The 115,343-nt window shown below is 44.1% G+C and carries 119 protein-coding genes, 1 tRNA gene, 1 pseudogene and 1 riboswitch (2 of these 122 only partly in view); of the genes and pseudogenes, 44 read left to right on the top strand and 77 right to left on the bottom strand.

Annotated features, from left to right (window positions below; all coding sequences use genetic code 11):
* From RB160_RS02745 to RB160_RS02710, 8 genes are all read right to left on the bottom strand, one after another.
* Positions 1–1,556 carry the 5' portion of an AAA family ATPase gene (locus RB160_RS02745; RefSeq protein ID WP_316568665.1) on the bottom strand. Its footprint begins 1,582 nt before the window's first position, so the window shows 1,556 of its 3,138 coding nt (coding positions 1–1,556); its start codon is at positions 1,554–1,556; its stop codon lies off the left edge, out of view.
* Positions 1,553–2,701 (bottom strand): exonuclease SbcCD subunit D, encoded by a 1,149-nt coding sequence (locus RB160_RS02740; RefSeq protein WP_316568664.1) that lies wholly within the window; start codon positions 2,699–2,701, stop codon positions 1,553–1,555. The genes RB160_RS02745 and RB160_RS02740 overlap by 4 nt, the downstream gene beginning before the upstream one ends.
* A 294-nt stretch (positions 2,702–2,995) precedes the next feature.
* Positions 2,996–3,196, bottom strand: coding sequence for a cold-shock protein (locus RB160_RS02735; protein WP_053366356.1), 201 nt, complete (start codon positions 3,194–3,196; stop codon positions 2,996–2,998).
* A 173-nt stretch (positions 3,197–3,369) separates the two neighbouring features.
* Positions 3,370–3,513, bottom strand: a complete 144-nt coding sequence (locus RB160_RS02730; RefSeq protein ID WP_053366355.1) for a YvrJ family protein — start codon at positions 3,511–3,513, stop codon at positions 3,370–3,372.
* 163 nt (positions 3,514–3,676) lie between these two features.
* Positions 3,677–3,895, bottom strand: coding sequence for a DUF2922 domain-containing protein (locus tag RB160_RS02725; protein WP_316568663.1), 219 nt, complete (start codon positions 3,893–3,895; stop codon positions 3,677–3,679).
* A gap of 37 nt (positions 3,896–3,932) precedes the next feature.
* Positions 3,933–4,151, bottom strand: a complete 219-nt coding sequence (locus RB160_RS02720; protein WP_316568662.1) for a DUF1659 domain-containing protein — start codon at positions 4,149–4,151, stop codon at positions 3,933–3,935.
* Positions 4,152–4,362: 211 nt separating this feature from the next.
* Positions 4,363–4,695, bottom strand: coding sequence for a hypothetical protein (locus RB160_RS02715; RefSeq protein WP_316568661.1), 333 nt, complete (start codon positions 4,693–4,695; stop codon positions 4,363–4,365).
* Between the two features lie 59 nt (positions 4,696–4,754).
* Complete coding sequence (locus RB160_RS02710) at positions 4,755–5,894, bottom strand: acyltransferase family protein (protein WP_316568660.1); 1,140 nt, start codon at positions 5,892–5,894, stop codon at positions 4,755–4,757.
* A gap of 148 nt (positions 5,895–6,042) precedes the next feature.
* Between RB160_RS02710 and RB160_RS02705 the strand changes: the two genes are divergently transcribed.
* Together RB160_RS02705 and RB160_RS02700 are read left to right on the top strand one after the other, a co-directional pair.
* On the top strand, positions 6,043–6,318 hold the full coding sequence (locus RB160_RS02705; protein WP_316568659.1) for a phage holin family protein: 276 nt from the start codon (positions 6,043–6,045) through the stop codon (positions 6,316–6,318).
* A 98-nt stretch (positions 6,319–6,416) separates the two neighbouring features.
* Entirely contained in the window at positions 6,417–6,680 is a 264-nt protein-coding gene (locus RB160_RS02700) for a phage holin family protein (RefSeq protein WP_316568658.1), read from the top strand.
* A 38-nt stretch (positions 6,681–6,718) separates the two neighbouring features.
* Here the strand turns inward: RB160_RS02700 and RB160_RS02695 are convergent, their stop codons facing one another.
* The 4 genes from RB160_RS02695 to RB160_RS02680 form a co-directional block, all read right to left on the bottom strand.
* Positions 6,719–6,883 carry a hypothetical protein gene (locus RB160_RS02695; protein WP_316568657.1) on the bottom strand — a complete coding sequence of 55 codons (165 nt, stop codon included), beginning with the start codon at positions 6,881–6,883 and terminating at the stop codon, positions 6,719–6,721.
* 71 nt (positions 6,884–6,954) lie between these two features.
* A complete protein-coding gene (locus RB160_RS02690; RefSeq protein WP_316568656.1) occupies positions 6,955–7,188 on the bottom strand; it encodes a chaperone NapD in 234 nt (77 codons plus the stop codon).
* A gap of 196 nt (positions 7,189–7,384) precedes the next feature.
* Positions 7,385–8,224, bottom strand: a complete 840-nt coding sequence (locus RB160_RS02685) for an EamA family transporter (RefSeq protein WP_316568655.1) — start codon at positions 8,222–8,224, stop codon at positions 7,385–7,387.
* A gap of 207 nt (positions 8,225–8,431) precedes the next feature.
* On the bottom strand, positions 8,432–9,283 hold the full coding sequence (locus RB160_RS02680; RefSeq protein ID WP_316568654.1) for an STAS domain-containing protein: 852 nt from the start codon (positions 9,281–9,283) through the stop codon (positions 8,432–8,434).
* A 371-nt stretch (positions 9,284–9,654) separates the two neighbouring features.
* Here RB160_RS02680 and qoxA point away from each other — a divergent pair, with 371 nt between their 5' ends.
* The 4 genes from qoxA to qoxD are packed head-to-tail and all read left to right on the top strand — an operon-like array spanning position 9,655 to position 13,529.
* The gene (gene qoxA / locus RB160_RS02675; RefSeq protein WP_316568653.1) at positions 9,655–10,665 is read left to right on the top strand and encodes a cytochrome aa3 quinol oxidase subunit II; all 1,011 of its coding nucleotides are present in this window, start codon (positions 9,655–9,657) and stop codon (positions 10,663–10,665) included.
* Positions 10,655–12,631, top strand: a complete 1,977-nt coding sequence (gene qoxB / locus RB160_RS02670; protein WP_316568652.1) for a cytochrome aa3 quinol oxidase subunit I — start codon at positions 10,655–10,657, stop codon at positions 12,629–12,631. Before qoxA ends, qoxB begins: the two co-directional genes overlap by 11 nt.
* Entirely contained in the window at positions 12,621–13,229 is a 609-nt protein-coding gene (gene qoxC, locus RB160_RS02665) for a cytochrome aa3 quinol oxidase subunit III (RefSeq protein WP_316568651.1), read from the top strand. The genes qoxB and qoxC overlap by 11 nt, the downstream gene beginning before the upstream one ends.
* A complete protein-coding gene (qoxD, locus tag RB160_RS02660) occupies positions 13,230–13,529 on the top strand; it encodes a cytochrome aa3 quinol oxidase subunit IV (RefSeq protein WP_316568650.1) in 300 nt (99 codons plus the stop codon).
* A 158-nt stretch (positions 13,530–13,687) separates the two neighbouring features.
* Here qoxD and RB160_RS02655 read toward each other — a convergent pair whose 3' ends face one another.
* The gene (locus RB160_RS02655; protein WP_316568649.1) at positions 13,688–13,879 is read right to left on the bottom strand and encodes a hypothetical protein; all 192 of its coding nucleotides are present in this window, start codon (positions 13,877–13,879) and stop codon (positions 13,688–13,690) included.
* A 6-nt stretch (positions 13,880–13,885) separates the two neighbouring features.
* On the opposite strand from RB160_RS02655, the gene RB160_RS02650 reads away from it, so the two are divergent.
* Positions 13,886–14,161: a hypothetical protein gene (locus RB160_RS02650; RefSeq protein WP_316568648.1), complete on the top strand. Its 276-nt coding sequence runs from the start codon at positions 13,886–13,888 to the stop codon at positions 14,159–14,161.
* Positions 14,162–14,395: 234 nt separating this feature from the next.
* On the opposite strand, the gene RB160_RS02645 is transcribed toward RB160_RS02650, so the two are convergent.
* From RB160_RS02645 to RB160_RS02630, 4 genes are all read right to left on the bottom strand, one after another.
* The gene (locus RB160_RS02645; protein WP_316568647.1) at positions 14,396–14,593 is read right to left on the bottom strand and encodes a hypothetical protein; all 198 of its coding nucleotides are present in this window, start codon (positions 14,591–14,593) and stop codon (positions 14,396–14,398) included.
* Positions 14,594–14,701: 108 nt separating this feature from the next.
* On the bottom strand, positions 14,702–14,848 hold the full coding sequence (locus RB160_RS02640; protein ID WP_316568646.1) for a hypothetical protein: 147 nt from the start codon (positions 14,846–14,848) through the stop codon (positions 14,702–14,704).
* A gap of 57 nt (positions 14,849–14,905) precedes the next feature.
* On the bottom strand, positions 14,906–15,052 hold the full coding sequence (locus tag RB160_RS02635) for a hypothetical protein (RefSeq protein ID WP_316568645.1): 147 nt from the start codon (positions 15,050–15,052) through the stop codon (positions 14,906–14,908).
* Positions 15,053–15,233: 181 nt separating this feature from the next.
* Positions 15,234–15,386, bottom strand: a complete 153-nt coding sequence (locus RB160_RS02630) for a hypothetical protein (protein ID WP_316568644.1) — start codon at positions 15,384–15,386, stop codon at positions 15,234–15,236.
* Positions 15,387–15,661: 275 nt separating this feature from the next.
* Here RB160_RS02630 and RB160_RS02625 point away from each other — a divergent pair, with 275 nt between their 5' ends.
* The 3 genes from RB160_RS02625 (at position 15,662) to RB160_RS02615 (ending at position 17,290) form a co-directional block, all read left to right on the top strand.
* Entirely contained in the window at positions 15,662–16,015 is a 354-nt protein-coding gene (locus RB160_RS02625; protein ID WP_316568643.1) for a hypothetical protein, read from the top strand.
* 308 nt (positions 16,016–16,323) lie between these two features.
* Positions 16,324–16,638, top strand: coding sequence for a hypothetical protein (locus RB160_RS02620; protein ID WP_316568642.1), 315 nt, complete (start codon positions 16,324–16,326; stop codon positions 16,636–16,638).
* A gap of 88 nt (positions 16,639–16,726) precedes the next feature.
* Positions 16,727–17,290 carry a site-specific integrase gene (locus RB160_RS02615; protein WP_316568641.1) on the top strand — a complete coding sequence of 188 codons (564 nt, stop codon included), beginning with the start codon at positions 16,727–16,729 and terminating at the stop codon, positions 17,288–17,290.
* 129 nt (positions 17,291–17,419) lie between these two features.
* Here the strand turns inward: RB160_RS02615 and RB160_RS02610 are convergent, their stop codons facing one another.
* Positions 17,420–18,109, bottom strand: coding sequence for a universal stress protein (locus tag RB160_RS02610; RefSeq protein WP_316568640.1), 690 nt, complete (start codon positions 18,107–18,109; stop codon positions 17,420–17,422).
* Between the two features lie 185 nt (positions 18,110–18,294).
* Between RB160_RS02610 and RB160_RS02605 the strand changes: the two genes are divergently transcribed.
* The 8 genes from RB160_RS02605 (at position 18,295) to RB160_RS02570 (ending at position 25,679) form a co-directional block, all read left to right on the top strand.
* A complete protein-coding gene (locus RB160_RS02605; RefSeq protein ID WP_396954662.1) occupies positions 18,295–20,703 on the top strand; it encodes a Na+/H+ antiporter subunit A in 2,409 nt (802 codons plus the stop codon).
* Entirely contained in the window at positions 20,687–21,112 is a 426-nt protein-coding gene (locus RB160_RS02600; RefSeq protein WP_316568638.1) for a Na(+)/H(+) antiporter subunit B, read from the top strand. The genes RB160_RS02605 and RB160_RS02600 overlap by 17 nt, the downstream gene beginning before the upstream one ends.
* A gap of 2 nt (positions 21,113–21,114) precedes the next feature.
* A complete protein-coding gene (locus tag RB160_RS02595) occupies positions 21,115–21,453 on the top strand; it encodes a Na(+)/H(+) antiporter subunit C (protein ID WP_316568637.1) in 339 nt (112 codons plus the stop codon).
* On the top strand, positions 21,446–22,930 hold the full coding sequence (locus RB160_RS02590; protein ID WP_316568636.1) for a Na+/H+ antiporter subunit D: 1,485 nt from the start codon (positions 21,446–21,448) through the stop codon (positions 22,928–22,930). Before RB160_RS02595 ends, RB160_RS02590 begins: the two co-directional genes overlap by 8 nt.
* A gap of 59 nt (positions 22,931–22,989) precedes the next feature.
* The gene (locus RB160_RS02585; RefSeq protein WP_316569049.1) at positions 22,990–23,472 is read left to right on the top strand and encodes a Na+/H+ antiporter subunit E; all 483 of its coding nucleotides are present in this window, start codon (positions 22,990–22,992) and stop codon (positions 23,470–23,472) included.
* Positions 23,460–23,744, top strand: coding sequence for a Na(+)/H(+) antiporter subunit F1 (locus RB160_RS02580; RefSeq protein WP_316568635.1), 285 nt, complete (start codon positions 23,460–23,462; stop codon positions 23,742–23,744). The genes RB160_RS02585 and RB160_RS02580 overlap by 13 nt, the downstream gene beginning before the upstream one ends.
* Positions 23,722–24,081 (top strand): monovalent cation/H(+) antiporter subunit G, encoded by a 360-nt coding sequence (gene mnhG, locus RB160_RS02575; RefSeq protein WP_316568634.1) that lies wholly within the window; start codon positions 23,722–23,724, stop codon positions 24,079–24,081. The genes RB160_RS02580 and mnhG overlap by 23 nt, the downstream gene beginning before the upstream one ends.
* A gap of 182 nt (positions 24,082–24,263) precedes the next feature.
* Positions 24,264–25,679: a LysM peptidoglycan-binding domain-containing protein gene (locus RB160_RS02570; RefSeq protein WP_316568633.1), complete on the top strand. Its 1,416-nt coding sequence runs from the start codon at positions 24,264–24,266 to the stop codon at positions 25,677–25,679.
* 330 nt (positions 25,680–26,009) lie between these two features.
* Here RB160_RS02570 and RB160_RS02565 read toward each other — a convergent pair whose 3' ends face one another.
* Entirely contained in the window at positions 26,010–26,645 is a 636-nt protein-coding gene (locus tag RB160_RS02565) for a hypothetical protein (RefSeq protein WP_316568632.1), read from the bottom strand.
* 811 nt (positions 26,646–27,456) lie between these two features.
* Here RB160_RS02565 and RB160_RS02560 point away from each other — a divergent pair.
* The gene (locus tag RB160_RS02560) at positions 27,457–28,161 is read left to right on the top strand and encodes a hypothetical protein (protein ID WP_316568631.1); all 705 of its coding nucleotides are present in this window, start codon (positions 27,457–27,459) and stop codon (positions 28,159–28,161) included.
* A 103-nt stretch (positions 28,162–28,264) separates the two neighbouring features.
* On the opposite strand, the gene RB160_RS02555 is transcribed toward RB160_RS02560, so the two are convergent.
* The 3 genes from RB160_RS02555 to RB160_RS02545 all read right to left on the bottom strand — a co-directional run bounded on the left by RB160_RS02555 (position 28,265) and on the right by RB160_RS02545 (position 30,244).
* Entirely contained in the window at positions 28,265–28,669 is a 405-nt protein-coding gene (locus tag RB160_RS02555) for a DoxX family protein (protein ID WP_316568630.1), read from the bottom strand.
* Positions 28,670–28,778: 109 nt separating this feature from the next.
* On the bottom strand, positions 28,779–29,561 hold the full coding sequence (locus RB160_RS02550) for a DODA-type extradiol aromatic ring-opening family dioxygenase (protein ID WP_316568629.1): 783 nt from the start codon (positions 29,559–29,561) through the stop codon (positions 28,779–28,781).
* A gap of 35 nt (positions 29,562–29,596) precedes the next feature.
* Positions 29,597–30,244, bottom strand: a complete 648-nt coding sequence (locus RB160_RS02545; RefSeq protein WP_316568628.1) for an alpha/beta hydrolase — start codon at positions 30,242–30,244, stop codon at positions 29,597–29,599.
* A 190-nt stretch (positions 30,245–30,434) separates the two neighbouring features.
* Between RB160_RS02545 and RB160_RS02540 the strand changes: the two genes are divergently transcribed.
* On the top strand, positions 30,435–30,968 hold the full coding sequence (locus tag RB160_RS02540) for a helix-turn-helix domain-containing protein (protein WP_316568627.1): 534 nt from the start codon (positions 30,435–30,437) through the stop codon (positions 30,966–30,968).
* A gap of 74 nt (positions 30,969–31,042) precedes the next feature.
* Here the strand turns inward: RB160_RS02540 and RB160_RS02535 are convergent, their stop codons facing one another.
* The 3 genes from RB160_RS02535 to RB160_RS02525 form a co-directional block, all read right to left on the bottom strand.
* The gene (locus RB160_RS02535; protein ID WP_316568626.1) at positions 31,043–31,984 is read right to left on the bottom strand and encodes a hypothetical protein; all 942 of its coding nucleotides are present in this window, start codon (positions 31,982–31,984) and stop codon (positions 31,043–31,045) included.
* 98 nt (positions 31,985–32,082) lie between these two features.
* Positions 32,083–33,000, bottom strand: a complete 918-nt coding sequence (locus RB160_RS02530) for a DUF3885 domain-containing protein (RefSeq protein ID WP_316568625.1) — start codon at positions 32,998–33,000, stop codon at positions 32,083–32,085.
* Positions 33,001–33,068: 68 nt separating this feature from the next.
* Complete coding sequence (locus RB160_RS02525; protein WP_316568624.1) at positions 33,069–33,536, bottom strand: hypothetical protein; 468 nt, start codon at positions 33,534–33,536, stop codon at positions 33,069–33,071.
* 623 nt (positions 33,537–34,159) lie between these two features.
* Between RB160_RS02525 and RB160_RS02520 the strand changes: the two genes are divergently transcribed.
* The 11 genes from RB160_RS02520 to RB160_RS02470 all read left to right on the top strand — a co-directional run bounded on the left by RB160_RS02520 (position 34,160) and on the right by RB160_RS02470 (position 45,721).
* A complete protein-coding gene (locus RB160_RS02520; RefSeq protein WP_316568623.1) occupies positions 34,160–35,293 on the top strand; it encodes a ThiF family adenylyltransferase in 1,134 nt (377 codons plus the stop codon).
* Entirely contained in the window at positions 35,290–36,486 is a 1,197-nt protein-coding gene (locus tag RB160_RS02515) for a PqqD family peptide modification chaperone (RefSeq protein ID WP_316568622.1), read from the top strand. Before RB160_RS02520 ends, RB160_RS02515 begins: the two co-directional genes overlap by 4 nt.
* Positions 36,487–36,749: 263 nt before the next feature.
* Positions 36,750–36,855: riboswitch (SAM riboswitch) on the top strand.
* A gap of 94 nt (positions 36,856–36,949) precedes the next feature.
* On the top strand, positions 36,950–37,960 hold the full coding sequence (locus RB160_RS02510; protein ID WP_316568621.1) for a methionine ABC transporter ATP-binding protein: 1,011 nt from the start codon (positions 36,950–36,952) through the stop codon (positions 37,958–37,960).
* A complete protein-coding gene (locus RB160_RS02505) occupies positions 37,953–38,615 on the top strand; it encodes a methionine ABC transporter permease (RefSeq protein WP_316568620.1) in 663 nt (220 codons plus the stop codon). Before RB160_RS02510 ends, RB160_RS02505 begins: the two co-directional genes overlap by 8 nt.
* A 61-nt stretch (positions 38,616–38,676) precedes the next feature.
* Positions 38,677–39,516, top strand: a complete 840-nt coding sequence (locus RB160_RS02500; protein ID WP_316568619.1) for a MetQ/NlpA family ABC transporter substrate-binding protein — start codon at positions 38,677–38,679, stop codon at positions 39,514–39,516.
* Positions 39,517–39,629: 113 nt separating this feature from the next.
* A complete protein-coding gene (locus tag RB160_RS02495; protein WP_316568618.1) occupies positions 39,630–40,703 on the top strand; it encodes an iron-containing alcohol dehydrogenase family protein in 1,074 nt (357 codons plus the stop codon).
* Between the two features lie 467 nt (positions 40,704–41,170).
* A complete protein-coding gene (gene pxpB / locus RB160_RS02490; protein WP_396954661.1) occupies positions 41,171–41,887 on the top strand; it encodes a 5-oxoprolinase subunit PxpB in 717 nt (238 codons plus the stop codon).
* Complete coding sequence (locus RB160_RS02485) at positions 41,884–42,885, top strand: 5-oxoprolinase subunit C family protein (RefSeq protein WP_316568616.1); 1,002 nt, start codon at positions 41,884–41,886, stop codon at positions 42,883–42,885. The genes pxpB and RB160_RS02485 overlap by 4 nt, the downstream gene beginning before the upstream one ends.
* 13 nt (positions 42,886–42,898) lie before the next feature.
* Entirely contained in the window at positions 42,899–43,669 is a 771-nt protein-coding gene (locus RB160_RS02480; protein WP_316568615.1) for a LamB/YcsF family protein, read from the top strand.
* Between the two features lie 46 nt (positions 43,670–43,715).
* Entirely contained in the window at positions 43,716–44,906 is a 1,191-nt protein-coding gene (locus RB160_RS02475; protein WP_316568614.1) for an NRAMP family divalent metal transporter, read from the top strand.
* Between the two features lie 38 nt (positions 44,907–44,944).
* On the top strand, positions 44,945–45,721 hold the full coding sequence (locus RB160_RS02470) for a putative hydro-lyase (protein WP_316569048.1): 777 nt from the start codon (positions 44,945–44,947) through the stop codon (positions 45,719–45,721).
* A gap of 131 nt (positions 45,722–45,852) precedes the next feature.
* Here RB160_RS02470 and RB160_RS02465 read toward each other — a convergent pair whose 3' ends face one another.
* Positions 45,853–47,106, bottom strand: coding sequence for a putative glycoside hydrolase (locus tag RB160_RS02465; RefSeq protein ID WP_316568613.1), 1,254 nt, complete (start codon positions 47,104–47,106; stop codon positions 45,853–45,855).
* 151 nt (positions 47,107–47,257) lie between these two features.
* Here RB160_RS02465 and RB160_RS02460 point away from each other — a divergent pair, with 151 nt between their 5' ends.
* The gene (locus RB160_RS02460; protein WP_316568612.1) at positions 47,258–48,094 is read left to right on the top strand and encodes a polysaccharide deacetylase family protein; all 837 of its coding nucleotides are present in this window, start codon (positions 47,258–47,260) and stop codon (positions 48,092–48,094) included.
* Positions 48,095–48,182: 88 nt separating this feature from the next.
* Here RB160_RS02460 and RB160_RS02455 read toward each other — a convergent pair whose 3' ends face one another.
* A complete protein-coding gene (locus RB160_RS02455; protein ID WP_316568611.1) occupies positions 48,183–49,331 on the bottom strand; it encodes a saccharopine dehydrogenase family protein in 1,149 nt (382 codons plus the stop codon).
* A gap of 603 nt (positions 49,332–49,934) precedes the next feature.
* On the opposite strand from RB160_RS02455, the gene RB160_RS02450 reads away from it, so the two are divergent.
* Complete coding sequence (locus tag RB160_RS02450) at positions 49,935–50,879, top strand: LCP family protein (protein WP_316568610.1); 945 nt, start codon at positions 49,935–49,937, stop codon at positions 50,877–50,879.
* 99 nt (positions 50,880–50,978) lie between these two features.
* Here the strand turns inward: RB160_RS02450 and RB160_RS02445 are convergent, their stop codons facing one another.
* Together RB160_RS02445 and ftsZ are read right to left on the bottom strand one after the other, a co-directional pair.
* Positions 50,979–53,027 carry a glycoside hydrolase family 3 protein gene (locus RB160_RS02445; RefSeq protein WP_316568609.1) on the bottom strand — a complete coding sequence of 683 codons (2,049 nt, stop codon included), beginning with the start codon at positions 53,025–53,027 and terminating at the stop codon, positions 50,979–50,981.
* A 275-nt stretch (positions 53,028–53,302) separates the two neighbouring features.
* A complete protein-coding gene (gene ftsZ, locus RB160_RS02440; protein WP_316568608.1) occupies positions 53,303–54,580 on the bottom strand; it encodes a cell division protein FtsZ in 1,278 nt (425 codons plus the stop codon).
* Between the two features lie 568 nt (positions 54,581–55,148).
* Between ftsZ and RB160_RS02435 the strand changes: the two genes are divergently transcribed.
* Positions 55,149–55,799 carry a GDSL-type esterase/lipase family protein gene (locus RB160_RS02435; protein WP_316568607.1) on the top strand — a complete coding sequence of 217 codons (651 nt, stop codon included), beginning with the start codon at positions 55,149–55,151 and terminating at the stop codon, positions 55,797–55,799.
* Positions 55,800–56,308: 509 nt separating this feature from the next.
* Here RB160_RS02435 and RB160_RS02430 read toward each other — a convergent pair.
* From RB160_RS02430 to RB160_RS02400, 7 genes and pseudogenes are all read right to left on the bottom strand, one after another.
* Positions 56,309–56,739, bottom strand: a pseudogene (locus tag RB160_RS02430) (electron transfer flavoprotein subunit alpha/FixB family protein); the annotation flags it as partial.
* A 351-nt stretch (positions 56,740–57,090) separates the two neighbouring features.
* The gene (locus RB160_RS02425; RefSeq protein ID WP_316568606.1) at positions 57,091–58,284 is read right to left on the bottom strand and encodes a M20 family metallopeptidase; all 1,194 of its coding nucleotides are present in this window, start codon (positions 58,282–58,284) and stop codon (positions 57,091–57,093) included.
* A gap of 21 nt (positions 58,285–58,305) precedes the next feature.
* Complete coding sequence (locus RB160_RS02420) at positions 58,306–59,292, bottom strand: ABC transporter ATP-binding protein (protein ID WP_316568605.1); 987 nt, start codon at positions 59,290–59,292, stop codon at positions 58,306–58,308.
* Positions 59,293–59,305: 13 nt separating this feature from the next.
* Entirely contained in the window at positions 59,306–60,277 is a 972-nt protein-coding gene (locus tag RB160_RS02415; protein ID WP_316568604.1) for an ABC transporter ATP-binding protein, read from the bottom strand.
* Positions 60,278–60,287: 10 nt separating this feature from the next.
* Positions 60,288–61,844 carry an ABC transporter permease subunit gene (locus RB160_RS02410; protein ID WP_316568603.1) on the bottom strand — a complete coding sequence of 519 codons (1,557 nt, stop codon included), beginning with the start codon at positions 61,842–61,844 and terminating at the stop codon, positions 60,288–60,290.
* A gap of 18 nt (positions 61,845–61,862) precedes the next feature.
* The gene (gene nikB, locus RB160_RS02405) at positions 61,863–62,786 is read right to left on the bottom strand and encodes a nickel ABC transporter permease (protein ID WP_316568602.1); all 924 of its coding nucleotides are present in this window, start codon (positions 62,784–62,786) and stop codon (positions 61,863–61,865) included.
* Between the two features lie 167 nt (positions 62,787–62,953).
* The gene (locus RB160_RS02400) at positions 62,954–64,567 is read right to left on the bottom strand and encodes a glutathione ABC transporter substrate-binding protein (protein ID WP_316568601.1); all 1,614 of its coding nucleotides are present in this window, start codon (positions 64,565–64,567) and stop codon (positions 62,954–62,956) included.
* 251 nt (positions 64,568–64,818) lie between these two features.
* On the opposite strand from RB160_RS02400, the gene RB160_RS02395 reads away from it, so the two are divergent.
* Complete coding sequence (locus tag RB160_RS02395; RefSeq protein ID WP_316568600.1) at positions 64,819–66,867, top strand: sigma 54-interacting transcriptional regulator; 2,049 nt, start codon at positions 64,819–64,821, stop codon at positions 66,865–66,867.
* 148 nt (positions 66,868–67,015) lie between these two features.
* On the opposite strand, the gene RB160_RS02390 is transcribed toward RB160_RS02395, so the two are convergent.
* From RB160_RS02390 to cuyB, 3 genes are all read right to left on the bottom strand, one after another.
* Positions 67,016–67,112: transfer RNA gene (locus RB160_RS02390), tRNA-Sec, on the bottom strand.
* Positions 67,113–67,314: 202 nt separating this feature from the next.
* Positions 67,315–68,211: a LysR family transcriptional regulator gene (locus RB160_RS02385; RefSeq protein WP_316568599.1), complete on the bottom strand. Its 897-nt coding sequence runs from the start codon at positions 68,209–68,211 to the stop codon at positions 67,315–67,317.
* A 115-nt stretch (positions 68,212–68,326) separates the two neighbouring features.
* On the bottom strand, positions 68,327–69,031 hold the full coding sequence (gene cuyB / locus RB160_RS02380) for a cysteate racemase (RefSeq protein ID WP_316568598.1): 705 nt from the start codon (positions 69,029–69,031) through the stop codon (positions 68,327–68,329).
* Between the two features lie 331 nt (positions 69,032–69,362).
* Between cuyB and RB160_RS02375 the strand changes: the two genes are divergently transcribed.
* A complete protein-coding gene (locus RB160_RS02375) occupies positions 69,363–69,788 on the top strand; it encodes a DUF2621 domain-containing protein (protein WP_316568597.1) in 426 nt (141 codons plus the stop codon).
* Between the two features lie 74 nt (positions 69,789–69,862).
* Here RB160_RS02375 and RB160_RS02370 read toward each other — a convergent pair whose 3' ends face one another.
* Together RB160_RS02370 and RB160_RS02365 are read right to left on the bottom strand one after the other, a co-directional pair.
* Positions 69,863–70,345, bottom strand: a complete 483-nt coding sequence (locus RB160_RS02370; RefSeq protein ID WP_316568596.1) for a CcdC family protein — start codon at positions 70,343–70,345, stop codon at positions 69,863–69,865.
* 124 nt (positions 70,346–70,469) lie between these two features.
* A complete protein-coding gene (locus RB160_RS02365; protein ID WP_316568595.1) occupies positions 70,470–71,180 on the bottom strand; it encodes a cytochrome c biogenesis CcdA family protein in 711 nt (236 codons plus the stop codon).
* 262 nt (positions 71,181–71,442) lie between these two features.
* Here RB160_RS02365 and RB160_RS02360 point away from each other — a divergent pair, with 262 nt between their 5' ends.
* Positions 71,443–71,616 (top strand): aspartyl-phosphate phosphatase Spo0E family protein, encoded by a 174-nt coding sequence (locus tag RB160_RS02360; protein ID WP_316568594.1) that lies wholly within the window; start codon positions 71,443–71,445, stop codon positions 71,614–71,616.
* Positions 71,617–71,673: 57 nt separating this feature from the next.
* Here RB160_RS02360 and RB160_RS02355 read toward each other — a convergent pair whose 3' ends face one another.
* The 3 genes from RB160_RS02355 to RB160_RS02345 all read right to left on the bottom strand — a co-directional run bounded on the left by RB160_RS02355 (position 71,674) and on the right by RB160_RS02345 (position 75,910).
* The gene (locus RB160_RS02355; RefSeq protein ID WP_316568593.1) at positions 71,674–73,485 is read right to left on the bottom strand and encodes an ABC transporter ATP-binding protein; all 1,812 of its coding nucleotides are present in this window, start codon (positions 73,483–73,485) and stop codon (positions 71,674–71,676) included.
* Positions 73,472–75,223, bottom strand: a complete 1,752-nt coding sequence (locus RB160_RS02350) for an ABC transporter ATP-binding protein (RefSeq protein WP_316568592.1) — start codon at positions 75,221–75,223, stop codon at positions 73,472–73,474. Before RB160_RS02350 ends, RB160_RS02355 begins: the two co-directional genes overlap by 14 nt.
* Before the next feature lie 288 nt (positions 75,224–75,511).
* Positions 75,512–75,910 carry a hypothetical protein gene (locus tag RB160_RS02345; RefSeq protein ID WP_316568591.1) on the bottom strand — a complete coding sequence of 133 codons (399 nt, stop codon included), beginning with the start codon at positions 75,908–75,910 and terminating at the stop codon, positions 75,512–75,514.
* A 379-nt stretch (positions 75,911–76,289) separates the two neighbouring features.
* Here RB160_RS02345 and RB160_RS02340 point away from each other — a divergent pair, with 379 nt between their 5' ends.
* Positions 76,290–76,571: a hypothetical protein gene (locus RB160_RS02340; protein WP_316568590.1), complete on the top strand. Its 282-nt coding sequence runs from the start codon at positions 76,290–76,292 to the stop codon at positions 76,569–76,571.
* Between the two features lie 104 nt (positions 76,572–76,675).
* Here the strand turns inward: RB160_RS02340 and RB160_RS02335 are convergent, their stop codons facing one another.
* The 6 genes from RB160_RS02335 to yneA form a co-directional block, all read right to left on the bottom strand.
* Positions 76,676–76,900, bottom strand: a complete 225-nt coding sequence (locus RB160_RS02335; protein ID WP_316568589.1) for a YneF family protein — start codon at positions 76,898–76,900, stop codon at positions 76,676–76,678.
* Positions 76,901–76,975: 75 nt separating this feature from the next.
* Positions 76,976–77,416, bottom strand: coding sequence for a sporulation inhibitor of replication protein SirA (gene sirA / locus RB160_RS02330; RefSeq protein WP_316568588.1), 441 nt, complete (start codon positions 77,414–77,416; stop codon positions 76,976–76,978).
* 302 nt (positions 77,417–77,718) lie between these two features.
* A complete protein-coding gene (tkt, locus tag RB160_RS02325; protein ID WP_316568587.1) occupies positions 77,719–79,725 on the bottom strand; it encodes a transketolase in 2,007 nt (668 codons plus the stop codon).
* A 181-nt stretch (positions 79,726–79,906) separates the two neighbouring features.
* Positions 79,907–80,140 (bottom strand): DUF896 domain-containing protein, encoded by a 234-nt coding sequence (locus tag RB160_RS02320; RefSeq protein WP_316568586.1) that lies wholly within the window; start codon positions 80,138–80,140, stop codon positions 79,907–79,909.
* Between the two features lie 54 nt (positions 80,141–80,194).
* A complete protein-coding gene (locus RB160_RS02315) occupies positions 80,195–80,866 on the bottom strand; it encodes a YneB family resolvase-like protein (protein ID WP_316568585.1) in 672 nt (223 codons plus the stop codon).
* Positions 80,867–80,868: 2 nt separating this feature from the next.
* Positions 80,869–81,198, bottom strand: a complete 330-nt coding sequence (gene yneA / locus RB160_RS02310; RefSeq protein ID WP_316568584.1) for a cell division suppressor protein YneA — start codon at positions 81,196–81,198, stop codon at positions 80,869–80,871.
* Between the two features lie 156 nt (positions 81,199–81,354).
* Here yneA and lexA point away from each other — a divergent pair, with 156 nt between their 5' ends.
* Positions 81,355–81,975 (top strand): transcriptional repressor LexA, encoded by a 621-nt coding sequence (lexA, locus tag RB160_RS02305; RefSeq protein ID WP_316568583.1) that lies wholly within the window; start codon positions 81,355–81,357, stop codon positions 81,973–81,975.
* 46 nt (positions 81,976–82,021) lie between these two features.
* On the opposite strand, the gene RB160_RS02300 is transcribed toward lexA, so the two are convergent.
* From RB160_RS02300 to hflX, 5 genes are all read right to left on the bottom strand, one after another.
* Positions 82,022–82,249 carry a hypothetical protein gene (locus RB160_RS02300; RefSeq protein ID WP_316568582.1) on the bottom strand — a complete coding sequence of 76 codons (228 nt, stop codon included), beginning with the start codon at positions 82,247–82,249 and terminating at the stop codon, positions 82,022–82,024.
* A 1,299-nt stretch (positions 82,250–83,548) separates the two neighbouring features.
* Positions 83,549–84,883, bottom strand: coding sequence for a type I glutamate--ammonia ligase (gene glnA, locus RB160_RS02295; protein ID WP_316568581.1), 1,335 nt, complete (start codon positions 84,881–84,883; stop codon positions 83,549–83,551).
* 29 nt (positions 84,884–84,912) lie between these two features.
* A complete protein-coding gene (locus tag RB160_RS02290) occupies positions 84,913–85,314 on the bottom strand; it encodes a MerR family transcriptional regulator (RefSeq protein ID WP_316568580.1) in 402 nt (133 codons plus the stop codon).
* 496 nt (positions 85,315–85,810) lie between these two features.
* Positions 85,811–87,073, bottom strand: a complete 1,263-nt coding sequence (locus RB160_RS02285; RefSeq protein WP_316568579.1) for a methionine gamma-lyase family protein — start codon at positions 87,071–87,073, stop codon at positions 85,811–85,813.
* Between the two features lie 73 nt (positions 87,074–87,146).
* Positions 87,147–88,406 carry a GTPase HflX gene (gene hflX, locus RB160_RS02280; protein WP_316568578.1) on the bottom strand — a complete coding sequence of 420 codons (1,260 nt, stop codon included), beginning with the start codon at positions 88,404–88,406 and terminating at the stop codon, positions 87,147–87,149.
* A gap of 96 nt (positions 88,407–88,502) precedes the next feature.
* On the opposite strand from hflX, the gene RB160_RS02275 reads away from it, so the two are divergent.
* Positions 88,503–88,721 (top strand): hypothetical protein, encoded by a 219-nt coding sequence (locus RB160_RS02275; protein ID WP_316568577.1) that lies wholly within the window; start codon positions 88,503–88,505, stop codon positions 88,719–88,721.
* A gap of 24 nt (positions 88,722–88,745) precedes the next feature.
* Here the strand turns inward: RB160_RS02275 and RB160_RS02270 are convergent, their stop codons facing one another.
* The 5 genes from RB160_RS02270 to miaA form a co-directional block, all read right to left on the bottom strand.
* Positions 88,746–89,045 (bottom strand): hypothetical protein, encoded by a 300-nt coding sequence (locus RB160_RS02270; RefSeq protein WP_316568576.1) that lies wholly within the window; start codon positions 89,043–89,045, stop codon positions 88,746–88,748.
* Positions 89,046–89,224: 179 nt separating this feature from the next.
* Positions 89,225–89,458 (bottom strand): glutaredoxin family protein, encoded by a 234-nt coding sequence (locus tag RB160_RS02265; RefSeq protein ID WP_316568575.1) that lies wholly within the window; start codon positions 89,456–89,458, stop codon positions 89,225–89,227.
* 227 nt (positions 89,459–89,685) lie between these two features.
* On the bottom strand, positions 89,686–90,633 hold the full coding sequence (gene spoVK / locus RB160_RS02260; protein ID WP_316569047.1) for a stage V sporulation protein K: 948 nt from the start codon (positions 90,631–90,633) through the stop codon (positions 89,686–89,688).
* A 216-nt stretch (positions 90,634–90,849) separates the two neighbouring features.
* Positions 90,850–91,086, bottom strand: coding sequence for an RNA chaperone Hfq (gene hfq, locus RB160_RS02255; RefSeq protein ID WP_053366255.1), 237 nt, complete (start codon positions 91,084–91,086; stop codon positions 90,850–90,852).
* A gap of 42 nt (positions 91,087–91,128) precedes the next feature.
* Positions 91,129–92,061 carry a tRNA (adenosine(37)-N6)-dimethylallyltransferase MiaA gene (gene miaA, locus RB160_RS02250; protein ID WP_396954660.1) on the bottom strand — a complete coding sequence of 311 codons (933 nt, stop codon included), beginning with the start codon at positions 92,059–92,061 and terminating at the stop codon, positions 91,129–91,131.
* A gap of 334 nt (positions 92,062–92,395) precedes the next feature.
* On the opposite strand from miaA, the gene mreBH reads away from it, so the two are divergent.
* Positions 92,396–93,403, top strand: coding sequence for a rod-share determining protein MreBH (gene mreBH / locus RB160_RS02245; RefSeq protein ID WP_316568573.1), 1,008 nt, complete (start codon positions 92,396–92,398; stop codon positions 93,401–93,403).
* Between the two features lie 101 nt (positions 93,404–93,504).
* Here the strand turns inward: mreBH and RB160_RS02240 are convergent, their stop codons facing one another.
* The 4 genes from RB160_RS02240 to RB160_RS02225 all read right to left on the bottom strand — a co-directional run bounded on the left by RB160_RS02240 (position 93,505) and on the right by RB160_RS02225 (position 95,664).
* A complete protein-coding gene (locus RB160_RS02240; protein ID WP_316568572.1) occupies positions 93,505–93,849 on the bottom strand; it encodes a DUF4181 domain-containing protein in 345 nt (114 codons plus the stop codon).
* 278 nt (positions 93,850–94,127) lie between these two features.
* A complete protein-coding gene (locus RB160_RS02235; protein WP_316568571.1) occupies positions 94,128–94,763 on the bottom strand; it encodes an NUDIX hydrolase in 636 nt (211 codons plus the stop codon).
* 19 nt (positions 94,764–94,782) lie between these two features.
* The gene (locus RB160_RS02230; RefSeq protein ID WP_316568570.1) at positions 94,783–95,094 is read right to left on the bottom strand and encodes an iron-sulfur cluster biosynthesis family protein; all 312 of its coding nucleotides are present in this window, start codon (positions 95,092–95,094) and stop codon (positions 94,783–94,785) included.
* A gap of 141 nt (positions 95,095–95,235) precedes the next feature.
* The gene (locus tag RB160_RS02225) at positions 95,236–95,664 is read right to left on the bottom strand and encodes an organic hydroperoxide resistance protein (RefSeq protein ID WP_316568569.1); all 429 of its coding nucleotides are present in this window, start codon (positions 95,662–95,664) and stop codon (positions 95,236–95,238) included.
* 233 nt (positions 95,665–95,897) lie between these two features.
* Between RB160_RS02225 and RB160_RS02220 the strand changes: the two genes are divergently transcribed.
* The gene (locus RB160_RS02220; protein ID WP_316568568.1) at positions 95,898–96,035 is read left to right on the top strand and encodes a hypothetical protein; all 138 of its coding nucleotides are present in this window, start codon (positions 95,898–95,900) and stop codon (positions 96,033–96,035) included.
* Between the two features lie 97 nt (positions 96,036–96,132).
* Here the strand turns inward: RB160_RS02220 and mutL are convergent, their stop codons facing one another.
* Together mutL and mutS are read right to left on the bottom strand one after the other, a co-directional pair.
* Entirely contained in the window at positions 96,133–98,127 is a 1,995-nt protein-coding gene (gene mutL, locus RB160_RS02215; protein ID WP_316568567.1) for a DNA mismatch repair endonuclease MutL, read from the bottom strand.
* Between the two features lie 85 nt (positions 98,128–98,212).
* Positions 98,213–100,840: a DNA mismatch repair protein MutS gene (gene mutS / locus RB160_RS02210; RefSeq protein WP_316568566.1), complete on the bottom strand. Its 2,628-nt coding sequence runs from the start codon at positions 100,838–100,840 to the stop codon at positions 98,213–98,215.
* 373 nt (positions 100,841–101,213) lie between these two features.
* Here mutS and RB160_RS02205 point away from each other — a divergent pair, with 373 nt between their 5' ends.
* Positions 101,214–101,654 (top strand): hypothetical protein, encoded by a 441-nt coding sequence (locus RB160_RS02205; RefSeq protein ID WP_316568565.1) that lies wholly within the window; start codon positions 101,214–101,216, stop codon positions 101,652–101,654.
* 56 nt (positions 101,655–101,710) lie between these two features.
* Here the strand turns inward: RB160_RS02205 and RB160_RS02200 are convergent, their stop codons facing one another.
* Entirely contained in the window at positions 101,711–101,914 is a 204-nt protein-coding gene (locus tag RB160_RS02200) for a hypothetical protein (protein ID WP_316568564.1), read from the bottom strand.
* Positions 101,915–102,066: 152 nt separating this feature from the next.
* Here RB160_RS02200 and RB160_RS02195 point away from each other — a divergent pair, with 152 nt between their 5' ends.
* Entirely contained in the window at positions 102,067–103,062 is a 996-nt protein-coding gene (locus tag RB160_RS02195) for a 4Fe-4S binding protein (protein ID WP_316568563.1), read from the top strand.
* A 150-nt stretch (positions 103,063–103,212) separates the two neighbouring features.
* Here the strand turns inward: RB160_RS02195 and RB160_RS02190 are convergent, their stop codons facing one another.
* From RB160_RS02190 to recA, 10 genes are all read right to left on the bottom strand, one after another.
* Positions 103,213–103,758, bottom strand: a complete 546-nt coding sequence (locus tag RB160_RS02190) for an outer spore coat protein CotE (RefSeq protein ID WP_316568562.1) — start codon at positions 103,756–103,758, stop codon at positions 103,213–103,215.
* 1,199 nt (positions 103,759–104,957) lie between these two features.
* Positions 104,958–105,392: a YlbF/YmcA family competence regulator gene (locus tag RB160_RS02185; RefSeq protein WP_316568561.1), complete on the bottom strand. Its 435-nt coding sequence runs from the start codon at positions 105,390–105,392 to the stop codon at positions 104,958–104,960.
* On the bottom strand, positions 105,393–106,952 hold the full coding sequence (gene miaB / locus RB160_RS02180; RefSeq protein WP_316568560.1) for a tRNA (N6-isopentenyl adenosine(37)-C2)-methylthiotransferase MiaB: 1,560 nt from the start codon (positions 106,950–106,952) through the stop codon (positions 105,393–105,395).
* A gap of 352 nt (positions 106,953–107,304) precedes the next feature.
* Positions 107,305–108,171 carry a 2-oxoacid:ferredoxin oxidoreductase subunit beta gene (locus RB160_RS02175; RefSeq protein ID WP_316568559.1) on the bottom strand — a complete coding sequence of 289 codons (867 nt, stop codon included), beginning with the start codon at positions 108,169–108,171 and terminating at the stop codon, positions 107,305–107,307.
* Positions 108,172–109,905: a 2-oxoacid:acceptor oxidoreductase subunit alpha gene (locus RB160_RS02170; protein WP_316568558.1), complete on the bottom strand. Its 1,734-nt coding sequence runs from the start codon at positions 109,903–109,905 to the stop codon at positions 108,172–108,174. It abuts the gene before it with no gap.
* A 295-nt stretch (positions 109,906–110,200) separates the two neighbouring features.
* Positions 110,201–111,124 (bottom strand): dipeptidase, encoded by a 924-nt coding sequence (locus RB160_RS02165; protein ID WP_316568557.1) that lies wholly within the window; start codon positions 111,122–111,124, stop codon positions 110,201–110,203.
* A gap of 155 nt (positions 111,125–111,279) precedes the next feature.
* A complete protein-coding gene (gene spoVS, locus RB160_RS02160; protein WP_010193268.1) occupies positions 111,280–111,540 on the bottom strand; it encodes a stage V sporulation protein SpoVS in 261 nt (86 codons plus the stop codon).
* 173 nt (positions 111,541–111,713) lie between these two features.
* Positions 111,714–112,511 (bottom strand): TIGR00282 family metallophosphoesterase, encoded by a 798-nt coding sequence (locus RB160_RS02155; protein WP_316568556.1) that lies wholly within the window; start codon positions 112,509–112,511, stop codon positions 111,714–111,716.
* 183 nt (positions 112,512–112,694) lie between these two features.
* Positions 112,695–114,257, bottom strand: a complete 1,563-nt coding sequence (gene rny, locus RB160_RS02150) for a ribonuclease Y (RefSeq protein WP_316568555.1) — start codon at positions 114,255–114,257, stop codon at positions 112,695–112,697.
* A 544-nt stretch (positions 114,258–114,801) separates the two neighbouring features.
* Positions 114,802–115,343: the 3' portion of a recombinase RecA gene (gene recA / locus RB160_RS02145; RefSeq protein ID WP_316568554.1), read on the bottom strand. The gene runs 502 nt beyond the window's last position; only the last 542 of its 1,044 coding nucleotides appear in the window; its start codon lies off the right edge, out of view — the gene reads right to left on this strand; the stop codon is at positions 114,802–114,804.

Here is a 115,343-nt window from a genome sequence, read left to right as displayed (position 1 = left end):
GTTGCGGCCAGAATTGACGCCTGCCCTTTCAACCATTGCTCTTCAAGCTGCTCCACATGCCGCCTTGCTTCAAGAAATCCATTCTCCGCTAATTCGAAGGCAGCCTTTTTCCTTTCAAGATCCGTTGATGCCTGCTGGTATCTGGCCTTAAGGCCTCCCAGTTTTTCAAGCAATCCAAAAGTGTTTTCAACTTTTTCGAGGCTTCGCTCATTTTCAATCTTCGCGATTTTCGTCTGGTCTATTTCGGCCTTTTTTAAAAGAAGCGCCCTTTCCTCGCCCTCGATCTCCGCAAGTTTCCCTTCAACGGCCGCAAATCGCGTTTTCTTCCGCTCAAGCAAACCTTCCATATTCGATAGGTTTCCCTGGACTTCCGCGAAGGAATGCACATCATCCTTCATGTTCAAAAGCCGGTTTGCCTGTTCCAAAAGGTCCTGGCGCTCCTGTTCGCGGCTTTTTTCGATTTCATATTCCTTTTCCCTGGCAGCCTTCATTTCAATAAGGCGTTTCAGGTTTTCCTCAAGCCCGGACACGGTAACCCTCGCGCCATCGACGTCTTTTTTCAAACGGTGGCAAAGCTCCTCCTGCGAAGCGAGCAATGCGGCCTTTCTTGCGAGGACAATCTGCTTTTCTTTTTCTAGGAAAAGATCCTTCCGGCTATCAAGCGATTGTTTCTTCGCTTCAAGCGCTTCCTTGTCACGGAATTGCTTTAAGATTGCTTCCGCCTCAAAGTATTGCTGCTTCAGCTTGTCCTGTTCAGCCCGTTTGGCGGATACCCTTTCGGTAAGCACATCGATTTCCGCACCCATCTCGTTGATTTCATCCGCAAGCAGCGGGAGAATGAGATTGTCGTTTACGCTGCCGGCTTCCATGAGCGCGATCAGTTCCTCGTTGAAGGACGCCTGGATCCGTTTCAGTTCATCGCTTCGTTTCGCAATCCTGTCTTCCACTTTCTTTTTCAAATCCTGGGCTTCGGTCCTCAGTTTTTCCTCGACAAGCTTGTAAATTTGCGTATGGAAAAGGCGCTGGAGAATCACTTCCTTGTCTTTGCTGTCGGACGTCAGCAATTTTCGGAATTCGCCCTGCGGAATCATCAGGATTTGGCGGAACTGGTTGCTGTCGATGAGCATAATTTCCTTAATCCGTTCTTCGACTTCGGTCACTTTGGATGCGAGCAATTGCTGGCGGCCGTGTTCATCGACCATGTAAAGGTTAGCGGTCGCGGGAAGCGTCCTTGTCCCTTCGCCTCTCTCCTTCCGCCTTTCCTGCTGGGGCGTGCGGACAATGATGTACCGTTTGTCACGCAGCGAAAATTCGAGCGAGACTTCCGTAATCACATCATCCTTCGCAAATTGGCTCCGTAAATCGGCGCCGGTCCGGTCCTCACCGCTTGCTTTCCCATAAATCGCATAGCTGATCGCATCGAAAATGGTTGTCTTCCCGGATCCTGTCTTTCCGGAAATGACAAACATCGTCCTATTGCCGAGTGTAGAGAATTGGATTGTTTCCCTGCCCGCGTAAGGACCGAAAGCCTGCATCGTCAATGTAATTGGCCTCATACCGGCAATTCCTCCTTGACTGCGGTTTCGATAACGCTAGCTACGACCGATTTTTTCTCATCGGTGAACTCCTGGGCGGTCATCTCCTTGTAAAATTGCTCGAATAAATCAAGTTCGGATTTCTTTTTCCTGCTATCGGCTATCGAAAATCCGTTGTTTCGTTTTTGGTCGGCGATATCGGACTTTCTTTCGAGGTGCATTACATTCGGGTAGACCTGGCGCAGCTTGCCCATTGGGTCGAGGATCGCTCCTTCATCAAGGAGTGTCACCTTTAAATAATCGTCACTCTTCTGCTTTTCATAAAATGCCGGGTCGAGCAGCTCGTCCAGATAGCCTTCGAGCTCGCGCATATCCTTTGTAGGCGCAAGCGACCTTTCACGGATGGAGAAGGTGCCGTTGCCCTCCATCTCAATGATTGATATCGACTTTTTATGTTTCGCCTCTGAAAAAGAATATTTTAATAGAGAGCCGGAATATTTAATCGTTTCATGGCGGATCGCATTCGGGCTGTGAAGATGGCCGAGCGCCGTATAGGAAAATGGCGCGAACAGTTCGGCTCCTACATTGCCGGAAGTCCCGACTGAAAGCAGCCGTTCGGATTCGCATGTTTCCCCGCCGGTCACAAATGCATGCCCGACAAGTACATTTGGCTCATTCGGATTCAGTTCATCCTCAATCCTTCCGATTAGTGCCTTCATTGCATCATGATGGGTATGTATCGAGTGGTCATCCAGCAATTCCTTGACTGCCCCGGGTTCAGCATAGGGCAGCAAATAAAAATTGACGCCGTTAATAATTACAGGTTTGAAGCTATCAGTCAATTTTCCGCTCAAATAAAAATGGCTGTGCCTGTACCATGAACTCCCGAACGAGAGGCGGTCTGCACTGTCATGGTTTCCGGCAATCGAGACAATCGGTGTTTTCAACTCAACATTCAATTTAAATAGAATTTCGTCCAGTAAATTGACAGCATCAATTGGCGGCACGGAGCGGTCATACAAATCTCCAGCGATGACAACGGCATCCGGCTTTTCCTCGTCCACCAGGTTGATGAATTGTTCGAGCACTTCTCGCTGATGGCCGGTCATGTAGACGCCGTGGACCAATTTGCCAAGATGCCAATCCGCTGTATGGATAAACTTCATGTTCCCCACCTCTTCCAATTTTCTTGTTTTCTATCATTATAAGACACTACTCTACTCTGTTGGCAAAACCAAAATAAGGTAAACCTTGGATACTATTAAATGGAGATTCTATTTCTTCGCCATATAGAGTCGCTTTCACCAATTTGGCGAACTCCGCCCAAATAGGAATGAAGATGCCATATGAGAATCACACCCAAATTATACCACAATTTCATTTTCGGGAATCTCGCCACTTTGCTACTATACAAAAACAGCCAGGCGCTAGGCCTGGCTGTTCTTTATCGGGTCTGGCTATTATAATTTCGTAACGTTGGCTGCTTGAGGGCCGCGTGCTCCTTCAACGATTTCGAAAGAAACTTCCTCGCCTTCCTCAAGAGATTTGAAGCCTTCGGATTGAATCGCAGAGAAGTGGACAAACACGTCGTTGCCTTCCTCTGTCTCAATGAAGCCAAAACCTTTTTCCGCGTTGAACCATTTAACTTTACCGTTTTTCATGTAACAAAATCCTCCTATTGCTATTGGCCAAGTGCGGCCAACATGTAAATTTCGCCATCAGACCTTTTAGCATGCTGCGAAAACCCCATTTCGAAGCGCCAATCCGCTTAACGGCTTTAACAACTATACCATATTTCATCAGTACTGTAAAGATTTAGGCGGTTTACTGACCTTTACATCCGGTCGCTCAACCTTCCCGGCAAGTCCTGGATCGACTGGACGACCAGGTCGAGGCGGGTTTCAATCCTGTACAGCAGGTATAGCGTCACCGCAATTGGAAAGCCGACTTCGCTAATAATCGGGATAATCTGATCCATTTGCTTACCTCCATTCCCTGTTTTTTGTTGGGTTAAACTTCCCTAGCCCTTTGTTCATTTTCAATTTCTTTGTTGGCTTCCCACCCCAAGAGGCGGGCAATTTTATTGGCCTTACTTTTTTAAAAAAGGAGCCGGCTTCAAAACGTGACCGGCCCCTCCATTATTAAACGATTTCGTAATCGGTTACGTTGCGTTCGATTACCCTCGCGCCTTCAACAGCTGTGTAGTTGCCGTTTGGCGTTGCGAAAATGCCAGCCGCGATGATATTTTCCATTGATTGTTTCACAAGCGCGGGATCAATCGGTTCCTTCGGGTTTTCGATTGTAAGCCTTGAAACCTTCCCGGCTTCCGTCATAAAGCTTAGCTCCAATGATTTCGCCATCCTAATTCACCTCCTGCCTGTTCAGATTTTTTACCGATTAACCGATGATTTCCGAGCGGTCGTTCCGTTCGGCCACGCTCAATGGATCCGCGGATAGAGCCGCGATTGCAGTAACAGCCATGTGCATCTGGTCTGGAGTCGCTTCCGTCTTCAAATTGCTGAACGTTTTCGACTTAAAAATTGCTTCCCCCTTTTCATTCACGCCAGTTTCAAAAACGAGGCGCAGTTTAGAATCTGCGAGAAATGCCTGTGCCATTGTCTATCACCTCCTTTCACCCGTTATATATAGGCTTGGGGGATAAATAGGACATGGTGGGTATTAAAAACCTTTCATTTTTTTAAAAAAATAAAAAAACAGCCCGAAGTTTCCCCCAGGCTGAAAATGAGTTTACGCCACTACACAGCGTTTTTTATCAATATCATAATAACAGCCTTATATTCCTCTAGGCTGCAAACAGTTCCCTCGATTAAGCAGGCGGTATTATTCCTGCTACTAATAGTATAAAGAAAATGAGTCCAATTGCCATAAACAGAAGCGAGGCTGTAAAAATTGGCCCCCTCCTTAACACAAACTCTTGACGCTTTTGGATCAAACCGGTTTGCGCACTCGTAGAAAGGTTGCCGAAATCGGACGTCGTGCCCCCGCTGCTCGAGAAATAAAAGGAAACGGCCGTGAAGGCAAGGCCGATGAAAAACATAACCTCAATAAAGCGGACCGAAAACTTCGTGGCGACCGCGTATGTAATCAGGACTTCCACTACAAGAGCCAACAGAAAAATAACTATCTTTTTATTTTTCAATATACTCCCCCTCACCTGTTTCTACCTTCATTTTACAGAAAAGACTGCCAATTAATCAATTATTTCCCAATCTCCCGGCTACTTGGAACAATGGCCAATGGACCAGCCGCTTTCCCCTTCATGCCAAAAAACAGGCGGAGGATATGGTTTTGTTTTACAACAAACTGGTAGAGGACAAGGATGATTGCGAAAGCTCCCACAGCCAAAACAGGCAGTTTTGTGCCCACTCCCCAACTCGTATCGGCTAGGAAAAAGCCAATCCCGACAATAATCGGCTGATGGAGGACATAAAAAGGCATTGCCGCTTCATTCCAGTAGACAAGGAATCTATTTTTCCTAGTTAGATGCCTCCTCGCCAACGTAAAAAACACCATCATCGTAAAATACCCGCTAATCGTTTTCGCGCCCCAGAACGCCGCCCGTTCAAAAAAGCCTCCGCCATAAAACGACTGCAAAAATAAAAAGATAAACAGGCTGGTCCCCGAAACGGCAAAGAAACAATTCAGCACAAAGTATTTTTCAGTAATCCTATCAAATGCGTCAGTTGAAAAATAATAATACCCATATAAAAAGATTATCAAATAAAAAACAAGGTCATAGCCGCCGAGATTGACAATGTCCACAAACGCCGCAGCAGCGGCCAGGGCCAAAGTCGGCACAAATAAAAGTGTGACAGCTCCAATCCTTTTACCCTTGCTGGCAGGAATCCTCTTTAATAGAGGCAACGTTATAAAGGTAAAGACGAGTAACACGAGCAAATACCAAAGATGATGCCCAGCGAACCCGAAGTTGCCTTCCCCGCCAATATCAAGGTAAGGCCCGTTAAAATAATGGCCCATAAACGAAAGAAAGCTTCCTTCAAATTGGTGGTGGCTAATCCTCTCCGCATACACTTGCGGAGGAGTGAGGAAAACTACCCCGAACAATAGCGGGATGCCAAGCCTGGCCAGCCGTTCTTTCAGATAACTTTTCATTGGCCGTTTTTGAAAAGAAATCGACGCTGTCATTCCCGAAATCGCGAAAAACAATGGCATGATCCACGTCCCAATCACCAATGAAACAAGCAATACCCCAAGCGAATCCGTTTCGCCATTTTTTACATGCCATGGCCACGGGTTGAAAAACATCAAAATGTGATACGAGAAAACGGCAAACGTAGCGAGCACCCGTAGCCAATCCAAGTCATGCTTCCTTGCCAAACGAACTCCCCCTTCTCCCATAAAAACCCTCCCCAGGTTCTATATTACATTTTACAGCCACAAAAAAAGAATGGAAATAATATTTTCAACTTTATAGGATAGTGTACAAACCTTTTGCCCCAACAGCCATATTGTAGATTGAAAGGATGTGAAAAACTTGGATTTCATACAATTTCTGAATCAAAATTATTATTTCCTTGTGCCTGTCCTCTGGGTCATTGGCTACGCGCTCAAGCAAACACCGCGGGTTCCTGATTGGTCGATCATCTGGTATCTGTTTGGCATTTCGCTTGTCTTGGCGTGGATAGCTTTTGGCTTTAGCATAGATGCCATAATAAATGGGTTGATGGCGGCAGGGACTGCAGTTTTTGGCCACCAGACGCTAAAGCAAACAATTGAAGGCCTTAAATCCGGAAACGAATAAAAACTAGAAATAATAATAAAAAAACATTTTCAACTGGGATAACGTACAATCCTTTTCTTCAACCTGGCCATAAGGTGTTGTGAAAGGATGTGAAACATATGCCACTTGTTCAATTTCTTCATGCCCACTTCTTTCATTTGATCCCTGTCCTTTGGATCATCGGATATTTCCTAAAGCACTCATCAAGTGTACCAAGGCATGCGATTATCTGGATCCTGTTCGTTGTCGCCCTGATCATAGCACTTATCGTTTTTGGGCTAACACTAGTCGCATTAACCAAGGCCCTGACTGTTACAGCACTTGCGGTCTTCATCCATCAACTTTATAAACAAACGGTCAAATGGCTTAAGTTCCGGCGATAATAACAAAAAGCGATGCACATCGGCATCGCTTTTTGCTTTTATGATTTTCGATTCCTATTTTCAATGATCCGGTTCCGCTCGCCGCCGTCGGACAGTTCCTCGGAAAACTCCTGGTCCTTTTCCTTGCCCAACAGCTTGGAAGTTCTGATTGTCTTTGGGGAAAGGTTGTTGTTCGGCGCACCTTGTTCATCCCACTTTACCATATGCCCACCTCATGTTCCTTTTCCCTTAGTTTCCCGGGAAGCTCTGGAAACATGCATTTTAACCGGAAACTTCACATTCCGTTGTAATTGCTGAACACAACGGATGCAGTTAACACACCTTCTATACATTTAAGGGAGTCGGAAATGGTTTCGTTTTGGCCGGGTGTATCACTTTCGATTGTTATCATGATTTTTTTGTCTTCTTCAATATGGCGCACATCGACACCTTTGATTTTGCTCATCGCGATTGCAGCCGACATAGCTTTGCCCTCAATTGTTTGAATATAATATCCGGATACGACCATGCTCTCGCCCCCTTTCACGTTAAATAAAACTATCCATTATTATGGTAAAGGATGCCGCGGCCACTTCATAGCCAAATTGGATAAGTTAACATATCATTCATAAAGTTGTGGCGAAATGGTTATTTTTTTAAAAAAAGCTTTTAACATCATTTCAACAGAAAAAAGCTCCCCGTGCATTGTCGGGAAGCATTCAGAACTACATCTTTATAAGGACGATTCCTATAAGGGCGGACAGGACTCCAACAAGCTGATAGGCGCGAATTTTTTCTTTAAAGATGACGCATCCGGTGAATACGACGATAAGGCAATTGAGGCTGATCAACGGGAATACGATGCTTGCTACACCTGTTTTCAGCGCGTAAAAATAGCTGCTGTAGCCGGCTATGCTTATCAAGCCGACGATTGCGCCAATCTTTATTTCCTGCTTCCCGGCTTGTTCTTTTCCGGCAATAATGGCGATCAATAAATACAAGCCCCCGCCGCCATACATTGAGATAAGAATACTGATTGAACTAATGCCCATCGTGGATCCAAGCTTCATTAAGATACCAAGCGCGCCAAACGACAAAATCGCAAGAACGATCCTGTATATCCAGGCATAGTAATCGGATTTTCCTTCTTTCCTGGCAGGGGTGTACTGGATGGCTGCCACGGATGAAAGGATGATCAAGATCCCGACCCATTGAATGGTACTGATGTGTTCATGGAAAATAAGTGCCGCACTCAGGACTGGAAACACCGCATTGGATGAGATAATAGGCGATGTCAAGCTCGCCGGCCCCTTCTCATAGGCCTTCGACATCTGGATATTGCCATTCGCATTCAAGATTCCGATCGCCGCGCCGAGCACGATGGAAATGAACGAAAAGTTTAAGCCCCCAGATGCAAGCCCATACCCTAACGACAGGATAAATGCGGTTAAATAAAAGAAAAATTGCAGCGAAACTTTTGAATACCCTTTTCCGGTACTCCATTTGAAGATTGCATTATTTACCCCGAAACAAACCGTTGTCACGATTGCCCCAACGAACCACATGCCGAGCCTTCTCTCTTACACTATGTATTTGTTAAATTACTTTTTAAGTATAGTGAATTATCAGAGAAAAAGCGACAGCATTTTTTTTGAAAAATGTGAACGATTTATGTCGAACGTCACGGGCAGTTAACTATACGGCAAAGTGCCACCTAAAATCCGTAAATCAAGAGAGTCAACCAACAGCTGATGGAAAATTCACTTTGTCTATTATTCTTCCATACTATCAATTTCTTTGAATGCCTGCTGCAGGGTTGCTTTTATGGTAACATTTCTGAAGTCGATGCCCATCTTGATGACAGTTTGCGCAATTTCCGGCCGGATTCCTGTCAGGATCGATTTTACCCCGAGAAGTTTAATGGCGCTGATGACCTTGAACAACTGATCGGCAACCATTGTGTCGACGATCATCACGCCGGAAAGATCGAAAATGAGTGTTGTCAGCTTTAGACTAACAGCTGCTTCAAGCGCCTCTTCCATTATCAACTGGGCCCTTTCCGTATCGATGTTCCCAATCAAGGGCAGAATTGCGATTCCATTCATTAGAGGGACCACCGGTACCGATAGCTCAAGGAAAGCCGTTTTTGATGCTTCGAGATTCTTCTTATAATAATGGACATAGGTGAGGCTGAAACAATAGACCGCATGATCAAGAAGCGGGTCAATTTTTCTCGAAACAGCAAAGACCGTCTTGATGGACATGTTGTGTTTTTCAATCTCCTCCTCCAACGCATCAATAATAAACATCCGGTAATAGCTCGTATCTTTCAGCGCTTCATTAAGGGGAATGCCCAGACCGTATGTAAATTCCCCAGTTTCCTTCCCCCATTGTTCTATCTTCCCATATGATTCTTCCTTGTTCAGCCCATAAAGGAGAGTTTCGGCAAAATGGGAAATAAAGTTTGCCCTAATCGCAATAATTTCCTCTTCCTTGATTGTGGTAGACAGCAGCTGCCTTTGCTCGAATGTAGCTTCCGAAAGCCTGATTTCGTGGACCTTCCTGGCAATCTCAAATCTTCGGTCATATAATTTTTCCCCAAGCAAATGTAAATCTCTCTCCATATACGCCTCCAACTGTTTGATTTTACCTTAATGGTACAAGCAATCTTGAAGTTTCACAAATTATCTGTTTATTCAACCTCGTTCCACGCCAAAGTAGAAAAGATGAAGAAAACCATCACAAAATGAAACTCATTTTGCCCATTAAATAGGGAATGGAAGGAAATTATTTTACAATTATTGTTTTCATATTTTGTTCACAATTACCCCGCCAACCTTCACAATTATCTATGTTAAAATAGCGGTGACCTATATGTGTGATAAATATCACAACAAGGAGCCATTTTTGTTCAGCGTTTCTTATTTATGGAACTGCTGGATAATAGTTTGTGATTAATTGAACATATTGTTGTACGAGAAAAGGAGATGAAAAAGTGAGCAAGGTAAAGGGAGTCATTGCATTTTTGCTTTCTGTTTTTACCATTTCCATTTTGGCAGGCTGTGAAAACAACATGGTTGTATTTAACCCACAGGGCCCTGTCGCTAGGGAAATCACGGGGTTAATCAACTACTCGATTGTGTTGATGCTTCTTGTCGTAGGTGTTGTTTTTGCCCTGTTCATTTATATTGTCTGGAAGTACCGCGAACGTAAGGACAATATGGATTATGAACCACCTGAGGAGCATGGGAGCGTTGTCCTTGAGACGATTTGGACCGCCATCCCAATCATTATCATCATCGCATTGACCATTCCAACTATAAAAACAATCTATGCGACTGAAAAGATCCCTAAAGGCTACGAAAATCAGGAACCCCTTGTCATTAAAGTGACATCCGCTGACTGGAAATGGATCTTCAGCTATCCAGAACAGGGGATTGAGACGGTTAACTATGTGAACATCCCTGAGGACAGGCCGATTGACTTCAAATTGACATCAGCTGGAACAATGAACAGCTTCTGGATCCCAGCTCTTGCCGGCCAGAAATATTCGATGGCCAAAGCGGAAACCCAGCTGTATCTCGTTGCGGACAATCCTGGCTCCTATGTCGGAAAAAACAGCAACTTTAACGGGCGTGGTTTCGCTGAACAGCAATTCGAAGTCCAGTCCATGACCCATGAAGACTTCGACAAATGGGTGAAGGAAGTACAGGAAACTGCTCCTAAACTCACTAAAGAAGACTATTTAAAAAAGCTTGAGCCTTCCCACCTTGGACGGGAAACGTACTCCAATACCCATCTTGAATGGGTAGACCATTCAGACAGCAATTCGAAAAACTATTTGAACCCGGAAATGTATGACCGCGGCCATGGATGGCCAGGGCAAATTTTCGAGGACGAGAACAACTACAAAAATAAAGATGCAGGAACTGAAGAATCGGAACATAACGAAAATGAAGGTTCCCATGCAAAAGAATCAGACGGAGGTGAGCATAGTGGGCATTAAATGGGATGAGTTTTTTGTTACGGGCGATCCACTGATTTTTGCCTCACAAATTGCAATCGCCCTTACTTCCATCGGGATTGTTGCAGCCCTTTCTTATTTCAAAAAATGGAGATGGCTATGGGACAACTGGCTAACGACGGTTGACCATAAAAAAATCGGGATTATGTACATCCTTGTCGGAATCCTGATGTTCTTCCGTGGCGGCGTCGACGGCTTGATGATGAGAACGCAAACGGCCGTACCGGAAAACACGTTTCTGGATGCGCAGCATTATAATGAAGTGTTTACGACACACGGCGTCATCATGATTTTGTTCGTTGCGATGCCGCTTTTGGTCGGACTTATGAACTTTGCCGTCCCGCTCCAGATTGGCGCAAGGGACGTTGCTTTCCCGCAGCTAAACGCACTCAGCTTCTGGCTGACCTTCAGCGGTGCGATGCTTTTCAACATAAGCTTTGTCATTGGCGGTTCGCCTGACGCGGGCTGGACGTCCTACTTCCCGCTCGCCGGCAAGGAATTCAGTCCAGGCATTGCCAACAACTTTTATGCAGTTGCCTTACAAATCGCCGGGGCCGGCACACTGATGACCGGTATCAACTTTGTCGTCACCATCCTTAAGATGCGTACGAAAGGCATGACCTTGTTGAGGATGCCGATGTTCACATGGACAACGTTCATCACGTCGATCATTATCACAGCAAGCTTCCCGATCTTTACAGTTGCCCTTGCTCTTATGACATTCGACAGGGTTTTCGGAACGCATTTCTTTACTGTTTCCGGCGGCGGGATCGACATGCTCTGGGCGAACCTGTTCTGGCTTTGGGGACACCCTGAAGTTTATATCGTTGTCCTGCCAGCATTCGGAATGCTGTCAGACATCATTTCAACTTTTGCGAGAAAAACGCTATATGGCTATAAATCAATGGTCGCTTCTATTGTCATGATTTCTGTATTGAGTATGCTCGTTTGGGTTCACCACTTCTATACGATGGGCAACAGCCCGGCGGCGAACTCGATCTTCTCGATTACAACAATGGCAATCGCGATTCCGACCGGGGTTAAAGTATTCAACTGGCTATTCACAATGCGGAAAGGCCGTATCCGGTTTACTGTGCCGATGATGTGGTCGCTGGCATTCGTACCAACATTCGTTATTGGAGGGGTAACCGGCGTAATGCTAGGAATGGCAGCAGCCGATTATCAGTACCATAATACATTGTTCCTTGTGGCCCATTTCCACTACGTGCTCATTCCGGGTGTTGTGTACCCGATCTTCGCCGGATTGTATTACTGGTGGCCAAAAATGTTCGGCTATATGCTGAACGAACGGATCGGCAAATGGAATTTCTGGTTGTTCAACATCGGTTTCAATATGACATTCATGCCAATGTTCTTCCTTGGCCTTGACGGAGCGGTACGCCGCGCGTACACGTATTCAGCTGAAACAGGCTTCGGCCCGCTAATGATGGTTTCCGCTATCGGCGCGTTTGTTCTAGCGGCGGGCTTCGCAGCACTTTGCTACAACATTTACTACAGCGCGCGCTACGCTGACCGGAATGTCGGCAACGACCCTTGGGATGCCAGGACGCTCGAATGGGCGACTGCGACACCAGTTCAGCATTACAATTTTGCAAAAATCCCAGAAGTCAAGTCACTCGATACTTTCTGGCATATGAAAAAGAACAATGAACTTCAGCCTTTAAAAGATTCAGAGATAGAGGAAATCCATATGCCAAGCAATTCCTGGATTCCAATCTACATGGGCTTTATCTTCGGGGTCTCGGGCTTCCTGCTCGTCTTCGAATGGACCATCGCAGCAGGTATTGCCGCACTTGGCATATTTGCAGGAATGGCCTTCCGTTCGTTTGACTATAACGACGGCTACCATGTCCATAAGGACGAAATCATTGAGACTGAGCGCAAGTGGAGAAAATTCGGCAAAGGAGTGAAGAGCCATGTCAGCTAATGCAAACACAGCATCATTGCCGCTTGAACTGCAAACCGAACAAAACAGGATGAACATTCTCGGCTTCTGGCTCTTCCTTGGAGCTGAAATCGTCCTTTTTTCGACACTCTTCGCGGTATACGGGGTATTGAGCCAACGCTATGCAGGCGGCCCGACCCAGCAGGACATTTTTATCGTCAGGGATGTCTTAATCCAAACGTTCCTTCTGTTAACTAGTAGTTTCACCATGGGCATCGCGATTTACGAAATGCGCCGGAGTAATATGAAAGGATTGATCCTCTGGTTAGTCCTGACACTCCTTCTCGGAGGAGGATTCCTATTCATGGAAATCCGCGAATTCATCCATTACGTCGATTTAGGCGCGACCTGGCAGACAAGCGCGTTCCTATCAAGCTTCTTCGTCCTGCTTGGCACGCACGGGCTTCACGTATCAATCGGAATCGGCTGGGCCATCCTGTTGATCATCCAGCTGAAGAAGCGCGGCCTTACACCGATTACTGCCCGTAAAGCATTTATCTTCGGATTATACTGGCACTTCCTTGATGTCGTATGGATTTTCATTTTTACATTCGTGTATTTAGCAGGGTTGGTGAATTAAATGAATCATCAAGAGAATCGTTTTCCTATCAGCCATGTCATTGGATTTCTTGGGTCGCTCGTCCTGACACTCGGGGCGGCATGGGTGGCACTGAAGACCTCCCTTCCACCAAATACGATCATGTGGTTTATCGGCACGCTTGCATTCGTGCAAGCCGCCATCCAGCTGTTCTTGTTCATGCATCTAAGGGAAGGTGAAGACCGCAAGGCGAATGTCATCAACATGGCCTATGCATTCTTCCTGGCCTTCGTCATTGTAGCGGGCTCCATCTGGGTCCTCACATCCGGCCACTCCCACTGATTTTTCTTTATTGTTTGTAAAAAAAGCAGGCTTCCCTCTGGGTCGCCTGCTTTTGTCATCTTACGGGGTTTTATTTATAATTGCCGTTCCCCTTCCCGACATTTGTTGGGAAATTTGTATGAATGCGTTTTCATTTGATTTGTGATGATGACATGTTCTCAGACCAAACGAACTTCATTCCTGGATGAGAACACTTTCAGAATTTTAGTGACTTCCTTTTCGGATTTTCCCTCGACAATGTCACTCAACGGGATTTGAGTGACTTCCTTTTCAGATTTTGCCCCGACAATGTCACTCAACAGGATTTTAGTGACTTCCTTTTCGGATTTTGGCCCAACAATGTCACTCAACGGGATTTGAGTGACTTCCTTTCTGGATTTTGCCCAAACAAAGTCACTCAACAGGATTTAAGTGACTTCCTTTCTGGATTTTGCCCGAACAAAGTCACTCAACAGGATTTAAGTGACTTCCTCTTCCGATTTTGCCCAAACAAAGTCACTCAACAGGATTTTAGTGACTTCCTCTTCCGATTTTGCCCAAACCAAGTCACTAAACGGGGTTTGAGTGACTTCCTTTTTGAATTTTGCCCACGCAAAGTCACTAAACGTGATTTGAGTGACTTCCTTTTCTGATATTGTCCAATCAAAGTCACTTAAAGGGATTTAAGTGACTTCCTTTCGGGATTTTGCCCGAACAAAGTCACTCAACGGGGTTTGAGTGACTTCCTCTTCCGATTTTGCCCAAACCAAGTCACTAAACGGGGTTTGAGTGACTTCCTTTTTGAATTTTGCCCAAGCAAAGTCACTAAACGTGATTTGAGTGACTTCCTTTTCTGATATTGTCCAAACAAAGTCACTTAAAGGGATTTAAGTGACTTCCTTTCTGGATTTTGCCCGAACAAAGTCACTCAACGGGATTTGAGTGACTTCCTTTTTGAATGTTGCCCAAGCAAAGTCACTCAACGGGATTTGAGTGACTTCCTTTTTGAATGTTGCCCAAGCAAAGTCACTCAACGGGATTTGAGTGACTTCCTTTTTGAATGTTGCCCAAGCAAAGTCACTCAACGGGATTTGAGTGACTTCCTTTTTGAATGTTGCCCAAGCAAAGTCACTACACGTGATTTGAGTGACATCCTTTTCTGATATTGCCCAAACAAAGTCACTGAAAGGGATTTAAGTGACTTCCTTTCTGGATTTTGCCCGAACAAAGTCACTCAACGGGGTTTGAGTGACTTCCTCTTCCGATTTTGCCCAAACAAAGTCACTAAACGGGGTTTGAGTGACTTCCGTTTTGAATTTTGCCCAAGCAAAGTCACTCAACGGGATTTGAGTGACTTCCTTTTCTGATATTGCCCAAACAAAGTCACTTAAAGGGATTTAAGTGACTTCCTTTCTGGATTGTGCCCGAACAAAGTCACTCAACGGGGTTTGAGTGACTTCCTTTTTGAATTTTGCCCAAGCAAAGTCACTCAACGGGATTTGAGTGACTTCCTTTTCTGATATTGCCCAAACAATGTCACTCAACGGAGTTTAAGTGACTTCCTTTCTGGATTTTGCCTGAACAAAGTCACTCAACGGATTTAAGTGACTTCCTTTTCAGATTTTGCACCGACAATGTCACTCAACAGGATTTGAGTGACTTCCTTTTCGGATTTTACCCCATCAATATTACACCGAATATGTCTTGCAAACCTCTTATTACGCCCTATCTCCGCCCTCCCCGGATCAGCCGCAGCTGCGGGACGCTGCCTTCCTTTTTAAATAGCGAGTAAAGCCCAAAATTGAATAAAGCTAGGAAAAAAGACAACACCATATGCTGGTATGCATGCTTCATCATAAGGACAACGAAACTAGCCACACAAAAAACCCCAATCGCCAGATAAAAGAATTTTAAAACCCGGCCCATTCCTCCACCCTCTTCTTTCCTTCCTTTTCTACTATATTAACAGAATTAATAGTTTTTTGTCACAAAATGTTCACATTTATAGAAATATTTGTTGGGAAAGTTTACTTTCGAGCAATTCACCTAACCGACATATTCTGGTTTTCTTTTCACTTTTTTCCTCGAAAAAAGAAGGGTTTTGCGGTAATCCATAGAAATAGAAATTGTATCAAAAAAAAGGAGGCGTCAATTTGAAGAAAAAATTGTTGTCTGTTTTATTTAGCGGAGCACTTGCTTTTGGCGTATTTGCTGTACCGGGAAATGCGGTCAAGGCTGCAGAAGAACCTTGTGATTGCCATTCCTGGGTACCTATTTCAGGAGCCGAGCGGAATAAAGAAGTAGCGGGGTTATTAAGTAGTGATGCTTTCAAAGATAAGAAGGCGGAATTATGGTCCAAAGGCTACGGCTGGAATGGCGCCCATCAAATTGAAATAGTAAAACCTGCGCCAAACGTTACGATGATAGGAGTACCATTTGTAAATACTGATGGTACAGTTAATATCTATGTCTTTATCAACGGAAGCTTTGTTGGAGTTACCCCATAATAATAAAAGAAAACAAAAATCCAGGAACGGCAAATCGCCGTTCCTTTTTTTGGCCAAAAATTCAATATGTTACTTAATCCTGTGATATAATAAGATTATGTAACATCAAGTTTTTGTGTTGTACTAATAGGTTCGCCTTTTCATTAGATGGTCATTTGAAGATGTTTTCTCACGATTCTGGAAACCCCATCTTTAAAATCAGCAAGTAACAACACTCCCCTTCTTCTACGTTCTAACAAAAAACACTTGGCGCGATTCCCATTCATGTTGGCTTTTTTCCAGTCTACTTTTATACGAGGAGGGATTTTATGGCGATCACTGTCGGTATCATCTTATTGGTTTATTTAATCATCGTTGCGTTGGGATATATAGCTTCGATCTATGTATCCACAAGCAGCCGGACCGGTTTATTAATCATTAACAAATCGTATACAAACGCATTTTTTGTCCTGTTCAGTGCGATTGCCCTCGTTGTCATTGGGATTGCCCTTCCCTTTGTCCCCGTTGATAAAAGCTATGCGGCCGGGTTAATTCTTGGCAGCAAATTCATTTCAATCATTACCCTTTTTATCAGCTTGCATGTGTTGAGCAGGAAGTATTTAAAGGACCCTCCCATTTCCTAAAAAAAATCGACATTTTTTGCGTTTATCGTTTTGTTATGTAACTTAACTTATGATAAAATCCTTTTATGTAACATTGGGAGGAATACTTGTGGAGTACGTTGACCCAATAAAAGACATTGGCCAAATCAATGCCATTAAGAATGAGTTAAGAACGAATTCACAACGGGATGTATTGCTTTTTGTATTTGGAATCAATACCGGAATCAGGGTCAGCGACTTGCTTTCCCTTAAAGTGAAAGATGTTAGGGACGGCGAGTCGGTAAAGGAATTCATGATGATTCATGAAAGTGATGGCGAGAAGCCACAGGCTTTTTATTTGAACAACAGCATACGTAATGAGCTGGCATTGTATTTCCAACGGAATCAGCTTGATGGGAATGATTATTTGTTCAAATCCAAGAAGAATGATCTGCCTATCACTAGGCAGCAAGCCTATCGGATTATCAACCATGCCGCCAAAAAGGTCGGAGTCTCAGGAAAAATCGGTACGCATACCCTTAGGAAAACGTTCGGCTACCACGCATACCGGAAAGGGATCGCAATTTCGATCCTCATGTCGGTCTTTAACCACCATAGCCCTAAGGAGACATTAAAATATATTGGAATCGAAAAAGACGACGACTCTTTAATCAGGGTTGATGTAAACCTATAATAACGGCAATGCCAGCCCGGCAGCTCAACTGCAAGAAAAAAGGCAATTCAAGGACTTTCGCCAGGTTCCTTTTGAAAAGTTGCTAGACAATAAAAAAAGCCCCCGCAAAATACGCGGAGGCCAAAAATTCTATTCATCAACATCGTCCTGGATATCCAATTCCATTTCGACGTTTTCCAGAGCCGCAACGGCATCGTCTATTACTTGGACATGAAGCATCTGCTGGTCTTTCATAAACTTGAAAACGCCAGTATTGAAATCCGTTCCTGATTCCTTAAAGAAGATGCCTTCGTATAAAACATCCTTTGTATGTTTAAAAATCACCCGGTAATTTTCATTGTCTTTGACAAGATAAGCGCGGACACCTTTTTCGTAGTGGCCTTCCGCTTCTTTTAAATAACGGGGAACCGAGATGATATGCAAATCGACAAATGGAATCTCCCTCAATAGTGAATTGATGATCGATCCTTTTGCAATTTGCTCCCATCTGCTTTGAGCGGTCTGGCCAAGAATGATTTGTGTAACCTGCTTTTCCCTGGCTACTTGTGCAATCACCTTTGAAATAGGTCTTTTCTCATTATCCTTTAGGATGAACGAGACTGCGTCATGGGCTTCCGCAATTTTATTCCACTTTGCGATATAGTGAGCTTTTTCCGCATCCATTTCGCTGTATGGCTTTGGGTCTACGGTTAAAATGTAAAGCGGACAGTCGAGCATACTCGCAATTTTGCAGCCGCGCTTGATAAGCCGTTCGCCATTCGGACCGTAGTAGACACAGACGAGGATGCTTTCGTCCATGCGCCCCTTGATTTTTTCCATTATAATGTCACCTCGGTATAGATGTGAAGTACTTAACAAATATTGATATTAGGGTAGCTCTGTATGACTATATCTTATGCAAGTAAGCTAGTCAATCCCATTGAACCAAGAATCTTATACATATAGGCAGCAAACTACTGTAGTCACTGCCGATAATTCTTTAATAGGAGGCGGTTAAATTGCATATGTTGCACTTTATTGTTTTAATTCCCTTTTTATTCGCCATTTTCGTGCCGTTATTATATAAATATTTTGCTCCGCGGGTGCACACTGGATGGTTTGTTCTACTTGTTCCGGTCGTCCTCTTCTTGTATCTGCTCCGATTTTTGCCACGCATCTCCAATGGTATGGACCTCTTACGATCTGTTCCCTGGATGCCATCGCTAAATCTAAACTTTACCCTTTATGTGGATGGACTTGGCCTTATTTTCGGGTTGCTGATTACCGGTATAGGCGCGCTAGTCATCCTTTATTCTATTTATTATATGTCCAAACACACTGAAGCTCTAAACAATTTCTATGTATACTTGCTTTTGTTCATGGGCGCGATGCTCGGGGTCGTCTTCTCTGACAACCTTTTGCTTCTCTATGTGTTCTGGGAATTGACAAGCATATCTTCCTTCTTGTTAATTGCTTATTGGTACCAGCGTGAACGCTCTCGTTATGGAGCGCAAAAATCGATGCTCATTACGATTTTTGGTGGCCTTTCGATGCTCGCTGGCTTCATCATGCTGTCAATGATAACCGGAACCTACAGCATTCGGGAAATGGTCGCCAATGTCGGGGACATCACCACTCATTCCCTGTTCGTGCCGGCGATGATTTTGATTCTGCTTGGCGCTTTTACAAAATCGGCCCAATTCCCGTTCAGTATTTGGCTGCCGGGTGCAATGGAAGCTCCGACACCAATCAGCGCCTACCTTCATTCAGCTACCATGGTCAAAGCCGGCATCTATTTAGTTGCCCGCTTCACGCCCGTATTCGGCGGAGAGGCGGAATGGTTCTGGCTCGTTTCCGGGGTTGGTCTCATCACATTGCTCTATGGCTCGTTAAACGCGGTGAAACAAACAGATTTAAAAGCCCTTCTTGCGTACTCGACCATAAGCCAATTGGGCCTTATTATGAGCCTGTTTGGGGTGGGATCTGCGGCTTTGTATTTTACAGGAGGCAGCGAATCTTCCGTCTATGCTGTAGCTGTGTTGGCAGCCGTGTTTCACCTTATCAACCATTCAACCTTTAAAGGTGCGCTTTTCATGGTAGTCGGAATTATTGACCATGAAACAGGTACACGTGATATCCGAAAGCTGGGCGGCTTGATGCAAATCATGCCTGTCTCGTTTACCCTAGCAGTAATTGGGGCTTTCGCAATGGCTGGCCTCCCTCCATTCAATGGCTTTTTAAGCAAGGAAATGTTTTTTACAGCAATGCTGGATGCATCGAGGATGTCTATTTTTAACATGGACACACTTGGGGCCTTATTTCCGGTAATCGCATGGGTTGCCAGTGTTTTCACTTTCGTTTATTGCCTGGTTCTAGTCATTAAGACGTTTAGGGGCAAATATAAGCCTGAAAGATTGGATAAAAAGCCCCATGAAGCGCCGCTCGGGATGCTGATTCCGCCAATCGTGCTGGCTGTCCTAGTTGTAGCCATCTTCTTCTTTCCGAATACCCTGTCCGAATACTTGCTGCAGCCTGCTGCCCATGCGGTATTGCCGGGGTTGCCGGAAAATGTATTTGCAAAAGAAATCAGTGCCTGGCATGGCTTTAATTTAGAATTGGCCATGACAATCGGCGTTGTTTTGCTAGGGATATTCCTCTATCGGTCTCGAAAAAATTGGGTTGGATTGCTAAGGCGCTATCCGGAATCCTTAACCCTGAATACGTTTTACGATCTTGGGCTGGAGCGGGGCGAAGAGGCATCCCGCAATCTGACTGAACGGTATATGACTGGCTATACTAGAGATTACATCGTCTATGCGTTTGGATTTTTAATTCTGCTCGCTGGTGGTGCTCTCCTTGTTTCTAATCGGCTTTCGTTTGATTCGGCAAATAATGCGCCAATAACCTTCTTTGAAGGTGCGCTTGCCATAGCGCTGCTTGCCGCTGCTCTTACAATTCTTTTTGCAAAATCACGTATGACAGCTGTTCTCGCCCTTGGGGGATTAGGCTATCTTGTATCATTATTGTTTGTAATTTTCAGGGCTCCGGATTTAGCCTTGACGCAAATGGTCATTGAAACGGTGACAACTGCCTTGTTCCTTCTATGTTACTTCCATTTGCCGAAGTTTTTCAAAGGAACCGGACGTATTCCATTTAAGCCATTAAATCTCGTTATTTCTATAGGCGCCGGGCTTACGGTTACCTTATTTGCCTTGTCAGCCAATGGCAACAGGCTGTTTGAGCCTATCTCAGACTTTTATAAAAATTCCTATGAGTTAGCCGGAGCGCGAAACATTGTGAACGCCATTCTGGTTGATTTCAGGGGCATCGATACAATGTTGGAAATATCGGTTCTTGCCATTGCGGCTCTAGGGGTCTTTACATTAATAAAACTTGAAATAAATAGGAGTGAGAAGAATGAAGGAACAAAATGACGTCATCCTGCGAAGTGTGGCGAGAGTTGCTGTAGTCATCATTCTCACTTTTGCCATTAACCTTTTCTTTTCCGGCCACCATTTTCCAGGGGGCGGTTTTGTGGGCGGGCTTGCGCTTGCTTGCGCGATCACGCTTCTTTTCCTGACTTATGATATCGAAACTGTACGGGCGAACATGCCTTTTGACTTTAAGTCGATGGCGGCCATCGGCGTCTTGATTGCCGTTTTCACAGGGGTTGGCGGCCTGCTCTTTGGTGCACCTTTCCTTAAACAGGCTTACGGTTACTTCGACCTCCCGATTTTTGGGAAAACAGAGCTGGCAACGGCGATGATTTTTGACCTCGGGGTAGCCTTAGCTGTTATAGGCACCGCCATGACAATTATTATCACGATAAGCGAGGACCGATAAATATGGAAACTATACTGTCTATCCTCGTTGGCGTCCTCTTTACCATTGGAACGTATTTACTGTTATCGAAAAATTTACTGAGAATTATTTTGGGAACTTCCATTCTCAGCCATGGAGTCAATCTGCTCATCCTTACGATGGGAGGCTTGAAAACTGGCGGCCCGCCCCTTCTGGATTATGGCGGGAACACCTTTACGGATCCGTTGCCCCAGGCGCTTATTTTAACCGCGATTGTCATTAACTTCGGAACGACGGCCCTTTTCCTTGTTCTGAGCTATCGTGCATACAAGGTGCTTGGCACGGATGACACGAAACAAATGAGAGGTAATGAAAATGAATAATTTACTCATACTGCCCATCATTATCCCGTTAATTACAGGGATGGTTATGGTCATTATTAGAAGAAGAATCTTTGCCCAGCGGCTGCTGGGGATTCTTGCGATTGTGGGAACCGGGGCAGTATCAGCGGTATTAATTTCCCAAATAACGGCCAACGGCATCCAGGTTCTCCACCTTGGCGGCTGGGAAGCCCCTTTTGGGGTAAGCATGGCTGCGGATATGTTCTCCGCCCTGCTTCTTTTGACAGCAAGCATCGTGTCCCTGTTCTGTTTCATTTACGCCTTCCGCTCAATCGGGATGGAACGTGAAAAAAACTTCTTTTACCCCCTGTTTCTATTCCTGCTAACAGGGGTGAATGGATCATTTATTACCGGGGATATTTTTAATCTCTTTGTCTGTTTTGAGGTAATGTTGATTTCCTCCTATGTGCTTATATCAATCGGTGGGACTAGGATCCAACTGAGGGAATCGATTAAATATGTACTCGTAAACCTTACATCATCGCTCCTTTTTCTAGTTGCGATTTCATACTTGTATGCGACGTTGGGCACTTTGAATTACGCCCACCTTTCAGTCCGGGTGGCAGATGCCGGGCAGGACGGGCTGTTAACAGCGATTTCACTGCTATTTTTAATTGTGTTTTGTTTAAAAGCCGGCTTGCTGTTATTCTTTTGGCTTCCTGGTTCGTACAGTGCCCCTCCGACAGCAATTGCGGCTATCTTTGCAGCGCTTTTGACCAAGGTAGGCATTTATTCGATTATAAGAATGTTTACTCTTGTGTTTTATCATGACCCAGGCACGCATCTCATTATAGGGATCATGGCAGCCTTAACGATGGTACTAGGAGCTATCGGCGCTGTTGCGTATTGGGATATTAAAAAAATACTGACGTACAACGTAATTGTCGGAGTTGGATTTATTTTAGCAGGGTTGGCTTCCAACACTGCTGAAGGACTGACAGGAGCGGTTTACTATCTGATCCATGACATCATTATTAAAGCCCTTCTCTTCCTCATTGGCGGAACGGTTATCGCTATTACTGGAACAGCTAAGCTTAAGGATATCAGCGGATTAATCCGGACGTATCCTTACTTAGGATGGATGTTTTTTGTAGCTGCTATGTCACTGGCGGGAATCCCGCCACTCAGCGGGTTTATCGGTAAGGTATATATTACGGAAGGTACATTTGAAGCGGGCTACTTTTGGCTTGGGGCTATCGGGCTTCTTACAAGCTTAATGGTCCTGTATTCCGTTATGAAAATCTTTATGAATGGCTTTTGGGGAGAATCCTATTTGGATGAAGAACAAGAGATAGAAAAAAAGAAAACGAAAGGATTGCTATTTCCAATCGCCGTTCTTACAGCTCTGACTATTGCACTTGGGCTCGGTGCGGAAGGGATTTATACCTTTACTGAACTGGCTGTTCAAAGTTTAACGAATCCTTCCCTCTATATTGAAGCAGTCCTTGGCAATAGCTAAGTGGAATCGGATGTAAAACCAGTCTTTCATTCTTGCAGAAAGGGGTGGTCGATGTGCCTATGCAGGTATTAACCAATCTTTTTATCGCTATACTTTGGTCGGGACTACAGGATGATTGGAGCGTCTTAACCTTTATAAGCGGCTATTTCGTTGGAATCATCGTCCTGTTTTTAATGCGCCGCTTCCTTCCGGAAAATTTTTATATCATTACTCTTTTAAATATCATTAAATTGGCTGCTGTATTTATTCAGGAGTTATTTACCTCCAGTTATATGGTTATCCGCCACGTTTTTAAGCCGAAATTGACGATTACCCCCGGTACCTTAACGCTTGAAACGGACCTGGAAAGTGACATCGAGGTGACCCTTTTGGCGCTTCTTTTAACGTTAACTCCCGGCTCTGTCGTAATCAAGGTTTCGGATGACAAAAAGAAGTTTTTTGTCCATGTGCTGGATACGTCTGATTCAAATGTGGCGATATTAAAATCACAAAAAAGATTTGAAAACTCGATCAAGAGGGTGACGCGGAAATGTTCGATTTAATATTAAAGATTTCTTTATTCTTCCTGGCTCTTTCATTCCTTGCGTTCTTCTATCGGCTAATCATTGGACCATCCGTACCGGACCGGATCCAAGCACTGGATGCCATCGGTGTCACATCAATCGCCGGAGTTGCAGTAGTTTCTGTCATACTCAGGACACACGCGTTTTTTGAAGTTATCCTACTGATTGGGATTTTATCATTTATTGGAACACTTGCATTCGCGAGGTTCCTGGAAAGAGGTGTAACCATTGAACCCAAGCGCCCTCAGTGAAATGGTTGCCGCTATTCTCATTTTAACTGGTTCTTTGGCCAGCTTCATGAGTTCAATCGGATTAATCCGGCTTCCTGACGTTTACACACGCTCGCATGCGGGCTCAAAAAGCTCTACACTAGGGGTTTTATTTACATTAGTAGGCACCCTTGTGTTCTTCCTCTTTAGTAAAGGGTATTTTAGCGTTAGATTGATACTTGGTATATTTTTCGTGTTTTTGACAGCACCGGTTTCAGCCCATCTGATCGCAAGGGCTTCCTATTTGACGAACGTGAAGATGGCCGAGGCAAAAGACGAGGGTGGATTCCGCGAAGTAGAGATGGTTGAAGAGAAATGATTTGGATCGATATGTTTTGAAAAAAAAAAAAGTTTTTGATAAGGCCCTTCGGATTTTCGTTTAAAATCCTGAAGGGCCTTTTTTCTTTTAAAACATGAACGGTTTCGAAGAATCTCCTTCTTTCTTATAAAATCATAAAGAGCTTCATACCTTTATAGAAAAGAGATATTGGAGGTGAGCCTGTGAGGATTTATGTGGTAAAACCGGGGGATTCCCTCTGGAGGTTGGCACAAACGTACCGGACCACTGTCAGCCAAATTGTTACCGTTAATGAATTGAAGAACCCTAATGTTCTCGTCGTCGGGGAATCGCTTGTGATTCCTGAATCGGATAAGGAATATGTCGTCCAGCGCGGCGATACGCTCTCACAAATTGCAGCGCGTTACAGTGTGGCGGTACAGGATTTGGCCAGCTTCAACAATATCACCAACCCTTCCCTGATTTATGTCGGCCAAACGCTGTACATTCCCTACTTCCGCCATACAGTCCGCACCGGTGAAACGCTTTGGGCAATCGCCAAGCGGTATGGCGTAACCGTTACCCAGATTTCACAAGCGAGCAACATTGCCAACCCGTCCCTCATTCATCCGGGGCAGATATTAAGAATTCCAGCTGAGGCCAAACCTGTCAAAGAAGTGAATACCTATGTTACAAGGATGGACGAACGGGGTCGGAACGAAGTAACCGCTCGCGGCAATCTGTTTACTTATCTCTCCCCTTTCTCTTATGGAGTTAACGAAGATGGCTCACTCGCCAATCTGCAGGATACCCTTGTGCTGCAAGGCGCAACTTCCACAAACACAGTTCCATTGCTTACGATTACGAATACCGTAAGCGGATCATTCAGCTCCGACAGGGCTGCAGCAATTTTACGCAATCCCGCTGTACAGGATACCCTTTTGGCAAACATCATCGCACGCATGCGGGAAAAAGGGTACGGTGGGCTGAATATCGATTTTGAATACGTCTTTCCTGAAGACCGGGAGAATTACAACGCATTTTTACGAAAAGCGGCCGCCCGTCTCCACCAAGAGGGCTATTCACTGTCAACTGCCCTCGCCCCAAAGGTAAGCGGGACACAGAAAGGTTTGCTCTATGAAGCCCATGATTACCCCGCCCATGGCGAAATTGCCGACTTTGTTGTGCTCATGACCTATGAATGGGGCTGGTCCGGCGGAAGTCCTTGGGCGATTGCCCCTGTTACCGAAGTACGGAAGGTGCTTGATTATGCCGTTACTGTCATCCCGCCAGGCAAAATCATGATGGGCGTCCCGCTCTATGGCCGCGACTGGAAAATCCCATGGGTTCAGGGCACTTATGCAAAAACAGTTAATTTGAAAAGCGCAGTCGAACTCGCCACCCGTTTCGGCGTAGCTATTCAATACAACGAAACATACGAAGCCCCGTTTTTCAGGTACACGGAAGAAACCGGCCAGCAGCATGAAGTCTGGTACGAAGACGCCCGAAGCCTGCAGGCAAAATATGATCTGGTGAAACAATACGGCTTAAGAGGCGTCAGCTATTGGGTCCTCGGCCCGCCCCTGCCTCAAAACTGGCCGGTCCTCAGGGAAAATTTCAGGGTGAGGAAAAGAAGTTAATTCGTTTGAGCCATTTGAAAAAGGACCCAGAATCCTATGGATTTTGAGGTCCTTTCAAGTAAAAGAGTGACCACCATTATAAAAAAGTGGCCTACCATGGGCCGGTGTTGTTTATGTTAGGAGGATTCTGCTTTTGCACATCGTTTAATTTTTTCAACACCGTAGCGGGCTTTTTTGTCACTCATTAATTATCGATCCGTACGCCAAAATCGAGATTACTATAATAGACCAAGTCCCAAAACGAGATTGAGTTCTCCTCCTTTATTTATAGTAAAATCAATTTCTTTAATGCAGCTTCCCTTATGTTCTATACACATTACCAGCGCATTACTATTTCAATACTTTCAAGCCTAATAATACATAATAAATTGGAATAAGCGGCATAGATCCAATCACACAGATCATTTTGATGGCATCTATTTCAAAGGCCGCTGAAAGAACAAGACCAAATCCAAATACACTTGATAAAATACCTAAAGCAGATATTTTTTTAAACTCCTTAAATGTATACAATGATACTGTCAATACCCATAAAAACATAAAAGCGATACTCAGCAACCCGCTCGGGCTTAACTGGGTTAAGGAGTCCCAGGCGATCAGAAGAGTCTCTTGTGTGTATTGACTGGATTTTATAAAATTATGCGCAAGTGTGTGGTCTACAATCATTTGCTTATAGTTATCAACAATCAGTACAGAAAAGCCAATAATGGACAAAATGTTAACCGTTTTTAAAATAAAACGATCTTTATAGATTGGAAATTTTGTAATAAATGAACAAATGGCTATCCCAAGCATTCCTGTTGGAATTAAAATAAAATGCCACCATTGGAAAAAAGAAGGGTTTTCATGATGGTTAATGATTGAATTTTCAGCGGTTGGAGCAAATAGTTGAAATAGCCCGTTCGCTACCAACAATAAAGAAAACAAGATAGAAACAATGATAATTGCATTTCTTTCGATACTCAAAAAAATCACCCGTTTACCCTAAATTTTTGATCTTCTTCATTTTTATTTGGAACTAATTTTCGAATTCAATAAATTTCTTTGATTTTTTGTCCTTCTATTCAAAATGTACTTATTATCTATTGTTAGAACCCTCCTTCATAGAAATTATATAGCAGTTGGAAAATTAATCCTATAAACATTTTGACTACTTTGAATTTTTTGAAACAAGTGTGTTTAAAACTTATTATTTCGCGTGATTGTCACTGCATTAAAAAGGGCTGAACCCATATTGTTTTAGTACAGCCCTTCTCAATTTACCTTTCATTTCATCTGCCATTCTACCAATCGCTATGCAAAAGCCGGAAGTAAGTTCTAAAGGAGATGTAATTTACCTCCAGGAACGCGCGAACCGGCTGAAGCTCTTTATATTGATAAAACGACCGTCATCAACTGGTTCGCAGTAGACGCAGCGGGGAACATTGAGAAAAACTACAACCCGCTTAGCAATTCCTCAAACTTCAATTCTGTGAAAATAAACATTAAGTAAAGCAAAAAGATGCCGGGCCCTTTTCAGGAAGCCTGGCATCTTTTATTTTGGGGTTGGGATTAATCACAATTTTCACCACCCTCTAATAAATCCTCTTTCATACAAACACTCCATCATACCAATAAAAATGATAAACCTCAAAGGGTTCCAAAAATCAATGTCGCCAAAAGTAATTTAGTTTGATTGAGACAGTTTTAATAGTAAAAAATGAATACCTGATTAACATAATACTTTCTCTACAAACATAGTGTGGAAAAGAGAAAAAATATTTTTGGGGGTAATTTGATGAAAGGTACCAATGAAAAAATGTGGCTTCATTTTCTTTCAAAGTTTATATTTCTTTTACCTCTGCCTGTCTTGCTTTTGTTTTTATCCATAGGTATATTATTAAGTTCCAGTGGGGATTCACCAGTCGAATTAGCCTTTATGATTTCTGCTTCAAAAAATCCGATAGGTTTAAGGTTGGGGTGGTTGTCTCTAATTTTATTGTGGGGTTCTGTATCAGTTTTCTTTATTGCATTAGCAGGGCTATTCAAAAATGAACACCCAATCAAAAGTACCTTTTTGGGGGCAATCGGGATTGGATTTATTATTCCAATGTCTGCTGGAAATCTTCATTGGACAGCCACACTGGATATGGCGAAGCGGTATGGAAAGGCTACTGCCGAACAACAGGAATTGCTAAAAGAAATTCAAATGACAGTATTCCAAATAGTAGAATCAAGAATTGATACAGCTAATTTGCTGTGGGGAATGGGATTAGTGCTTTTTATCATTATGGCTCGTAAGTTTGTTCCTTTGTTTATCCGTGTATTGTACATGATCTCCGCAGCTATTATGCTATTAGTCTTTTTATCGAATATTTTGGGTTTTACATTCCCCTTCTTTCTAATTCCGGTTTTTTATTTGGCTACCCTTGTTGCTCATGTTTCTCTTGGCATTGTATTTTATAAAAAGAATAAATCCGTCTCCACAATTAATGCTGTTTAGAAATCACTTTCCATATTACGGCAAAACTTTCCTATAATATAATACAGAAAGGGATCCGTTTTCACGGACCCCCTTTTTGTAGTTATTTGGCTATTAACTAAGTTTATTTATCCTTTTTATTCAAAAGGCTGTCTATAGAATATAACTTGCTGCCCGTAATTGCCAGAACGACCGCCATTGCCAGGAAAGCCAAATCCAATTCATAGCCAGCCATTTGGCCATTGCCCAGTAAACCAACCGCAAGTTTTACTTTGAAAATTGCACCGATTAATAACACTGCTAATAAACCAGACACAATTCTAGTCCCCAATCCAATAACCAATGCAATCCCACCGATTAGTTCAAGCAATGCGACTGCATAAGCCAAAAATCCTGGCAATCCAATGCTTGAGAACCAGCCAACAGTATTTTCAATTCCCCCCTGGAACTTTACAAGCCCATGGTAAAAGAATAAAAACCCTAATACTACCCGTAAAATAAGTGCTCCGATTTCGTGTTTGTTTTCCATTTGTACCACTCCTAAATTTTGTTTTATCTTTAATGTAATCCTTCTTACTTCGAGATATATGCGAGTCAACTTTCTTCTATTTTTTCCAAAAAACAGCTGTTACAATCACTTATTGACCAAATTGCCAAACACTGTGGCTTAGATTGCCATATCGAAAGCTGCGATGAAGCAACGTTGCCTTTGGCTGATTGTCAGCTGCTCCCATTGCATAAAAGATTGGAATAAAATGCTCATTTCCGTATGGCGGGACAGCTAGTGACGCGTTGGGAGCAAGTGTATTGTAGTTAAATAAAGATTGAAGATTCCAATTTTGAAGGTTGACTGCCAACCAATCATCAAATTCAAGTGCCCAAGTGTCAGTCGTTCCGTTATCAGCCCACTTTAATGCTCCAAGATTGTGGACGGTGCCTCCGCTTCCGATAATCAAAACATCCTTTTCCCGTAAAACGGATAATGCGGCTCCAATTTTATATTGCTCCTCTGGTGTTAGAGCCGGATTAACAGACATGGCGATAACCGGAATATCCGCATTTGGATATACCATGCGAAGGACTACCCAAGCCCCATGGTCAAGGCCGCGAGTTGTTTCATTTTCATAAGAAATACCATTCTGGGTGAACAGATCTTCTATCTCCCCTGCTATCTCGTTGCTTCCACGAGCAGGGTACTGGATTGTATATAGCGATGGATCAAAACCGCCGAAATCATAGATCGTACTATATTGGTCCACCCGGCTAACCTGTTGGACCCTCGATTCCCAATGCGCGGAAAACAGCACAATTGCTTTTGGACGGGGAAGTTCCTTGCCTAATTGATTTAAAAATTGTGTATAATCGTTATTCTCAATGGCCAGCATTGGAGAACCGTGAGCGATAAAGAATGATGGCAACATTTCATATCCCTCCTATCTTTTTCAGGTAGTACTTTTTATAAATCGTTTAAAAGCCAGGATTGAAAATCTCGTAAGTTTTCCAAGGATACTGTGTGTCCCTCCGGATACGATTTAAACGTGACCGATACTCCAAGCTGAGTAAAAAATTCCACATTTTCGTGTCCCCACTCATATGGCAGGACATTGTCGTATTCCCCATGCGAGATAAACATAGATAACTGTTTGCTAGGGTTTATCGTGTATTCTTCTTTAACAAATTGTGGAATATAACCACTAAGAGCGACCGCACCTTTGATTTTGCTTCCAAGGGTTAGCGCCAATGTCATTGAAACAATCGCTCCCTGGCTAAAGCCCATCAAGTATACCTTGTTAGAGTCCACCGGGTATTTCTCAGTTGCATAATTTATAAAGGCTGATAACTTACTGATTCCCTCGTCAAAAACATCCCGGTGAGGTTTGCCGTATCCTTCTATCGTAAAATAAGCAAAGCCGGGCCCATGAGGCAAATGGCCCCTCACACTAAAGATATAAAAGCGGTCTTCCAAGCCATCTACTAAAGAGAGCATGTTTTGTTCGTTGCTTCCTATCCCATGCATAATAAATAATGCAGGATATTTTTCCCCTTGAACAACATTCCTTGGACGGCGAAGTTCATAAATCATTTCTGCTTCCAATAGCCACACCTCCTTGTATATAACATGATGTTAAACACAAAAAACAATTCATCGTAAAATGTTTGAGCTCAAAAAGTTTACTAATATGAATCTTTGTTCTTTCATACAATATCAAAGGTAAATATGGCGTGTCAACGATTTTTTTGTTAATATGAAATTAAGTTTACTATTAAGAAACTTTTTGGGGAGGTGAAGAGGAATGGATATCGGTTCCAAAATACGGTCCATTAGAAAGAGAAAGAACATAACGATCGCGCAAATATGTGAAGGAACAGGCCTTTCGAAAGGATTTATAAGCAATGTTGAAAACAATAACACTTCTCCATCAATAAACACATTACAAACGATTGCTAACTTCTTAAAAGTACCTTTACCATACCTTCTTTTAGAAAAAGATAAACAAATGACGGTCATAAGGAAAAATGAGCGGCAAGTAATGACTTCAAATGAGTCCGATATGAAAGTTGAACATTTGGCGTCAAGGGGTGGATTAAGCATTCGAGTCGTCGAATTCCCGTCAGGGGCTTCCACCGGCGGAAAAAATGCACACGAGGGCGAAGAATGCCATCTGGTGCTAAAGGGAAAAATTCTTGCCGAGCAAGGAGAAGAATCCTATATAATGGAAGAGGGCGATACGTTCAGCTGGTGCGCAAGCGTCCCTCATTATGTAAAAAATATAGGCGATGACGTCGCTAAAGTGCTAATTGCTGTTTATACACAAGATTCGGATTAAATATAAGCAATACAAAAGATGCCGGGCCCTTTTCAGAAACTGAGAAACCCGGCATCCGTTATTTTCATGAAGGTTCACCCATACAGCAACCCTTTATCACGCAATAGGTCTTTAAGATGTAACACATACACTTTGTTATCACTTACAAATAACATCTCAGGCCCACGGCAGCTAAGAAGATAAGTTGTCAACAAATTATCTGTCTCATCGGCCAGTGAAAGAGTCGTTACCTTAATCAAACGATTTCCATGCCCCATTTTATAAAGAGTATATTGATCCCTGTCATCATAACCTCCTCTAAACAAAAAATACTCTTTATAAACTATAAAGCCATCCGAACCGCTAACATCCGGCTGGAAATACTCTAATTGTCCATTGCGGTATCTTCCAAGCTCGAACTCCGTGTAAAAATAAAACCAGACATCCTCTTCCCCGGCAACATTTAGCGCATAACAGTCACTGATGAAATGCGGGTCGTCATTTGGATATGTATAAACTTCTTTGCCTTCGGAATCCCATGCCCTTAATCCGTACGCTCCAATTGGCTTATCCCAGCCATAATTCCCAAAAACGCCCTCATCAAAATAAGAAGTCCAGATTTTATTTACACTGGTAACATATAAATCCTGAATGCCATCCCCAAGCAAAAACTCCCGTATCAGGTTCCCGTCCATATCAAAAACTTTCGCGTTAAGGTCATAATCGCCATTATCATATAATTCAGCCCGCGCACATGCCAGGAGAATGTGATTCTCGTCAATTAATTGGATGAAATGGTAATTCCAACTTTGATTTGGAAGTTCAACCTCCTGTTTGTAACCCTTTCCCATAATAATCACTTTATAATGATGGATGGTTTCTGTTTGAACGGGCGGGAACATCCCATCGATCCTTTCGGGGACTTCGTTCACCCCAAGGATGCAAATTTCCCCTCTTGGACCCAAAGAAACTGACGCAACGGTATATCCATTAAACTCATTTTTTAAATCAGCTGCGGGATTCATTTTGTAAATCATCTTTCATTCACCTCTTGTTTTGTGGAAAAATTAGCAAACTCCGGCCATATCCGGTCTGGCAGAATGCCTAAATCGGTCCAGACAGAAGTCCAAACTAATTAAAAAACCCTTTTCGCTGACCAGCCGTTATACTTACCTTTATATTTCTTGGCGTACAATGATATAAGTTCAGATTGATAATCAATCAGTGCCAGGGCCTCGGTTTTTATGGCCTTAAACACAATGTTTCCAAAATCGTCCTGATCAACTTCAATTGTAAACCCTGTTTGCCTCATTTCATTGACACACTCTTCAGCAGCTTCTTTTGGAATTTCAAGCTGGTGAGTGATTTCACATGTATTTGCTAAAAATAAATTGATTTTTGTTTCTTTTACCTTCTGGTTATTCGTTTTAAGTCTGTTTTCCAATTCCTTGGAAGTTTCATAGTAACCATATAATCCTTGTTGGAATATATGGTCAATTTGTATCCGGTTATAGTCCAGAATCCACTTCCTGAATTTATGATAAATAGGAAGCAGTGTCTCTTTCTCTGAACTATACACATCACAGCCGCGGTCATCATACATGTGCAACAACGTTTTCCTAGTCAAATTAAGGAGATAAATATTTCCGTTTATAGTTGGCTTCATGCCGAAATCCTTATTGGCAATCGCTCGGAAAAGATATCCCAAACGCAAGTCCCCTTTTTCTACCCTTACACTATATCGAGTGGTTTTTCTTTCTGTATCCTCTTCATCATGTTCATAAGGAACGGTTTCGACTATCAACCGTTTTGCTAACTTGGTATTTTTCATGAAACGATGGATTCCAGGCAGGTCGTATCCTCTGTAATCAATGTGTTGATTAACTGTTGCGATTAGTAGAATCGTATCTTTCTCGTAAAAAAGGGAATGAAAAATCGAGGATACCCGATGATGGATTTCATTAAAGTAATCCTTGCCTTTTAATTCATCAAGTCCGAGTTCAAAACGAATCCAATACTTTGCTTCTTTCATCAACTTGTCGAACAGCTCCATTTATTAGCTCCTTTGAATCCATTGTACGTCCAAAAAGGTATATTCTCTATCTTGCCATCATTAAAAGTTTACTGTATTTCCACCACAAAAGCATACGAAGCCTCGCCGTTCTTCCATTTTGAAAAAACTTCAAAGATGTATTCACCTTTATCGACAGGGGCAAGAAATTGATTTTGAGTTAGTTCGTATTTATTCTCTCTACCACCTTCAGTCCATTCATATACCTCTAGTTGAGGATTGCCTTCAATTAAGATCTTTACTTGTTGATTCGGTTCTAATTTTATTGCCTCCATGCCTGAAGCCATTTGAAAGGGAGATGCGTAATCTGTCATTTCCACCCTTATTTGCCCTGATTTCAACCTGGTTTCCCACCTATAGCCCCCTCGTTTAAGTTCATACTCTTTTCCATTAACCTCAATAAATGCTCCCATTCTAAAAAACTCATTCTCTATCACCATGTCTTCTTGGTTGCCATTCATACAGCCAGCCATGAAAAATATTGAAAAAACCAATAATCCTATAAGGATAGATTTCAAAACATCCCCCCCTTTTTAATTAGACGATAAAAACATCCAATATAGCATCGTATTTGATATACGTTTTTACGGAATTTGATTTTTCCTGAAAAGTTGGGAAAGTTTTGTCGTAAATTGTAGAATTCGAAGTATTTCTTATAAGGAGCATTTGAAAAACCTATATTTTTCATGCTTTTTATGTTGGGAAACTTTTATGAAAAGCCAAAAGACAGAATTGTGTAAATTTAGAATTATCTGATATTAAATGTTATATTTACCCTACTATAAGAAAATATGTTAATTTCTTGTAGCTATTAAACCATAAAGGGGGGATATTTATGAAGATTAAAGTGAGAAAGACAGAAAAATTGACTCCAACTTTCTGGCCATACCACCTGTAAGCAAATACATTCTACTAAAAGCTCATGGAGGTGATGAATTTGAAAATCAAAGTCCGCAAAACTGAAAAGTTGACTCCAACATTTTGGCCATACCATTTGTAAAAAGAATAACATCTAAGATGGATTGATAAAGTTATGGTAATTTCACTAAGTTTTTTCAAAAAGATCGGAATTCATTTAACGTAGGAGAATGGTACTTGTTAATTGGTGCCATTCTCTTCCTTTAAACCAGGAGGGAACAAAATGCGTCCAGCGTTCAAGAAAACTTTGCGGCCCATTATTCGGAAGGGGCAAGTTATTGAGATTAACTACCATGGCACAGCTACAGAGATAGATGATCCTGACGGTAACATTTATGAACTATTGGAGCTTCTCGACGGCTCCCGTTCGATAAGTGAAATAGCGAATCATCTAAACCTCCCTATTGAAGATATCGAAGATGCAATTATTTTTTTAAACGAACTTCATTACATAGAAGATACTTCTGTCCCCAAGACATATTCCCCAACAGAATTGGATCGTTACCAGGCTAATCTAAACTACTTCTCAGGCTATGCAAACCTGGATGTGAGCAGGTTCTCCTTTCAGGACAAATTAAAGGACGCGAAAATCGCAATATTGGGTTTGGGCGGCGGATCCCTCGCGGCAGCGTATCTGGCGGGATTGGGAGTTGGCGAAATTGTCGGGTTGGACTACGACAAAGTTGAACGGACAAATCTGAATAGGCAATTCCTTTACAATGAAGATGATATCGGCAGGTTAAAATCCGAAGTTGCGGAAGAAAAAATTAAGAAGATTAATCCGGAGATTTCGGTTAAGATGTATAACCAGAAAGTTGGCAGTTATGAAGATTTGCTCGATATTTTAGATGGAGCGGATGCAGTAATTAATGCGCTCGACCAGCCAGCAATCATTTCCGCGCGATGGGTAAATGCCGCGTGTGTCAAGCTCGGAATCCCTTTCTATCGGGGCGGGATCAATAATCAATCGATCATGTGGGAACGAATTAACCCATTGAATCAGGAGCCTTGCTACGATTGTAAAATACTTTATTCCCTGGAGAGCGACCATGAAACGGTGTATCGCCTTGAGTCAGGGTATGGCAAAACTTTTTCAGGGGTAAACACAGGTTTTGCTCCCAATTTATCAATCTTAATTGGTCTATTTATTTCCGATATCGTTAACTTGATAACAGGGGCGGCTCCTTTATTTAAACCGAATATTACAGTAGACACCATTTTAATGAATACACTTCAATCCGAAAACGAGAAACCTGATAGACATCCTGATTGCCCGACTTGTTCCAACCAATTTAATGAAATGGCCAGCATTGAACATCTAAAACAGATTGTCTTTGGAAAAGGAGCTTTGCAGTGAATAAGGAAATCGCACTATTAACGAAAGTAGACTGTTCGCACCTTTCTATTCAAAAGGATTTTGAAGATGAATTCACGATTGGCGATCCTTCTTCAGGGGAGTTTTTACAGGTGCCCCAGGTAGCGGTGGATGTTATCGAGCTGTTGAATGGCAGGAATACAATCGAAGAAGTGTGCGAAATTGCAAATGAGAAATATAATGAAGATGTTGATGTGATTGACTTTGTGATGACATTGCTCGAATATGGGTTGGTTTTGAGCATAGATGGAGAAACGTTAAAACCTGAAATCAAACGTGAAGCCCACCCACTGTTTCAAAAACTAGGAAGTTTCTTTTTTTCCAAAGCCCTTGTGGCTCTATATGGAATTTCCTGTTTAGCGGTATTGTTCCTGTTCGTCATCCACCCACCCTTATTTCCTAAATTCAAAGATTTGTTTGTGTATGAGCTAGTAGGCATCAGTACGTTCAATATCGTCGTGGCAGCTTGGATATTGACCATTGTCCATGAATTCGGCCATTTCCTTGCAGCTTCAAAGGAAGGCATTTCTTCCCTCATCCGTTTGAATCTGCGGATGATATGGCTTGTAGCAGAGACGGATATGTCTGGATTATGGGCAAAACCAAGAAGCAAACGATATATCCCCTTCCTAGCTGGCATGATGTGGGATGTTGTAATCATTTTGATATGCCTGGCCGTGCAGCTGACCACAAAGAATGAATTATTGATAGCTTATTCCAAGCTTATTGTCTTTTTAACGCTCTTTGCATTCCTGTTTCAGTTCATTATTTTTTTGCGGACAGACTTATATTTTGTGGTCAGCAATTGGAAAAACACCTCTGCCCTGCACCAAAATAGCTTGATGTATCTCCAAAAAACATTTTTAAAAAAGGAAATGCCTGACTGGGAACAGCTACCCGAACATGAGAAAAAAAATGCTGTCTGGTTTGGATTTTTATATGGAATTGGAGGCATCATCGCCATTACCCTTTTCTTCTATTTCCAAGCTCCGGCCATACTCTATGGACTTACAACGGTTTATCATTCGATAACACTTTACGGCATAGAAAGCTTTTATTTTTGGGATAGTGTTCTGGTTTTAGCTGTTTTCACCCTGCAGGCAATCATATGGCTGTTTGGCCTCCGGACTTCCATGAAAGAAAGGAAAGCGGAAAGGCGTACAGTTGAAGCATAACAGTTTCGCCTTTTTAAAAGAGTAAGCAACAATCCCGTGGCTTACTCTTTTTTCAATTCCATCAATTCCACTCTACCACGTTGGCTCATTTCCTTACCTCCAAACAAAATTGTCAAACTGACTCAACTCCTTTAAAAAATATTTTTCGATAATTTCCTTAATTAGCAACATTGTAAGCGTTCACAAGAAAATTGTGTGGAAATATGTTGTTGACACCCTTTTTTCCAAGGATTAAGATAAGTATTGTTAATTTCATACATAAACACTTATCAAGAGAGACCGAGGGACAGGCCCTATGACGTCCGGCAACCCCCAAGTATGGGTACGGTGCCACTTCCTGCAGAATGGATTCATTCTGGAAGATAAGTCGTTAACAAAATTGTTTACGATGCCTCTTTCTGAATGAAAGAGGCTTTTTGTTATGGAAAAATAATGTTTTCGGAACGAACCAGGGGGGCTTTCCATGATCGCAATCGATAAAGTTGTCAAAATATATAAAACGAGAAAGGGAACGGTTACAGGGGTCGACAATGTTTCGCTTCAGATAAAAAAAGGTGAAATCTTCGGGATCGTCGGTTACAGCGGCGCAGGAAAAAGCTCATTGATCCGCTGCCTAAACCTGCTGGAAAAACCGACCTCGGGCGAGATTACCATCGATGGGGTCAAACTTACCTCCCTTTCGGATAAGCAGCTGCGTGAAGCTAGGCAGAAAATCGGGATGATTTTTCAGCACTTTTATCTCGTATCCTCAAAGACGGTTTTCGAGAATATTGCGTTCGCGCTTAAAGCAGCTGGAAAGAACAAAACCCAAATTGATAAACGGGTAACCGAGCTGCTCGAGCTTGTCGGTCTCACCGATAAGCGGGATGTCTATCCGGCCCAGCTGAGCGGCGGGCAAAAGCAGCGGGTTGGAATTGCAAGGGCCCTCGCGAACGACCCGAATGTCCTTCTGTGCGATGAAGCGACGTCCGCGCTGGACCCGAGCACAACGAAGTCCATCCTTTCTCTTTTGAAAAAAATCAACCGGGAGCTTGGCCTTACCATTGTCCTGATCACTCATGAAATGGATGTTGTAAAGGAAATCTGTGACCGGATTGCCGTTATGCAGGACGGAAAAATCATTGAAGAAGGCCAGGTTTACGAAGTTTTCGCGAATCCAAGACAGCCGCTGACAAAGGCATTCATCAACAGCGTCCTTCATTTTGAGTTGCCGGAACATCTTTTGGCAAGGCGTGAGGGTACTGTAGTAAAAATCACCTTCAAGGGCGGCGCGGCCGAGGAAGCGATTGTATCGGATGTACTTCAGCAATTCAGGGTGAAAGGCAATATCCTTCATGGAAAAATCGAGTATATTCAATCGGTTCCCCTAGGGATTTTCATAATGGAACTGACAGGTGAAAAAACAGAAATTGATAAAGCCATTTCCTATCTCATTGACAGGACCAATAACGTGGAGGTGATTGCACATGGTTGAGACAATCCAACTAATGCTCCCTGACCTGAATAAGGCATTTTTCCAGACAATCCAAATGGTCCTCATTTCTCTTGGCGTTGCGCTTGTCGTCGGCCTGCCACTCGGGGTGCTGCTGTTTGTCTCGGACAAAGGATTATTTCTTGAAAACAGGCCGATTAAATCGATTCTTGGCTTTCTGGTCAATATGATCCGTTCGATTCCGTTCATTATTTTGCTTGTCGGCCTTTTGCCGCTAACCAAATTGATTACCGGCACAACGATCGGGCCAATTGCCGCCAGTGTCTCCCTTTCGGTTGCCGCCATTCCGTTTTTTGCGAGATTGGTAGAAACCTCCCTGAGGGAAATTGATAAAGGTATTATTGAGGCGGCTGTCGCGGTTGGCGCGACTCCGTGGATGACTATCAAGGATGTCCTCCTCCCAGAGGCTCGGCCTGGGATTATCCAAGGCGTCACACTGACAACCATTTCCTTGATCGGCTTTTCTGCGATGGCCGGGATTGTCGGCGGCGGTGGGATTGGGGACCTTGCCATCCGCTTTGGCTATTACCGCTACGATAACACCGTCATGCTTGTAACGATCGTAGTCTTGATTTGCCTCGTCCAAATTATCCAGCTAACCGGCGATGCGATCAGCAAGAAAGTCGACAAGCGTTAACCAAGTTTGCAAAAGCGGATTGCTTTTCAAAATAAATTAAACCATCAAAGGAGATTTCGAAATGAAAAAAGTTTTGTTTGCTCTTATTCTCGTACTAAGCCTCGGTGTCCTGGCTGCATGTGGCAGCTCCGATCAGTCTTCCTCCAAAGACGGGGAAAAAGCGGAAAAGAAGGACATTAAAATTGGCGCTACAGCTGGCCCATACAGCGATATGGTGACAAAAGCGATCAAACCTGTTCTTGAAAAGAATGGCTACAAAGTTGAAGTTGTTGAATTCAGCGATTACGTCCAGCCAAACCTTGCCCTTGGCAATGGCGATATCGATGCAAACCTGTTCCAGCACAAAATCTATATGGAAAACTTCGCGAAACAAAACAACCTGGAGCTATCTGAACTTGTCATCGTTCCGACTGCCCCAATGGGAATTTTCTCTACTAAATTCAAATCAGTCGATGAAATCGCGGAAGGTAGTACGGTTTCCCTTCCAAACGACCCGACAAACCTTGCGCGCGCGCTGGGTGTGCTTGAAGACGCCAATCTGATTACAATTGACTCTTCAATCGATCCACTAACAGCGTCAGAAAAGAATGTTAAAGATAACCCAAAGAAGCTTAAGTTCACTCCGATCGAGGCAGCCCAGCTTCCGCGCTCTGTTGAAAGTGTAGACCTTGCCCTCGTACCAGGCAACTTCGCCCTTGCCGCAAAAATGAACCTGCTCGACGCGCTTCAGCTGGAAGATATGCCGGATGACTACCGCAACCGCGTCGTTGTCAATACGAAAGACCTTGATTCCCAGCTGGCAAAAGACCTGAAGGCCGCAGTTGAATCAGAAGAATTCGAAAAGACAATCGACAGCGACTTCCAAGGGTTCGGCAAGCCTGAATGGATGAAAAACCGATAAGATACTATAACAGCGTACCCGCCTCGTGGGAAGTTTAGCAAAAATCTTTTTAAAAAATAACAAGAAGCCAGCACCGCTTATGTGCTGGCTTCATTTATAAGGAGATGTGTACTATGAAGATTGAAGTCCGCGGCGCGCCAAATTATTATGCGTGTGAGGCTGGGATTCTAAATACCCTCCCCGATATCCTTGCCAACCATGGACTAAGGAACCCTCTTTTGCTGACAGGGAAAAACTCTTGGAACGCGGCAAAATCTTTTTTTCCAAAAGGAATCAATGCACGGCATGAAACGTATTCCGGGGAATGTTCTATTGAAGAAATCGAACGGATTGGCAGGCTCATTCAAAATGAAGGCCATGATGCAATCATCGCAATTGGCGGCGGGAAGGTACTTGATCTTGCAAAAGCGGCCGGTGACCTTATTTCTGTTCCATTCATATTGATTCCAACTCTTGCGGCAACGTGTGCAGCCTGGACACCGCTAAGCGTGATTTATGACAATGATGGCCGATTCCTTTACTATTCCATTTTCAAAGGAAGCGCCCTTGCCGTTCTTGTCGAGCCGGCAATTCTGGCCGCCTCCCCTCCCGCTTATCTTCGTGCCGGAATCGGGGATACGCTTGCAAAATGGTATGAAGCGGACGCATTGCTCAGGCAAGTTGAAAATTGGACTGTACCGATGCAAATTGCGAGAGAAGCAGCCCTTCTATGCAAAACAAATTTACTTGCTTTCGGTCAGCAGGCACTTGATGCCGCCGAAACGGCAACGATCACCCCTGAACTTGTAAAGGTCTGTGAAACGATCATCATGGCAGGTGGAATGGTTGGAGGTTTTGGCGACCGGTTCGGAAGGATTGCCGGAGCCCATTCCATCCATAACGCACTCACCCATTTGCCGGAATCCCATCAGCACCTTCACGGGGATAAAGTAGCTTACGGAATCCTCGTCCAGCTAATGCTTGAAGGCAGGAAAGTAGAAGTTTTAGAGTTGCTCCCCTTTTATAAAAAAACCGGCTTGCCATACAGCCTGAAAAACCTTGGCATCCTTTCCACCGAAAGTGCCGCCGAAGTCATTGCAGCCAATGCACTTGTTTCAAACGAATCGATCCATCTGCTAGATATTCCTTTAACTCCAGAAATCTTGGTGAGCTCAATACTGGAGCTTGAATTGATGGTAGGAGAATAACCATTTGAGCACCTTCTGATTATGGGGGTGCTCTTCAAAATGGAAACATGTGCCCAATTAAAAAAGGAAAAAAGCTATTCCACGAAAGGCCCAATGTCCAATGGAATAGCTTCTGTCTAAAACTTGTGGAATGCATGCAATAAAAAAAGTGTAAAGACGTGTGTTTCGGCACACGTCTTTTTCCTGTTTTAAGTCTCGGCTGGATTATTGAACTGTATCTCTATATGTGTTATCCAGTCGTCAGATAGAACAGATTTACATGGCCCTAACCAAAAAAAGAATACAAATAGGCAAATGCTATCTAAACCTCCTCATGCTTCCCAAGAGGAAGTTATTTTGGAAAAGTTTTCATATGAACAGCTTTTAAAAATCTACGTGATATAGTTAATGTTTCAAAATTCAAAAAGTTTAAGCTATAATAAACAGAATATTATTTTAGGGAGACTAAATGCATGATGGAAGAAAACCTGACGTTCATTTTCCATCCTCTAGGAGACCAGGCAGTCGTCATAGAGCTTGGAAAAGATATCAATGAAGAAACACAGCGAAAGGTCCAGCTAGTTACCTCATTTCTAGATAGAAACTTGGAATCCTGGATGATTGAATACATACCCGCCTTCACGACTGTCACGGTGTTTTACGACCCGGTCGAGGTCATCTCTAAGTTTAGAGGCATATCCAAATTGCCATATGATATTGTCTGTATCCAGCTAAAGAAATTATTGGGCAAAATGCCTTCAACCGAAGAAACCATGCAGCGGACGGTCGAAATTCCGGTTTGCTATGGAGGGGAAATGGGCCCGGATCTCCCGTTTGTTGCAAAGCATAACGGTCTTTCCCAAGAAGAAGTAATCCACATACATTCCACTGGAGACTACACGGTTTTTATGATTGGCTTTGCTCCAGGCTTCCCGTTTATCGGAGGCATGTCGGAAAAAATAGCCACGCCACGCAGGGATAGTCCCAGATTAAAAATTCCTCCGAGAACCGTCGGAATTGCTGGCAAACAAACAGGGGTATATCCGATTGAAACGCCAGGCGGCTGGCAGTTGATCGGCCGGACGCCTGTAGAACTGTTTCGTCCGGAAGAAGAGCCGCCCACCCTCTTAAGAGCCGGCGATAAGATTAAATTTATTCCGATTAGCATTGAAGAATATAAAAGGCTTGGAGGAGATCGAACATGATCACTGTAGTAAAACCAGGCCTCCTTACAAGCGTTCAGGATATGGGCCGTTATGGATACCAAAAATACGGGGTGATAGCAAGCGGAGTGATGGACCAGATCGCTCACCGGGTTGCTAATATACTGGTAGGCAACGAGGAGAACGAACCTACTCTTGAAATAACCCTGCTCGGACCAGTATTACGATTTGAAAAGGATTGCTTGATTTCCATTTGTGGAGGAGACCTTTCCCCATCTATTAATCGTCTTCCCGTGAGGTCATGGCGAACTATTTTTGTAAAAAAAGACAGTGAACTTCGATTTGGGCCAGCGGTAGCTGGAACCAGAGTGTATCTTGCCGTGGCCGGAGGTATAGCCGTCCAGGAAGTCTTGAATAGTAAATCCACTTACTTAAGGGCGGGAATTGGGGGTTATGAAGGCCGTGCTTTAAAACCAGGAGACGTCATACGATTGGCCAAGCCAGGAGACCTTTCAACAACCATGATGGGAAACTTAGAGGATCTAACCGGGGATAAGCCTTTTGCGGAAATGGATTGGTCAATAACATCGAAATTAATTCCAATTCACCAAAAGGACATGCCAATTCGCGTCATGAAAGGCAAGCAATATCATCTCTTCGATGAGGAAAGCAAACGAAGAATTTTTAGTGACAGGTTTGAAGTTTCCCCTCAATCAGATCGAATGGGATATCGGCTGAAAGGCCCTCTCTTACGGCTTGAGGTTCCAGAGGAACTGATTTCAGAGGCCGTAAGTTTCGGGTCCATCCAGGTGCCTGCTGAAGGAAACCCGATTGTACTTCTGGCCGACCGGCAGACTACAGGTGGCTATCCGAAAATTGCACAGATTGCTTCAGTTGATTTACCCCTGATTGCCCAAGCAAAGCCTGGGGATTACATCACCTTTAAAAATGTGACACACGAAGAAGCCCAGCTTCTTTTCCTTGAAAGAGAGGAAAACCTAAAGCAGCTCAAAAATGGGATTATTTTAAAATTTAAATAGGAGGAAAAAGCAAATGCCAATTGTTGATATTAACTGTGACATGGGAGAAAGCTTTGGTACATATACACTCGGAAGGGATGCGGAAATCCTCGATTATGTAACGTCCGCCAACATCGCCTGCGGGTTTCATGCCGGCGACCCTGCAACGATGAGGAAAACTGTAAAACTAGCAATCGAGAAAAATGTAGGGATCGGCGTCCACCCTGGCCTTCCGGACCTTGCTGGATTCGGAAGAAGAGAAATGAACATCTCTCCTCAGGAAGCATACGACCTGGTAGTCTACCAAATCGGAGCTCTGAGTGCCTTTGTAAAAGCGGAAGGCGGCAAAGTTCAGCATGTTAAACCTCATGGTGCTTTGTTTAACATGGCTGCAAAAAATGCTGGACTTGCGGAGGCCATTGCTGAGGCGGTATACAAGGTCAATCCGGAGCTTGTCTTTTTCGGCCTTGCAGGTAGTGAACTGGTAAAAGCGGGTCAAAGACTGGGCCTTCGGAGTGCGAGTGAAGTTTTTTCCGATCGCACCTATCAGGAAGATGGTTCTTTGACATCAAGGCGTGAGCCCAATGCTTTAATCAAGGACCATGAAACTGCGGTTAGCCAGGTGATCCGAATGGTAAAGGAGGGCAAGGTGTCTTCACAGCAGGGCCACGATATTTCAATAAAGGCTGATACAGTTTGTATTCACGGCGACGGTGAAAGCGCCCTTGATTTTGCAAGGTATATCACCTCAGCATTAAAGCAAAATGGTATCACAATTGCTTCAATAGGCAGCTTTTTAAAATAATGAAAATTTGGCCTGCTAGTAGGCCAATAAAATTTAGGGGGTTCATATGCAAAAAAAATCAACTGCCAGTATTCTAATGGGTGCCGCGTTCCTAATGGCAACATCAGCAATCGGCCCGGGGTTCCTTACTCAGACAACCGTTTTTACACAGTCCCTTCTTGCCAGCTTCGGATTTGTCATTTTAATTTCCATTATTATTGATATTGGGGCCCAGATGAATATATGGAGGATTATAGCTATTTCAGAAAAACGCGCCCAGGATATTGCCAATGATGTTCTTCCCGGCCTTGGTTATTTCCTGGCGGCCCTTATCGTTGCCGGAGGACTTGCTTTTAACATTGGAAATATCGCCGGAGCGGGACTTGGTGTCAATGTTCTATTTGGCTGGTCAACAGAAATGGGAGCTCTTCTCAGCGGAATTATAGCGATTGGTATTTTCCTTGTACGTGAAGCCGGGAAAGCCATGGACCGTTTCGCCCAGATCATGGGATTTGTCATGATTGCCCTTACTGTTTATGTGATGTTTACAGCCCAGCCTCCTGTTGGGGAAGCTGTCGTAAAGACCTTTGTTCCTGATAAAATTGACCTTCTTGCCATTGTCACCCTAGTCGGCGGAACCGTGGGAGGATATATCACATTTGCCGGAGGGCACCGCTTGCTAGATGCCGGGATTAAAGGAAAAGAATCATTGCCAGAAGTGACCAAAAGTGCCGTAAGTGCTATAGGTATCGCTTCAATTATGAGGATTTTCCTGTTCCTCGCTGCGCTAGGAATAGTGGCACAGGGTCTTGCAATTGATCCAGCCAATCCCCCAGCCTCTGTGTTTAAACTGGCTGCCGGAAACGTCGGATACAAAATCTTCGGTGTCGTCATGTGGGCTGCTGCGGTTACCTCTGTTGTCGGTGCTGCCTATACGTCCGTATCGTTCATCCAGACATTAAGCAAGACGGTCGATAAGTATCATAAATGGACAATCGTCGCCTTTATTGCGATTTCCACCCTTGTTTTCGTGATTATTGGAAGACCTGTTAAAATTCTTGTACTCGTCGGATCCCTTAATGGTCTTATTTTACCTATTGCATTAGGTGTAATGCTGATCGCTGCCTACAGGCCAAAAATTGTTGGTGACTATAAACAACCTCTCTCGATGACGATTTTTGGGGTTGTCATCGTCATTGCAATGGCGATTATGGGTGGATATTCACTGGTTAACGGAATACCTCAGCTATTTAAATAAGTAGGAAACGAGGTTCTTTTATGGAAAGCACAATAGGAATGATGACTCCACAAGCTATACGTGAAAAAATCCGTGCACACGAGTGGATAAAACCTACTTCCGGTTTAGCACCCGGTTATATCCAGGCAAATCTGGCTGTGCTTCCAAAGGATTTAGCGTTTGAATTTCTTTTGTTTTGCCAAAGGAATCCAAAGCCTTGCCCAATCATTGATGTCACTATGCCAGGGTCCGGGGTCCCAGCCCTTTCAGCGCCTGATGCTGATTTAAGGACCGATATCCCGAAATACCGCGTCTACCGAAATGGGGTCTTTACCGAAGAATTATTAGACGTATCAGCACTATGGGATGATTCCATGGTTGGTTTTCTAATCGGCTGCAGCTTTACATTTGAAGAAGCCCTTTTAAGAAACGGAATCCCAATCCGCCATGTGGAAGAGGGACGGAATGTCCCCATGTACAAGACGAACATTCCAACAGTTAAAGCTGGCAGATTTGAAGGCCCTACCGTTGTCAGCATGCGACCAATGACAGAAAAGGATGCCATTCGGGCAATCCAGGTCACAAGCCGGTTCCCTTCTGTACATGGAGCCCCAATTCATATCGGCAATCCGGCTGCCATTGGGATTGAGGATATCGATTCTCCGGATTTCGGTGACAGCGTAACGATAAAGGATGGTGAGATTCCTGTCTTCTGGGCATGTGGTGTGACACCTCAGGCTGTTGCCATACATATGAAACCAGAGATTATGATTACACATGCCCCCGGTCATATGTTTGTGACTGATCTAAAAAATGAACAATTTAGTATATTTTAACCCTTGTAATATTTACATTCGATATAAACGGAGCTTTAATTGAGCAAAGAAAAAGACTCGCCGTTGATGTGGCGAGTCTTTTTCCCCTCAATCTATTGCTCTTATAATCGTTCCGAATCCGCTAACAATTATTAAGGTGTAAGGGGTGTATAGTCAACTCCCTTTGTATAGCGGTTGGATGCATTCCAAAGAAGGAATTCGTCGATTCCATTTTCATTCAAAGCACGGATTTGGGCTTCAACTTCGGCTTTCCCGTAAGTTTTATAGTTACCTTTTCCTAGATAGCTTGCGGTGAAATCCTGTATCCACGGCCTTGAGATTGGGCGTTTTTCCAATGCATCCAGTACCTTATTTTCATGCTTGGCGTACTCATTGATGATTTCATACGGCTGCAGGTCAGGCTTTTCAATCCCGAAATAGCTCGTCCAGTGGCTCGGATAAATCATGCTGGAGATGGCATCCACATTGGCAGAGATTTTGGAAAAGTTCTGCCCGATTCCCGGAGCCTCCGGAAGAGTGGCCGAGTAGCCGAAAATATCAACCGAGACATCTACATTGTAAGGCTCAAGTTCTTTCTTGGCATAGGCAACAAAATCAGTTACCGCATCAACTCTTTTTTGAACATTTTCTTTTTCCACTTTACTGTAATCTCCCTGTGAATACGTAAGCGTGCTATCCCTTGTTTCGAAACCTTCCGGGAAACGGACATAATCGAACTGGATGTCTTTGAAGCCCATTTTGGCTGCTTCCTTGGCAATTTCAACGTTATATTCCCATACTTCCTTCATAAACGGATTGACAAAGCTTTCGCCTCGCCCGTTTTTCCACACTTGACCATTTTCTGAAAAACTAAGGTCCGGCCTCTTGGTTGCAAGGTGGTTGTCCTTAAAGACCACCACGCGGGCGATCGGGTAAATCTTTTTTTCTTCCAAGGTTTTTAATAGTTTGCCAGGATCTTTTATGTAATTACGGCCAATCTCTTCAAATTTGGATCCTTTTTCGGGCTTATATTGCAGTAAACCAAAATCATCTTTGATATCGATGACCATACTGTTCAATTCCGTCGTTTCGACAAGCTTCAGAAGATCATCGAATCTTGAAACGCTCACAGTCGGCCCGGTCACATAGATTCCTTTTACCCCATCTTCCGGGTACTCAAAAGAAAATGGTGACTTAAAACCTTCAGGCTCAGGTTTTTCGGTTGAACCTTCAGGCTCAGGCTTTTCAGATGATTTACTATCAGGCTTGGGCTTTTCAGCAGGTTCTCCTTCTGGTTTTTCGGACTTACTTTCCGTTGGCGGTGGCTGGCCAGCACTTTTTTCCTGATTGCTGCATCCTATTAACAGGAAAGCAATCAATAAAATAATAAGAGTTTTGTAGTTCATTTCGTGATGTCTCCTCTAGTAAGTCTTTTATCTATAATAAAGACGAAACTCGATAATTTTTCGAATTTCGCTGAGAAATTTAAGAAATTTGGGTTTCCCCCTTTTCCAGTGGGTATGCAGATAGTAGAATCAGCATAATGGAGGAATCAGCATGAAATTATTTATTCCCGTTTTATTTGCCGCTACCATGCTTTTTGCATGCAGCGGAACGAAGCAAAGCAATGAATCTCGAGTCACAGAAACTATACCCCCAGCGGAAACGACGGAAACGGAAAAAGTAGAAAAACCTCAGGAAACAGATGAGCCTAATGAAAAGATCACTGAGGAAACTGCAGAAGAAACCCAGCCAGTCTACAAGCTGAATGAGGCCAATTGGGTCATCGAACGGCTGGATGGCTCAGAAGAAAAAAATGTCCTGCTCACAATCGACGATGCCCCAGACAAGCATTCGCTTGAAATGGCTGAGATTCTCAACAGGCTTGGCGTTAAGGCGATTTTTTTCGTGAATGGGCACTTTCTTGACACTCCCGAAGAAGAGGAAAGATTGAAAAAGATCCATGAAATGGGCTTTGCCATTGGCAACCATACATATTCGCACCCAACCTTGACAAATATTTCAGAAGAGGAACAGAAGCAGGAAATCGTCAGCCTGAATGAACGGGTAAAAGAAATTACCGGTGTTTCTCCTGCCTTTTTTAGGGCCCCATTCGGCATAAATACGGATTATTCCAAGGAGATTGCCGCTCAGGAAGGCATGCTGCTGATGAATTGGACATATGGCTATGACTGGGAGAAGCAATACAAGAACCCCGATTCCTTGGCTGAAATCATGGTCGGCAGCCCATTCCTCACAAACGGGGCAAACCTTTTGATGCATGACCGCGAGTGGACGAAGAATGCGCTTGAGGATATCGTCAAAGGGCTGCAGTCCAAAGGATATTCCATCGCTGACCCCGATTTAATTGAGGTCCCTAAAAAGGTAAAATAATAGAATAGCAAGCGAGGATTCTATATAGCTTCCAAGGTTAAAGAAAAGCCCTTCCTCAATATAGCAGGAAGGATCGGGAAATGTTATCCTATTTCTTGTTTTCTGTGATGATTATATTTCTTTTTGCCATTTCTTCGATGTATTCTTTTCCGGGCACGATCTGCTCCGGTGGGTGGACCCCTTTTTTGGCTATCGTTCCATTGCCAATCATTTGAGCTACAACGGAAACGGTGTTTGCGGTAGCCCGTGCCATCGCTGTTACATTATTTGTACGGTCTTTAAACGTCGTCATTTCATATTCGTACGACGTTTTCAGACCCTTTTTCTCTCCTGAGACGATGACGCGAAGCAATACTACATCATCTTTGTCCTTTAAGTCCACGATCGGGGCAAGAACCTTTAACAAGACATCTCTGGGCTTCACCTGCTGCCCTTTAATATCCACTTCATAATCTTTACGGGTAAGGTTAAGATCAACCAGCAATTTGAATTTTTCGGCATGGCCAGGGTAGCGGATCGTTTTATACTCCAATTCATCTAAATATGGGTATGAATGAGGTAATGTGGAGGTTCCACCCGACGTATGAAATGCTTCCAGCGGACCAAATTTTTCAAAGTAGATTTTTTCTATCTCTGAAAGTGATGGTACTTCTAACTTTACCCCATTTCGAATGATAAATGAAGGATCGGTATAATGATCGAGTAATCCTTCCATTGAAAAAACATGATTATATTCAAGCGGGGGTTCAGGCCTTGCAGGAATCCCCCCAACATACATCTTAATGGACTTCACATGATCGAGCTTGCTTGCACCGTAGCCGGCCAAAATATTTATCATACCTGGGGCAACACCCAAATCAGGGATAATCGTCGAATGACCTGCCACGGCTTCTTCATTCAACTCCAACACGCGATCCGTAATATTACCGATATGCCCGCCAAGGTCAACAGAACTTACCCCGGTTGCAATAGCCGCTTTCGCAACCGTCTCATTAAAGGTATAAAATAGCGCATTTACAACGACATCATATTGGCTAATAAAATATGCCAACTCGTCGTAGTTCCCAGCATCAACGGAAAACGCTTTTAATTTCGATGATTGAATTTGGTTGCAGACTTGTTGCGCTCGCCCTAAATCAATATCTGCCAATCCAACCGCCTCTACTCCACCACTTTGCACTAAATCACGGGCTGCTTCTTTCCCCATTAATCCAGACCCTAATACAGCAACTTTCATATTACACCTTCCTTTCAAAAAATTCGTATGGATTCCCCCAATACGAATGGAATGTCCATATTTATGGTTTTATAGTTTTCTTATTTATAAATATTGAAAATCCTCATTACTAAGTACACTTCAACCAAAAAAAGATGTAATCATCATTTACTGGAGTTAGGCTTCCGGTACATGAAAAACGGTACCAATACAGTTTTGGTTCCATTTCACACCTCTCTAGGAGCCAAAACGGTGCCATTCCAATCCCCACTTCCTTTACGCGTTGCAACAATTTTCTGTTGAAATAACGAAACTCAGGATTTGTCTTGACCCCTTTTATATCGTCCATGTTCAGCCAAAACAAAAACCTCCTTCGCTTATGCTGGGTTTTGCCCCAACATACGCAAAGGAGGTCACAAGTGTCGAAACGAAAAGACTGTTAACAAAATAATAAACAATTGTAATCCAATATCCCATCATTTGAAATATTATTATGGGATAATATTTATCTCTAGTTAAAAAGATGGCAACCCTTTCAGTTTCTGATTCACTCTATTAAAAACTGAGGATCAGCCAATAGTTGATTTTAATAGTTGATTTTTTATTATTCTAGGTGGTGCAAGTATGTTAGAAACACGAAAGAGAAAAAAGATAAGATGGATAAGAGTAACTACTGCCCTTCTTCTATTTAGTATTTTTTTTGTTGGTCTTTTTACTGTGTTTCAGTTTATAGAAGGAACGGTAAAAAAGGTTAATCAACCATTCAAAAAAGTTGAAGCAAAGCATTCGTTTCAAGGAGAGAAAATCAAAAAAGACGCGGTAAATGTTCTTTTGCTGGGAAGTGATTCCCGAGGTGAAAAACAAGCTAGGACGGATACCATAATGGTAGCTCACTATAATCCCGATACCCAACAAGCAAAACTTATTTCGCTAATGCGTGATATGTATGTAACCATACCTGAACATGGAGAGCATAAATTAAATGCTGCTTACGCAATTGGAGGACCTGAACTATTAAGGAAAACCATTCAATTAAATTTTGGAGTGGATATTCATCACTATGCGATTGTCGATTTTAAAGGATTCGAAAAAGCTGTTGACCTCCTCATTCCGGATGGAATTGAAGTAGACATCCCCTATGAAATGTCTGATGGAATCGGAATGACTTTAGAGGAAGGGAATCAACGACTTAATGGTAAAGAACTGTTAGGATATGTCCGTTTCCGCCAAGATCGGTTAAGTGACTTCGGCCGTGTGCAAAGACAGCAAGAAGTGGTCACAAAATTAAAGGATGAAGCAGTAAGCATTCAAAGTGTCGCAAAGCTTCCTGATCTATTAGACGTTTTACATACATACATAGATACAGACATTGACACTGCTACACTTTTGACGATTGGAAAAGACATGATGACGAATGAAAGTGGAAAAATACAAACACTCCGAATCCCGGAAGATGGCAGTTTTACAAATGAACGCCATGAAGGAATTGGAGAAGTCCTAGAAGTGGATTTGGAACAAAATAAAGCAGCTCTTAATAAATTTTTGGGAAAAGAAGAAAGTAATTCTTGATTATATTTTCGAAACCTCTAGCGACCACTTTTTGACGGCTATAAACCGCACAAGTCAAAGATGACTTGTGCGGTTTTTCAACGTAAGGATTTACTCGATTTATTGTCCAAAAAAATCCTTCATTTTATCGAAAAAGCCTTTCCGCTCATTCCTTGCCGTATTATAGGAGAGGCCGAAATTATAAATATACGCATCCCCGCTTTTCGCACGGTAAACATAGGACGGATCTTCCCTGAATCCTGGGATATCCCCTACTTCATTGTCGACTGCCTGCTGGTTGGCTGGCATCGTAAAAGGAAGTTTCCCAACAGGGTTAAATCTGCCGCGGATGACATCGATTAATGCTTCTGGCTTCGTTCCAAAAGTACCAATAAACGATGTGGCATTCGGCTCAACATTATTGAGCATCCATGGGCTTCTCAAGTTGATTGCGGTAATCGTTGGAACCCTCTTTTGTATTTGATTAATCCTGTCAATTTGGCTGACCTCAGTTTCAGGCCCGATTAACAGCTGAGGGAAACGTTTTAATATGTCTTGCTTCGGCATAATCCAGATAAGAGCATGGGTTGCGTTCTCCAGATTGTCTGTTAACGTAATACTCTTATCGTAGTTTTGGATTGTTTCTCTAAGCCTTTGTGTGGCGGCTCCATTCGTTCCTCCAGGAAACATTTCCACATAAAGCCTTATCCCTCTGATTTTTTCATCCGTTAACGGCAATAAATTGTTGTCATTCCTCATTAAGACAACGGACTTGCGATGCGCCAAATCAGCACGTTCTTGTGAAGTAGGGTCATTCGCAACGTTAAGGGCATTCTTCGGATCTACATAGGGATTTTCAAAAAGGCCCAGCTTCATCATTTCAGTCACCAAATAGGTTGCAGACCGGTTTACTCTATCTACACTTACCAAACCTTGGTTAACCGCCGTAATAATTGGAGTTGGATTTGCAACACCGGAGAAAATATTCGTTCCTGCGTTCAATGCTTTCGCAAACCGTTGTTCGATTGGCAAATCTAGAGCTCCCCATGCTCTCTCAACGACAGCACTTGTATCCGAGTTGACATAGCCGAGGAATCCCAGCTGGCCGCGAAGGTAGTCGGTAATAAAACTTCTGTTCAATGCGAAGCCAACTTCTTCAAACTGTTGTTGTGGACTAAAGTGTGGCAGGCCCTGCTCCGCACTTTTATTACTTGGATACGCGTAATAAGGCATGATTGACGTTGCATCGGCTTCAATCGCTGCCCGAAAAGGCGGAATATGGTACCTCACAAGACTGCCTTTTGTCGGATAAATATTATATTGGCCTTCTTCAAAATGGGGATCCTTCCCTTCTTCACGCGCTCCTCCGCCCGGAAAATGCCTAACAGTGGTGGATACACTGTTTTCATTAAGGATATCACCCTGATACCCTTTAACAATTCTAAAAATGATATCTGAAATAATTCTTGGATCTTCACCAAAGGTTTCATCAATCCTTGGCCATTCTGGATCGGTCGATACATCTGCTGAGTACCCATATAGTTTACGTATACCTGAAGCCCTGAATTCTCTTCCGGAAATTCTCGCAAATTCCGAAATCAGATTCAAATCGCGTGTAGCTGCCAGGCCCAAAGGATCCGGCCAGTAAGAAAATTGCCCAGCAGTCTCCAAATTTGGGACATTGGCCGGATGATTCCGAGGATTTGAAATAATCACGGCCGGAATTCCTAATCTTGTAGCCTCCGCCGCTTCCTGAATCTGATTATTGTAACCTGCAATCACATCCGCGCTCGGGAATTCACGGAAAATAAAATAACGGGTAGTCTGGTTAATCATCTTATTCGGGAGGACCAGCTTCCCTTCCTGGAACTTAGGAAACTCGGGAATTACCAGCAGACCCGCCTTCTCCTCTAATGTCATTTTAGAAATCAAGTCCCGCGCCCGTTCATCGTCGGAAAGCTGCCAGTTTTCATAAGGGTCTAGCTGTCCATTCCCGTTTAAATCCTTAAAGGTCTTTCCCTCAACCGTTAATGTTTTTTTAGCTCTAGCATCGATTACAGGCTGCGCCGTTTGTTGTCTTTTTTCCGCACCCACCTGCGGAACAAATAAAGAAAACGTTAAAAAAGCAACTAAAGAGGAAGAAATTATTTTCTTAAGTATTAAATCCATTACAAACACTTCCTTTTTTGAGAAATAGTATCCACCTTTTTTACTGTCTCTTTTAAGCAGATAATTCATCCCAAAAAAATAAAAAAATGTAAGTTTAGTGGATTTTTACTTTCAACCCCGTCCAAATAGAAAAGAAGCAAGGAAAATATCCTTGCTTCAACAAGATTTTTAAATTAGCTGCAAACCTTTTCAGCATTTACGCCCTAGCTTTTCTTATCCGTACAGCCAGTCAATCATATCAAAGTCCTTACTGAATGGCGTACAGGTCGAGTTTACTACCCTCTATTTCGCTTCCGGAAAAACGCTGGGATTTCAAGCGAGTCGTCTTGCTGGTGGGTAGCCTGTTCGTAATTCGCCGGCTCTTCGTAGACTGGCGGCTGGCTGTAGTTTTCGGATTGGCTATACCTACCAGACTGGCTGTAGCTTTGGTCTTGGCTGTAGTTGCCGGATTGTCTGTAGTTTTGTTCTTGGCCATAATATCCCGATTCTACAGGGGCTACTGTCTCTCGCTGTCTTAACTGAGCCTGGTATTGCTCACGGGAATTGGTAATCATGTCTCCAGTATGGCGTGATGTCTTTGACGGAGGAGCTTTCTCTTCAGCATGATCGAATCCGGTTGCAATCACGGTCACCATGATTTCTTTTTCCAGGTTTTCATTGATGACCGATCCAAAAATCATGTTAAGCTCTTCATCTGTTGCTGCCGCCACAATATCGGCCGCTTCCTGGACTTCAAATAAACTGAGGTTCATGCCGCCTGTGATGTTCATCAGTACTCCTTTCGCGCCATTGATGCTTGTTTCAAGGAGCGGCGAGGAGATGGCCTTTTTGGCAGCTTCTGCAGCACGGTTTTCGCCAGAAGCTACTCCAATGCCCATAAGCGCGGTTCCATTGTGGGACATGATCGTTTTCACGTCAGCAAAGTCCAGGTTAATCATGCCTGGCACGGCAATCAAGTCGGAAATGCCCTGGACCCCTTGCCTGAGGACATTGTCCGCCTCGCGGAAGGCTTCAATCATCGGCGTTCTCTTGTCGACAATTTCCAGCAATCGCTCGTTTGGAATAATGATTAAGGTATTAACAGCTTTCTTCATTTCTTCAATTCCGGCTGCTGCATTTTGTGCCCTCTTGCGGCCTTCAAAAGTGAACGGACGAGTCACTACTCCAATTGTAAGTGCGCCAAGTTCGCGCGCGATTTTGGCAATCTCCGGCGCAGCTCCGGTTCCGGTTCCGCCGCCCATTCCGGCTGTTACAAACACCATGTCCGCTCCTTGAAGGGCATCCTTGATCTGCTGCCTGCTTTCCTCGACAGCCTTTCTGCCGATTTCAGGATTGGCACCTGCCCCCAGCCCCTTGGTCAACGAACCGCCGATTTGCATCGTGACCTCCGCTTTTGACATGTTGAGAGCCTGGGCATCAGTGTTCACGGCAATGAACTCCACTCCCTGCACCCCATCCTCAATCATCCGGTTCACGGCATTATTTCCGCCGCCGCCAACCCCAATTACTTTTATACTGGCAAATTGATCGATATTGGTTTCAAATTCTAGCATATGTATAGTCCCCCTACTAAGCTTCAGTTATTGGCCTTATTTTTTCACTATACATATATAATTCGACACAGTCATGGAAACTTTGCCTATTCCTGCGATTTGTTAGAGAAATGTAATTTTACAGTAATAAAGTGTCATTATTCTTAGGGGTGATGCATTGGCGACTTGGCAGGAGTTTACAGATAACAGGAATCTGACGAGTTAACAATGGAGGCGTGTACAATACCCGGAACGTAACCTCATGTCTTTTGGGTAGGCTTTAGCGAAAACAGAAAAAAGCTCCCCTATTCTGGAGCGTCTTATACTGGTCGAAACTGAGCGATAAGGAAAGCTTCCAAGAATAAGCTAAGAATAAAAGGAACCGAAATCAACATTCCGACATTTCGTGGCAAGTTATGCGGAGTTACCGATTAAGGATTTTTTAATTCTATTTAACCAAAATTTAAGTTTCACTTTTTGCAAGGCCAAATTATTTTTAAGACTAGAGTTATAGCTCTCTTTGCCCAATCATACTAGTTTCGCGCTCATATGATATAGAACAACCCTGTTTGCTTTGGAGGTGATTGTCTTGTCAAAAGGTAAACGAGCCCTGCAATATACTGCCTTGGGAGATTCATTGACTGTAGGTGTCGGTTCTGCCCTTTTTCCGTATTCTTCATTTGTTCGGCGGTATAAAGCATTGTCGGAACACGCACTGAACCGCCGAATCGATGTCAATATTTTTGCAAAAACTGGAGCCACTTCAAGAGAAATATTGCAATTCTTCTCATGGCCCAAAGTAGCGGTTAATGTTGCCAGTGCCGATATCATTACAATTACTGCAGGTGGCAATGATTTGATAGATGCGGCTGAAGTCTTTTTAGCTACATTTGACACTCAGGTCTTAATAAAGGCACTTGACGAAAGCACTGCCAACATTGGCAAAATACTTGATAAGATTCACTCAGTAAAATTGCCAACAGACAATTTTTATATAATTAGGCTTGTAAATCTATACAATCCCTTCCCGAAGATTCCGGAAGCGGACAGATGGATCCAGGATTTCAACGCCCATCTTGAAACGATTTCGAAGAAGCCTCATATTGGGATTGTAGATGTCTATCATTCTTTTTCTGGCCGGCAAAACGAACTGCTTTCGCTTGATGGGGTCCACCCTAACCCAAATGGTTATCGTTTGATGGCTGAGGCTGCTTACCAATTGGGTTATGACCATTTATAAAAGCTTGTTCGAATATATTTAATAGTTCCGTTTTACAATATAAATGTATATCCCCTTTCCCTTTCCTTAGTTTAGCCATAAGAAAACCTCCTTTGATGTTGGGGTTTAACCCGATTCATGTACCCGAAAATACTGATAAATCAAGGTTTCTTGCTTTCTGATGATTCTCGCTGATTTGTAATTTTAAAAATTTGGGCACCAAGCATGGCACCAAAATATACAACAGGGAATGTAAAGATCTCATCCCCTGTTTCATTTCGAGCATAGATGATTATCCTATTTTTCTTTTACTCACTCCTACTTATTTTACTGTTTTAATTATTTCTTGCACCTACCAAGACCTTAATAGTTTTATAGGCAGCAATGGCTGTTACAAAGTTCTTTTAGAAGCTCATCTCAAATGATGATCAGCGACACTTACGATAGTTTCTGTGTATTACGGCTGGCACCAATAATTTTTAGTTCTTTACTCAGAATGTCTGCCAAACTAACGATACGCCAATATTAAATCAACTTCCCCTGGTATTGATTACCTTTTCTCTGGATAAAGCCGTTTTAAACGGTTCAATTAGTATAGGAACTATTTCAAAGGCATCGCCAACAATTCCATAATGACAGTTCTGAAAAGTGGGGCTTCTTTGTCCTTATTTATGGCAATGACCAAACCAGAATTTTTCATTCCAACAATATGTTGAATCGCACCGGAAATTCCAATCGTAAAATAAATTTTAGGCGTTACCGTCACACCGGTTTGCCCTACTTGATGGGCGTGGTCGATCCACCCCTCTTCCACCACATCCCTGCTGGCACCAACAGCTCCTCCAACAGTTTCCGCCAATTGGTGTATTAACTGAAATCCCTCGAAGCTCCCCAGTCCTTTTCCGCCTGCAACAATAATGTCCGCTTCGTCGATTCTTACTTTCTTTACGGTTTCTTTCATAGGTATTTTCTGAATATAATTTATAATTTAATGATTAAGAAAATAAGTTGCTAGCGCAGCAGCAAGCCCTGAGTTCTGGTTTAACCTGAATTTAACCAAAAAAGACTACCTCCTATTTTTAGGAAGTAGTCTTTACTTTAGAATAAGCTCCAGCGAGCCTTTCTCAAGTTAACAATTACATATAATCCAAATAAACTCCGTTTAACTTTACGCATGACTACGATAAACAGAAAGCAGCGGATTTTGCGCTGCTTTTTTATATTTTATTAACCCTCATTCTACTCCTGTATCTATTAAGTGTTGCCCCGATTTATTAATAATGGATGCGGTGCATTACCCCCTCATAAAAACCTACAAAATTGCTTGGAATGGTTCATTTCCGCGAGTAGTTTCAAATTCTTCCTTGATCTTTTCCAGTAATTCTTTCTTTGTTAAGATGTCATATCCTGTTGCTGCCAGTGTTTTTGCTCCTAGGATGAGTGTCTTCATTCCATCTTCACTTCCTGCAGCTTCTCTGAACTCCGTTGTATGAACCGGATAGGGGGCATTTGGAACTTTTATATAAGGGTGAATGGAAGGAACCTTATGACTTACATTCCCCATGTCATTTGAACCATGTTTTAATCCGGTTTTAATTTCTTCTTCTATCACACCTAGTTTTATTAAATTATCATTATATACATTTGAAAGTGTTTCATTCGTAATCAAATTCGCATAACTAAATTCGTGTCTCGATACTTCCAATCGGCATCCAGTTGCAAGAGCAGCTCCTTTTGCACAGTTTATGACTCTTTCAACTAATGGGACTAATGTTTCCATTTGTTTTGTACGTACATAAAATTGTGCTTGCGCCCGATCTACTATGATATTTGGAGCAACACCACCATGGCTTATAATACCGTGTATACGTGCGTCATCAGTTGTTTGTTGCCTAAGTGCATTGATGTTTGTAAATGTTTGTATCACGGCGTCCAAAGCATTCACTCCATCTTCAGGGTGTGAGGCAGCATGGGCAGATTTTCCATAAAAATCAAATTGAATAGCATCCATTGCTTTGGATGTTCCACTTCTTTCATGGTTTTGAGAAGGATGAGCCATAAGGGCTACATCTACTGTATCAAATAACCCTTGCTCGGCATATGTTACTTTTGCCCCGCTTGTTTCTTCAGCAGGTGTACCAAATACAATGACCTTCCCACCTGTTTCCTTAATCACTTTACTTAGGCTGATTCCTGCTGCAAGACTCATAACTCCTATCAAGTTATGCCCACATGCATGACCGATTTCAGGTAAAGCATCATACTCACAAAGATAGGCAACGGTTGGTCCTGGTAATTTTGAATCGTAGACACCTCTGAATCCAGTTTCTAGTCCGCCTGTCCCTAACTCCACTTCAAAATTGTGTTTTTTGAGTTCATTTGTTAGCCATTTACACGCTTTAAATTCTTTGTGGCCGAGCTCCGGATTTTCCCATATTTTTCGACTAAGACTTATAAATTCCTCTTTATTTTCTTCTATAAACGCAAAGATCAATTCTTTTGACATAACATGCACTCCCATTCTTATTCATCCTCTTTTCTCTGTATAAAGATGACATGCTACATAATGATCTGGTCTTGCTTCTTTCATAGCAGGCCTTGAAGTCCTGCAAATATCCATAACCTCAGGGCATCGGCTAGAAAATGCGCATCCTATCGGCGGATCAACGGGTGACGGGACATCCCCTTGCAATGAGATCCGTTCCCTCTTTTCTCTCGGGTTTGAAATGGGAATTGCCGATAATAGAGACTTTGTATATGGATGTAAGGGGTTTTCAAAAAGTGAGTTTGTTTCTGCCAACTCCGCCATTCTTCCCAAATACATCACCCCAACCCGGTCACAAAAGTGACGAACGACACTTAAGTCATGTGAAATAAATAAATAAGTGAGGTTTAAGGTTTCCTGTAAATCCATCATGAGATTTAAAATTTGGGATTGAATCGAAACATCCAGGGCAGAAACTGGCTCATCGGCAACTACTAGTTCCGGCTTCAAGATAAGCGCCCTTGCAATTCCAATACGCTGCCTCTGCCCGCCTGAAAATTCATGAGCGTATCGATGAATGTACTCCCGATTAAGTCCACATACATCCATAATTTCTATTATTTTATTTCTACGTTCCTCTTTGGATCCAATTTTATGGGCCTTTAAAGGTTCATCCAAAATTTCTGCCACTGTTAATCTTGGATTCAATGAATCATATGGATCCTGGAATACCATCTGAATATTTTTACGTAAATTTCTTAACTGTTTTTTCGGTAAAGAAGTTAATTCCGCGTTTTTAAAATAGATCTTCCCGGAAGTTGGCCTAATTAGTTGAAGGACAGCTCTGCTGGCAGTAGACTTTCCACAGCCTGATTCTCCAACTATGCCGAAGGATTCCCCTTTTTTGACTGTAAACGAAATGCCATCGACAGCCTTAACGTAATTTATTTTATTGTTGAAAACACCGCTTTTAATTGGGAAGTGTACCTTCATTTCTTCAATTTTCAAAAGGTCAACTGTCTCTGTCATATAAGAACTCCCCCTAGTTAACATTAAGCCAGCATCTGGATTTGTGATTTTCACCCACATCGATAAGTGGCGGATTGACTGTTAAACATTTTTCCATCACTACTCGACATCTGGAAGCAAACGGGCACCCTTCTTTCACTGACCCAGGAGTAGGCACCTGGCCTTTGATAGAAAAAAGCCGTGTGCTCTTTTCCTTTATATTTGGCGTAGAAGAAAGCAATCCTATCGTGTAAGGATGCTTTGGATCGTTAAAAAGCGAATCAACGTCAGATTCCTCCACAATTTCACCCGAATACATGACGATGACACGATCACACATTTCCGCAACGACTCCCAGGTCATGGGTGATGAACATAATAGAATTGTTTGTTTCTTCCTTAAGTTTTTTCATTAAGTCCAATATTTGTGCTTGTATGGTGACATCCAACGCAGTTGTTGGCTCGTCTGCAATAAGAAGTTTAGGCTTACATGCCAGTGCGATAGCGATCATGACACGCTGTCTCATTCCACCTGATAATTGGTAGGGGTAGCTTGAATAAATTTGTTCTGCCCTGGGGATGCCTACCATTGTTAACATCTCGATCGAACGCTGCTTTGCCAGCTTTTTTGAAATCGGTTCATGTATTAATAAAACCTCATCAATTTGTTTACCAATTGTAAAAACAGGATTCAAGCTCGTCATCGGCTCCTGAAAAATCATGGAAATTTGGTTACCGCGTATACCACGCATTTTTTCACCATCTAGTTTGAGAAGATCTTCTCCATTAAAAAGAATTTCTCCATTGCCCACTTGTACAGGAGGACTAGCAAGAAGCCTCATGATCGAAAGGGATGTCAAACTTTTACCACACCCGGATTCTCCAACTACACCAAGGGTTTCACCTTCAAAAACGTGGAAGGAGATGTTATTAACAACCGAAGTTGGCTGTTTGTCCTTCATGATATCAATTTGCAAGTCTTTCACTTCTAGTACTTTATTTTTCATGATGCTCCCCCTAATCCTTTAGCTTTGGATCCAAAGCATCCCGTAACCCATCACCAAGAATATTAAAGCTAAGTGCAGTAAGCACAATGGCAATCCCGGGAAAAAATGTTGGATGAAATACATTGATGCTGTTATCCTTTGCAGAACTCAGCATGGCTCCCCATTCAGGTGCAGTAATGTCGCCGCCAAGCCCAAGGAAGCTTAAGGATGCACCTATTAAAATGGCAATCCCTACACGCATGGTAAAGTAAACGAGAACAACAGATACTGTCCCCGGAAAAATATGCCGGAAAATGATAACCGAATCCTGTACACCTATAGACTGAGCGGCCTCAACATAGGTTTTTTCCTTTAATGCCAACGTGCTGCCCCGTACAATTCGAACAAATGTCGGAACTGTAAAAAATGCTACTGCAAATATGATATTTGTGATTCCCGGTCCTAATAGAGCAATTACTGCGATAGCCAAAAGAATCCCGGGAAACGCAAGTAAGATATCTGTAAATCTAGTAATCAATACATCGATCCACCGTCCATAATATCCAGCTAACAATCCCAAGAAGGTACCAATAACTGCCCCTATCGCAACAGAAACGAACCCTATTAACAATGTATCCGCTGTACCAACGAGAATCCGGCTGAAAATATCGCGATTCTGATGGTCTGTGCCGAACCAGTGTCTGGAGGATGGAGGTTGATGCTTTGATAAATTACTTAAACTAATCTGACTTTCCTCCGGTAAAATTTCGACGACTTGCTTTACTGAAAATCCTCCTCCAACCGAAACCGGAATAATCGTTGAAACAGAACCAATCGACACTCTGATGGCTCCCTCCCCTTCTTTAAGCGGGGTAACCAATCCATCCTTTGATACACTTACTATTTCTGGTTCAACTGATTCAAATAGTGAGCCAGCGTCATCTGTTTTTGCACTACTAGGTGCGGCATTGAATCCAGAAGAATCTGGTTTATCTTTTTTCTCTCCATCCTCTTTTTGCTGTATCATTTTAAACAAATCATTTTTAGATAATTCCTTTCCATTTGAAAGAAATCCAGATAATTCAATTTCTTTTGTATCCCCTAATTCAAGTACATTCTCAAAATTTCCAGCTTCAATCCTGGATAGGATCGGTTCATTCTTCTGCTTTCCAACATTAATTTGTATGACCGCAGAAACATCTCCATTCGATAGAACAACAGCTGTGGTTCCCTCTCCATTTGCACTTACTTGAATTTGTCCATTCCTCTCACGTGCAGTAGCAATACGGCGTTCCTCACTTTTTACTGTTAATTCAGGAAGGCTATTTCCAGCTACCATACTGCCATCGGACATTTTCGCTAGAATCGGTACTTGTATGGTTGAGGCTTCATCTATTTTTATTCCCTTTTCGGAATACTGTTCTAGAACTGGGCGATCGGGATCGTATGGCGCGAATAAAGGACCAAATAACCCAATCAAGACAATCAAAAACACCATATAGAATGAGATAACAACCATACGCTGTTTTAAGAGCTTATTTATAAATGTACGAAAAGGGGATATTGCCTTTTTACTTTGCTTTTCCATCGTTTCTGTCAGCCTCCCCTACTTTAACCGGATTTGCGGGTTCAATAAGCCATAGCTTAAATCAACAAGTAAATTAACAACAAGGAATTGTATCGAAAATAAAAAGATTAGAGCTTGTGTTACTGGATAATCCCGGGACAAAATGGAATCAATCAAATAAGAACCAAGACCAGGCCATGAAAAAACTTGCTCCACCACAACAGATCCACCCAGTAAAAATCCAAACTGTAAGCCAGTCATCGTCACAACAGGAATGAGTGCGTTGCGAAGCACATGAACCCATACAATGAAAGATTCTTTTTGCCCTTTTGCCCTGGCTGTACGTACAAAGTCCTCATTTAAAACTTCAAGCAAACTTGACCTGGTAAAACGCGCAATAATGGCTGCCACCCCAAATCCTAAAGTTATCGATGGCAGAATGAGATGGCCTATTGTCCCTGTTCCACTCGTAGGAAACCAGCCAAGCTGAACAGCAAATATCTGCATGAGCATGATCCCAAGCCAAAATTCCGGAACACTTATGGCCGTTACAGTGGAAATCATTCCAGCCCGATCAAGGAGTGAGTTCCTTTTCGTTGCAGAGATGATTCCTACAACGATTCCAATCACGATGGCCCAAATCATACTTACGAAAGTCAGGACCAGAGTATACCCAAAACGCCGCATAATTTCATCGGATACCCCTGTTTTTGTCCGGTAAGAGACCCCAAAATCACCATGAACGAGAATATCATTCATATATCGTCCATATTGTATGTACAAAGGATCATTTAGCCCCATCTTTTCCTTTAACGACTCATAGGCTGCCTGGCTAATTTCAGCACCATACATAATCCGGACTGGGTCTCCCGGGGACAAATGTACAAACAAGAAGGAGAGTATGGAAATAATAAATAGAATAGGAATCATACCTATAATTCTCCGAATGGTAAACGTCAACATTTTTCCCACCTGCTTTCCAATCCCGAAGGTTAATGTCCTATTTTAAACGGAACAGTCTATTAAAATAATGAATTTTTCCTAATATGTAATAGAAAAAACGGCTTTCTACTAAGAAATCAGTGAAAGCCGTCGTTTCCATCAAAACTTTCAACCTGTTAAGCACCAATTTATTTCTTTTCTGCTCCAGTTACCCGAACATCGTCCGAAGGTAGAATGGTTACATTATCCACGTTATTGCGTTTGGCAACCGCGTTTTCTGGCACATATAAGAAAATCCATGGTGCTTCTTTATAGACAATGCCTTGTATCTTTGCATAATTTTCTTGACGGCCATCTTCTGTAGGGGCCTGTAATGCTTTTTTCAGCAATTGATCAACTTCTTTATTTTGATAGAATCCAGAGTTATTATAGTTTGGCGGTACACGGTCTGAACCAAAGTTTGGCCGTAATCCCCAATCCGCTTCCCCAGTACTTGGAGACCATCTTCCAATCCAAAGATCGGTTCCCTGATTATTGTCAAGCTTATCAAATAATGTTCCGCTTTCAAATGCCTGAACTTCCACTTCAATACCTGCCGCTTTTAATTGAATGGCCACGTTTTCCGCTACAGCAATAAACTCAGTTTCCTTTCTTGTCCAAAGGGTAGCTTTAAATCCTTTTTCATATCCAGCCTCTGCCAGCAATTGCTTTGCCTTCTCAAGGTCATATTCATATGCTTCCTGTTTGGCATATCCAGCGACACCGGGTGCAATAGCAGAATCTGCCACAACTCCATAGCCATCATTGACTTGTGAGATTAGCTGATCCTTATTGACAGCGTAATTCAAGGCTTGTCTGACACGTACATCCTTGTACTTCTCATGCTTCAGGCTCATACCAACATAAAAAACATTTAAAGATGGTCCTGTGAAAACATCAATTCCTTCTGTATCCGACAATTCTTTTACATTTTGCGTTGGAAGCTTAGTAACCACATCTGCTTCACCTGTTTTTAACATGTTTACACGTGTATTTGCTTCGGTTACTGGTTTATAGACAATCCCGGAAAGTTTAGGTTTATTTTCCTTATCCCAATAGTTATTGGATGCTTTTAATTTCACATGAACGCCATCACGCCATTCGACGAATTGAAAGGGACCTGTTCCGACAGGATTACGATCTAAGTTATAGTTAGCATCTGCTTGTTTCTTTTTGATTTCTTCTGCCGATTTAAATGTAGCAGCAGTGTGTGCCATATAGGCAGCCATGGCAGAATTAGGTTCTTTTGATTTGATTGTTACCTTGTATTCGCTATCTACAACTACTTCGCTTATAAATTCGAAAAAGCCCGCTCTAGCAAGTCCATTTTTTTCGTTACGAACAAAATCAAGGTTCTCTTTTACAACTTCTGCATTAAATGGCGTTCCATCATGGAATGTGACACCTTCTTTTAATTCAAACGTAATGGCTGTGGCCTCTTCGTTGAAGGAATAGTTCCTGGCGAGTGCCGGTACTAACTTCATTTCTGTATCGAAAGTCAATAATCCCTCAAAAATAGGTTCCTGGACACTGCCTGAATTCCCATCGGTAGAGTTTTGCGGGTCTAATGAGGTAGGTTCTGCCTCCAGTACAACAACAAGTTCCTTATTCCTTTCTTTAGCTTGTTCCTCGGTTTTCTTTGGTTCATTCTGGTTTGAATTGGTTTGTGTGGAGTTATCCTTCGTACACCCAACCAAGACAGACATCGCAATCAGCAAAAGAAAAATCATCCTACTTAATTTTTTCTGTTTTAAAGCTTTCATTCTCATTCCCCCTAAACCGCAGTTTATTTTTCATTCTTTATTCAATAAAAGTTATATGCAAGAAGTGTGCCAAAATTTTTAACGACTAAAAACCCTATCATTTTAGTGTTTATTCCGCGGCATTGGTTCTATGTGGTTGTTTTATGGGCGTAAATGGACATAACCAATTTATTGAATTATAATGAATTATCTAATTTTTCAAGAAATGGTTAAACCAGAATAACACCAAAATAAACGGGGAGAAATGTACCATGATCAAATTGGATGACCTAGTACTCATTGCCGGTGCACAAGAAACAAGAATGACATTACATAAACAACTCGAGGAAATTTTAGGAGATTTTGTTAAAGTGAAAAGCTATTCTTTAGAGGAACAAATTCCTTTTATTGATAACCAGGTTGTTGTACTATCATCCTCTTTATTGGAAGACGAAGTATTTCGGCACATTGGTGAAAACTGCAAAAAAATTATCGCCAACCGTATGGTGAATTATCAAAATATCGATCGTCTATTAATGCTTCCTGAAGGAACCCAGGCTTTGTATATTACCGATTTTCCCCAGACCACAATGGATTCGATCGAATCCCTTAAACAACTTGGTATCGATCATATCGAAATACACCCCTACTATCCTGGAATAAAGGACTATTTTAGAACAGAAATTGCCATTAAGCCCAGAACAGCTCTGATTTTGCCCGATATGGTCAAGGAAGTGATTCATATTGGTCCCCGTCTAATCGACTTTACGACAATTTTATATATTTTAGATACACTTGGGCTCTCTAAAAGAATTGGCAGAAACGTATCCGAAAAATTCACTCATACCCTTCTGGGTTTAAGTAAAAGAATTGCAGAAGGTTATAATATGAATACGAAAAACCTAAACATGCTTCTTGATGGAATCCATGACAACGGGGGTATACTGGAGATTGATTACGAAGGAAAAATATCGGTATTCAATGAACAGCTGGAAAAAATCCTAAATATCCCCAGAGATCGTGCATTTGGAGAGAATATCCGGAATGTGTTAACCAATACCCAGCTGGTTAATTTTATATTTAATTCCTCTACAAGGGAAAAACGTTCTTTCTTTTTTTCAAATTCCGAAGTGTTGGTCCATCGTTTCCACTTTCTTTCTGCAAAATCGATTGTAGCCCTTTTTAAAAAAACGCATGACATTGTAAAAAGGGAAAGAACCACGTCCAGAGAGTTCATTCGGAAAGGTTACGTGGCGAAATATTCTTTTGATGACATCATAGGAACAAGCCCGGTACTCCAATCTACCATTCACACAGCGAAAAAATTGGCGAAATCAGATCTTACTATTTTAATAGAAGGAGAAAGCGGCACAGGAAAAGAGCTGTTTGCCAGTGCCATCCATAATGAATCCTTAAGAAGCAATGGCCCCTTCCTGGCTGTTAACTTTAGTGCGCTCTCTGAGGACCTGGTGGAAAGCGAGCTGTTTGGGTATGAAGGTGGATCCTTTACTGGCGCGAGACAGGAAGGAAAAGCAGGATTGTTTGAACAAGCGAATGGCGGAACAATTTTCCTTGATGAAATTGGAGATGTGAGCCTTAAGCTACAAGCGAGGCTCCTGCGTATTTTACAGGAAAAAGAGATTATGAGAGTTGGCGGAAGTAAAATTATCCCGGTGGATGTCCGTGTCATTGCGGCAACCAATAAAGACCTTTTAAGAATGATAGAATTAGGAACCTTCAGAGAAGATTTATACTACAGATTGAAGATTCTCTTCATCTATTTACCTGAGCTCAGAAACCGTAAACAGGACATTCCTGAATTAATCAATCACTTTATGAAACAGAGCAACAATAAAAATGTGCAAATTCAGGATGAGGTAGTTCAACGGCTGGTTCAACATCAATGGTATGGAAATATCCGGGAGTTAAAAAATACGATTGATTATATGATTACTGTCAGTGAAGATAATCAGATTGATACGAATAGCCTGCCTGTTCATAACTTCTTTCAAAAGGAACGGAAAAGCTTAACATCTTCACCGATGCCCCACAAGAAGGAAGAAGCTATCCTTTACATAAATGAAGAAGAGATAAAAACAATCTTGCAAGCTATTCATTTTATCATCCAGTCTGGAGAGCCAGCCGGACGAAAAAAAATCTCAGAAGAGACGCAGAACCATGGTCATTTTTTAACCGAACAACAAATTCGTCAACGTCTAGACATACTACAAAGTAAGGGATATATCTTAAAAAGCAAGGGCCGCGGCGGAACAAGGCTAACCGATAAAGGTTTCAAGTTTTTAGAAGAAAATAGGGTCTAGAAGTGTACAATGCTAATCATCTCTGTCTTGCCTTGGCTTACGTAATCCTCCGGCAGAATGCACCATTCTGGCACCTCTCAATAAAAAAAGACCGAGTTCTCGGTCTCGCTGTTCTATATATTATATAAAATGCCTTGAAATAATTATTTGGCGGGACTGTGTGGGAATCGAACCCACCTGACCTGGCACGCAGGTCACAAGCGGTTTTGAAGACCGTGGAGGACACCAGTACCCCATTCAGCCCCGTGAAAAAAGCGTAATATCAATTTTTTCAAGCGGTACTAACTCGGTTTATCGCGCAGTCCCACTTATATGTCAACGAATTTCATTATGGACTATCTCTGTATAATTTTCAAGTAAAAAAGACCACTGAAGTAAAGCAGCAACAGTAGTCTCATAGGAATCAGGACAGCGGTGGGGACTCCAAAAGAAGCCAATACATGGCCCTTAAACAGTGTTTACGTGTAAGGAATTTACTTTACACATCTTATCTTTTATGAAATCAATAAAAACAGATTTTGGTTTTCCTTTTAAATAGATTAAATCGATACTAATATCAATTTTTACTGGAGGAGTCATTTCGACTCGAACTAATTCGCCATTTTCCACTTCTTGTTTGACACAATGTTCAGGCAAAAAACTAATACCCATCCCCTTTAAGACTAAGTTTTTAGTCGTTTCCATATTATCTACTTCTAATGAAATATTGGGGGTTACATTGTTACTTGAAAAAAGTCGATTAATCATGAGCCAATCCATTGATCCATAATCAAAAAAGATAAGCGGTTGTTTACTCACATGTTCAATTGTTACTTTTTCTTCTTTTAAAAGAATGTGATTTCGGGGAACAAAAAGACCGATGGGATCGTTGTAAAGACGAATTGATTCTATTTGGGGATGTGTTTCTGTCCGTACAATGCCAAAGTCAACTTCCTTATTAATAACCTTCTGTAAGATGTCTTTCGAATGGCCTGTTACAATTTTTATTTTGACATCCTTAAATGTAGATTTGAAACCAGGTAAAATTTCAGGAAGAATATTATTCGATATTGATAGAGCACTCCCTATTACCAAGTCGTATGGGATCGCGACCTGTTGCAAACCATACCTTGCCTCTTGATATGATTGCAGGATTTTTTGTGCATGCGGGAAAAAATACTCTCCTTTTTCAGTCAAGGAAATCTTATTTCCGTTCCGATGAAAAAGCTTTATGTTAATTTCACGTTCGAGTGATTGAATCCGTGCTGTTACGGATGGTTGGGTTAAATAAAGAGCTTCAGCCGCTTTATTGAAACTTCCTAGTTGGCAAACGTAGATAAAAGCTTCAATATTTTCAATGTTCATATGTACATGCTCCTTACTTTAGCTCTAATATCATTACTATACCATGTACACTAGATGCATTTAAACCACCTTCATAAAGTAGGATGCGGCCCTCCTAACGCTCTCAACTCTAACATTATACCTCTATTAATTCTTTAACTGTTTCAGTCGCAATTTCAATCACTCTTTTTGCTAAAATTTCTGTTGGATCAATGATAGTCATTTGTTCGGATGACTTCAAAACAAGAGGAATTTCAGTGCAACCCGCTATAATGGCCTCAGCACCACTATCTCTCAGCTTATCGGCAGCTTTAGAAAGATGTAAAAATCCTGTATCTAAATTTCCGGCTTTTATCGCATAGATTCCTTCCATTACTTCTGTCTGCATTTGTACATCAGGCTCAATGACATGAATATCATAAGATATACAACTATGTTGATAAAGTTTTGTATTTATAGTTCCATCAGTAGCCAACAAACCAACTCTTCGCAACTTTTTTTCGTGTAAAAAGCGAGCTGTTTCTAAAGGCATATTTAGAATTGGGATACTAACAGAATTGCTTACAGCATTAAAGTAAAAGTGAGCCGTGTTGCAAGCCATGACCAGGAAATCCGCACCGGCTTTTTCTAGCAATCGTGCTGATTGGATCATAAAAGGAGTTGGATTTGTACCTTTTCCTAAAATAGCTGTTGTCCGATCCGGTATTTGTGAATAATTGTCCACGATAATATGTATATGATCTTGATCCTTCTTGGCAGGTGTATGAAAAATAATTTTATTCATTAAATCAACAGTTGCTAAAGGACCCATTCCCCCAATAATCCCAACCACTTTCTGCATATGACTTCACCACTCTAAATTATATTTTAGTATAAAGTTTGAAATCCTTTACTATATTATAATTTTTATACTAGGTGGCGAATTATAGAAATATTCTATACATTAATAGAAACTATATATCGATAACCTTTATTAATTATACGATTTTTTAAAATGCATTCCCCTCTATAGATATTGCGTATCCACAACTTAGTTTTGCTCCAAATGTCTAAGTCTTGTCATATTTTGATGATTAATCCTATAATAGAGGGAGATAAAGTAAAACTACTTACGCAACGGGGGCTTTTCTCTCCCGTTAAGTGTGGATAAATATGTTCTGTAGGTGAGGGGTATGGAAAACATTTGGGCCCAGTGGTTTATATTTCTCTGGGGGATTATGTTGATTGGGTTGTTTGCGATTGGCGGGTATTTCATGTTCCGTAAGTTTTTGAAAAAGTTGCCCAAGGAAGATGGGAAGTCCATCATGGATTGGGAAGAATACTATGTGAATGAGTCGCGCCACCTGTGGCCGGAGGATCAGAAGCATTTCCTCGAGGAGTTGGTGACCCCTGTTCCCGAGCTGTTCCGCGATGTAGCTAGGCATAAGATTGCCGGTAAGATTGGCGAATTGGCGTTGACTGAAAAGGTGAAGCGGATTGATCAGGACCTGGTAATCAGGGGTTATATCCTCGCGACTCCGAAGCGTGACCATAAGTTCCTAAGAAAGCATCTAAGAGAAAAGCAGATTGATATGACTCCGTATGAGCATTTGTTCTAACAAGCCGCCAGCTATGAGCGGCTTTTTTTATTGCCTAGAATTCTATCCATCCAGAAAAAAACAGCCGGCTCACTTTAAGCTGGCTGTTTAGTATTGTTCAGTTTGGTTTGTAGTTTTTTAAAATCCCTGTACATGGCAATCCGCCACGGGACAATCATCGAGAATGCCAGCAGGAAGAACATGCCTGACACTTCCCCAAAATCGATTGTTGTACTCAAAATTGCCTTTAAAACGGTCCTGACAACCAATAGCCCAATGAGGATAATGAAAAACGCTTTTGAACGCTTCAAATAAATGTCGTTTCCTTTAATTTCGAACGCCGATGTTTTGATCAATAGAATCGAGAACAGCATTCCGACAATGACCGCTTCGGCGATCTCAAGTGGAGTCAGCCTGAATTGCGGTACGATATACATTAGCGCCCCACTGCTCATGAATACTGGGGGCAGGATAATTTTCTTGATGGAAGCGGGCTTTTTGGCAGCCTTCATTCGGACGAACATCGCGAGCATTGCCATGCCAATCGCGCCGATTGAAGAAACGAGAACTAGATTCATGAGGTTTCATCCCATTCTTGTATGATTAACACTATTAGTATACTACAAAATTAAAGGGACTTCACACCCGCTACACGGAAGCTATGCTTTATATTACGACAGCTCTTTTTTTAAAAAAAGCGCCTTAAAATCCTGTAAATCCGCCAAACAGTTCAGTAAGGACGATAATGATTTGAGTCAGCCAGTCGAAGAACAGCATGATTCCCATTACAATCATGACATAGCCGCCAATCTTCATGATTTTCAAGGAGTTGCGTTTGATCCATGCCATGCGTCCGATGAAGAAGGACAGGATGAAGAACGGAATCGCAAATCCAAGTACATAGGCGATCATGAGCGGCATGCTCGAACTTGGATCCGTTGCTGCCATCGAAAGGACAGCGCCGAGGATTGGGCCTGTACATGGCGTCCATCCGGCAGCGAACGCCATCCCGATTAGGATGGATCCTGCATAGCCTGAAGGCCGGTTCTTAAATTGGAACTTCACATCTTTCATCAAAAATTCCGGTTTGAACACACCGACAATAACCAGCCCGAATAGAATCATGAAAATTGCGCCGATCCGGCGGATAAGTTCCTGATTTTGGAATAAGAACTCCCCGATAAAGGAAGTAGTAAAGCCCAGCATGATAAAGATGGACGAGAACCCAATCAGGAAGAAGATTGTATGAATAATGCTTCGCCTTTGCATCATTCCGTTTTCATCCTTCAGCTCGCTCACGGACATCCCGGTAATATAGGAAAGGAATGCTGGGTATAAAGGCAGGCAGCACGGCGAAATGAAGCTCAGGAAGCCAGCGCCGAGCGCAAGGAATAAGTTAACTTCTGTAGCCATCGATCCAACTCCTAAACATGTTGTTGCTTTCATTCTATCAAACCGTGTGGTAATAATGATACAAATTGGATTGAACGTTTTGTGTCAGGTATCCAATTTAATAATTGTTCCCACCGTAGTAATGTATTGGATATTTTTTTACAAAAATCTTTTGAATTTATTACCATAATGGGTTATACTAAGTCGAGAATCATACATTGTTAGATTTTGTCTAATAGGGACGCCTACATAACCGGAGAAACTCCAGAAAGGAATCGCAGCCGTGTTGAAACAGGACTTGCTCTCGCTGATTGAGCAAAAGAGGGCGGAATTGATTCAAGTCGCATGCATTAACGGCTTGAGTTCCTCCATTGCTATACGACACAGCCAAGAATTGGACCAGTTACTGAACCAGTATAACAATGACTTTCTAAAAAAAGTTCCGACCCATTCATAGAAACGGCCTGGCAAATTTGCCAGGCTGTTTCATTTTACCACAATACTATTCTTGTACCTAGGAACCTTGCCTGACCGCGTCCTCCACCCGATCGACCAATCCGTTTTGCAGGAGGTACATCTTGTGGTATAAGCCCTTCTGCGCAAGCAGTTCCTGATGGGTACCGCGCTCGACAATTTCGCCCTGGTGCAGGACGAGGATGAGGTCGGCGTCCTGGATGGTGGAAAGCCGGTGTGCAATCGCGATTGTCGTCCGCCCTTCCCGCATCTTTTCAAGAGCGGTCTGAATCGCTTCTTCTGTTTCCGTATCGATGTTCGCCGTTGCTTCGTCAAGGACGAGGATTTTCGGGTCGGTCGCGATGGTCCTTGCAAACGCGATCAGCTGCCTTTGTCCACTCGAGAATGCGGAACCCCGCTCGACGACTTTATGATCATATTTATCTTCAAGCTTTTCAATGAACGTATGCGCCTGGACGAACCTTGCTGCCTCGATTACCTTTTCATCTGGCATATCGTGGTTATGGAGGCGGATGTTATCTTTTACTGTCCCGTAAAACAGGAATGGATCCTGAAGGACAAGCCCCATTTTCTTGCGCAATTCATCTTTGGAATAATCGCGGGTGGACTTCCCATCGATCAGGATGTCTCCCCTTTCATACTCATAGAACCGCATCAGGAGGTTGATGATCGAGCTTTTCCCGCTTCCCGTATGGCCGACGAGCGCGACCGTTTCCCCAGGGTTGGCGGTGAATGAGATGTTCTTTAGCACATCCGTTTTCCCGTCATAGGAAAAGCTCAAGTTGCGTATTTCAATTTTCCCATTCTCGATTTCAAGCCCTGGTTTGTTTTCCTGTGCTGGTGCGTGGTCGCTTTCGTCAAGGAGCCTGAAAACCCTTGAACCGGCGACAATCGCCTGCTGGTACAACGAAAGCCTCATCATCATCTGATTGACAGGTTCAAAAAAACGATCCAAGTAACTGATGAACGCATACAAGACCCCAATTTCAACAGCAGTATCCATTGATGTGATGCCGAAATAGCTTAGGACCATAATTAGCGCCATGATGTAAATCAGGTCAATGGCTGGCCTTAAAAGCAGGCCATCCAGCTTGATGTTTTTCATCCCAGCCTGGAAATGCTTTTCGTTAATGTCGCCGAATTCCTTCCGAAGCCTCTTTTCCTGCCTGAAAACCTGGATGATTTGCATGCCCCCGAGTGATTCGGCAAGCTTTGCATTCAACTGGCTCAGGCGCTCGCGCATGTCCATGTAAAAACGGGAGCTGAATTTCCTGTACATCGTCATGACGCCGAGGATAACCGGCAGCAGGATTGTACAGAACAATGCGAGCTTCACATTCAAAAAGAACATCGCTACATAAATCCCGAGGAGGAAAACCCCGCTTTGGATGAATGTCGCAAGGACGGTAACGAACATATCCTTGATCGCCTCGGTATCGTTCGTCACCCTTGATACGATGCTTCCGGCAGGGGTTTTGTCAAAGTACCTCATGCCAAGCGCCTGGACTTTTGAAAAAACTTCAATCCGGAGCTGCTGGATGATTTTTAAGGCGATTTCCTGGAACTTCACGAGCTGGAAGAACAGCAGGAACACTTTCACTATTTGTATGCCCATATAGATTGACCCGAGTATAAGCATCGGCTTCACAGCCAAATTTCCCGGCGTCAAATAGTCATCAATGAAAATTTTCACAAGATATGGCCCGGCAATATCCCCTATTGTTGTCAGCAGAAGGAGCGTAAAGGCCACGATGATTAGTTTCTTATGCGGTTTTGTATAGGTGAGGAGCCTAAAGAGGATTTTCCTTTGCTCCTTTTCCGTCAAATGTGTGTCCACCTTAATGCCCCCCATGCTCAACGAGCTCTTCAAGCTGCTGGCGCAAATACATTTCCCTGTACCAACCGCCTTCTTCCATGAGCTCTTCGTGTGTGCCGCGCTCCGCAATCTTGCCGTCCTCGATGACAAGGATGAGATTGGCGTGCTGGATGGCGCTCAGCCTGTGGGAAGTGATGATCGTCGTCTTTCCTTCCCTCTCCTGCTTCAGGGCGGATAGGATCGCTTCTTCCGTCTTCGCGTCAACGGCGGACAGCGAGTCGTCTAGAATCAGAACTTCCGGGTTCATGAGTAGGGCTCGAGCGATCGAAATCCTCTGTTTCTGCCCGCCTGAGAGCGATACGCCACGCTCCCCGACGACAGTGTCATAGCCATCGGTGAATCCAAGTATATCGTCATGGATATTCGCAAGCTTCGCAGCCGCGATAATTTCATCCTCGGACGCATCCGCCTTGGTGAACGCAATGTTCTCCCCTACTGTCGCTGAAAACAGGAAGTGGTCCTGCGGCACATAGCCGATGGCCTGCCTTAATTTTTCAAGCTTATAGTCCGAGATGTTATGCCCGCCAAACAGGATTTCTCCTTTTTCAATGTCATACTCCCGGATTAAAAGCTTGAGCAGCGTTGTTTTTCCAGCGCCTGTTTTCCCGACAATTCCAAGCGTTTGCCCTTTTCCAATTTCGAAATTGATATTTTTTAAAAGAGGCGCGTTTTCACCTGGGAATGTAAATTCATCAATCGAGAATTCGATGCTCCCGGCAGGAACTTCGTCGATCGCGTTTTCTTTGTCCTGGATGTCCACGGGCTGGCGCAATAATAGTGATACACGGTCATAGGAAGCCCGGCCGCGTTCAACGATATTGAACAGCCACCCAAATGCGAGCATTGGCCAAATCAGGAGGCCAAGATACGTAGTGAAGGAAATCAGCTGCCCAATTGTCAGGTTATCATTGAGGACTTCCCTTGCTCCAAAGCCAATTGATAGGAAAAAGGAAATGCCGGCAATGATGGAAATCGTAGGGTCATAAAGGGAATCAATCTTCGCAACGACCATGTTTTTCTGGACGACATCCTCCGACTGGTTGCGGAAATCCTCAATGTCCTCTTCTTCCTGGCCGAACGTTTTGATTACCTTGATCCCGGTAATGCTCTCCTGCGTTTTGTCATTGAGCGATGAAAATGCTTCCTGCGCCTTGTGGAAGGAGCGGTGAAGCATCTTTCCGAACCAACTCGTTAGCAGCGCCATGAACGGCATCGGGATGAGTGCGATCAGCGTCAGTTTCCAGCTGATTGTAAATGCCATAGCCAGGATGACAAAGCCTCCGGTAGCCAGTGAATCGACCAGCGTCAACACTCCGGCGCCAGCAGTCTGCTGAATGGCAGAAAGGTCGTTTGTCGCATGCGCCATCAAGTCGCCAATTCGCCTGTTTTGGTAAAAGTTTGGCGACATATTGGTGAAGTGCTCGTAAAGATTGTTCCTGAGATTCCTCGTAAGTTTTACCGCAGAACCAAAGATCTTGATCCTCCAGAAATAGCGGAGGATATACATCGAAAGCCCCGCGCCTAGCAAAACCAGTACCCATTGAATCAATGACGTCGATGTCATCGACCCATCTTTTATCTGGTCGGCGACAATCCCAATGACCTTTGGTGGGATTAATTGAAGGAATGCAACTAATAAAAGCATAATGATTCCGGTTATGTATGCCTTTCTTTCTTGCCAAAAAAACCATTTTAAGTCAGCAAATATTTTCATTATTCCCCCCACTCTTTCTCTCTAGATTCCGTCTAGCGGGTGTTGGCGGAGACAATCCCAGCCATTTTACCCAATCACCGGAATTACTATTTTATCAAATTTTTTAAAAATAAGGAAGATTATTAAATCTTGAAGAACGCGCTGATGGCTGTAGTCTAGCTGATTGTAGGACGTGAAATTTTTTTAAAAACCACCAGGCTGATTTTCAAAACTGTTAATGAGAGTCAAAAAAAAAAGAAAGCAGAGAATGAATCGTAAATTTATCCTCTACTTAATGGTATTTTAAGGTTATTTACATTCTGAATCGAAATCTATTTTAAATGCAGTGAGTTCACCATTGGCATTGAATGTAAATTTGCCAATAGCATGTGTTAGGAAATTTGGAACATTACCTTGGGCTATTACCCTAAGGGTATCTATCGCGGTAAACTCAGATGGAAAGCCAGAAGATCCAGTGTTTTGTTCGGCATTTGATGTTGATACAAATTTATATTGGGCACCCGTCGTTAGACCTGTCCCCAAAAGGTTTTGAGTATTAACATGAAATTTAAAATGAACACCTCCTTTACCATCCACTGTTTGAGTAATTAATACATGAGTATTTCCTGTTAAAACTATAGTTTCATTGTTGCAAGGACTTGTAATTGTGCCACCCGCAGGCATAGTAAAATTAAGAACCTTTGCCATTGTTTTACCTCCCTTCGGTCATTAAATTATTGAAATACTTTCATAATTGAGTTTCGAATGTTCTAGTATAAATGTATTTTAATAACTTACATCCCTACTATAATCATTCCGATCCTCTCTTTAATAAATTCAAAAGTAATAAAAATGGTTTGGACAAGTACACAAAGACTAAAAAAATTAAGCAGATAATTCACATTTTTGAATGATACTAGCAAAAATACTTATTTAAGCTACCATCTTATAGAAGAAAGGGATAGTGGATGCGCAATCCTATTCGCGAACAAGAACTTCGTGTATAAGAGCCCCTCATCAAATGGAGTTACACTCCTTTAATTTTTTTTGTACAGTTTATGGTAAAATCATATTCGGGGGTGAAATTGTGAAAAAATTAAGTATATTGTCCACAACCTTGCTGGTTTTAGGACTATCATTATACGGAGTGAATTGGATAATTGATGGCTATTCGGAACTGGCAGCTCTTTTTGGTTTTATTTCTTTTTTAATTGGAATTGTACTAAGTTTTATAGCAATTGCTAAACGAGAAATAGGAGCCTTAAAATACATATCCCTTATTTCTTTCTTCGTTGTGATGTTTTTAATTACTTGGTTCGAACCATTGGAGATTCTTCGGATTTTTACTTGGTTAAAAAATATCTCTTAGAAGAATGGGAATCTCTTTACTATTGGGGTTCCCTTTAATTATTCAGGTATCAACGTTTCCATAAAATAAAAAAAGCGCCCAATTTATCATGAGCGCTTTGCGTGTTATTTGGTTTGCTGCTTGTTCATTGCTGCCATCATTTGGTTGATTTTCTTTTGGGACGGTTTCATGCCCATTTGCATCATCATGACTTTCAGCATTTGTTCGTTGATTGGCGGATTTTTTTTCAGATAATCCATCATGTACTTTCGTGTTATAAAAAATCCGATTGCGATGCCGGCTACGAGGGCCAGAACGGCAATAAGGATTACATAACCAGTACTTACCATGCTATTTCCTCCTTCATGTTGTCCTGCTAATACAGTGTAATTTACCAAGCGTAATTATACAATAGTTCGTGGCATTTAGACAAATTTTCTTTCCTTGATTGGTTTCAGCCATCCATATTTATCATTTTCCAAATCAATCGCCAGGAACGACGCCTCGCATTTACGGAGGACTTCAAAGAATGCTGTCTCCGCCTCGTACCCGCCTTCCGCCTCAATTAATATGAAGGTTTCCTTGACGGTGAGGTTCGCCCTGCTTGTCCGATTGTTCAGTTCAATTGTATAAAGGCCTTTTTCCACCTTCAGGCTATTCGTCTTTTCAAGCTGTTTGTGGAGCAGTTGGTGGATCCGCAGCACGGGCAGTTGTTTTGTGATGTAGCTGATTTGTTTGTCTGTAATTTGTTTCAGTTCACCGGCAGCCTGCCTATTTTCTTTAAATAAATGAAAAAATATGCGCTCTCTTCCGAAGTAATGGGAGGCAAACTCGTCTTCAATTAAATAGAGCTGGTACTTTCTCATTCCATTCTCTCCCTGCTTCAATCTCTTTCTCCTTGGACCGTGTAACGGAGGAAAAGCGAATTTTAATCATTTACGGTGGCTGGTTTGGCGGTATCCCCTTTTGTAATCACTTTTTGAAAAATAACCTACATAGAGCTTATTATTTCGATAATTGTGAAATTTTGCCTTGTCTTTTCATTATACTATTTTAAGGCTGGACTGTCACGGAATAGAGAGGTATTCCTTAACAAAGAATTTACAAAACGATTTTATGCAAAAGGCCGGGCAATTTTCTGCCCGGCCTTTTAAATAACATTATTATTTTATTTTTCAAGAAGGTCTTTTACTTTGGAAACAACATTTTCAACACTGAATCCATATTCTTTCATGACCAGTTCGCCCGGTGCCGACGCGCCAAATGTGTCGATTGCGAGCACTTCGCCTTCGTCACCTGTGTAGCGATGCCAGCCAAGGGATGAGCCCATTTCGATGCCAAGACGTTTCTTCACGGACTTCGGAATGACAGAGTCTTTGTATTCCTTCGATTGCTTTTCAAATCGATCCCATGATGGCATGCTCACGACGGATACCTCGATGCCTTCTTTCGCGAGTTCTTCCTGAGCTTTCACTGCAAGGCCAACTTCTGAGCCTGAAGCAAGGAGAAGCGCGTCAGGAGTTTCCTTGGAGGAAGGAGACACCACGTAAGCACCTTTCTTAACACCTTCATAGGCGTTTTTATCCGTACCTTTAAGGGTAGGCAGGTTTTGCCTAGTCAAGACAAGAGCAGTTGGTACATCTCTTGATTCTACAGCCAATTTCCATGCAGCCGAAGTTTCGTTTCCATCAGCCGGACGGATAACAGAAAGATTCGGCATTGCCCTTAATGCTGCGAGCTGCTCGACTGGTTCGTGGGTCGGTCCATCTTCCCCAACAGCAATGCTGTCATGAGTAAAGACATACGTAACCGGAAGTCCCATTAGAGCTGCCAGCCTGATTGCCGGGCGCAGGTAATCGGAGAATACAAAGAACGTACCAGCGAACACCTTCAAGCCACCGTGGAGAGCCATCCCGTTTAGCGCGGCACCCATCGCGAATTCCCTAACGCCGAACCAAATGTTGCGGCCTTCAAAGGAATTCGGAAGGAAATCTCCTCCATCCTTGATCAGGGTTTTGTTGGAACCAGCCAGGTCAGCGGAGCCGCCAAAGAATGATGGCAGGTTTTTGGCGATTGCATTGATCGCTTCACCGGATGAAGCCCTGCTCGCAAGGCTTTTGCCTTCGCTGTATACTGGAAGGTCCTTATCCCAGCCTTCTGGAAGTTCCCCTTTGAGCGCCTGTTCCAGCTGGTTACCCAGTTCAGGATGTTCTTTTTTGTATTGCTCGAACAAGCTATTCCATTCGGCTTCTTTTTCCGCGCCGTTTTCCTCGACAAGCTTGCGGAAGTTGGAATAAACTTCTTCAGGAACATGGAAATCTTCTTCGAACGTCCATTTGTAAGCTTCTTTTGTGAGCTTCAATTCATCCATTCCAAGCGGAGCGCCATGGACATCGGATTTACCGGAAAGATTCGGAGAACCGAACCCAATGACAGTTTTAACCTCAATCATAGTTGGGCGGTCCAAATCGCTTCTTGCTTCCTCAAGCGCCTTTGCAATCTCATCAAGGTCGTTTCCATCTTCGACTCTAATGTACTGCCAGCCGTAGGATAGGAAGCGATCTTTTACACTTTCAGAGAAAGACATGTGAAGGTCGCCATCGAGTGAGATGTCGTTGGAATCATAAAGAACCACAAGCCTTCCAAGCTTCAAGTGGCCCGCAAGCGAAGCAGCTTCTGCAGATACGCCTTCCATCAAGTCGCCGTCACCGCAAATGCTGTATGTAAAATGGTCTACGAGTTCGTAATTGTCTTTGTTGTAAGTAGCTGCCAAGTGGCGTTCTGCCATTGCCATTCCTACAGCCATTGCGATTCCTTGTCCCAGTGGGCCAGTTGTGGCCTCAACACCTTCAGTGTGGCCGTACTCAGGATGCCCAGGAGTTTTTGATCCCCATTGGCGGAATTGTTTAATGTCATCCATAGTCACATTGTAACCGGATAGGTGAAGCAGGCTGTACAATAGCATGGAGCCGTGTCCCGCGGATAGAACGAAACGGTCACGGTTAAGCCAGTTCGGATTTTTTGGATTATGGTTCATGAACCGGGTCCATAGTGTATAAGCCATAGGGGCTGCGCCCATTGGCATACCCGGGTGACCGGAATTTGCTTTCTCAATTGCATCAATTGATAAAGTCCTAATTGAGGTTACGGACAAAGCATCAATTTTGTCAAACATATATTACATCCTTTCGTCATCAAATTCCTACCTTCTTAATATTATAGCTCTCATGTGAATTATTCAACAAATCCCCTTTCATGAAGGCGCTGTCATTTTATTATTTTTGTTTTTCCAGAAAAAAAGCCAAAAAAACGCCAATATTATAGTTATTTTTGGCAAAAAAAACAGGCACCCCATTTTAGTGGAGATGCCTGTTGTTTTTTCTCGCTTTTATTTTCTCCGGAGTGACGTCGTTCCCTTCCGGATCAATGATGGTCGTGTTGGTCAATGTATCCAGCATGGAAGAACGGAAAACCTCGAGGTATTCCTTCCGTAACATGGTTTGCTCTTTGGCTTCTTCATCTGTCAATCCGACCGATTTCGATTTCCTGGCCAATTCGTTTATCCTGGCGATTTTTTCTTTTGAAAGCATGGCACTCCCTCTTTCGGTTAGACTACCATGCATCATACTAGAAAACGCCGCCCTTTACAAGGAAGAGGGCTTGTCAGATTCGATTGCTTCCCTATACCGCCGGTGCACCGTCGCCTTGGATACATCGTAACCGAACCCTCTAAGGGTCGCGGCGATTTCGGCAAAGGTGAGGCCATTGTCTTTTAGCCTGATAATTTCCTTAACTGGGACTTCGATTCGTTCACGGCCAGGGCTCTCATCCAGGTTTTTCAGGTTTTTCTGGGGCTTATAGCCTTTTTCAATCGCCCTTTTCATTCCGCGCTTTATTTTGATATTGTGCAACTTACGCTGATATTCCTCTACCATCGCAACAATATTAAGGATCATCGAATCAGATTCTGACAGCTGTAGTTCACCGTCATGCGCCACACTGTATAGCTTGATGCCATTTTTTGATAGTACATGAAGAATGGCTATTTTCGCATTTCCCCTGCCAAGCCTTGTTTCATCCTGAATAAGAACGGCATCAATTTCCCCATCCTTTATAAGGCTAAGCAGTTCGAGGAGCCCCTCCCTTTCAAGGGAATATCCGCTTGCCTGCTCCATGTAGACCGCTGCCTTTTCAAAACCGTGCCTTTCCGCAAGAGCAAGAAGTTCCTCCTCCTGCCTTGCAAGGGACGTTTCCTGGGCTTCCTTTTCTGTGCTGACTCGGCAATATATCGCTGCCCGGACGCCCTTGTTCCCCATATTTACTCATCCTTTCCAACACTTGCTAGCTGCTGCCCCTCGCTAATGGTGAGCTTTTTAATAGGGACAATGATTTTGTCCCCTGGATAAATCGTATCGCTCGCGAGTTCATTGTTTTTCTTTACCCAGTTTATAATATCAGACCGGTCCATCGAATGGCGTTCGGCAAGCTCCTCCGCAACCGCCCAAATGGAATCCCCTTCTTTTACTGTAATGGTCATGTATGTATCTTCAGTTGCAGGTTTGCTAAAGTACGATACCGCTCCCGCACATAGGCTGCTGAAAAAAATCAAAAGTACGACGTAAGAGTTATTTATTAAAAGTTTCTTCATTGGACGCACCCCTTAAGAATGTATGTTCGGTTTATTTGATTTGATTATAATCCGAACATCTGTTTGATGTCAATGAAAAAACTCGAACTTATGTTTGTATCTTTGTCCAACCCATGCTATAATTAGGTAACAATACCAGAAGAGGTGTTTCCATTTATGGCTAAAATATCGAAGAGGCAGCAGGAGATCCTTGATTATATTAAAAGCGAAGTAAAAAGAAAGGGTTATCCGCCGTCCGTCCGTGAAATCGGTGAAGCAGTGGGGCTTGCCTCAAGCTCGACCGTACACGGCCACCTGGAACGGCTGGAAATGAAGGGCCTCATTAGAAGGGACCCGACGAAACCAAGGGCAATTGAAATTCTTGAAGCGGATGAAGCATACATCCCGAAAGTCCGGGTCGTCAATGTTCCAGTCGTCGGGCGTGTTACTGCGGGTCAGCCTATCACCGCTGTTGAAAATGTCGAGGAGTATTTCCCACTTCCCGAAACAATGGTCCCTTCGGACGAGCAGGTTTTCATGCTTGAAATTATGGGGGAAAGTATGATTGAAGCTGGTATCCTTGATGGGGACTATGTCATTGTAAAGCAGCAGAAGACAGCAAATAATGGCGATATCGTTGTCGCAATGACAGAAGAGGACGAAGCTACGTGTAAAAGATTTTACAAAGAAAAAGACTATATCCGCCTCCAGCCGGAAAACCCCACCATGGAGCCTATCATCCTTAGGGAAGTATCCATTTTGGGAAAAGTTATCGGCGTATACCGGAGCATCCATTAAAAAACAGGCTATTGCGGATAGCCTGTTTTTCTTTGCTTCTATAGATTTATTGTTCCGTCTGGGCTTCTTCCCTTTGCTGTGCCCGCTCGTCATACCAAAGCTTCGCGTGGGTAAGGATTGAGAAAACCAGGAAGAAATTCATTGCCCAAACTCCGACAAATGGGCTTATGCCCCCAAACTCTATTGTTTTATACCCCTTTAAAATCATCACAAGATAGGATTCAATAAAAACTAATACGAACCCAGCCGCACCTGCAACCGCCATTCTGATCATGCTGATACCCCCTCAAAGTTCGGAAATTCAAAAGTTTGTCACTTTGTTTTTACAGCTTTGTGAACATAAACAACATACGAACATTTTTAACCTTGAATCTGTTATTTTAAAGATACAGAAAAACTTCAACAGCAATCGATTTCAAAAAAAGCCATCACAAGATTGCTTAGTCAAACATCGCAATGAACAGCAAGAACACAACGAGATTGAACAACCTAGACGCATTAGTGGGAAATAATCGCATCGTCATTGACAAGGGATCCAGCTAGATACATCTACGATTTGCATCAAGATACAAAATGGTCATCTTAGAAACTGCTATGATTCGCATCCAGAAACACAGCATCACAGCCTAGAAGCACCTAAGATTGGCACCAAGATACAAAACCTTACAGCTTAGAAACATCTACGATTTTCATCAAGATACAAAATGGTCATCTTAGAAACTGCTATGATTCGCATCCAGAAACACAGCATCACAGCCTAGAAGCACCTAAGATTGGCACCAAGATACAAAACCTTACAGCTTAGAAACATCTACGATTTTCATCTAGTTTTAGAATGGCCATCTTAGAAACAACTATGACCTGCATCCAGAAACACAAAATCACAGCCTAGAAGCACCTAAGATCGGCACCAAGATACAAAAACTTACAACTTAGAAACATCCACGATTTGCATCCAGATCCAAAATAGTCATCTTAGAAACAGCTATGATTCGCATCCAGAAACACAGCATCACAGCCTAGAAGCACCTAAGATCGGCACCAAGATACAAAAACTTACAACTTAGAAACATCCACGATTTGCATCCAGATCCAAAATAGTCATCTTAGAAACAGCTATGATTCGCATCCAGAAACACAGCATCACAGCCTAGAAGCACCTAAGATCGGCACCAAGATACAAAACCTTACAGCTTAGAAACATCAATGAAGGGCAACTAGAGACTCATTGATCAACAACGCACCCCAGAGGCACCAGGAAAAGGCATCTCTGAGACAGCACAGATAAGAACCACATCAGATCAGCTGGCATTTGCTTAACTGGCTGCCAGCTGAGCCCGATTACCCGCATTGAAAAATGCTGTATATATTCCAAAATGGCCGCTAACCCCCTTGGCGGCTATTTTTTGTGGTCTCTTTTTATTATATACCATCCCGGAATATAAAGTCATAAACAAAAGTCACAAAATTGTCATATTTTAATATTTTTTAAAATTACCGCTCAATTTCGTTTCGAACGTGAATCCCATGAAAAAAGCAGCCCACTTCAAGCGGGCTGCTGTTTCACATCCTATTAGTACATACTCATATACTGCTCGCGTTCCCAAGGATGTACCTGGGTGCGGAACATATCCCATTCGATTTCCTTCGCTTCAAGGAAGTGCTCAACGATATGCTCGCCAAGTGCGGACAGGATGACATCGTCTGTTTTCATCATATCAAGCGCTTGTGCAAGTGTAGCAGGAAGGTCGGCGATTCCTTCTTCGATGCGCTCTTCCTTTGTCATCACGTAAATGTTGCGGTCAACGGCTGCTGGTGGTGTCAGCTTGTTTTTGATACCGTCTAAGCCAGCCTTCAATAGGACAGCCATAGCCAAATATGGATTGGCTGCAGGGTCGACGCTGCGCACCTCAACGCGCGTGCTCATTCCACGTGAAGCAGGGATACGGATGAGCGGTGACCTGTTTTTCGCGGACCAGGCAACATAGCATGGCGCTTCATAGCCAGGTACCAGACGCTTATAAGAGTTGACAGTCGGGTTTGTGACTGCGGTGAAGTTTGTTGCGTGTTTCAGAATGCCGGCGATGAAATGGTACGCATTTTCGCTCAGGTCCAATTTGCTCCCTTTTTCATAAAACACGTTCTCATTTCCTTTGAAAAGGGACAGGTTGCAGTGCATACCGGAACCGCTCACGCCGAACAATGGCTTTGGCATGAATGTAGCATGCAGGCCATGCTTCCTGGCGATTGTTTTTACAACGAGCTTGAACGTTTGGATATTGTCGCACGCAGTGATGGCATCCGCGTATTTAAAATCGATTTCGTGTTGACCCGCCGCCGTTTCATGGTGGGAGGCTTCGATTTCAAAGCCCATTTCTTCAAGCTCAAGAACGATATCGCGTCGGCAGTTTTCACCAAGATCGGTCGGAGCGAGGTCAAAATAGCCGCCACTGTCATTCAGTTCAAGAGTGGGTTCGCCATTCTGGTCAAGCTTGAACAGGAAAAATTCCGGTTCCGGCCCGATGTTGAAGGTTGTGAAGCCAAGCTCTTCCATTTCTTTAAGAATTCGTTTCAAATTGTTTCGTGGGTCGCCGCCGAATGGCGTTCCATCCGCGTTATGGATGTCGCAAATGAGTCGTGCAACTTTCCCTTTCTCGGCTGTCCATGGGAAAATGACCCATGTATCAGGATCAGGGAAAAGATACATATCGGATTCCTCAATTCGGACGAAGCCTTCAATCGAGGATCCATCGAACATCATTTTATTGTCAAGCGCCTTTCCAAGCTGGGAAATTGGGATTTCCACGTTTTTGATTGTCCCGAGAATGTCCGTGAACTGCAGACGGACAAACTTTACGTTCTCCTCTTTTGCCATTTTTTCGATGTCTTCACGTGTGTACCTTGCCAAGTTGTTTCCTCCTTTATAATAGCAACGGATTAATTGAAAAATCGGGACATATCGCCTTGCCTTAAGGTCGAACGGTTGAACCGTCCGGCATGGAGCAATTCATTGCGAAGCAATTTCCTTAATTCAACTTCCGTCAATTCCTTTTTCGGCTTCTTTTCCTTTTCGGATTCGTGCTGCCTTTTCTCCTGGTTGACGAGGAACAACTCCCTAATTCCAGCCATATTGACGCCCCTGTCAATCAGATCCTTAATTTCAAGGAGCCTGTCAATATCGTTCAAACTGAACATTCGCCTATTCCCTTCAGTCCGCGCGGGAGAAATCAATTGGTGCTCTTCATAATAGCGGATTTGCCTAGCGGTCAAATCGGTCAGCTGCATCACAATTCCAATTGGAAACAGCGGCATGGAGCGGCGGATCTTGCTTCCCCCCATGATTTCTCCTCCTTATCGTGACTTACAAACTGAATTATATTCCAATGTAAAAAAACCTGTCAATACTATGTTAGGTTTCCTCACATGAAATTTTAAATACATTTTTCCCAGAGGCAGAAAACTCAGGAAACCATTGGTGGGGGTACGGCTTTTTCTTTTTCCTTTTTTGGGCTGAACATCCTAAAAGCCGAAGTAAGGTTGCCGAAAAAAAGAAAAATAGGCTAATATTGCCGAAGCCTTCACCAAGGCGCGGACATTCCTCATGCTCGCCAGGGCGGCTGCGCCTATCCGATTGTTTCAGCCACTACAGGGAAGCCTTTTTTGCCCAACGGCATTTTCAGTCCCTTTAGGCTTATTCCCTATTTTCTCGTTTTTAATAGTCCAAAGGGAAAAAAGATCATAAAAATAAATGCAGCCGCGGACAACCGTACCCATTTTGACAGCTGCCTTTATAAAAAATACAAAGAAGGCACCTGTTCGAAAAGTGCCTTCTTCTTTATACCAATCCTTCTTCAATCAGCCGGTCGAGCGCCAGGCAGATGGCGATTTTCACATGGGAATATGTAAGCCCTCCCTGCACATATGCGGCATAAGGCGGCCGTAAAGGCCCATCGGCGGTAAGCTCAATGCTTGCTCCCTGGATAAAGGTGCCCGCAGCCATGATGACGTCGTCTTCATATCCTGGCATGTAGGCGGGATATGGAGTAACGTATGAGTTGACCGGCGACGCAAACTGGATTGCCTGGCAGAAGGATACCATCTTTTGGCGGTCATTGAATTCAACCGCCTGGATAAGGTCTGTTCTTGGTGCATCCCATTTAGGAAACGACTTCATCCCGAACCGCTCAAGCATTGCCGCTGTAAAAACGGCCCCTTTCAGCGCCTGGCCCACAACATGGGGTGCCAGGAAAAATCCCTGGTACATTTCATGGAGGCTGTAAAGGGACGCGCCGGCTTCGGCTCCAATTCCGGGTGATGTCATCCGGTAGGAGCATGCGTCTACGTACTCCTGCTTTCCAACGATATAACCGCCCGTTTTGGCGATGCCGCCACCGGGGTTTTTAATTAAGGAACCAGCCATCAGATCCGCACCCGCATGGCACGGCTCCTCCAATTCCACGAATTCGCCATAACAGTTATCGACAAAAACGACAACGTCCGGCTTGATTTCTTTTACAAACCGGACCATTTCACCGATTTCCGCAACTGTAAAGGACGGCCTCGTTGCATAACCTTTGGAACGCTGGATGCCAATCATTTTCGTGTTCGGTTTGATAGCGGCAGAGACAGCGTTCCAATCGATGCCGCCTTCTTCCGTAAGCGCCACGCTATTATACGATATCCCGAATTCCTTAAGCGACCCATTTCCGGCCCCGCGGATTCCGACGATTTCCTCAAGCGTGTCGTACGGCTTCCCTGTTATGTAGAGTAGCTCGTCGCCCGGCCTTAATATTCCGAACAGGGCGATGGAAATGGCATGGGTGCCTGAAATGATTTGCGGGCGGACAAGCCCTGCTTCCGCTCCGAAAACATCTGCATAGATGCTGGCGAGCACGTCCCTACCCGTATCATCATAGCCATAGCCTGTGCTTGGGGTGAAGTGTGAGTCGCTCACCCTGTGCTTTTGAAAGCTTTGCAGTACCCTGAATTGATTTGCCTCAATAATTTCATCCATTGCCCTGTGTATAGGGGCAATTTGTTCCTCCACCTCCCGCGCAGCCTGGCTTAGGCGTTCTCCGTGCTTCAATTGCTTATACATGGTGCTTCTCCAATCTATTCCGTAAATTTTTGCAGCTGGACCTTTTCTACGAAGAGTCTTCGTCTTTTCCAGCTTATATTGTGAATTTTTGTAGCTGCCCAGCAACCTGATGGTCCCTTAACGTATAGCCTGTGCAGCGATAAACTTGGTCATTTTCCTGGAAAGAAAGCTCCCTTAGGATCGTTTCGTTTTTCAGCATGGACAAAAGCTTTCCTTCATTCGCCGGAACGATGACATTGTATGGCTCCATCATTGAGATGGCCATTTCTTCAATTTTCCTTTTAAGAGCGTCGCGGTCGTCTTTGTCAAAAGCAGAAATGAACGCTGTTGGCGTATCAGCTGTCGGAACGAAATCGGGATGCTGGATGTCCCGTTTGTTGTAGACCGTTAACTGCGGGATATCATTTACTTCAAGCTCCTCAAGCAGCCTGTTCACCGTCTTTTCATGGTGAAAATAATCCGGGTTCGACATGTCGACTACGTGAAGTATTAAATCCGCTTCCCTTACTTCCTCGAGCGTGGACCTGAAAGCCGCGATGAGCGAGGTCGGCAAGTCTTGGATGAATCCCACCGTATCGGTGATCAGGCAAATAAATCCGCTTGGTAAAATTATTTTCCGGGTCATCGGGTCGAGTGTGGCGAAGAGCTGATTTTCCTCATAAGAGTCCGCTTCTGAAAGCCTGTTGAACAACGTCGATTTCCCGGCATTCGTATAGCCGGCAATCGCGATTTGAAACGCTTTGTTCTTTTTCCGGCGTTCCCGGTACCTGTCCCTATGTTGGACGATGACGGCAAGCTGCTGCTTGATTTCATCAATCCTTCTCCGGATATGCCTCCGGTCCGATTCAAGCTTCGTTTCACCGGGACCCCTTGTGCCGATTCCGCCCCCAAGCCGGGAAAGCTCCGTCCCCTGACCGGCAAGCCTAGGCAGTATGTATTGAAGCTGGGCGAGTTCGACCTGCAGCTTCCCTTCCTTTGATCGGGCCCTTTGCGCGAAAATATCAAGGATTAATTGGGTTCTGTCTATGATTCTGGCATCAAGCTCCGATCCAAGGTTCCGTTTTTGGCTCGGAGACAATTCGTCATTAAAAATTACAATATCGGCCTCAAGCTGCCCGACAAGCGCCTTCAGCTCTTCTACCTTTCCTTTTCCAATATAAGTCGCGGGGTGAATCCGCTCACGCTTTTGGACAACAGAAATAAGTACTTCGCCTTTCGCTGTTTCTGTCAAAGAAACAAGTTCTTCCATTGAATACTGAAAGCGAAGGTCATCGTCTTCGGTCGTCTGGCAGCCGACTAGGATAGCTTTTTCTTTTTCCATCTTTACTTCCATGCGCCACACTTCCTTCACCATAATCTTGTTCCCATCATAACAAAACTTTAGCCATTTCTCTATGTTGGCTTAGTTTTTTGGGATGAATAAATAAGGATGCGGCAGATTCTGGTTTCAGTTGGAGAAAATGGGGGTGTGAGTGACTTCCTTTTTGAAATTTGGCCCAACAATGTCACTCATCCAGGATTGAGTGACATCCTTTTCGGATTTTGGCCGGACAAAGTCACTCATTTGCGTTTGAGTGACTTTCTTTTTGAATTATGGCCAAACAATGTCACTCATTTGCGTTTGAGTGACTTCCCTTTTGGATTTTAGCCAAACAATGTCACTCAACCGGGATTAAGTGACTTCCTTTTTGAATTTTAGCCAAACAATGTCACTCATTTCGGTTTGAGTGACTTCCTTTTTGAATTTTAGCCAAACAATGTCACTCATTTGCGTTTGAGTGACTTCCTTTTTGGATTTTAGCCAAACAATGTCACTCATTTGCGTTTGAGTGACTTCCTTTTTGAATTTTAGCCTAACAATGTCACTCATTTGTGTTTGAGTGACTTCCTTTTTGGATTCTAGCCTAACAATGTCACTCATTTGCGTTTGAGTGACTTCCTTTTTGGATTCTAGCCCAACAATGTCACTCATTTGTGTTTGAGTGACTTCCTTTACAGATTTTCACCCGACAATGTCACTTAACCGACTTTGATGGACATTCTCTCCGGATCTTATCAAAAGCCGGTCACTAATCATGCTATTGACTGGCCCCTTTCACAACTTTATCGATAGGTCTCCTTAACACAAAGAAAAAAGAGGCCGCGGCCTCTTTATTCTTTCACGTATTGCATTAATGTTTCTGGATCAAAGCCCAGTACCCAGTGGCCATTGACTTTTGTTTGCGGTACGCCCATCTGCCCTGTTTCGTTCACTAGTTTTTCCGCAGCGGTGCGGTCGTTCTGAACATTTACTTCACTATAGTCCAATCCTTGAGCCTCAAGGAAGTTTTTCATCATTGTGCAGTACGGTCAAGTGTTCGTTGTGTAAACAATAATTTCGTTCATTTCAATTGCCTCCTTATTAATTTCTACCTGTTTAGGTATTATTGCCCCAATCCTCTTTTCGTGCAATGAATCTGCTTGGCCTCGTTCTTTGCAAAAGAGGATACAATATTGTCATTCCCTGTTTGCACGGATTTAACCATGAAGCTTTTTTAACCCTTTGTGTTGTTTTCCAAATCCTTCATAAGGGAAGAAATTTCACAAAAAAAAAGACCCCGATTAGGGGCGTGTTAGCCATCTTCAAAAACGAGGTCGTTACTTCTGATTGTCATGAGGTCATGCCGGTCGTAGCTGTTTTGAATAAGTAGCCTCATTGCCTGGGCGCGGATTGATTTTTCAATGATGTTCCGGATGTATCTGCCATTCGAGAAGCTGTTTGGCGACAGGATTGATTTGATCCAAATGAGATGCTCCCGTAGTTTCTTTTCGGCCTCATGGCTAAGCGAATATTCCCTTTCCCTGACCATCCTGTCCGCAATGTCCATTAGTTGATCAATTTTATAATCGGGAAAATCAATCACAAGAGGAAACCGTGAATGGAGGCCAGGGTTAAGCGATAAGAAATAATCCATTTCCCTTGAATAGCCAGCGAGAATAAGGATGAATTCATGCTGCTTGTCTTCCATATGCTTGACGAGCGTGTCGATTGCTTCCTTGCCGAAATCCTTTTCCCCGCCCCTTCCGAGCGAGTAGGCTTCATCAATGAACAGGATGCCTCCCATTGCCTTTTTTACGAGATCGCGTGTTTTCTGTGCAGTGTGGCCGATGTACTCCCCGACCAAGTCCGCCCGTTCCGCCTCGATTAAATGCCCTTTTGAGAGGACATTCATTTTTAAAAAAAGCTTGCCAATCAGCCTGGCGACCGTCGTCTTCCCGGTTCCGGGATTCCCCTTAAACATCATATGCAATGCCTGTTTCTTCGCCTTCAGGCCAGCCTCTTCCCTTTTTTTATTTATATATATCCAGGCATAAATTTCTTTGATCGTTTTTTTCATTTCTTCCATTCCGACAAGAGAGCCGAGTTCTTCCTCGATTTCCTTCAATGCCGCGTGCTCTATTTTCTGTACCGCCTTGGGCAGAGAGGGTTCGTGCTCACGCAGAAGTGCCGGATTTCGTTTCTGGGTATTCAGGACAATGCTGATTTGGCCATTGTCTTTCATGCGCATCGGCTGGTCCAAAGCTTTCACCTCTCAGAATCCTTCTCTTTTGCGCGGGGTCCGGTTCCCGACCGGATAATTTATCCTTCATACTATCCTATTCGCCCATGGGGAAAACATTTCTTTTTTGCCAAAAACACCTTTTCGGAGGGGACATGGTTAATATATCCGCCATCCCCTCCCAAAAATGAAAAAAGGCCCGGTTTATTAAAACCGGACCTGTTTCATGTTAGTTTATTATTGCCCCTGGCCTTCAAGGTCGAGCTGGACATTGCGGGCTGGCGCGAACGTTGAGATGGCGTGCTTGTAGACAAGCTGTTGTTTTCCTTCAGATTCGAACAATACGGTGAAGTTATCAAATCCTTTGATTTGTCCCCTTAGCTGGAAACCGTTCAAAAGGAATACGGTAACGTTCGTGTTATCCTTGCGAAGCTGGTTCAAAAATTGGTCCTGGATATTGATGGCTGTTTTCATATAAAATCCTCCTCTATAGTCTCTACATTTTATGTATTCGATTTAAAGTTCAAGCTTTCCTTCCACATACTTGAATATTTCAGGAATTATTTTTGGGAAGGCATCTGTATCTGACATATCATACCATTCCACGTCCATCTTGTTTCGAAACCAGGTAAGCTGGCGTTTTGCATACCTTCTTGTATTTTGTTTCAGGGTATCGACTGATTCCTCCAAAGTGGAAGTTCCGTCGAAGTAGCTATAAAACTCCTTATACCCGATTGCCTGGATGGATTGGCAATCACGAAGGCCCATATCGTAAAATTTCTTTACCTCTTCGATGAGCCCTTCTTTTACCATATTGTCAACGCGACGATTAATCCTCTCGTACAGCATTTCCCGTTCCATCGTCAATCCGATGATAGCGGCGTTGTAGAGGAGTTCCGGCTTGGTCGATTTCTGGTTTTCGGAAAGGGGCATACCGGTTGATTTCACGATTTCGAGTGCCCTAATGACCCTTCTCACATTGTTCGGATGCAGCTGTTCCGCCGCTTCTGGATCCAGCTCCGCCAATTCCCGATGCACTGCCTCGTTTCCCTCTTCTTCGGCTTTCTTTTCCAGACTGGCACGAAATGCCTCGTCTGCCGGCGCTTCGGAAAATTGGTAGTCATAAAGCACGGACTGGATGTAAAGGCCTGTGCCGCCGACAATGATCGGGAGTTTTCCCTTGGATGTGATTTCGTCGATTTTTTCCCTGACAAGGCTCTTGAATTCGGCAACCGAAAAACTTTCTTCCGGGTTTTTAATATCAATGAGATGATGGGGAATGCCTTCCATTTCCTCTTCGGTTACTTTTGCCGTCCCAATATCCATGCCGCGGTAAATTTGCATTGAATCCCCGCTGATCACCTCGCCATTGAAGTGTTTCGCCATTTCAACTCCAAGCCTCGTTTTTCCCACTGCGGTCGGACCGACAATGACGACTAATTTTTGCAAGCTTTCCAAATTGCCTCACACTGCCCTCTCATACTGGATGATGCCCTTATTATACACAATGAAAGCGCAGGAACCAAACCGTAGCAAATCCCGTTCAAGTATCGACGTTCTTTTTCAATCTTATTCTAACTGAATTGGTTGCCTTGCATAAATTTACATGTTTCTTTACAGTTCGATAACAAATCCCTTACATCCTGCCGTCTACCCCCATAGCAATGGTAATCTAATAGAAGTCTATCTTGTGAGGGAGTTTTCACATGCTCCCATTAACTATGCAATTTTCAGGGCTATTCGTCCTGCCTTCCGAAATTTATGAATGGGGGATTTAGGAAACATGTTTACATCTGCTGAAATCGGGATTGATTTAGGTACCGCAAATATACTTGTTTACAGCAAACATAAAGGAATTGCCGTCAACGAACCTTCCGTTGTGGCCATTGATACGGAAACGAAAAACGTCCTTGCTGTCGGGAAGGAAGCGAAGGAAATGATCGGCAAGACGCCTGGTAAAATTGTCGCTATCAGGCCTCTCAAGGACGGAGTCATCGCCGATTACGACATGACCACGGAAATGCTCACCCATATAATGAAACTAGCCTCGAAAAAAATCGGACTGTCGATGAGGAAGCCGAATGTGGTCGTCTGCACGCCGTCCGGTTCGACCAGTGTTGAACGACGCGCCATCCACGATGCTGTTAGGAATGCTGGCGCCAAGAAAATCCAATTGATTGAAGAGCCTGTCGCCGCTGCAATTGGTGCCGGGATGCCGGTTGACGAGCCTGTCGCCAATGTGGTCGTCGATATCGGCGGCGGAACGACTGAAGTCGCCATCATTTCGTTTGGCGGCGTGGTTGCCTGCCATTCTATCCGCATTGCCGGCGACCGCCTAGACGACGACATCATCAAGCATGTCCGCAGTGAATACAACGTCCTGATTGGTGAACGAACAGCAGAAGCTATTAAAATGGAAATTGGCTATGCGCTTGTCGACCATCAAGAGCTTCATATGGAAATCCGCGGCCGCGACCTCGTAACGGGCCTGCCGAAAACAATTACTCTGTCATCCTATGAAATTAGGGATGCCATTAAGGAATCGCTCCTCCACATACTTGAAGCAATCCGAGCGACGCTTGAGGATTGCCCAGCTGAGCTCAGCGGCGACATCGTTGACCGCGGCGTTATTTTAACAGGAGGCGGCGCGATGATGAAAGGGATGGAAGAATGGCTTTCAACCGAAATATTCGTTCCTGTCCATGTCGCAGAAAACCCGCTTGAATCCGTCGCAATTGGGACAGGCAAAGCGCTCCAGTACATCGGAAAGCTGCAGACTGTCGCGAAATAATCTCTTTAAACGATAGATAACAAAAAGCACGCCTTTGATTTGGCGTGCTTTTTGTTTATGTATTCTTTCATTAAAAGATAAATTTTTCACAACCTAACAGCTTAAAAAATAAAAATAAAACAATATATTGTGCCAATCAACAACAATAAGATTGGTACAATACAAGCCTTTGAACTTTTGATATACTTCCATTCGATAAAAGAATCGAATCCATAAATGATTGCCAACAAGATTAGTAAAAACCTTTTAACGGCCATTTCATCCGATGTATCTACCACAAAAAGGAGAAGCAATAAACTTGTTATGACGAGTACAATTCTGCCCACAATGTGAACATACTTTCCATCCGTTTCTGAAATAAACCGCTCACCTGTTCCAACGATCAATCTCCTTAGGAAGTATTCAGATGCTGGAAGCAGCAATCCTAAAATTAGTAAGGGCAACATACATAATAACTCCCCTTCTTTTAAAAACTGTCTGTTTTTCATCAAGCTTTATTTCATCTTAACACAGGTCGTTCAATTTGGATTTAAATTCCATGCTAGCATGTAATTTCAGCAAAAATATCTTTAAAATAAAAAATGAGTGCCAAATGCGATACAATTTGGCACTCATCATTGGTTGCGGGAGAACGAAACTCTTTTTCTTTTTAAAAAATCCAGCTCTTTTAAGACTGTTTCCCTTGAAAAAATCTTGCTTTGGCAAGCCCGTTTCCAGAAAAACATCAAACTTTGTCCAGCCCGTTTTCCTTTATAATCTCTATGAAATGAGCAAGGATGCGGGCGGTTAGGCCCCAGATGATCCTGCCTTCATAATGGTAAAAATATTCCTCCATATGCCGGCCCCGCCAGTTATAGTTTTTACCCCCGGGAACCCAGTCGAACGGAAAATTCTCCTCAGGTTCCGGCTTAAAATGGATATGGTAAACTTCAGGCTTTGCCGACATGAAAAAACTGAGTGGAACCGTAAATACCTCGCCCACCTCGGCTTCATTCGGTTTGATTGCGTCCGCATCCCGAATGAAACCGGCAAACGGGTAGATAATCATGCCAAATGGGGAGATCAAGTAATCAAGCGGCTGAATTCCCGAAATGGAATCCCGCTTAATTCCAAGCTCTTCGACGGTTTCCCTGATGGCGGCTTCCTTTTCATCCGAATCCTCCGGGTCGACCCGCCCGCCAGGAAAACAAATTTCGCCAGGCTGTCTGCGGAGATTCATCGAGCGGACCTCGAACATGACCGAAACTCCATTTTCCGTCTCGATAAGAGGCAGAAGGACGGCGTATTTTGAATAATTTTCGCTCCCCAATATTTTCGGCGTATGCTTCTTTAATTTTTCTATTATCAAATCAGGAGTCACTTTTCATCATCCCCATTATTTATACCCTTTGTAGCTTCAGGTTGTACCTGTACACCTCTTCATCCGAAGACAGCTTGAATCCAAGCCCCGGATTGAAATCGAGTGTGATTCGTTTGTACAGATGCTTTTGGCTTTCTTTCGAAACAAGGACCGGAATGCCCTCTACCTCAAAAAGATCGTCATCTTCATTCTTTTTATCGATTTTCAGGGAGTACTCCGCATAGATGGAACAGCTTCCGATAAAAACTGCCTCTATCCGGATTCCTTCCCCGTCCTGAAGACTGGCATTTTTCAATTCTTCAAGTGCTGCGGGTTTTATGATAATCTCCATTATTACCATCCTTTTTAAAAATTGCTCTTCGCTTGGTTTATTTATTTTTCGTAAAAAATTCAAAAGGTGCCGCATGGCAGCACCCTGTTGTCCGTCTGGTGTATTTAGCTTACACTTTGGAAAGCGGTCCGATTCACTCGGTTATTCGGCCACCGATTCAAGCGTGACCTCGATGTTTCCGCGGGTTGCCTTCGAATACGGACAGAAATGATGGGCTTTTTCGACAAGGTCCTCAAGCTTTTCCTGCTCAATTCCTTTTCCTTTTACTTGGAGAGTGACAGAGAGCTTGAAGCCATCATCCTGTTCGTCTTTCAATAAGCTTACATTCGCGGTTACCTCGGAGTCAAACTTTATGCGCTCCTTCTTTGCCATCAGCTGCAGCGCTCCGTCAAAGCAGGCTGAGTAACCCGATGCGAAAAACTCCTCGGGATTTACCGCGTCAGGAAGTTGTTTCGCCCTGTCGGTACCTGGCATTGCCAAATCCATGTCGATTTTTCCATCGGAAGAACGGACATGGCCTTCCCTTCCTCCAGATGCTGTAGCAGTTGAAGTAAGAATTTTTTCACTCATGATTCCATCCCCTTTAACAGTTAGTCTCTTTCCCTTTTCCACTGCCCGGGCAACCATAAACCCGTCCGTGGCGGAATGCAGTTGACAAGCTTTGCATAATGCATAAGTGTTATAAATTTGTCACTATCATCTATCCACCACGCCCCCGGACATTGTAGAATGAAGGGACAGGTTGCTTTCGAAAGCGGAAACTTTAAGCAAACCATAGAAGGACGCACAAGGGGAGAAATTAGTTGCAGCTTAATTCCATTACAATCGATACGAACAAGACCATCATTACTTTGAGCAATACTGGTGAAACAATTGATAATACCCGTTTTGAACCGGGCAAGGAATATGTCGTTACCATACAACTGACAAAAGTTAAATAAACATAAATAAAAAACATCCCCTGCTACGAAAACGACAGGGGATGTTTTTATTTTATGCAAATGCTCCTTCCAAGAAGGTTTCAGCAAAGTAAGTCCATTACATAACCCGCTTGAACATCTTCTCCATTTCATACGAAGTAAAATGGACGATAATCGGGCGGCCGTGCGGACATGTGAAGGGGTCCGAAGCGCGGCGAAGATCATCAAGAAGCGCCTGGATTTCGTCATTCCGCAAATGGCGGTTTGCTTTGATGGAGCCTTTGCAGCTCATCATGATGGCCGCTTCCTCGCGAAGTTTTTTAATATCAACCTTCTTCATGGAGAGCAATTGTTCAATCATTTCCTCAATGACTTCCTTTTCCTCGCCCTGAGGAAGCCATTGCGGGTGGGACCGGACGATGAAACTATTCGGACCGAACTCCTCAAGGAAGACGCCGACCTTTTCAAGTTCTTCCTTGTATTCATTGATTTTCACACATTCGTCGGTGGAATACTCAAAGGTCAGCGGGACAAGCATATCCTGCAGCTCGCTTTCCACCTGCCCGACCTTTTCGCGGAAAAATTCGTATTTCAGCCGTTCTTGGGCCGCATGCTGGTCGATAATGTATAGGCCGTTCTCATTCTGCGCCAGAATATACGTGCCGTGCATCTGGCCGATCGGATACATACGGGGCACACGTTCAGGAGCCGCCTCGGTAAATTGGGGCATATCGCCAGAACCGAGTCTGGGTTCTCCTTCCATAGTCATCGGCTGCGGGCTCTCATCTTCGGCTTTCGGCAGGAACATTTCCTTCACCTGATCCGGCAAACTCGACCAGGACGTTTCCTGCCCCGCAGTCCTCCGGGATGGGTACGAAGTGGAAGATTGTGCCTGTGATGTTGGCCTTCCAATGCCCGTGCCGGATTGGTACACAGCTCCGCCCTGAAAATTAGAAGGTACTTGTCCCACTGCCCTGGTTGGTAATCCAGTTCCTGAAGGCGCATGGCCGCCAAAACTGTGAAACGTAGAGGTTGGGGGTTGTTGCGGGCCATTATCAAGTTCCAAGAAGGTTTGTTCGGATTTTGGTTTTTCAGTTCGTTCGGGTTTGAACCCGGACGGGATGAGCTGCTTTTGTTTAAAGGCGGCCGAAATCGACGACTCGACGAGTTCAAACAATTCGGCTTCCTTGCTAATCCGTACTTCCATTTTCGAAGGATGGACGTTCACATCGACGAGTATCGGGTCCATTTCAACGTTCAGTAGCACGATCGGATAACGGCCAATCGGGAGGAGTGTGTGGTACCCCTCCATGACCGCCTTCGCGAGCCCGTAGTTCCGGATGAACCGGCCGTTGATCATCGTCGAAATGTAATTTCGCGACGCCCTCGTCACCTCAGGTAGGGACGCATAGCCACTAATCTTGTAATCGAGTGATTTTCCTTCAATCGGCACGAGCATTTTCGCGATTCCCATTCCGTAAATCGCAGCAAGCACCTGGCGGACATCGCCATTTCCGTTCGTATGGAGAAGTTTTTTCCCATTATGGACGAGCCGGAACGAAACTTCGGGATGGGACAACGCAAGCCTGTTGACTAAGTCCGTGATGTTTCCAAGTTCCGTATGGATTGTCTTTACATATTTCAGGCGGGCCGGCGTGTTGAAAAACAGATCCGTGACCGTAATATCCGTTCCCCGCCTGCTCGGCGCCTTTTCAAACGCGGTTTCGCGCCCTCCTTCGATCACAATCCTCGTCCCGGCTGAATCCCCTGTCGATGTTTTCATTTCAAGCCTAGAAACAGAAGCGATACTCGGAAGCGCCTCACCGCGGAAACCAAGCGTCCGAATCCGGAACAAATCCGCTTCATCCTTGATCTTACTAGTCGCATGGCGATGAAAGGCCTTTGCCACATCGTCCTCGGAGATGCCCTCCCCGTTATCGGTAATCCGGATTTTCGCAAGGCCGGCTTCTTCAACTTCTATTTCAATGATGGTGCTTCCCGCGTCAAGGGCATTTTCGGCCAGCTCCTTGACAACGGATGCCGGGCGTTCGACAACCTCACCCGCCGCTATTTTATTCGATAACGCGTCATCAAGCTGAATGATTTTGCCCACGGACACACCTCCTGTTTATTACTGCCGTGACAGACAAGCCGAACTGTGAAAAAGGTTCTTCGCTTTCCGCCTGCCACCCCTCCAACTAATTTCTTATCTTCCTTTGCAGCTCATAAAGGACGTTCATCGCCTGAAGTGGCGTTAAATTCAAAATATCCAAATCGCGGATTTTTTCAACTATCTTCTTTTCCTTAGCCCCAAGCTCAGCCTTTTTCGGCTGGGTCGGCTCGTCAAAAAACGAAAGCTGTGCCTGCTGTGAACCTTGTGGCGCGGCCCCCGCCGCAGTTTCCGTCCCGTCCGGCAGCACAGGAATTGGCTTTTCAGGCTTCACCATTTGCTCCTGTTCAAGCGAAGTTAAGATTTCATTCGCCCTTGAAATGAGTTCCTTCGGTAGGCCGGCGAGCTCGGCGACATGGATGCCATAGCTTTTATCAGCCGGGCCTTCCTTAATTTTATGAAGGAAAACAACCCTGCCATGGTGCTCGATCGCGCTGACATGTACGTTATGCAGCCTTTCAAGCTCTTCTTCAAGCACAGTGAGTTCATGATAATGCGTTGAAAAGAGCGTTTTTGCGCCAATCCGGTTATGGACATGCTCAATGATCGCCTGTGCGAGCGCCATCCCGTCATATGTGGACGTTCCGCGGCCGATTTCATCGAACAAAATCAGGCTGTCCTGGGTGGCGTTCGCAATCGCGTTTTTCGCCTCAAGCATCTCGACCATGAATGTGCTCTGCCCGGAAACAAGGTCGTCCGCCGCGCCAATTCGCGTGAACACCTGGTCAAAAATCGGCAGGACCGCTTTTGTGGCCGGGACATAACAGCCAATCTGCGCGAGGATCGCCGTCAATGCGACCTGGCGCATGTACGTACTTTTACCAGACATATTCGGCCCGGTAATCAGGAGGATTTCCCGTTCGCCGGACATCCTGCAGTCGTTCGGCACGTATTCCTGTGAATCTAGCACCTTCTCGACAACCGGATGCCTGCCCTCTTCAATCAGAATTTCCCGGCTATCCGAGAACTCAGGCTTGACGTACTTCCTCGCCTCGCTAACTTCGGCAAAACTTTGCAGTACATCAATTTCGCTGACCGTTTTTGCCAAAGCCTGGAGCCTTGGGATATGCTCCTTCACCTGGTCACGGATTTCACAGAAGAGCTCGTACTCAAGCTCGCCGCATTTCTCCTCCGCCTCAAGGATGAGCGCTTCCTTTTCTTTTAACGCCGGGGTGATGAACCGTTCTGCATTCGTGAGCGTCTGTTTCCGCTCATACTGGCCTTCCTCAAGAAGATGCAGGTTTGCCCTTGTCACCTCGATGTAATAGCCGAACACGCGGTTGTAGCCGACCTTGAGCGATTTGATGCCCGTCTTTTCCCGCTCGTCGCGCTCAAGCTGGGCAATCCATGTCTTACCGTTCCTGCTCGCATCACGGTACTGGTCTAGCTGCGCGTTAAACCCGTCCTTGATGATATTCCCTTCCTTAATTGATAGAGGCGGATTTTCGACAATAGATTGCTCAAGCAGGTCGACCACCTCCTCACAGTGGTCAAGGCTCTCGGCGAGTTCACCGGCCTCCTCCCCTGGGATCCGGTTCAGAATTTCATGTAAATGAGGAATTTGCTGAAGTGAACGCAACAGCTGTTTCAAGTCGCGGGCATTCACATTCCCGAACGCGACCCTTCCTGCAAGCCTTTCAAGGTCATACACTTCCTTCAGGCGCTCCTGCAATTCCTTCCGTTCAAAATAGGCGCTGATGAATTGGCCCGTCAGTGCAAGCCGCCGTTCAATCTCCACACTGTCAATCCGCGGCCTGTCGACCCATTGCTTCAGCATCCGGCCTCCCATCGCTGTCTTCGTCTCATCCAGAAGCCAGAGCAACGAGCCCTTTTTCCCTTTCGTGCGAATCGTTTCCGTCAGTTCAAGATTGTGTTTCGAATAATAATCAATTTTCATGAACTGGTGGACTTGGTACGTCGTCACAGGCTGCAGGTGGTCGAGGCTCCGCTTCTGGGTGCGCTCTAAATAGTTGAACAGCCTCGCCACAGTAACCCGGAACTTTTCCTGGTTCAAATCCTTCGTTAATTCTTGAAAAGAATCCGCCACATCCGTCTGTTCTTCGTACGAAATCGCCAGGACATTCCGCTCCCGCATTTTCCTTTGAAGCCCTTCATCGAGTTTTGCGGAAAGAACCACCTCTTTCGCCCCGAGAACAGAAACTTCGTTTAGGACCTCTTCTTCCTTTGCGGGCAGAAGCGTGACCTTATTTTCACCCGTAGACAAATCCGTGTAGGCAAATCCGTACGTACCATCCTCGAATCGCGTGACCGTCGCAAGGTAGTTGTTTTCTTTGTCCTGCAGGCTCCGGCCTTCCATGACCGTCCCAGGGGTAATCAGTTGGATCACCTCCCGGCGGACGACACCCTTCGCCTGCTTGGGATCCTCGGTTTGCTCGGCGATTGCCACTTTATGCCCCTTTTCAATCAACCGCTCTATGTACCCTTGCGCGGAATGATAAGGCACGCCGCACATAGGAATCCGCTCTTCCGTCCCGCCTTCCCTGCTTGTCAACGTAATTTCAAGCTCCTGGGAAGCCTTCAGTGCATCCTCGAAAAACATTTCGTAAAAATCACCAAGCCGGAAAAATAAAAAGGCATCCTGGTACTCTGCCTTGATTTTTAAATATTGCTGTATCATTGGCGTGTAAGCTGCCATCGTATCCTCCAAAATTCGCATTCTAGTATGGGGCTATCCCCATTCGTGTTCCTTCGACAGTTAATTATAACATATTTTGCTCTGCCGACAGGAAACGGAACCGTAATTTTAGACGTGATGGTACGCAAAAAAAAGCCGCAGCTGTACCTCGCGGATCCTCCTTAAAGCCCAGTCTTTTAAACCTTGGGAAAATTCCTATATGAAATGGAAAATTGTTTAAAATTCCAGCAAACCGGGAAACAAGTGGTTAAAGCGATACTTCCTTCTTAGACGTTTCATCCCGAGCCATTAGGCCTGTTTTTTAAAAAAGCGGGATTAAACAACTCACAGCGGATGTACATATCATGGCTGATTATTAGGAGGGTAGGCAGGTATGAAGTATTCTGATGTAAAAGTAATCTATTTGCTCGAAAATCGTTTTGTGCCCGGGAAACCGGCAAGACCGGTCCTTTACTATCCAGGCGCACTGAAAGACGCAACACGCGGCGACGAACAACGGCTCATGGACAAATGGAGGAACGGCATCTCCGGATACTATCGCAACCACCGCTCCAGCCATGAAGTCCTCGGCGTTATCCAGGGAAGCGCAGCCCTCGAAATTGGCAGTGAGCGCAAAGTCCAGCTTGAAGTGAAACCCGGCGACTTAATCGTATTCCCGACAGGCACTGAAAAAAGGCCTGTGTCGGTAAGCCCCGACTTCAAAGCAACTGGTTTCAATTCGGACGAACACAGCGACGACGACGTCTTCTATTCCGAAATTCCGCTATACCACAACCAGGAAGCACACTATTACCAACTTTCCTTTAACTTTTAAAAATCCCTCTAAATAGCAAAAGCAGCCCGCCACACTGGCAGCTGCTTTTTTGGTTATTAATCCGAAAAATACTCCTCGAACTTTTCCTTATCCGTTAGCTTCTTGTTTTCATAGTATGGATTGTCCTCCGTCGGGCTGTCCGGGTCCAAATTCGTCTTAATGACTAGCATCGGTCCCTTCGCCCCTTTGGCGATCACCCTGTCATCGAGCTCCTTAAAATCCGGCATCCGCTCGCTCCCCGGCTTATGTGGTTCGGTCATCAGCGCACCTCCTTCTCCTATCTTTCCATGAAGCAGCGCGTTTATGTATTTAATTGTTAGTCTTTGACTATTTTGTGAAACAATGAGCATAAACAGGAAATTCTCTTCTGGCCAGTATACAATTAAAGAAAAAGGGACTGGAGCTGAGCCCGATGTCACTTTTAGCGAAATGGCTGGAAAGCCTCTCCGGAGTAATCGAACTAACGTCTTCATGCCTCCGCGCCGTAAGCCCAAAAAGCAGCTGCGCAAAATGCATATCAAGCTGTCCCGAACAAGCCATTTCCATTTCGGAAGCTGGCGCAGCCATCGATCCCGCTTTATGCACAACCTGCGGAGAGTGCATCCCGGCATGCCCTGTCCAGGCCATCCATGGCCGCTCCCCCGAACGCCACGTTATCGGTAATGTCCTAATGCTTGAAGAAGGCCCGCCCCCCATGGCCGAAGAGCTTCTGTATTTTTATAAAAAAGGGGCCAACACACTCTATTTCGGCACGGAAAATCCCGGTTACCCGGATGCACTGAAGATTGCGGACTCCCTGCTAGGAGGCATCGGCCTGCCTCCTTTCACCATCGTTCAGTCACAACCCGATATCGGGAGGGACGTTACGAGAGGGGCTGTTTCCGGAAGGGATGTTTCAAGGATGGAAGCTTCTAGGCACGATGTTACAGGACGAGGTGTTTCAAGGAGGCGATTTTTCCATCATGCATTACAGGAGAGCACGAAAGCCGCGGCAAAAACGCTCACTCCTGCCAAATGGCGCTTTAATCATTCCGATTTTCGAATGGTGGGGATGTTCCCGGGAATTTCTCTTTATGATGTTGAGTTGGATCAAAGCAGATGCACACTTTGCCAAGCCTGCTTCAAGCTATGCAAACAGCACGTTTTTACTATAAAAGATAATACTCTTGAAATTCACCACGGCTATTGCAACGGCTGCGGCCTGTGCACCGATGTATGCGGCTTTGGCGCGGTTAGTATCCGCCTGAAAGCACACCGGGCTTTACAGGAGGAACTCCCCCTCACCCAAGGAGTATGCGGCGAGTGTGGAACCGTCTATCAAAGCTGGACACACAATAATACGGTGGATTCAACCTGCATGGCCTGTGAAAACAGGAAAGCGCTCGGCTACCTGAACCCTTACTGCTAAAGTTAATGCTAAAGACCGATTCAACATGGTTTCGCCGTTGAATCGGTCTTTAATTACCTTGCAATACGGATGCGTCGGTTCCAGAAACCATACTAGGCGCAAAGAGCCGCAAAAAGAAGAAAACTAGGAAGAAACCCTCCTAGTTTACGATTATTCTTCCTCCGAGCCGACAAGGAAATCTGGATTGATTTCTTCAAACTCCCCGTCATCCAGGCCAAGATCCCATTCATCATCGCCGCCGCCGGAGCCATCTGGGTTGATTGCTACGCAGACTTTCGTTTCACCAATTACCTCGACAGTGAACTCCCTTTCCACGTGGACGATGATTTTGTTTCCGCTCGGCGAGATGACTGCTTCGCAGCAGTTTGGCTGCTGAAGGACTTTTGCAATGATGCCGTCGTCATCCTGGCAGTCTTTATCGCGGTATTTCAGCTTGATGACATCCGTATAGCGAACTCGTTCGGTGACAACCTCTGTCTTTGTATTGTCATTGAACGAGTGCCAAAGGTTGATGTCATAGGAGCCATGGATTTCAACCGTTTTGCCGACTTTTTTCGCTTCGTATTTATGGTTGATAATCCAGCAGCCAAGTATGCTGGATGGATTGTGGGCCGGACAGATCGTGTGCTGGGACTGCGTAAACTTGTGCCCCTTTGCGACGACTGCTTTTGTAATTATCTCTCTATAATCTCCCATTCGAGCAAACCCTCCTCATTCAGTATCACTTCATCCTATGCGTTCGTACAGACTTGGGTGCACTTAATTTACATTGCATCGGATAAATGTATAGGCATGCTTCATTATATGCGCCCTGATTTGATAAGTTCCTATCGAATGGGTTGCTGAGGGTTATTGGCGGAAAAATAACCTGGCTTTCATTAACATGGGGCTTTCTTGGAGTGAAAACACAAATGGTTTTGGCGCTTAGTTCTTTAAATGACAACGAATAGGGATTTTGGCTCCGGGTTGTCACGAATCAGGCTTAGCGTGACAACCAAACACGATTTTGGCGCCCGGTTGTCACGAATTAGACGTTTGCCTGACAACCAAACACGATTTTGGCTCCCGGTTGTCACGAATCAGAGGTTTGCCTGACAACCAAACACGATTTTGGCTCCCGGTTGTCACGATTCACAGGTTTGCCTGACAACCAAACCGGAGTTTGCCGCCCGGTTGTCACGAATCACAGGTTTGCCTGACAACCAAACACGATTTGGGCGCACGGTTGTCACGAATCAGAGGTTTGCCTGACAACCAAACAAGATTTCGACGCCTGGTTGTCACGAATTAGACGTTTGCCTGACAACCAAACACGATTTTGGCTCCCGGTTGTCACGAATCAGAGGTTTGCCTGACAACCAAACACGATTTTGGCTCCCGGTTGTCACGATTCACAGGTTTGCCTGACAACCAAACCGGAGTTTGCCGCCCGGTTGTCACGAATCACAGGTTTGCCTGACAACCAAACACGATTTGGGCGCACGGTTGTCACGAATCAGAGGTTTGCCTGACAACCAAACAAGATTTCGACGCCTGGTTGTCACGAATTAGACGTTTGCCTGACAACCAAACACGATTTTGGCTCCCGGTTGTCACGAATCAGGGGTTTGCCTGACAACCAAACACGATTTTGGCTCCCGGTTGTCACGATTCACAGGTTTGCCTGACAACCAAACCGGAGTTTAGCTCCCGGTTGTCACGAATCACGGCTTTGCGTGACAACCAAACCGGAGTTTGGCTCCCGGTTGTCACGAATCAGGGCTTTACCTGACAAGAAAACCGGATATTCGCTCGGGTGGAGCAGTAACAACCTAGGGTTTTGACCTTCTAATATCACGTTTCCTTAAACAAAAAGGCAGGCCCAAAAATTGAGCCTGCCTGTATGCATCAAACTATTAATGGTCGTGGTCGCAGCCAGCACCGCTATTAACAGCCGCGCCAGTTTCGCCGCGGAGAACATCCCCGCCTGTTGATTCGATTACAAGATCTGTTACCTTATTTGAAATTGTTGACGCAATCATTTGAAGAAGATCATTGACTTCAACTTGGGATTGCTTGAAATCCTGTACGACAGGAATCTCGTCCAATTCTTGTTCGATTGAAGCGATTTTCTCTTCTACTTTTTTAAGCGCTTCAGGCTTTCCGTAATGCTGGAGATTGACTGCCTGCTTTTGAAGTCCCTTAATGTCCGCGATTAGGGTGCGAACCTTAGGATTTGCATGGATTTGGGCCTCCGCTTTTTTAAAGAAATCCACTTCTTCCGTATCAGCAATCATGTTCGCAAGGTCTTTCGCGCGTGCAATGATATCCTCTTTAGAATACTTCGCCATTTAATTCACCTCTGCCAATGATACAGCCTCTTCAGCTGATTCTTCCACCATTTCGCCGTTCAATGACCATGTTTTTGTCTCGTTGATTTTCACCTTGACGATTTTACCAATTGCCGTTTTTGGCCCTTTGAAGTTTACGAGCTTGTTCTTGTCTGTGTAACCGGCGAGAATATCCGGATTGTTTTTGCTTTCCCCTTCAACAAGAACCTCGACAATTTGATTTTCGTACGTTTTCATTGCTTTGGCCGAAAGCTCATTTACAAGGTTGTTCAAACGCTGAAGCCGGGCTTTCTTTACATCCAACGGAACATTGTCCTGCATTTTTGCCGCAGGGGTTCCTTCACGAGGTGAGTAAATGAATGTGTATGCCAACTCATAGCCGACTTCCTCGTATAGAGTCATTGTCTCTTCGAATTGCTCATCCGTTTCATTTGGATAGCCGACGATGATGTCAGTTGTCAGGGCGACGTTCGGAATTGCAGCCTTGATTTTTCGAACAAGCTCAAGGTATTCTTCCCGTGTATATTTCCGGCCCATAATTTTCAGTACTTCCGTTGACCCTGACTGGACAGGAAGATGGATATGCGGCATCAGGTTCCCGCCCTTGGCAAGCACTTCAATGAGGCGGTCGTCAAAATCCCAAGGATGGCTCGTTGTAAAACGGACACGAGGGATGCCGATTTTACGGATATCATCCAAAAGGTCGCCAAGCCCATATTGTATATCTTCTATATCTTTTCCATAAGAGTTCACGTTCTGGCCGAGCAACGTAACTTCCTGGTAGCCTTCAGCAGCCAGTTGGCGGACTTCTTTAATTATATCTTCAGGCCTGCGGCTCCGTTCTTTTCCACGAGTGAATGGAACAATACAATACGTACAGAACTTATCACAGCCGTACATGATATTGACCCATGCCTTAATGTTTCCGCGGCGAACTTTAGGGAGGTTTTCGATAACGTCCCCTTCCTTGGACCATACTTCCACTACCATTTCCTTCGACATATACGCATCGTTCAGGATGTTTGGCAGCCTATGGATGTTATGGGTTCCGAAAATCATATCGACATGCTGGTAGGTCTTCAGAATTTTGTTGACGACGGATTCTTCCTGGGACATACAGCCGCAGACTCCAAGGAGCAAGTCAGGACGCTCCTTTTTCAGGCCCTTCAAGTGTCCGAGTTCACCGAAAACTTTGTTTTCCGCATTTTCACGGATGGCACAAGTGTTTAACAAGATGACATCTGCATCGTCGGTCTTATCGGTTGGTTCATAGCCAAGCGCCATGAAAATACCGGCCATTACCTCAGTATCATGCTCATTCATCTGGCAGCCGTAAGTACGGATATAAAACTTCCTGCCTTCGCCCATCCCCCGGAATTCCTCGGAAATGGAAAAATCATCATGGTACTTAACTTCTTCCTTGCCGCGCTTTCTCGCGTCCTTAAGGGAAGGCGGCACAAACACGGTTTCGAAATACTTGCTGTAATCCTTCGCGGATTTTTTGTCCGTTGAATTATCAGCTTTTGCCTGGCTGGATTCTAAACGCTGATTTTCGTTCATTGTCCTGCTCCTTTCCTGCTGGTTTTCTATTAGAAATATACACTTTTTATATAAATCTGCACATTACTATAGTATAAAGGGTTGGGAGAGCGAAAACAATAGAAACTTCCCCGACGGGCATTGTCGTTCTACCTTAACACGATAAACAAAACTGCCTATAAACAAGCTTCCCAGGTTACCATGATAAAACGCTGACACAGCCCCTCTTAATATGAAAATACCGCTCTATTCCCTCCCTGGCTTAACAATAGTACGGGGAATTGTCCCTACCTGGTAAAAAAGCCCGCTGCCCAGTCAAAAAGAAAACACCCCGGCAGAATAGGCGGGGTGTTCGAGAATTCCAAAGGTTGTATTACATGAACTCAGCGACAAGCTTGTCAAAATGAGCCTGATCAAGGTTCAGGTCGGCAGTAGCAAGCGGAGTTTCGGAATAGCCAGTAACCAACTCCTGATACGATTTACGCTCTGTGTTTTGGTAAATAAGGCCTGTTACCAACCCGTTATGCTTCATCAGTGTCTGCATCGCGGCCTCGCGGTTATGAGGGTCATAGCCTTCAATATCGCTTAGCTTCGTCAGGTTTTCCTTGAACCAGTCGTATGTGTTTACTTTGTTGTACGTAACACATGGGCTGAAAACGTTAATCAGGGAAAATCCTTTATGATTGATGCCTGCTTCGATCAATGCGGTAAGGTCTTTCAAGTCAGTTGAAAAGCTTTGGGCAACGAAGGTCGCACCAGCTGTCAAGGCCATTTCCATTGGTGAGATAGCCTGTTCGATCGAACCCATTGGAGTCGACTTTGTTTTGAAGCCAGCTGCGGACCTTGGGGAAGTTTGCCCCTTAGTCAATCCGTAAATCTGGTTGTCCATGACAATATAGGTAATGTCGATATTACGGCGAATCGCATGGATCGTGTGTCCCATCCCGATAGCGAAACCATCGCCGTCCCCGCCGGAAGCAAGGACTGTCAAATCACGGTTTGCCATTTTAACGCCCTGGGCGATTGGAAGCGAACGGCCATGGATACCATGGAAACCATAGGAATTTATATAACCGGAGATACGGCCGGAGCAGCCGATCCCTGAAATGACGGCAAGTTGTTCCGGCTCAAGGCCAACGTTTGCTGCTGCGCGCTGGATAGCAGCCTGCACGGAAAAGTCCCCGCATCCTGGGCACCAGTTCGGTTTTACATTGTTGCGGAATTCCTTAAATGTTGCCATTTAGAACAACTCCTTGCTTTTTGTGTAAATTTCATTAGGAAGGAATGGGTTGCCATCATATTTTAAGAGATTGTACATTTTTTCGGCATGGCCCACATTCATCTTCATAATATTAGCCAACTGTCCGGTTGCATTGTTTTCAACAACCATGACCCGTTTAGCAGAGCGCATAAGCGGCAGCATTTCATCAGTTGGGAATGGGTGGATCAGGCGGATATGCGCATGGTTCACTTTATGGCCATCCGCTTCGAGGCGTCCAATCGCCTCTTCAATCGCGCCTCTTGTCGAGTTGAAACCGACGATCAGCAAATCTGCTTCTTCATGCGGTGCATACGTATGAACAGGTGTGTTGACACGGATGTTCTTGATTTTTCTGAAGCGTTTGTCCATTTGCGCAATCCGATTCGCTGCAGATTCGGACGGTTTGCCTGTCTCATCGTGTTCAACGCCAGTCACGTGATGGATTCCGTTTTTCATTCCAGGAATAACCCTTGGAGATACGCCGTCTTCTGTAACTTCATAACGCTTGAAGTACCCTTTGTTATCGTTTTCAGGAATTTCACTGGTTACTAGCTTACCGCGGCGAATTTCCACTTTGCTGAAATCAAGCGGCTCCACTGTCTGCTTCCCTAGTGAAAGCTGAAGGTCAGAAAGGACGATGACCGGGCACTGGTATTCTTCCGCAAGGTTCAACGCCTCAGCGGTATCATAGAATGCTTCTTGTACTGTGCTTGGCGCAAGTACGATTTTTGGAATTTCTCCATGGGTTCCGTAAATCATTTGCATCAGGTCGGATTGCTCTTGCTTTGTCGGAAGGCCAGTTGACGGGCCCCCACGCTGTGTATCGACAATGACGATCGGCGTTTCGGTTATACCCGCAAGGCCGATTGCCTCCATTTTTAGCGAAAGCCCTGGTCCAGCGGATGCTGTAATCGCGCGGACTCCGGCATAGTTTGCACCGATTGCCATCGTAGCCGCGGCAATTTCATCTTCCGTCTGGATAACTGTTCCGCCTAGCGGAGGCAGTTTTTTGATCAAGTATTCCATGATTTCGGATGCTGGCGTAATTGGATATGCAGCCATAAAACGGCAACCGCCTGCAAGTGCGCCCAATGCAATCGCGTCGTTTCCAATCATGAACAGCCTCTTCTTTCCATCGGCTTTCCCAAGCTGCATCGTGCGGACGCCAGCAAGCTGTTCATTCGTGAAATCATATCCAGCTTTAATCGCTTCCATGTTCTTCGCGACAACCTGGTCACCCTTGCGGCCAAAGATTTCGCGAACAACCTCTTCAAATACTAAAATATCAAGATCCAAAACCGCTGTAGTAGCACCAATCGCCACCATGTTTTTCATTAGCGACGTGCCAAGTTCAGTAGCAATATCCGTGAATGGAACCGCATACATTGCAGCCTGAGTATCTTCAGGCTTTTTAGGGCTGAACTTCGCATCGGCAAGAATAACACCCTTGCCATGCAATTCCTTGTAGTTCAAGTCGATTGTTTCCTGGTCAAAAGCTACCAAAATATCAAGGTCATCTGAAATCGACCGGACTTGAGTTGTACTAACACGGATTTTGTTGTTTGTGTGACCACCCTTGATTCGTGAAGAAAAGTGGCGGTACCCGTACAAATAGTAACCAAGACGATTCAATGCGATAGAAAAAATTTCTCCCGTACTTTCAATACCTTCCCCTTGTTGCCCTCCAACTTTCCAAGAAAGTTGATTGATCATGCTTTACACCCCTTTGGATATGTAAAAAAATTATAGTAGTGACCTTCAACTAAAGTGTAGCACTTTTCCAAATAAACCACTATAAATACGCTTGAAACTTAAGGATAGCAAGTACTTTAGGAATCTATCTGGAGGGGTACTAAACGCTATCAATTCTAGACCTATGCTCAAAAAAAAGCAACCCTTTGTAAAGTTTTTCATGTCGAATATTTTTTTATATTTCAAAAGTTTGTCGAATTTAATTCAAGACACATCCAAGACAGAGGAATTTCGGATAATAGTTTAAAAAAAAGCTTTACTTCGGGAGCCGTTTCTCCATGTTTTTAAAAAGGAAGTTTTCAACCTGTCGTTCGGAATAATGTTTTTGTAGTTCATTTACTAGATTGGAATACTCATAAGCCGAAGAAAGCCGATCCACCGTTTTTTCAATGCCGTCGAAATCGGAACCAAAGCCTACATGGTCCTCGGCGCCAAGAGAACAAACATGATCGAGATGGCGTAGTATGTCGCCTATTCCTGCGTCCCCCGACTCATTCAGGAAATAGGGGACAAAGGTAAGCCCCATTACGCTGTCCCTGCGGATTAAGGCGCGGATTTGGTCATCCTTCAAATTCCTTGGGTGCCGGCAAAGCGTGTGGCTGTTTGAATGGGATGCCATTGGGTAATCGGCGAGCTCGATTACATCCCAAAATCCTCTTTCGGATAAATGCGATACATCGCACCACGTTTTCGTTTCATTCAGCAACTCGACAACTTCCTTCCCGAACGTTGTCAAACCCCTCCCCTGCGGCTCCTTTGCTCCGTCAGCGACCGCGTTCGCCCAGTTCCATGTAAGTCCGACCGACGATACTCCATAGCCGAGGAGCGTTTTCAGTTTTTCAATGTCACTCCCAATGCAGTCACAGCCCTCAAGGGTCAGCATCGCTCCCATTTCGTTTTCCTTTAATCGGGCAATGTCTTCCCGTGTCTTTACGTGGACAATTCCTTCGTTCTCTCCGACGATCTTTTGATGAAAAATGGTTGCCATCTCTTCCGCGGCATCGAACAATCGATTCTTCTCAAGCTCGGAAGGAACGTAAATCGCAAAGCATTGGAGCTTCACACCCGATTTCTGCATTCCATAAAAATTGGCCTGGAGGCTCGGTGAATCCTTAAAATTGATTGTTTTGTCCTCAAAAAGCTTTAACAGGACGTCGCAGTGCGCGTCAAAAATTTTCATGCTTGCCATCTCCTCGTTTCAGGTTCAATCCCACTTTCTATTATGGCATGAAAAAACCTGCCTGGTAAAACCAAACAGGTTTTTGCGGTAATTTTGTTTTTCCCCAATGAAGTGAATCGTCATCCGGCCCGGAAGGCCACCTTTTCTTTTTTGGCCTACCGTGGTTCCACAATCAATTTAATGGCTGTTCGTTCTTCCCCATCAATGAGGATATCCGTAAATGCAGGGATGCAAATCAAATCCACTCCGCTAGGTGCCACGAACCCTCTTGCAATCGCTACTGCTTTTACAGCCTGGTTCAATGCACCTGCACCAATCGCCTGGATTTCCGCTCCGCCTCTTTCTCGCAGGACCCCGGCAAGCGCACCAGCTACAGAATTAGGATTAGATTTTGCTGAAACTTTTAATATTTCCATTCCTAGCTCCTCCTCATATAATCCCGATCCCGCATGAGCAGCTCATGGACAAATCAGGTATATATCATTCCATTCATACTATATTCATAGCCAATGGGACATATTCCGTACTGGAGGATATTTCGCTCACCCTTCTTGTCCTTCGCCAATCCTGAAGCTAGTGGCCAATGGTGTTAAGAGTAAAAAGGATGGTCACTGTTGATAAGGACCCTCTCAATTTTCTTTGCCTTTCCTGTTTTCCGGTCGAGTTCGATGGAAACGGCGGATAATTGGAACCGCCCTTCTGTTGGCACCTCGAACCTGACAGGCATGGATGTTAGGAACCGCTTCAACACTGCATCCCTCTCAACGCCCAAAATACCGTCATACGGCCCAGTCATCCCCACATCCGTTATAAAACCCGTCCCTCCCGGCAAAATGCGGTTGTCGGCCGTTTGAACATGTGTATGCGTACCGACCACTGCCGATACACGTCCGTCAAGATACCAGCCCATCGCCTGTTTTTCGCTTGTTGCTTCGGCATGGAAATCAACGAATATGAACGGGGTCCTTTTCCCCGCTTCGGCCACCAGTTCGTCCGCTTTCCTGAAAGGGCAGTCGATTGCCGGCAAGAACGTTCGGCCCTGCAAATTAATGATAGCAACCTCCAGCTCATTAATTTTCACATAGGCTATTCCTTTTCCCGGAGTTCCTTCTGGAAAATTTGCGGGCCTGACCATATTTTTTGCCCGGTCAATAAATTCGAGGATTTCCCGGTTGTCCCACGCATGGTTCCCAAGTGTAACCGCCTGAGCGCCAGACTCAAGGAATCCTTTGTATATCTTTTCCGTAATCCCCTTGCCTCCCGCGGCGTTTTCCCCGTTTATTACCGTTAGATGAGGCCTGTATTTTTCTTTAAGCTTCGGCAGGTATTCCTTTACCATGTCCCGGCCCGGGGATCCTACCACATCACCAATAAATAATATATTCATGTTAATCTCCAATGCTAATTTTTGACTTTTTCCTCATTGTATCACATAACCGTACCTCTTATCCCACTCTTACGGGACTCATCTCGCTCCTAAAACCGACTCTTTGTCCCGATTTCCTGTTTGTCAGAAATCATGTCGCCGTTAAAAATGAAAGACAGCGGCATGACTGCCGCTGTCCATTTTTTACTTAGCATATTCCACTGCCCGGGTTTCACGGATGACCGTTACTTTAATATGTCCCGGATAATCAAGCTCTTCTTCGATCCGTTTGCGGATATCCCTTGCCAGCCTGTGGGCTGCCAAGTCATCGATCGCCTCTGGTTTAACCATGATTCTTACTTCACGCCCTGCCTGAATGGCGAATGATTTTTCGACCCCATCATAGGATTCGGAAATCTCCTCCAATTTTTCCAGGCGGCGGATGTAATTTTCAAGCGTTTCACTCCGTGCGCCAGGGCGTGCGGCTGACAATGCATCAGCTGCTGCTACCAGGACGGCGATAACGGAAGTAGGCTCCTTATCTCCATGGTGGGAAGCAATGCTATTGATGACAACCGGGTGTTCCTTGTACTTCGTAGCAAGTTCCACACCGATTTCAACATGGCTTCCTTCCACTTCATGGTCGATTGCCTTTCCGATATCATGCAACAGTCCCGCGCGGCGAGCCAATGTCTCGTCTTCCCCAAGTTCAGCGGCCAGCAGGCCAGAAAGGTGGGCCACTTCCATTGAGTGTTTGAGCACGTTCTGTCCGTAGCTCGTACGGAACTTCAGTCGTCCGAGAATCTTGATCAAGTCAGGATGCAATCCATGGACTCCGACCTCGAACGTCGTCTGCTCGCCGATTTCACGGATGTGCTCATCGACTTCACGGCGTGCCTTATCAACCATTTCTTCAATACGCGCCGGGTGAATCCGTCCATCCTGCACGAGCTTATCAAGCGCTAGGCGGGCAGTTTCGCGGCGGATTGGGTCAAACCCGGATAAGATAACCGCTTCTGGGGTATCATCGATAATTAAATCGATACCTGTCAATGTTTCAAGGGTGCGGATATTCCGTCCCTCACGGCCAATGATACGGCCTTTCATCTCATCATTCGGAAGGTTGACAACTGATACAGTGGTTTCTGCCACATGGTCGGCCGCGCAACGCTGGATTGCGAGGGAAAGGACTTCCTTTGCCCGCTTATCAGCTTCCTCTTTCGCGCGGTTCTCTGTTTCCTTGATCATCATGGCCATGTCATGGGCAAGTTCTTTCTCTGTCTGGTCCAGAATAATCGCTTTAGCTTCTTCCCTGGTCAAGCCTGAAATCCTCTCAAGCTCAACCTGTTGGGCCCGTACCATCTCGTCCACTTTGCTTTCCATCTGTTCAATATGCTGTTGTCTTTGGTTAAGAGAATCATCCTTCTTCTCTAAAAGAATTTCACGCTTGTTGAGCGTTTCATCCTTCCGGTCCAAATTTTCTTCTCTTTGCAGTAAACGGTTTTCTTGTTTTTGCAGTTCGTTTCTTCGTTCGCGAATCTCACGTTCAGCTTCTGTCCGAAGCTTGTGAATTTCATCCTTCGCTTCAAGCAATGCTTCCTTCTTGGAGGCTTCCGCATCACGCTTCGCATCTTCAAGAATCAGGGCTGCTTCGCTTTTTGCTCCAGCTACTTGTTTTTCCGCAAAGGATTTACGAATAAAATAGCCAACAACCGCACCGACGAATAGGCCAAGCAAAATGGAGATGATGATAGTAATTGGATCCATCGTTACACCTCCTCTTGCTATGAACTTTTGTTACATTTTCAAGTGTCGGCATGTACATTGTCAATCAACATACAGCAAGCACCAAGGCTTTTTAACATGTAAAATTACCAAAAATGTAAAATATACAATGTTAATTGTATAGCTGTCAATATTTATTGTCAAGGGTTTGTCCTTTCACCCATTTCAATAATCTGGAATATACAGGGCAAGGAACAAAATGCGCAGGCGCCTTGGTCAGCCCCGACCAGCATAAGACGGGGCCCGCAGGACACTGAATGGCATCCCTGAATTCGCCCACGCACGAAGGAAATGCGAGCATTTCCGAGGACGGGCCTGCCCTCCGGAGGGAACCGGCTTATGACCTCGAGGGGCTAGGCGCTCCTCGGAAAAGAAAAACACTTTTCCTTCGTGCGATGCTATGCTGCCATAGCTTTCCTTGTGGAGCTGGATTACGATAATTTATTTCGAGTTTTTCTCAATATTCAATTGTATAATCTACTAAGAAGACAAAAAAGCAAAGCCGCTATGGCTTTGCTTTTGAGCGTTAATCAATCAGTTCAAACTGTTCTGGATCGTCATCCTCTTCCGTGACGGTCTTTTCGCCGTCCAGGCCATAATGGTCGCGGATTTTCTGCTGAATCTCACGAAGGACAGAAGGGTTTTCCTTTAAGAAAATTTTCGCATTTTCCCGACCTTGTCCAACTCGCTCTTCATTATAGGAATACCAGGAGCCGCTCTTTTGGACAATGTCCAGTTCGGAGCCAATGTCAATGACCTCGCCTTCCTTGGAGATTCCTTCACCGTACATAATATCGACTTCCGCTGTCCTGAACGGAGGCGCGACTTTATTTTTGACAACCTTGATTTTTGTTTTGTTTCCAACCATATCAGTGCCCTGCTTCAATGTCTCGGCACGGCGTACCTCGAGGCGGATCGTAGAATAGAACTTCAGCGCGCGGCCGCCGGGAGTTGTTTCAGGGTTTCCGAACATGACGCCGACTTTTTCACGGATCTGGTTGATGAAAATGGCGATCGTCTTCGATTTATTGATTGCCCCGGATAGTTTGCGGAGTGCTTGGGACATAA

Origin of the sequence: Neobacillus sp. YIM B06451 (assembly GCF_032667185.1) — a bacterium.
In the GTDB taxonomy this organism is placed as follows: Bacteria; Bacillota; Bacilli; order Bacillales; family Cytobacillaceae; genus Bacillus_D.
The sequence above is the reverse complement of the archived record's forward strand: the minus strand, read 5'-3'. Positions and strand labels throughout refer to the sequence as shown.

What these genes read in the sequence shown, in the direction of transcription:
- RB160_RS02740 (WP_316568664.1), bottom strand. Translation starts at nt 2,701, where the DNA reads ATGAAGTTTATCCATACAGCGGATTGGCATCTTGGCAAATTGGTCCAC.
- RB160_RS02735 (WP_053366356.1), bottom strand. Translation starts at nt 3,196, where the DNA reads ATGAAAAACGGTAAAGTTAAATGGTTCAACGCGGAAAAAGGTTTTGGC.
- RB160_RS02730 (WP_053366355.1), bottom strand. Translation starts at nt 3,513, where the DNA reads ATGGATCAGATTATCCCGATTATTAGCGAAGTCGGCTTTCCAATTGCG.
- RB160_RS02725 (WP_316568663.1), bottom strand. Translation starts at nt 3,895, where the DNA reads ATGGCGAAATCATTGGAGCTAAGCTTTATGACGGAAGCCGGGAAGGTT.
- RB160_RS02720 (WP_316568662.1), bottom strand. Translation starts at nt 4,151, where the DNA reads ATGGCACAGGCATTTCTCGCAGATTCTAAACTGCGCCTCGTTTTTGAA.
- RB160_RS02700 (WP_316568658.1), top strand. Translation starts at nt 6,417, where the DNA reads ATGCCACTTGTTCAATTTCTTCATGCCCACTTCTTTCATTTGATCCCT.
- RB160_RS02695 (WP_316568657.1), bottom strand. Translation starts at nt 6,883, where the DNA reads ATGGTAAAGTGGGATGAACAAGGTGCGCCGAACAACAACCTTTCCCCA.
- RB160_RS02690 (WP_316568656.1), bottom strand. Translation starts at nt 7,188, where the DNA reads ATGGTCGTATCCGGATATTATATTCAAACAATTGAGGGCAAAGCTATG.
- RB160_RS02685 (WP_316568655.1), bottom strand. Translation starts at nt 8,224, where the DNA reads ATGTGGTTCGTTGGGGCAATCGTGACAACGGTTTGTTTCGGGGTAAAT.
- RB160_RS02680 (WP_316568654.1), bottom strand. Translation starts at nt 9,283, where the DNA reads ATGGAGAGAGATTTACATTTGCTTGGGGAAAAATTATATGACCGAAGA.
- qoxC (WP_316568651.1), top strand. Translation starts at nt 12,621, where the DNA reads ATGTCAGCTAATGCAAACACAGCATCATTGCCGCTTGAACTGCAAACC.
- qoxD (WP_316568650.1), top strand. Translation starts at nt 13,230, where the DNA reads ATGAATCATCAAGAGAATCGTTTTCCTATCAGCCATGTCATTGGATTT.
- RB160_RS02620 (WP_316568642.1), top strand. Translation starts at nt 16,324, where the DNA reads ATGGCGATCACTGTCGGTATCATCTTATTGGTTTATTTAATCATCGTT.
- RB160_RS02610 (WP_316568640.1), bottom strand. Translation starts at nt 18,109, where the DNA reads ATGGAAAAAATCAAGGGGCGCATGGACGAAAGCATCCTCGTCTGTGTC.
- RB160_RS02605 (WP_396954662.1), top strand. Translation starts at nt 18,295, where the DNA reads ATGTTGCACTTTATTGTTTTAATTCCCTTTTTATTCGCCATTTTCGTG.
- RB160_RS02600 (WP_316568638.1), top strand. Translation starts at nt 20,687, where the DNA reads ATGAAGGAACAAAATGACGTCATCCTGCGAAGTGTGGCGAGAGTTGCT.
- RB160_RS02595 (WP_316568637.1), top strand. Translation starts at nt 21,115, where the DNA reads ATGGAAACTATACTGTCTATCCTCGTTGGCGTCCTCTTTACCATTGGA.
- RB160_RS02590 (WP_316568636.1), top strand. Translation starts at nt 21,446, where the DNA reads ATGAATAATTTACTCATACTGCCCATCATTATCCCGTTAATTACAGGG.
- RB160_RS02585 (WP_316569049.1), top strand. Translation starts at nt 22,990, where the DNA reads ATGCAGGTATTAACCAATCTTTTTATCGCTATACTTTGGTCGGGACTA.
- RB160_RS02580 (WP_316568635.1), top strand. Translation starts at nt 23,460, where the DNA reads ATGTTCGATTTAATATTAAAGATTTCTTTATTCTTCCTGGCTCTTTCA.
- RB160_RS02560 (WP_316568631.1), top strand. Translation starts at nt 27,457, where the DNA reads ATGAAAGGTACCAATGAAAAAATGTGGCTTCATTTTCTTTCAAAGTTT.
- RB160_RS02555 (WP_316568630.1), bottom strand. Translation starts at nt 28,669, where the DNA reads ATGGAAAACAAACACGAAATCGGAGCACTTATTTTACGGGTAGTATTA.
- RB160_RS02550 (WP_316568629.1), bottom strand. Translation starts at nt 29,561, where the DNA reads ATGTTGCCATCATTCTTTATCGCTCACGGTTCTCCAATGCTGGCCATT.
- RB160_RS02540 (WP_316568627.1), top strand. Translation starts at nt 30,435, where the DNA reads ATGGATATCGGTTCCAAAATACGGTCCATTAGAAAGAGAAAGAACATA.
- RB160_RS02535 (WP_316568626.1), bottom strand. Translation starts at nt 31,984, where the DNA reads ATGATTTACAAAATGAATCCCGCAGCTGATTTAAAAAATGAGTTTAAT.
- RB160_RS02530 (WP_316568625.1), bottom strand. Translation starts at nt 33,000, where the DNA reads ATGGAGCTGTTCGACAAGTTGATGAAAGAAGCAAAGTATTGGATTCGT.
- RB160_RS02520 (WP_316568623.1), top strand. Translation starts at nt 34,160, where the DNA reads ATGCGTCCAGCGTTCAAGAAAACTTTGCGGCCCATTATTCGGAAGGGG.
- RB160_RS02510 (WP_316568621.1), top strand. Translation starts at nt 36,950, where the DNA reads ATGATCGCAATCGATAAAGTTGTCAAAATATATAAAACGAGAAAGGGA.
- RB160_RS02505 (WP_316568620.1), top strand. Translation starts at nt 37,953, where the DNA reads ATGGTTGAGACAATCCAACTAATGCTCCCTGACCTGAATAAGGCATTT.
- RB160_RS02500 (WP_316568619.1), top strand. Translation starts at nt 38,677, where the DNA reads ATGAAAAAAGTTTTGTTTGCTCTTATTCTCGTACTAAGCCTCGGTGTC.
- RB160_RS02495 (WP_316568618.1), top strand. Translation starts at nt 39,630, where the DNA reads ATGAAGATTGAAGTCCGCGGCGCGCCAAATTATTATGCGTGTGAGGCT.
- RB160_RS02485 (WP_316568616.1), top strand. Translation starts at nt 41,884, where the DNA reads ATGATCACTGTAGTAAAACCAGGCCTCCTTACAAGCGTTCAGGATATG.
- RB160_RS02480 (WP_316568615.1), top strand. Translation starts at nt 42,899, where the DNA reads ATGCCAATTGTTGATATTAACTGTGACATGGGAGAAAGCTTTGGTACA.
- RB160_RS02475 (WP_316568614.1), top strand. Translation starts at nt 43,716, where the DNA reads ATGCAAAAAAAATCAACTGCCAGTATTCTAATGGGTGCCGCGTTCCTA.
- RB160_RS02470 (WP_316569048.1), top strand. Translation starts at nt 44,945, where the DNA reads ATGATGACTCCACAAGCTATACGTGAAAAAATCCGTGCACACGAGTGG.
- RB160_RS02465 (WP_316568613.1), bottom strand. Translation starts at nt 47,106, where the DNA reads ATGAACTACAAAACTCTTATTATTTTATTGATTGCTTTCCTGTTAATA.
- RB160_RS02460 (WP_316568612.1), top strand. Translation starts at nt 47,258, where the DNA reads ATGAAATTATTTATTCCCGTTTTATTTGCCGCTACCATGCTTTTTGCA.
- RB160_RS02455 (WP_316568611.1), bottom strand. Translation starts at nt 49,331, where the DNA reads ATGAAAGTTGCTGTATTAGGGTCTGGATTAATGGGGAAAGAAGCAGCC.
- RB160_RS02450 (WP_316568610.1), top strand. Translation starts at nt 49,935, where the DNA reads ATGTTAGAAACACGAAAGAGAAAAAAGATAAGATGGATAAGAGTAACT.
- RB160_RS02445 (WP_316568609.1), bottom strand. Translation starts at nt 53,027, where the DNA reads ATGGATTTAATACTTAAGAAAATAATTTCTTCCTCTTTAGTTGCTTTT.
- ftsZ (WP_316568608.1), bottom strand. Translation starts at nt 54,580, where the DNA reads ATGCTAGAATTTGAAACCAATATCGATCAATTTGCCAGTATAAAAGTA.
- RB160_RS02425 (WP_316568606.1), bottom strand. Translation starts at nt 58,284, where the DNA reads ATGTCAAAAGAATTGATCTTTGCGTTTATAGAAGAAAATAAAGAGGAA.
- RB160_RS02420 (WP_316568605.1), bottom strand. Translation starts at nt 59,292, where the DNA reads ATGACAGAGACAGTTGACCTTTTGAAAATTGAAGAAATGAAGGTACAC.
- RB160_RS02415 (WP_316568604.1), bottom strand. Translation starts at nt 60,277, where the DNA reads ATGAAAAATAAAGTACTAGAAGTGAAAGACTTGCAAATTGATATCATG.
- RB160_RS02410 (WP_316568603.1), bottom strand. Translation starts at nt 61,844, where the DNA reads ATGGAAAAGCAAAGTAAAAAGGCAATATCCCCTTTTCGTACATTTATA.
- nikB (WP_316568602.1), bottom strand. Translation starts at nt 62,786, where the DNA reads ATGTTGACGTTTACCATTCGGAGAATTATAGGTATGATTCCTATTCTA.
- RB160_RS02400 (WP_316568601.1), bottom strand. Translation starts at nt 64,567, where the DNA reads ATGAAAGCTTTAAAACAGAAAAAATTAAGTAGGATGATTTTTCTTTTG.
- RB160_RS02395 (WP_316568600.1), top strand. Translation starts at nt 64,819, where the DNA reads ATGATCAAATTGGATGACCTAGTACTCATTGCCGGTGCACAAGAAACA.
- RB160_RS02385 (WP_316568599.1), bottom strand. Translation starts at nt 68,211, where the DNA reads ATGAACATTGAAAATATTGAAGCTTTTATCTACGTTTGCCAACTAGGA.
- cuyB (WP_316568598.1), bottom strand. Translation starts at nt 69,031, where the DNA reads ATGCAGAAAGTGGTTGGGATTATTGGGGGAATGGGTCCTTTAGCAACT.
- RB160_RS02375 (WP_316568597.1), top strand. Translation starts at nt 69,363, where the DNA reads ATGGAAAACATTTGGGCCCAGTGGTTTATATTTCTCTGGGGGATTATG.
- RB160_RS02370 (WP_316568596.1), bottom strand. Translation starts at nt 70,345, where the DNA reads ATGAATCTAGTTCTCGTTTCTTCAATCGGCGCGATTGGCATGGCAATG.
- RB160_RS02365 (WP_316568595.1), bottom strand. Translation starts at nt 71,180, where the DNA reads ATGGCTACAGAAGTTAACTTATTCCTTGCGCTCGGCGCTGGCTTCCTG.
- RB160_RS02355 (WP_316568593.1), bottom strand. Translation starts at nt 73,485, where the DNA reads ATGGGGGGCATTAAGGTGGACACACATTTGACGGAAAAGGAGCAAAGG.
- RB160_RS02350 (WP_316568592.1), bottom strand. Translation starts at nt 75,223, where the DNA reads ATGAAAATATTTGCTGACTTAAAATGGTTTTTTTGGCAAGAAAGAAAG.
- RB160_RS02345 (WP_316568591.1), bottom strand. Translation starts at nt 75,910, where the DNA reads ATGGCAAAGGTTCTTAATTTTACTATGCCTGCGGGTGGCACAATTACA.
- RB160_RS02335 (WP_316568589.1), bottom strand. Translation starts at nt 76,900, where the DNA reads ATGGTAAGTACTGGTTATGTAATCCTTATTGCCGTTCTGGCCCTCGTA.
- sirA (WP_316568588.1), bottom strand. Translation starts at nt 77,416, where the DNA reads ATGAGAAAGTACCAGCTCTATTTAATTGAAGACGAGTTTGCCTCCCAT.
- tkt (WP_316568587.1), bottom strand. Translation starts at nt 79,725, where the DNA reads ATGTTTGACAAAATTGATGCTTTGTCCGTAACCTCAATTAGGACTTTA.
- RB160_RS02320 (WP_316568586.1), bottom strand. Translation starts at nt 80,140, where the DNA reads ATGCTTTCAAAAGAAAAAATCGCCAGGATAAACGAATTGGCCAGGAAA.
- RB160_RS02315 (WP_316568585.1), bottom strand. Translation starts at nt 80,866, where the DNA reads ATGGGGAACAAGGGCGTCCGGGCAGCGATATATTGCCGAGTCAGCACA.
- yneA (WP_316568584.1), bottom strand. Translation starts at nt 81,198, where the DNA reads ATGAAGAAACTTTTAATAAATAACTCTTACGTCGTACTTTTGATTTTT.
- lexA (WP_316568583.1), top strand. Translation starts at nt 81,355, where the DNA reads ATGGCTAAAATATCGAAGAGGCAGCAGGAGATCCTTGATTATATTAAA.
- RB160_RS02300 (WP_316568582.1), bottom strand. Translation starts at nt 82,249, where the DNA reads ATGATCAGAATGGCGGTTGCAGGTGCGGCTGGGTTCGTATTAGTTTTT.
- RB160_RS02290 (WP_316568580.1), bottom strand. Translation starts at nt 85,314, where the DNA reads ATGGGGGGAAGCAAGATCCGCCGCTCCATGCCGCTGTTTCCAATTGGA.
- RB160_RS02285 (WP_316568579.1), bottom strand. Translation starts at nt 87,073, where the DNA reads ATGTATAAGCAATTGAAGCACGGAGAACGCCTAAGCCAGGCTGCGCGG.
- hflX (WP_316568578.1), bottom strand. Translation starts at nt 88,406, where the DNA reads ATGGAAGTAAAGATGGAAAAAGAAAAAGCTATCCTAGTCGGCTGCCAG.
- RB160_RS02275 (WP_316568577.1), top strand. Translation starts at nt 88,503, where the DNA reads ATGCGGCAGATTCTGGTTTCAGTTGGAGAAAATGGGGGTGTGAGTGAC.
- RB160_RS02270 (WP_316568576.1), bottom strand. Translation starts at nt 89,045, where the DNA reads ATGAGTGACATTGTTGGGCTAGAATCCAAAAAGGAAGTCACTCAAACG.
- hfq (WP_053366255.1), bottom strand. Translation starts at nt 91,086, where the DNA reads ATGAAAACAGCCATCAATATCCAGGACCAATTTTTGAACCAGCTTCGC.
- mreBH (WP_316568573.1), top strand. Translation starts at nt 92,396, where the DNA reads ATGTTTACATCTGCTGAAATCGGGATTGATTTAGGTACCGCAAATATA.
- RB160_RS02240 (WP_316568572.1), bottom strand. Translation starts at nt 93,849, where the DNA reads ATGTTGCCCTTACTAATTTTAGGATTGCTGCTTCCAGCATCTGAATAC.
- RB160_RS02230 (WP_316568570.1), bottom strand. Translation starts at nt 95,094, where the DNA reads ATGGAGATTATCATAAAACCCGCAGCACTTGAAGAATTGAAAAATGCC.
- RB160_RS02225 (WP_316568569.1), bottom strand. Translation starts at nt 95,664, where the DNA reads ATGAGTGAAAAAATTCTTACTTCAACTGCTACAGCATCTGGAGGAAGG.
- mutS (WP_316568566.1), bottom strand. Translation starts at nt 100,840, where the DNA reads ATGGCAGCTTACACGCCAATGATACAGCAATATTTAAAAATCAAGGCA.
- RB160_RS02205 (WP_316568565.1), top strand. Translation starts at nt 101,214, where the DNA reads ATGAAGTATTCTGATGTAAAAGTAATCTATTTGCTCGAAAATCGTTTT.
- RB160_RS02200 (WP_316568564.1), bottom strand. Translation starts at nt 101,914, where the DNA reads ATGACCGAACCACATAAGCCGGGGAGCGAGCGGATGCCGGATTTTAAG.
- RB160_RS02195 (WP_316568563.1), top strand. Translation starts at nt 102,067, where the DNA reads ATGTCACTTTTAGCGAAATGGCTGGAAAGCCTCTCCGGAGTAATCGAA.
- RB160_RS02190 (WP_316568562.1), bottom strand. Translation starts at nt 103,758, where the DNA reads ATGGGAGATTATAGAGAGATAATTACAAAAGCAGTCGTCGCAAAGGGG.
- RB160_RS02185 (WP_316568561.1), bottom strand. Translation starts at nt 105,392, where the DNA reads ATGGCGAAGTATTCTAAAGAGGATATCATTGCACGCGCGAAAGACCTT.
- miaB (WP_316568560.1), bottom strand. Translation starts at nt 106,952, where the DNA reads ATGAACGAAAATCAGCGTTTAGAATCCAGCCAGGCAAAAGCTGATAAT.
- RB160_RS02175 (WP_316568559.1), bottom strand. Translation starts at nt 108,171, where the DNA reads ATGGCAACATTTAAGGAATTCCGCAACAATGTAAAACCGAACTGGTGC.
- RB160_RS02170 (WP_316568558.1), bottom strand. Translation starts at nt 109,905, where the DNA reads ATGATCAATCAACTTTCTTGGAAAGTTGGAGGGCAACAAGGGGAAGGT.
- RB160_RS02165 (WP_316568557.1), bottom strand. Translation starts at nt 111,124, where the DNA reads ATGAAAATTTTTGACGCGCACTGCGACGTCCTGTTAAAGCTTTTTGAG.
- spoVS (WP_010193268.1), bottom strand. Translation starts at nt 111,540, where the DNA reads ATGGAAATATTAAAAGTTTCAGCAAAATCTAATCCTAATTCTGTAGCT.
- RB160_RS02155 (WP_316568556.1), bottom strand. Translation starts at nt 112,511, where the DNA reads ATGAATATATTATTTATTGGTGATGTGGTAGGATCCCCGGGCCGGGAC.
- rny (WP_316568555.1), bottom strand. Translation starts at nt 114,257, where the DNA reads ATGGATCCAATTACTATCATCATCTCCATTTTGCTTGGCCTATTCGTC.